This window comes from Pseudomonas sp. Z18(2022) (genome assembly GCF_036346535.1).
In the GTDB taxonomy this organism is placed as follows: Bacteria; Pseudomonadota; Gammaproteobacteria; order Pseudomonadales; family Pseudomonadaceae; genus Aquipseudomonas; species Aquipseudomonas yamanorum_A.
Genome location: NZ_JAOTOA010000008.1, coordinates 1 through 112,526 on the forward strand (window position 1 = coordinate 1; position 112,526 = coordinate 112,526).

General features: G+C 61.3%; 106 protein-coding genes (1 of these 106 running past the window's edge). 59 read left to right on the forward strand and 47 right to left on the reverse strand.

The annotated features are described in order from the left end of the window. A partial coding sequence (locus V3W39_RS17520; RefSeq protein ID WP_330213012.1) for a GFA family protein occupies window positions 1-425 on the reverse strand: 425 nt, incomplete at its 3' end. A 117-nt stretch (window positions 426-542) separates the two neighbouring features. On the opposite strand from V3W39_RS17520, the gene V3W39_RS17525 reads away from it, so the two are divergent. Beyond that, window positions 543-1,436 carry a LysR family transcriptional regulator gene (locus tag V3W39_RS17525; RefSeq protein ID WP_330213013.1) on the forward strand — a complete coding sequence of 298 codons (894 nt, stop codon included), beginning with the start codon at window positions 543-545 and terminating at the stop codon, window positions 1,434-1,436. Here V3W39_RS17525 and V3W39_RS17530 read toward each other — a convergent pair. After that, window positions 1,424-2,317 carry a LysR family transcriptional regulator gene (locus V3W39_RS17530; RefSeq protein ID WP_330213014.1) on the reverse strand — a complete coding sequence of 298 codons (894 nt, stop codon included), beginning with the start codon at window positions 2,315-2,317 and terminating at the stop codon, window positions 1,424-1,426. The two genes, V3W39_RS17525 and V3W39_RS17530, sit on opposite strands and share 13 nt — an antisense overlap. A 99-nt stretch (window positions 2,318-2,416) precedes the next feature. On the opposite strand from V3W39_RS17530, the gene V3W39_RS17535 reads away from it, so the two are divergent. Both V3W39_RS17535 and V3W39_RS17540 read left to right on the forward strand, forming a co-directional pair. Then, window positions 2,417-3,412, forward strand: coding sequence for an aldo/keto reductase (locus tag V3W39_RS17535; protein WP_177041550.1), 996 nt, complete (start codon window positions 2,417-2,419; stop codon window positions 3,410-3,412). Between the two features lie 71 nt (window positions 3,413-3,483). Further along, a complete protein-coding gene (locus tag V3W39_RS17540; protein ID WP_330213015.1) occupies window positions 3,484-3,885 on the forward strand; it encodes a (R)-mandelonitrile lyase in 402 nt (133 codons plus the stop codon). A 6-nt stretch (window positions 3,886-3,891) separates the two neighbouring features. On the opposite strand, the gene V3W39_RS17545 is transcribed toward V3W39_RS17540, so the two are convergent. Then, on the reverse strand, window positions 3,892-4,755 hold the full coding sequence (locus V3W39_RS17545) for a LysR family transcriptional regulator (protein WP_177121749.1): 864 nt from the start codon (window positions 4,753-4,755) through the stop codon (window positions 3,892-3,894). Window positions 4,756-4,857: 102 nt separating this feature from the next. On the opposite strand from V3W39_RS17545, the gene V3W39_RS17550 reads away from it, so the two are divergent. After that, the gene (locus V3W39_RS17550) at window positions 4,858-5,856 is read left to right on the forward strand and encodes a quinone oxidoreductase family protein (RefSeq protein ID WP_330213016.1); all 999 of its coding nucleotides are present in this window, start codon (window positions 4,858-4,860) and stop codon (window positions 5,854-5,856) included. 276 nt (window positions 5,857-6,132) lie between these two features. On the opposite strand, the gene V3W39_RS17555 is transcribed toward V3W39_RS17550, so the two are convergent. Further along, window positions 6,133-6,480, reverse strand: a complete 348-nt coding sequence (locus V3W39_RS17555) for a hypothetical protein (RefSeq protein ID WP_177121747.1) — start codon at window positions 6,478-6,480, stop codon at window positions 6,133-6,135. 136 nt (window positions 6,481-6,616) lie between these two features. After that, window positions 6,617-7,339, reverse strand: coding sequence for a pirin family protein (locus V3W39_RS17560; RefSeq protein ID WP_177133914.1), 723 nt, complete (start codon window positions 7,337-7,339; stop codon window positions 6,617-6,619). Window positions 7,340-7,520: 181 nt separating this feature from the next. Between V3W39_RS17560 and V3W39_RS17565 the strand changes: the two genes are divergently transcribed. Further along, a complete protein-coding gene (locus V3W39_RS17565; RefSeq protein ID WP_330213096.1) occupies window positions 7,521-8,471 on the forward strand; it encodes a GlxA family transcriptional regulator in 951 nt (316 codons plus the stop codon). Between the two features lie 88 nt (window positions 8,472-8,559). Next, window positions 8,560-10,107, forward strand: coding sequence for an ATP-binding protein (locus tag V3W39_RS17570; protein WP_330213017.1), 1,548 nt, complete (start codon window positions 8,560-8,562; stop codon window positions 10,105-10,107). Here V3W39_RS17570 and V3W39_RS17575 read toward each other — a convergent pair. Together V3W39_RS17575 and V3W39_RS17580 are read right to left on the reverse strand one after the other, a co-directional pair. After that, window positions 10,054-12,846, reverse strand: a complete 2,793-nt coding sequence (locus V3W39_RS17575; protein ID WP_330213018.1) for an ATP-binding protein — start codon at window positions 12,844-12,846, stop codon at window positions 10,054-10,056. The genes V3W39_RS17570 and V3W39_RS17575 overlap by 54 nt on opposite strands. A gap of 65 nt (window positions 12,847-12,911) precedes the next feature. After that, window positions 12,912-13,310 carry a helix-turn-helix domain-containing protein gene (locus V3W39_RS17580; RefSeq protein WP_177041558.1) on the reverse strand — a complete coding sequence of 133 codons (399 nt, stop codon included), beginning with the start codon at window positions 13,308-13,310 and terminating at the stop codon, window positions 12,912-12,914. Between the two features lie 205 nt (window positions 13,311-13,515). Between V3W39_RS17580 and V3W39_RS17585 the strand changes: the two genes are divergently transcribed. The 5 genes from V3W39_RS17585 to V3W39_RS17605 all read left to right on the forward strand — a co-directional run bounded on the left by V3W39_RS17585 (window position 13,516) and on the right by V3W39_RS17605 (window position 18,673). Next, window positions 13,516-14,424 (forward strand): LysR family transcriptional regulator, encoded by a 909-nt coding sequence (locus V3W39_RS17585; protein WP_177041559.1) that lies wholly within the window; start codon window positions 13,516-13,518, stop codon window positions 14,422-14,424. Window positions 14,425-14,504: 80 nt separating this feature from the next. Next, a complete protein-coding gene (locus tag V3W39_RS17590; RefSeq protein WP_177115441.1) occupies window positions 14,505-15,098 on the forward strand; it encodes an antibiotic biosynthesis monooxygenase in 594 nt (197 codons plus the stop codon). Then, window positions 15,095-16,933 carry an amidohydrolase gene (locus tag V3W39_RS17595; RefSeq protein WP_330213019.1) on the forward strand — a complete coding sequence of 613 codons (1,839 nt, stop codon included), beginning with the start codon at window positions 15,095-15,097 and terminating at the stop codon, window positions 16,931-16,933. Before V3W39_RS17590 ends, V3W39_RS17595 begins: the two co-directional genes overlap by 4 nt. Before the next feature lie 17 nt (window positions 16,934-16,950). Beyond that, window positions 16,951-17,574: an isochorismate family cysteine hydrolase YcaC gene (gene ycaC / locus V3W39_RS17600; RefSeq protein ID WP_177041590.1), complete on the forward strand. Its 624-nt coding sequence runs from the start codon at window positions 16,951-16,953 to the stop codon at window positions 17,572-17,574. Between the two features lie 211 nt (window positions 17,575-17,785). Further along, window positions 17,786-18,673, forward strand: coding sequence for a LysR family transcriptional regulator (locus V3W39_RS17605; RefSeq protein ID WP_177121742.1), 888 nt, complete (start codon window positions 17,786-17,788; stop codon window positions 18,671-18,673). A gap of 129 nt (window positions 18,674-18,802) precedes the next feature. Here the strand turns inward: V3W39_RS17605 and V3W39_RS17610 are convergent, their stop codons facing one another. The 11 genes from V3W39_RS17610 to V3W39_RS17660 form a co-directional block, all read right to left on the reverse strand. Next, on the reverse strand, window positions 18,803-21,490 hold the full coding sequence (locus V3W39_RS17610) for a TonB-dependent receptor plug domain-containing protein (protein WP_330213020.1): 2,688 nt from the start codon (window positions 21,488-21,490) through the stop codon (window positions 18,803-18,805). Window positions 21,491-21,526: 36 nt separating this feature from the next. Continuing rightward, the gene (locus V3W39_RS17615) at window positions 21,527-22,018 is read right to left on the reverse strand and encodes a RidA family protein (RefSeq protein ID WP_177115442.1); all 492 of its coding nucleotides are present in this window, start codon (window positions 22,016-22,018) and stop codon (window positions 21,527-21,529) included. A 25-nt stretch (window positions 22,019-22,043) separates the two neighbouring features. Then, window positions 22,044-23,618, reverse strand: a complete 1,575-nt coding sequence (locus V3W39_RS17620; protein WP_330213021.1) for a flavin monoamine oxidase family protein — start codon at window positions 23,616-23,618, stop codon at window positions 22,044-22,046. 42 nt (window positions 23,619-23,660) lie between these two features. After that, a complete protein-coding gene (locus V3W39_RS17625) occupies window positions 23,661-25,781 on the reverse strand; it encodes a TonB-dependent receptor (protein ID WP_177121741.1) in 2,121 nt (706 codons plus the stop codon). Window positions 25,782-26,089: 308 nt separating this feature from the next. Further along, window positions 26,090-27,049: a D-isomer specific 2-hydroxyacid dehydrogenase family protein gene (locus tag V3W39_RS17630; RefSeq protein ID WP_177041571.1), complete on the reverse strand. Its 960-nt coding sequence runs from the start codon at window positions 27,047-27,049 to the stop codon at window positions 26,090-26,092. Further along, entirely contained in the window at window positions 27,046-28,224 is a 1,179-nt protein-coding gene (locus tag V3W39_RS17635) for an acyl-CoA dehydrogenase family protein (RefSeq protein WP_177079905.1), read from the reverse strand. Before V3W39_RS17635 ends, V3W39_RS17630 begins: the two co-directional genes overlap by 4 nt. A 143-nt stretch (window positions 28,225-28,367) precedes the next feature. After that, window positions 28,368-29,372: an ABC transporter substrate-binding protein gene (locus tag V3W39_RS17640; RefSeq protein ID WP_177121740.1), complete on the reverse strand. Its 1,005-nt coding sequence runs from the start codon at window positions 29,370-29,372 to the stop codon at window positions 28,368-28,370. A gap of 13 nt (window positions 29,373-29,385) precedes the next feature. Next, a complete protein-coding gene (locus V3W39_RS17645; protein WP_330213022.1) occupies window positions 29,386-30,729 on the reverse strand; it encodes an LLM class flavin-dependent oxidoreductase in 1,344 nt (447 codons plus the stop codon). 13 nt (window positions 30,730-30,742) lie between these two features. Next, window positions 30,743-31,699 carry an ABC transporter substrate-binding protein gene (locus V3W39_RS17650; RefSeq protein WP_330213023.1) on the reverse strand — a complete coding sequence of 319 codons (957 nt, stop codon included), beginning with the start codon at window positions 31,697-31,699 and terminating at the stop codon, window positions 30,743-30,745. 102 nt (window positions 31,700-31,801) lie between these two features. Then, window positions 31,802-33,382 carry a rhodanese-related sulfurtransferase gene (locus V3W39_RS17655; RefSeq protein ID WP_330213024.1) on the reverse strand — a complete coding sequence of 527 codons (1,581 nt, stop codon included), beginning with the start codon at window positions 33,380-33,382 and terminating at the stop codon, window positions 31,802-31,804. After that, the gene (locus V3W39_RS17660) at window positions 33,379-34,002 is read right to left on the reverse strand and encodes a cysteine dioxygenase (RefSeq protein WP_177079902.1); all 624 of its coding nucleotides are present in this window, start codon (window positions 34,000-34,002) and stop codon (window positions 33,379-33,381) included. Before V3W39_RS17660 ends, V3W39_RS17655 begins: the two co-directional genes overlap by 4 nt. Before the next feature lie 219 nt (window positions 34,003-34,221). Between V3W39_RS17660 and V3W39_RS17665 the strand changes: the two genes are divergently transcribed. Then, window positions 34,222-35,127 carry a LysR family transcriptional regulator gene (locus V3W39_RS17665; protein ID WP_177041584.1) on the forward strand — a complete coding sequence of 302 codons (906 nt, stop codon included), beginning with the start codon at window positions 34,222-34,224 and terminating at the stop codon, window positions 35,125-35,127. Window positions 35,128-35,234: 107 nt separating this feature from the next. Next, window positions 35,235-36,029 carry a class II aldolase/adducin family protein gene (locus V3W39_RS17670; RefSeq protein ID WP_177041586.1) on the forward strand — a complete coding sequence of 265 codons (795 nt, stop codon included), beginning with the start codon at window positions 35,235-35,237 and terminating at the stop codon, window positions 36,027-36,029. A 625-nt stretch (window positions 36,030-36,654) separates the two neighbouring features. Here the strand turns inward: V3W39_RS17670 and V3W39_RS17675 are convergent. Then, window positions 36,655-37,743, reverse strand: a complete 1,089-nt coding sequence (locus tag V3W39_RS17675) for an LLM class flavin-dependent oxidoreductase (protein WP_177121457.1) — start codon at window positions 37,741-37,743, stop codon at window positions 36,655-36,657. Window positions 37,744-37,993: 250 nt separating this feature from the next. On the opposite strand from V3W39_RS17675, the gene V3W39_RS17680 reads away from it, so the two are divergent. From V3W39_RS17680 to V3W39_RS17695, 4 genes are all read left to right on the forward strand, one after another. Further along, complete coding sequence (locus tag V3W39_RS17680) at window positions 37,994-38,857, forward strand: ABC transporter permease (RefSeq protein ID WP_177047521.1); 864 nt, start codon at window positions 37,994-37,996, stop codon at window positions 38,855-38,857. 1 nt (window position 38,858) lies between these two features. Next, window positions 38,859-39,626, forward strand: a complete 768-nt coding sequence (locus V3W39_RS17685) for an ABC transporter ATP-binding protein (protein ID WP_177047522.1) — start codon at window positions 38,859-38,861, stop codon at window positions 39,624-39,626. Continuing rightward, window positions 39,619-40,608, forward strand: a complete 990-nt coding sequence (locus V3W39_RS17690) for an ABC transporter substrate-binding protein (RefSeq protein ID WP_177047524.1) — start codon at window positions 39,619-39,621, stop codon at window positions 40,606-40,608. Before V3W39_RS17685 ends, V3W39_RS17690 begins: the two co-directional genes overlap by 8 nt. A gap of 68 nt (window positions 40,609-40,676) precedes the next feature. After that, on the forward strand, window positions 40,677-41,300 hold the full coding sequence (locus V3W39_RS17695) for a hypothetical protein (protein WP_177047527.1): 624 nt from the start codon (window positions 40,677-40,679) through the stop codon (window positions 41,298-41,300). Here V3W39_RS17695 and V3W39_RS17700 read toward each other — a convergent pair. From V3W39_RS17700 to rfaH, 3 genes are all read right to left on the reverse strand, one after another. Further along, window positions 41,252-41,599 carry a hypothetical protein gene (locus tag V3W39_RS17700; RefSeq protein WP_177047529.1) on the reverse strand — a complete coding sequence of 116 codons (348 nt, stop codon included), beginning with the start codon at window positions 41,597-41,599 and terminating at the stop codon, window positions 41,252-41,254. The two genes, V3W39_RS17695 and V3W39_RS17700, sit on opposite strands and share 49 nt — an antisense overlap. Then, on the reverse strand, window positions 41,596-41,904 hold the full coding sequence (locus V3W39_RS17705) for a phosphomannomutase (protein ID WP_256348189.1): 309 nt from the start codon (window positions 41,902-41,904) through the stop codon (window positions 41,596-41,598). The genes V3W39_RS17700 and V3W39_RS17705 overlap by 4 nt, the downstream gene beginning before the upstream one ends. Before the next feature lie 119 nt (window positions 41,905-42,023). Continuing rightward, entirely contained in the window at window positions 42,024-42,533 is a 510-nt protein-coding gene (gene rfaH, locus V3W39_RS17710) for a transcription/translation regulatory transformer protein RfaH (protein WP_177047531.1), read from the reverse strand. Between the two features lie 223 nt (window positions 42,534-42,756). On the opposite strand from rfaH, the gene V3W39_RS17715 reads away from it, so the two are divergent. The 17 genes from V3W39_RS17715 to V3W39_RS17795 all read left to right on the forward strand — a co-directional run bounded on the left by V3W39_RS17715 (window position 42,757) and on the right by V3W39_RS17795 (window position 60,895). Then, window positions 42,757-43,197: a low molecular weight protein-tyrosine-phosphatase gene (locus tag V3W39_RS17715; protein WP_177047664.1), complete on the forward strand. Its 441-nt coding sequence runs from the start codon at window positions 42,757-42,759 to the stop codon at window positions 43,195-43,197. 45 nt (window positions 43,198-43,242) lie between these two features. Next, window positions 43,243-45,471 carry a polysaccharide biosynthesis tyrosine autokinase gene (locus V3W39_RS17720; protein ID WP_330213025.1) on the forward strand — a complete coding sequence of 743 codons (2,229 nt, stop codon included), beginning with the start codon at window positions 43,243-43,245 and terminating at the stop codon, window positions 45,469-45,471. A gap of 127 nt (window positions 45,472-45,598) precedes the next feature. Beyond that, complete coding sequence (locus V3W39_RS17725; RefSeq protein WP_177047535.1) at window positions 45,599-46,870, forward strand: DUF6369 family protein; 1,272 nt, start codon at window positions 45,599-45,601, stop codon at window positions 46,868-46,870. Beyond that, window positions 46,867-48,327 (forward strand): oligosaccharide flippase family protein, encoded by a 1,461-nt coding sequence (locus V3W39_RS17730; RefSeq protein ID WP_330213026.1) that lies wholly within the window; start codon window positions 46,867-46,869, stop codon window positions 48,325-48,327. The genes V3W39_RS17725 and V3W39_RS17730 overlap by 4 nt, the downstream gene beginning before the upstream one ends. After that, window positions 48,324-49,475, forward strand: coding sequence for a polysaccharide pyruvyl transferase family protein (locus V3W39_RS17735; protein ID WP_177047545.1), 1,152 nt, complete (start codon window positions 48,324-48,326; stop codon window positions 49,473-49,475). Before V3W39_RS17730 ends, V3W39_RS17735 begins: the two co-directional genes overlap by 4 nt. An 18-nt stretch (window positions 49,476-49,493) precedes the next feature. After that, entirely contained in the window at window positions 49,494-50,339 is an 846-nt protein-coding gene (locus tag V3W39_RS17740) for a polysaccharide lyase (protein ID WP_330213027.1), read from the forward strand. After that, the gene (locus V3W39_RS17745; protein WP_177047547.1) at window positions 50,340-50,882 is read left to right on the forward strand and encodes an acyltransferase; all 543 of its coding nucleotides are present in this window, start codon (window positions 50,340-50,342) and stop codon (window positions 50,880-50,882) included. Window positions 50,883-50,935: 53 nt separating this feature from the next. Next, a complete protein-coding gene (locus V3W39_RS17750) occupies window positions 50,936-51,898 on the forward strand; it encodes a glycosyltransferase family 1 protein (RefSeq protein ID WP_177114731.1) in 963 nt (320 codons plus the stop codon). Between the two features lie 35 nt (window positions 51,899-51,933). Continuing rightward, on the forward strand, window positions 51,934-52,389 hold the full coding sequence (locus V3W39_RS17755; protein WP_256348190.1) for a UDP-N-acetylglucosamine transferase subunit ALG14: 456 nt from the start codon (window positions 51,934-51,936) through the stop codon (window positions 52,387-52,389). After that, window positions 52,390-52,866: a glycosyltransferase gene (locus V3W39_RS17760; protein ID WP_330213028.1), complete on the forward strand. Its 477-nt coding sequence runs from the start codon at window positions 52,390-52,392 to the stop codon at window positions 52,864-52,866. It begins immediately after the preceding gene. A gap of 54 nt (window positions 52,867-52,920) precedes the next feature. Next, window positions 52,921-54,348, forward strand: a complete 1,428-nt coding sequence (locus V3W39_RS17765) for a mannose-1-phosphate guanylyltransferase/mannose-6-phosphate isomerase (RefSeq protein WP_177076624.1) — start codon at window positions 52,921-52,923, stop codon at window positions 54,346-54,348. Window positions 54,349-54,360: 12 nt separating this feature from the next. Next, window positions 54,361-55,704: a UDP-glucose dehydrogenase family protein gene (locus tag V3W39_RS17770; RefSeq protein WP_177047553.1), complete on the forward strand. Its 1,344-nt coding sequence runs from the start codon at window positions 54,361-54,363 to the stop codon at window positions 55,702-55,704. 178 nt (window positions 55,705-55,882) lie between these two features. Then, window positions 55,883-56,170, forward strand: coding sequence for a hypothetical protein (locus tag V3W39_RS17775; protein ID WP_177076622.1), 288 nt, complete (start codon window positions 55,883-55,885; stop codon window positions 56,168-56,170). 87 nt (window positions 56,171-56,257) lie between these two features. After that, on the forward strand, window positions 56,258-57,370 hold the full coding sequence (locus V3W39_RS17780) for a polysaccharide export protein (RefSeq protein ID WP_177121452.1): 1,113 nt from the start codon (window positions 56,258-56,260) through the stop codon (window positions 57,368-57,370). Window positions 57,371-57,384: 14 nt separating this feature from the next. After that, window positions 57,385-58,044: a YjbF family lipoprotein gene (locus V3W39_RS17785; protein WP_294737876.1), complete on the forward strand. Its 660-nt coding sequence runs from the start codon at window positions 57,385-57,387 to the stop codon at window positions 58,042-58,044. Further along, window positions 58,041-58,808, forward strand: coding sequence for a capsule biosynthesis GfcC family protein (locus V3W39_RS17790; RefSeq protein ID WP_330213029.1), 768 nt, complete (start codon window positions 58,041-58,043; stop codon window positions 58,806-58,808). Before V3W39_RS17785 ends, V3W39_RS17790 begins: the two co-directional genes overlap by 4 nt. Continuing rightward, entirely contained in the window at window positions 58,805-60,895 is a 2,091-nt protein-coding gene (locus V3W39_RS17795; RefSeq protein WP_177076615.1) for a YjbH domain-containing protein, read from the forward strand. Before V3W39_RS17790 ends, V3W39_RS17795 begins: the two co-directional genes overlap by 4 nt. A gap of 260 nt (window positions 60,896-61,155) precedes the next feature. Here V3W39_RS17795 and V3W39_RS17800 read toward each other — a convergent pair whose 3' ends face one another. The 5 genes from V3W39_RS17800 to V3W39_RS17820 form a co-directional block, all read right to left on the reverse strand. Then, window positions 61,156-62,550, reverse strand: coding sequence for an undecaprenyl-phosphate glucose phosphotransferase (locus V3W39_RS17800; protein ID WP_177076613.1), 1,395 nt, complete (start codon window positions 62,548-62,550; stop codon window positions 61,156-61,158). A 220-nt stretch (window positions 62,551-62,770) separates the two neighbouring features. After that, window positions 62,771-63,460 carry a winged helix-turn-helix domain-containing protein gene (locus tag V3W39_RS17805; RefSeq protein ID WP_177047582.1) on the reverse strand — a complete coding sequence of 230 codons (690 nt, stop codon included), beginning with the start codon at window positions 63,458-63,460 and terminating at the stop codon, window positions 62,771-62,773. Window positions 63,461-63,492: 32 nt separating this feature from the next. Next, window positions 63,493-64,248, reverse strand: a complete 756-nt coding sequence (locus V3W39_RS17810; RefSeq protein WP_330213030.1) for a hypothetical protein — start codon at window positions 64,246-64,248, stop codon at window positions 63,493-63,495. Next, window positions 64,241-64,969 carry a winged helix-turn-helix domain-containing protein gene (locus tag V3W39_RS17815; RefSeq protein WP_177047586.1) on the reverse strand — a complete coding sequence of 243 codons (729 nt, stop codon included), beginning with the start codon at window positions 64,967-64,969 and terminating at the stop codon, window positions 64,241-64,243. Before V3W39_RS17815 ends, V3W39_RS17810 begins: the two co-directional genes overlap by 8 nt. A 289-nt stretch (window positions 64,970-65,258) precedes the next feature. Then, window positions 65,259-66,110: an AraC family transcriptional regulator gene (locus tag V3W39_RS17820; RefSeq protein WP_330213097.1), complete on the reverse strand. Its 852-nt coding sequence runs from the start codon at window positions 66,108-66,110 to the stop codon at window positions 65,259-65,261. Window positions 66,111-66,218: 108 nt separating this feature from the next. Here V3W39_RS17820 and V3W39_RS17825 point away from each other — a divergent pair, with 108 nt between their 5' ends. Then, window positions 66,219-66,629: a hypothetical protein gene (locus tag V3W39_RS17825; protein WP_177121449.1), complete on the forward strand. Its 411-nt coding sequence runs from the start codon at window positions 66,219-66,221 to the stop codon at window positions 66,627-66,629. Here the strand turns inward: V3W39_RS17825 and V3W39_RS17830 are convergent. Next, the gene (locus V3W39_RS17830; RefSeq protein ID WP_177131268.1) at window positions 66,623-67,618 is read right to left on the reverse strand and encodes a LacI family DNA-binding transcriptional regulator; all 996 of its coding nucleotides are present in this window, start codon (window positions 67,616-67,618) and stop codon (window positions 66,623-66,625) included. The genes V3W39_RS17825 and V3W39_RS17830 overlap by 7 nt on opposite strands. Before the next feature lie 140 nt (window positions 67,619-67,758). Here V3W39_RS17830 and V3W39_RS17835 point away from each other — a divergent pair, with 140 nt between their 5' ends. The 4 genes from V3W39_RS17835 to glsB all read left to right on the forward strand — a co-directional run bounded on the left by V3W39_RS17835 (window position 67,759) and on the right by glsB (window position 72,378). Beyond that, the gene (locus tag V3W39_RS17835) at window positions 67,759-68,916 is read left to right on the forward strand and encodes a Gfo/Idh/MocA family protein (protein ID WP_442968409.1); all 1,158 of its coding nucleotides are present in this window, start codon (window positions 67,759-67,761) and stop codon (window positions 68,914-68,916) included. Between the two features lie 14 nt (window positions 68,917-68,930). After that, on the forward strand, window positions 68,931-69,983 hold the full coding sequence (locus V3W39_RS17840; protein WP_330213031.1) for a sugar phosphate isomerase/epimerase family protein: 1,053 nt from the start codon (window positions 68,931-68,933) through the stop codon (window positions 69,981-69,983). Window positions 69,984-70,025: 42 nt separating this feature from the next. Beyond that, window positions 70,026-71,246 carry a nucleoside permease gene (locus V3W39_RS17845; RefSeq protein WP_330213032.1) on the forward strand — a complete coding sequence of 407 codons (1,221 nt, stop codon included), beginning with the start codon at window positions 70,026-70,028 and terminating at the stop codon, window positions 71,244-71,246. Window positions 71,247-71,469: 223 nt separating this feature from the next. Beyond that, window positions 71,470-72,378: a glutaminase B gene (glsB, locus tag V3W39_RS17850; RefSeq protein WP_177047596.1), complete on the forward strand. Its 909-nt coding sequence runs from the start codon at window positions 71,470-71,472 to the stop codon at window positions 72,376-72,378. Between the two features lie 133 nt (window positions 72,379-72,511). Here glsB and V3W39_RS17855 read toward each other — a convergent pair whose 3' ends face one another. From V3W39_RS17855 to V3W39_RS17865, 3 genes are all read right to left on the reverse strand, one after another. Further along, window positions 72,512-73,099, reverse strand: a complete 588-nt coding sequence (locus V3W39_RS17855; RefSeq protein ID WP_177076606.1) for a hypothetical protein — start codon at window positions 73,097-73,099, stop codon at window positions 72,512-72,514. An 82-nt stretch (window positions 73,100-73,181) separates the two neighbouring features. Further along, the gene (locus V3W39_RS17860) at window positions 73,182-73,970 is read right to left on the reverse strand and encodes an FRG domain-containing protein (protein ID WP_330213033.1); all 789 of its coding nucleotides are present in this window, start codon (window positions 73,968-73,970) and stop codon (window positions 73,182-73,184) included. A 235-nt stretch (window positions 73,971-74,205) separates the two neighbouring features. Continuing rightward, a complete protein-coding gene (locus V3W39_RS17865; protein ID WP_177076602.1) occupies window positions 74,206-74,553 on the reverse strand; it encodes a DUF6124 family protein in 348 nt (115 codons plus the stop codon). A 368-nt stretch (window positions 74,554-74,921) separates the two neighbouring features. Here V3W39_RS17865 and V3W39_RS17870 point away from each other — a divergent pair, with 368 nt between their 5' ends. Then, the gene (locus V3W39_RS17870; RefSeq protein WP_330213034.1) at window positions 74,922-75,608 is read left to right on the forward strand and encodes a M24 family metallopeptidase; all 687 of its coding nucleotides are present in this window, start codon (window positions 74,922-74,924) and stop codon (window positions 75,606-75,608) included. A gap of 3 nt (window positions 75,609-75,611) precedes the next feature. On the opposite strand, the gene mddA is transcribed toward V3W39_RS17870, so the two are convergent. The 5 genes from mddA to V3W39_RS17895 all read right to left on the reverse strand — a co-directional run bounded on the left by mddA (window position 75,612) and on the right by V3W39_RS17895 (window position 79,913). Then, window positions 75,612-76,379 (reverse strand): methanethiol S-methyltransferase, encoded by a 768-nt coding sequence (gene mddA / locus V3W39_RS17875; protein ID WP_330213035.1) that lies wholly within the window; start codon window positions 76,377-76,379, stop codon window positions 75,612-75,614. Window positions 76,380-76,451: 72 nt separating this feature from the next. Beyond that, window positions 76,452-77,720, reverse strand: coding sequence for an NAD(P)/FAD-dependent oxidoreductase (locus V3W39_RS17880; protein WP_330213036.1), 1,269 nt, complete (start codon window positions 77,718-77,720; stop codon window positions 76,452-76,454). Beyond that, window positions 77,717-78,469 (reverse strand): amino acid ABC transporter ATP-binding protein, encoded by a 753-nt coding sequence (locus tag V3W39_RS17885; protein WP_330213037.1) that lies wholly within the window; start codon window positions 78,467-78,469, stop codon window positions 77,717-77,719. The genes V3W39_RS17880 and V3W39_RS17885 overlap by 4 nt, the downstream gene beginning before the upstream one ends. Next, a complete protein-coding gene (gene ehuD, locus V3W39_RS17890; protein WP_008435412.1) occupies window positions 78,466-79,134 on the reverse strand; it encodes an ectoine/hydroxyectoine ABC transporter permease subunit EhuD in 669 nt (222 codons plus the stop codon). The genes V3W39_RS17885 and ehuD overlap by 4 nt, the downstream gene beginning before the upstream one ends. Next, window positions 79,131-79,913 (reverse strand): ABC transporter substrate-binding protein, encoded by a 783-nt coding sequence (locus V3W39_RS17895; protein WP_177047608.1) that lies wholly within the window; start codon window positions 79,911-79,913, stop codon window positions 79,131-79,133. The genes ehuD and V3W39_RS17895 overlap by 4 nt, the downstream gene beginning before the upstream one ends. Before the next feature lie 215 nt (window positions 79,914-80,128). Between V3W39_RS17895 and V3W39_RS17900 the strand changes: the two genes are divergently transcribed. Then, the gene (locus V3W39_RS17900; protein ID WP_177114527.1) at window positions 80,129-80,908 is read left to right on the forward strand and encodes an IclR family transcriptional regulator; all 780 of its coding nucleotides are present in this window, start codon (window positions 80,129-80,131) and stop codon (window positions 80,906-80,908) included. A gap of 196 nt (window positions 80,909-81,104) precedes the next feature. Here the strand turns inward: V3W39_RS17900 and V3W39_RS17905 are convergent, their stop codons facing one another. Next, window positions 81,105-82,349 (reverse strand): saccharopine dehydrogenase family protein, encoded by a 1,245-nt coding sequence (locus V3W39_RS17905; RefSeq protein WP_177047612.1) that lies wholly within the window; start codon window positions 82,347-82,349, stop codon window positions 81,105-81,107. A gap of 29 nt (window positions 82,350-82,378) precedes the next feature. Further along, entirely contained in the window at window positions 82,379-83,476 is a 1,098-nt protein-coding gene (locus V3W39_RS17910) for a carboxynorspermidine decarboxylase (RefSeq protein ID WP_177076596.1), read from the reverse strand. Between the two features lie 203 nt (window positions 83,477-83,679). On the opposite strand from V3W39_RS17910, the gene V3W39_RS17915 reads away from it, so the two are divergent. From V3W39_RS17915 to V3W39_RS17950, 8 genes are all read left to right on the forward strand, one after another. After that, window positions 83,680-84,111: a DUF2268 domain-containing putative Zn-dependent protease gene (locus tag V3W39_RS17915; protein WP_330213038.1), complete on the forward strand. Its 432-nt coding sequence runs from the start codon at window positions 83,680-83,682 to the stop codon at window positions 84,109-84,111. A 266-nt stretch (window positions 84,112-84,377) separates the two neighbouring features. Next, entirely contained in the window at window positions 84,378-85,382 is a 1,005-nt protein-coding gene (locus tag V3W39_RS17920) for a LacI family DNA-binding transcriptional regulator (protein ID WP_177114531.1), read from the forward strand. Continuing rightward, a complete protein-coding gene (locus tag V3W39_RS17925; protein WP_177047619.1) occupies window positions 85,382-86,386 on the forward strand; it encodes an ABC transporter substrate-binding protein in 1,005 nt (334 codons plus the stop codon). Before V3W39_RS17920 ends, V3W39_RS17925 begins: the two co-directional genes overlap by 1 nt. After that, window positions 86,387-87,208 carry an ABC transporter permease gene (locus tag V3W39_RS17930; protein WP_177114533.1) on the forward strand — a complete coding sequence of 274 codons (822 nt, stop codon included), beginning with the start codon at window positions 86,387-86,389 and terminating at the stop codon, window positions 87,206-87,208. It abuts the gene before it with no gap. Further along, window positions 87,205-87,999, forward strand: coding sequence for an ABC transporter permease (locus V3W39_RS17935; protein WP_177047623.1), 795 nt, complete (start codon window positions 87,205-87,207; stop codon window positions 87,997-87,999). The genes V3W39_RS17930 and V3W39_RS17935 overlap by 4 nt, the downstream gene beginning before the upstream one ends. Beyond that, a complete protein-coding gene (locus tag V3W39_RS17940; protein ID WP_330213039.1) occupies window positions 87,996-89,027 on the forward strand; it encodes an ABC transporter ATP-binding protein in 1,032 nt (343 codons plus the stop codon). The genes V3W39_RS17935 and V3W39_RS17940 overlap by 4 nt, the downstream gene beginning before the upstream one ends. 16 nt (window positions 89,028-89,043) lie before the next feature. Next, on the forward strand, window positions 89,044-89,877 hold the full coding sequence (locus V3W39_RS17945; protein ID WP_330213040.1) for a phosphodiesterase: 834 nt from the start codon (window positions 89,044-89,046) through the stop codon (window positions 89,875-89,877). A 144-nt stretch (window positions 89,878-90,021) separates the two neighbouring features. Further along, the gene (locus V3W39_RS17950) at window positions 90,022-90,867 is read left to right on the forward strand and encodes a LysR family transcriptional regulator (protein ID WP_256348191.1); all 846 of its coding nucleotides are present in this window, start codon (window positions 90,022-90,024) and stop codon (window positions 90,865-90,867) included. Window position 90,868: 1 nt separating this feature from the next. Here the strand turns inward: V3W39_RS17950 and V3W39_RS17955 are convergent, their stop codons facing one another. After that, entirely contained in the window at window positions 90,869-90,994 is a 126-nt protein-coding gene (locus tag V3W39_RS17955; RefSeq protein ID WP_256348192.1) for a hypothetical protein, read from the reverse strand. Between the two features lie 342 nt (window positions 90,995-91,336). Here V3W39_RS17955 and metE point away from each other — a divergent pair, with 342 nt between their 5' ends. The 4 genes from metE to V3W39_RS17975 all read left to right on the forward strand — a co-directional run bounded on the left by metE (window position 91,337) and on the right by V3W39_RS17975 (window position 97,845). After that, the gene (metE, locus tag V3W39_RS17960) at window positions 91,337-93,625 is read left to right on the forward strand and encodes a 5-methyltetrahydropteroyltriglutamate--homocysteine S-methyltransferase (RefSeq protein WP_330213041.1); all 2,289 of its coding nucleotides are present in this window, start codon (window positions 91,337-91,339) and stop codon (window positions 93,623-93,625) included. A 248-nt stretch (window positions 93,626-93,873) separates the two neighbouring features. Beyond that, window positions 93,874-94,371 carry a sigma-70 family RNA polymerase sigma factor gene (locus tag V3W39_RS17965; RefSeq protein ID WP_177131283.1) on the forward strand — a complete coding sequence of 166 codons (498 nt, stop codon included), beginning with the start codon at window positions 93,874-93,876 and terminating at the stop codon, window positions 94,369-94,371. Beyond that, window positions 94,368-95,315, forward strand: a complete 948-nt coding sequence (locus V3W39_RS17970) for a FecR domain-containing protein (protein ID WP_330213042.1) — start codon at window positions 94,368-94,370, stop codon at window positions 95,313-95,315. The genes V3W39_RS17965 and V3W39_RS17970 overlap by 4 nt, the downstream gene beginning before the upstream one ends. A gap of 88 nt (window positions 95,316-95,403) precedes the next feature. Next, the gene (locus V3W39_RS17975; protein ID WP_330213043.1) at window positions 95,404-97,845 is read left to right on the forward strand and encodes a TonB-dependent receptor; all 2,442 of its coding nucleotides are present in this window, start codon (window positions 95,404-95,406) and stop codon (window positions 97,843-97,845) included. 243 nt (window positions 97,846-98,088) lie between these two features. Here V3W39_RS17975 and V3W39_RS17980 read toward each other — a convergent pair whose 3' ends face one another. The 3 genes from V3W39_RS17980 to V3W39_RS17990 form a co-directional block, all read right to left on the reverse strand. Continuing rightward, entirely contained in the window at window positions 98,089-99,147 is a 1,059-nt protein-coding gene (locus V3W39_RS17980) for a HoxN/HupN/NixA family nickel/cobalt transporter (RefSeq protein WP_330213044.1), read from the reverse strand. A gap of 135 nt (window positions 99,148-99,282) precedes the next feature. Then, window positions 99,283-100,767, reverse strand: coding sequence for a DUF1254 domain-containing protein (locus tag V3W39_RS17985; RefSeq protein WP_330213045.1), 1,485 nt, complete (start codon window positions 100,765-100,767; stop codon window positions 99,283-99,285). Window positions 100,768-100,786: 19 nt separating this feature from the next. Then, window positions 100,787-102,244 carry a DUF1254 domain-containing protein gene (locus V3W39_RS17990; protein ID WP_330213046.1) on the reverse strand — a complete coding sequence of 486 codons (1,458 nt, stop codon included), beginning with the start codon at window positions 102,242-102,244 and terminating at the stop codon, window positions 100,787-100,789. Between the two features lie 103 nt (window positions 102,245-102,347). On the opposite strand from V3W39_RS17990, the gene V3W39_RS17995 reads away from it, so the two are divergent. After that, a complete protein-coding gene (locus V3W39_RS17995) occupies window positions 102,348-102,896 on the forward strand; it encodes a DUF924 family protein (protein ID WP_330213047.1) in 549 nt (182 codons plus the stop codon). On the opposite strand, the gene V3W39_RS18000 is transcribed toward V3W39_RS17995, so the two are convergent. Further along, the gene (locus V3W39_RS18000; protein ID WP_259198079.1) at window positions 102,893-104,323 is read right to left on the reverse strand and encodes a lipase family protein; all 1,431 of its coding nucleotides are present in this window, start codon (window positions 104,321-104,323) and stop codon (window positions 102,893-102,895) included. The genes V3W39_RS17995 and V3W39_RS18000 overlap by 4 nt on opposite strands. 171 nt (window positions 104,324-104,494) lie before the next feature. Between V3W39_RS18000 and yfcF the strand changes: the two genes are divergently transcribed. After that, entirely contained in the window at window positions 104,495-105,127 is a 633-nt protein-coding gene (yfcF, locus tag V3W39_RS18005; RefSeq protein ID WP_177047644.1) for a glutathione transferase, read from the forward strand. 33 nt (window positions 105,128-105,160) lie between these two features. Then, window positions 105,161-105,892 carry a GntR family transcriptional regulator gene (locus tag V3W39_RS18010; RefSeq protein ID WP_177076568.1) on the forward strand — a complete coding sequence of 244 codons (732 nt, stop codon included), beginning with the start codon at window positions 105,161-105,163 and terminating at the stop codon, window positions 105,890-105,892. A 15-nt stretch (window positions 105,893-105,907) separates the two neighbouring features. Here V3W39_RS18010 and V3W39_RS18015 read toward each other — a convergent pair whose 3' ends face one another. Continuing rightward, window positions 105,908-106,171, reverse strand: coding sequence for a hypothetical protein (locus V3W39_RS18015; RefSeq protein ID WP_177047649.1), 264 nt, complete (start codon window positions 106,169-106,171; stop codon window positions 105,908-105,910). Window positions 106,172-106,314: 143 nt separating this feature from the next. On the opposite strand from V3W39_RS18015, the gene V3W39_RS18020 reads away from it, so the two are divergent. Then, complete coding sequence (locus V3W39_RS18020; protein WP_330213048.1) at window positions 106,315-106,959, forward strand: ATPase; 645 nt, start codon at window positions 106,315-106,317, stop codon at window positions 106,957-106,959. A 29-nt stretch (window positions 106,960-106,988) separates the two neighbouring features. Next, window positions 106,989-107,330 (forward strand): hypothetical protein, encoded by a 342-nt coding sequence (locus tag V3W39_RS18025; RefSeq protein WP_330213049.1) that lies wholly within the window; start codon window positions 106,989-106,991, stop codon window positions 107,328-107,330. A gap of 173 nt (window positions 107,331-107,503) precedes the next feature. Here V3W39_RS18025 and V3W39_RS18030 read toward each other — a convergent pair whose 3' ends face one another. Next, window positions 107,504-108,253, reverse strand: a complete 750-nt coding sequence (locus tag V3W39_RS18030; RefSeq protein WP_330213050.1) for a creatininase family protein — start codon at window positions 108,251-108,253, stop codon at window positions 107,504-107,506. An 86-nt stretch (window positions 108,254-108,339) separates the two neighbouring features. Then, complete coding sequence (locus V3W39_RS18035) at window positions 108,340-109,053, reverse strand: murein L,D-transpeptidase catalytic domain family protein (protein WP_177047658.1); 714 nt, start codon at window positions 109,051-109,053, stop codon at window positions 108,340-108,342. 37 nt (window positions 109,054-109,090) lie between these two features. Here V3W39_RS18035 and V3W39_RS18040 point away from each other — a divergent pair, with 37 nt between their 5' ends. Next, on the forward strand, window positions 109,091-110,653 hold the full coding sequence (locus tag V3W39_RS18040; RefSeq protein WP_330213051.1) for a L,D-transpeptidase family protein: 1,563 nt from the start codon (window positions 109,091-109,093) through the stop codon (window positions 110,651-110,653). A gap of 1,104 nt (window positions 110,654-111,757) precedes the next feature. On the opposite strand, the gene V3W39_RS18045 is transcribed toward V3W39_RS18040, so the two are convergent. Next, on the reverse strand, window positions 111,758-112,526 hold the 3' portion of the coding sequence (locus V3W39_RS18045; protein WP_330213052.1) for an alginate lyase family protein. 290 nt of this gene lie beyond the right edge of the window; only the last 769 of its 1,059 coding nucleotides appear in the window; the start codon falls outside the window, past its right edge; the stop codon is at window positions 111,758-111,760.

Genomic DNA, 112,526 nt, shown 5'->3' on the forward strand with positions numbered 1-112,526 from the left:
AATGCTTGTGCAAACGCCTGGGGCGTAGGGCTTTCCAGCCACGTCGGAACGCCCTCCGCCAGCGTCAACCACGGCTGCTTGTGTCGCACCCAGATATGCGCCACCGGCTGCACGGCCGGGCTCTCATCCAGCGTTCCGACCCGCAGCACAACCAACCCTGGCGCGGCCGTCGTGGTGTTGCAGATCCGCGTATGGCACACCCCGCACAGTTGATGCTCCGAACGCTGCCCATCAACCTCATAGCCATATCCCGTCAGCGCCCCCTCGACCTTCAACGTGTCCGCCGGCAACAGCGCATGCAGGGCAAACGCGCTGCCGCTCCAGGTCTGGCAGTGCTGGCAATGGCAGGCGTACACCGCCAGTGGCGCGTCGGTATTGAGGGTGTAGGTCACGCTGGCGCAGCGGCATTGGCCGGTGAGTGTCATCAAAAACGATCCTGTGCAAAGTGAGGGCGAAACGCCCATCGGGTATGCTCGCCAGCATGCCGCAGCCCCCGCACAAAGAACATCCGCCAAAACTGCCCAGCGGCTCACAGGAAATGTATGAACCCCCCTCTACTTCAATGGGAAACCCAGCGCGCTTTCCTCGCCGTGTTGCGTACCGGCAGCCTGTCGGGCGCGGCCCGTTTGCTGGGGATTGCCCAGGCCACCGCGCGGCGACGGATCGAGGCGCTGGAGCTCAGCGTCGGGGTCAGTCTGTTTATCCGCTCACCCGTCGGGCTGCTGCCCACCGACACCGCCAAGGACCTGATCAGCCACGTCGAAGCGATGGCCGTTGCCGCCAACGCTTTCAACCGCGCCGCCTCGGCCGACGCGGCGCTGGCCGGCGGCACGGTGCGGCTTACCAGCGGCAAGCTGCTGGGGGTGGAGGTACTGCCGCCGATGTTGCGTAGCCTGCGCCGCGACCATCCGCAATTGGCCATTGAATTGAGCGTGTCCAACCGCCTGCAAGCCCTGGCGCTGCAGGAGGCCGACGTCGCCGTGCGCATCCGCCGCCCCACGGAAGCTACGGTGGTCGCGCGCAAGGTCGGCGACCTGCAAGTGGGGTTGTACGCCGCACCAGAGTTGCTGGCGGAGCAGGGCACCCCGGACACCGTGGCGCAATTGCACGGCTACCCGCTGATCGGGCCGGACCGCAATCTGCTGGAGATCGAATTCCTGCGTGAGCGCGGTTTTGACTGTTCGGCACCCCATGCGGTGATCCGCACCGACGATCACCTCGCCCAGTTGGCCGCGCTGCGTGCCGGGCTGGGGATTGGCGTGTGTTCAGGCCAGGTGGCGCAACGTCACGGCCTGGTGCGCGTGCTGCAAGGGCAGGTGGATTTCAATGTCGACGTGTGGATCGCCATGCACCAGGACATGCGCAAGGTGCAGCGCATTGCCGTGGTGTTCGATGCCCTGGGCGGTGCCCTGGCGGATTTTCTTCAGCCGCGATAACGCAGCGCTTCCACCAGCAGCGCAAAGGCGGGCGAGGCCTGGCGACGGCTGGGGTAATACAGATGGAAGCCGGCAAACGGCGCGCACCAGTCATCCAGCACCTGCACCAGTCGCCCGTCCGCCAGATAAGGCGCCACCAGGTCGGCGGGGATGTAGCTCAAGCCGAAGCCGTCGACCGCCGCCTTGAGCAATGGGTACACGCCGTTGAACGTCACCTGGCCAGACACCCGTACATTCAGGCTTTCCCCACCTTTGTTGAACTCCCACACATACAGGCCGCCATTGGTGGGCAGGCGCAAGTTGTTGCAGGCGTGATCGGTCAAGTCCCGGGGCGTGCGGGGGATCTCGCGCTGGGCAAAGTAGGCCGGTGAACCCACCACCAGCATGCGCATGTCGGGGCTGATGCGCGTGGCAATCATGCCCTGGGCCACGTCTTCCCCCAGGCGTACACCGGCATCAAAACCGTGGGCGGCGATGTCGACAAAGCCGTAGTCGCAACACACTTCCACGCAGATATCCGGGTACTTCGCCAGGAACGGTTGCAACACCGGCCACAGGATGAATTCCAGCGCGTGGTCCATGGCGTTGATGCGGAGGGTGCCGGACGGCCTGTCTCGCAAATGGCTCAGGCCTTCAAGGCCCACCTGGATTTCATCGAAGTGCGGCCCGACCGTGTCGATCAAGTGTTGCCCGGCTTCGGTGGGCGACACGCTGCGGGTTGTGCGGGTCAGCAGGCGCAGCCCCAGGCGCGCCTCCAGGGCACGGATGGTATGGCTCAGCGCCGATTGGGAAACCCCGAGTTTGGCCGCCGCCTTGGTAAAGCTGCGCTCACGGGCTACCGCCAGAAAGGCGAGCAGGTCATTGGCGTTTTCCCTGAGCATTGGTGAGTCATCCTCATAAGTATTTTCGGATTCTAGCGGCTAATTATCACAATTCGTAACTGTTAGATTGGAATCAGCCCCTTTTTCCGGAGAACGACCATGCTTAAACGCACACTCGGTAACAGCCAGCTTGAAGTCTCGGCCCTGGGCCTCGGTTGCATGGGCATGAGCTTTGGCTACGGCCCCGCGGCGGACAAACAGCAGATGATTGCCTTGCTGCGCAACGCCGTTGAGCAAGGCGTGACCTTCTTCGATACCGCCGAAGTCTATGGCCCGTTCATCAATGAAGAACTGCTGGGTGAAGCCCTGTCGCCGCTGCGTGAGCAGGTGGTGATCGCCACCAAGTTCGGCTTTGCCCTGGACCCGTCCGGCAACGGCAAATGGTCGGGTCTCAACAGCCGGCCGGAGCATATTCGCCAGGTGGCCGAAGCCTCGCTCAAGCGCCTGAAGACGGATGTTATCGACCTGTTTTATCAGCATCGCGTTGACCCGAATGTGCCGATCGAAGAGGTGGCCGGCGCGGTGAAGGATTTGATTCAGGAAGGCAAGGTCAAGCATTTCGGTTTGTCTGAAGCCGGCGCCTCGACCATCCGCCGCGCCCACGCCGTTCAACCGGTGACCGCGTTGCAAAGCGAGTACTCGCTGTGGTGGCGCAAGCCCGAGGCCGAGGTGTTGCCACTGCTGGAGGAGCTCGGCATTGGCCTGGTGCCCTACAGCCCTTTGGGCAAAGGCTTTCTGACGGGCAAGTTCGACAGTCACAGCACCTTTGACAGCTCGGACTTTCGCAGCAATTTGCCACGGTTCACGCCTGAAGCCTTGCAGGCCAACCAGGCGTTGGTGGAGTTGCTGCGCCAGGTCGCCCAGCGCAAACACGCCACGCCATCGCAGATCGCACTGGCCTGGTTGCTGGCCCAGAAACCCTGGATCGTACCGATTCCGGGCACCACCAAAACCTCGCGCCTGACCGAAAACCTTGGAGCGGTGGAGGTGCAGCTCAGCGCGGCAGAACTCAGTGAGCTGGACGTCGCCGCTGCCAACATCGCTGTGCACGGCGACCGCTATCCCGAAGCCCTGGAACGGATGACCGGCCTATGAAAACCAGCCTCGCAGCCACTGCGCTTTCACTCTCATTACTGGCACTCGACTCACAGGCACAGGAGCCCCCCATGCTGACCATTATGCCCAACGGTTCCCAGCCTTCAGCCAAAGGCCCGGCGGATTATTTCACCGGCACGGTGCGTGTGGACTCACCTTTCAAGGGTACCGACGCCGCGCGCGTCACCGGCGCCTTCGTCACCTTTGAGCCGGGCGCACGTACTGCATGGCACACCCATCCCCTGGGGCAGACATTGATCGTGACCGCAGGCCTGGGGCAGGTTCAGGAATGGGGCCAGCCAGTGCGGGTAATTCGCCCCGGCGACACCGTGTGGATTGCCCCCGGGGTCAAGCATTGGCATGGCGCCACGGCCAACACCGCCATGATCCATATCGCGATCAACGAAATGCTCGACGGCAAGGTGGTGGACTGGATGGAGCAGGTCAGCGACGAGCAGTACGCGGCGCAGTAATCAGCTTCACCGCCGCAACTGCGGCTCGCCTTCGATGCAACTCACCAGAAACTCCATCACCACCTTCACCGAAGGCGAGCGGCGCATGTCGGGATACACCGTCAGCCAGATATCGCGAACCGGGCCTTCGGTATTCGTTGCCAGCCGCACCAATGCCGCGTCGTGATCACCCACCAGCGTGGGCAACACCACCGCGCCGACCTGGGCCCGGGCGGCCATCTGCTGGGTAATCAGGTCGCTGGCGGCAAAGGCAATCGTGCGGTTGCCGCGCACCTGATGCATCCACGCCTGTTGGGGCAGGTGGTCGCGGGTGGCGTCATAGGCAATGAACGTCCACTGTTCGGCGGGTAACTGCTTGAGCTCGGGCGTGGCATAAAGGCCGAAACGCACGGCGCCGACCTTTCTGCGCACCAGCGCTTCTTCGTCGGGACGCACGGTACGCAGGGCGATATCGGCTTCGCCTTTGTCCAGGGCGGCGAGGGTCGTCGAGGACATCAACACGATATTCAGCCTGGGATACTGCGTCCTGAACCGTGCAACGTGGGGTGCGATGCAGTGGATGGCAATCGACGGCGGGCAACTGACCCGCACAGTGCCGGCCACCTCGATCGAGGCCACGCGGGACAGGCGCATCACTTCAGTGGCCATCTCGCCCATCCCGGCCGCCAGTTTCGCCAGTGCCAGGCCTTCCTCGGTGAGTGGCCGGCTGCGGGGCAGGCGGTCCACCAGTTTGACGCCGAGGGCTTTTTCCAAGGCATCGACGCGTCGGCCCACGGTGGCGTGTTCCACCTGCAGCTCGCGGGCGGCCGCCGACAGCGACCGGGTACGCGCCAGTACGGTGAAGAAATACAGATCCTGCCAATCAAACATCGGGTTATTTCCGCACGGAGGGTGGGAGGTATTGGGGAATTCTCGTACAGAGTGGTGCCTTTTACCATGGCGCATTCCCACCGCAAATGGAGTTGTCCCACGATGAAAGCCCTCACCCTTGAAACCTACGGCGGCCCTGAGGTCGTTCAACTGCGTCTGGATATGCCCAAGCCCCGGGTGACGCCCGGCCATGTGCTGATCAAGGTGGCCTGCGCCGGGATCAACTTTATGGATGTACACACCCGCCAGGGCAAGTACGCCCAATCGGTGACTTACCCGGTGCGCCTGCCGTGCACCCTGGGCATGGAAGGCGCCGGTGTGGTGGTGGAAGTGGGCGAGGGCGTAAGCCATCTGGCGCCGGGCGATCGGGTGGCGTGGTGCATCTCCTGGGGCGCGTTCGCTGAATACGCCAGTGTGCCTGCGGCGCGGGTGGCGCAAATTCCGAATGCGATCGGCTTCGATCAGGCGGCGGCGTCGATGTTTCAGGGCTGCACGGCGCACTACCTGATTGAAGATGTGGCCCGGTTGCAGGCGGGCAACAGCTGCTTGATCCATGCGGCTTCCGGCAGCATCGGCCAGTTGCTGGTGCAGATGGCCCATCGACTCGGCGCCACGGTATTCACCACCGGTAGCAGTGCCGAAAAATGTGCGATTGCCCGTCAGCGTGGCGCTGATCAGGCATGGCAATACGAGGGATTTGCCGAGCGGGTATTGTCGGCAACCGAAGGGCAGGGTGTGGACGTGGTGTTCGATTCGGTGGGCAAGGCCACGTTGCGGGAAAGTTTCAAGGCCTGTCGTACGCGGGGGTTGATCGTCAATTACGGCAATGTCTCCGGCTCGATCACTGATCTGGACCCGATGGAGTTGGGGGAGGCTGGCTCACTGTTCCTGACCCGCCCACGGCTGAACGACCACATGGCCGACGGCCCGACTGTGCAACGGCGTGCCAATGCGGTGTTCGCGGCGATGCTTGAGGGTTCGCTGACGGTGGATATCGAAGGGCATTACACCCTGGAACAGGTTCAGCAGGTGCATGCACGGATTGAAGCCAGGCAGCAGATTGGCAAGGCGGTAGTGTGGCTGGATCGTGAGCTGTGTTAACCGCGAACGGCGACTTACGTTGGCGAGGAAGCTTGCGTGGCGAGGGAGCTTGCTCCCGCTGGGCTGCGAAGCGGCCCTAAAACCTGCCAATGGGGTCTCCTTGAAGAAATGCGGTGCATTCATTGGGGCTGCTGCGCAGCCCAGCGGGAGCAAGCTCCCTCGCCACACAAGCTCCCTCGCCACAGGGTTTTGTGGCGCTGTTGAAGAGTGGTAAACAGCAGGCGAAAAAAAGCCGGCTGATCAGGCCGGCTGGGGGTGAACCGCAAACAGCTGGGGTTATGCGCGGTTTTCCATCAGGCGGTCTGCACCACCTTCGGCTACACGGTTGCCTTGAAGACGCTCTGCACCACCTTCAGCTACACGGTTTTCTTGAAGACGGTCAGCACCACCTTCAGCCACGCGGTTTTCTTGAAGACGATCAGCACCACCTTCAGCTACACGACGTTCCAGCAACCGATCAGAACCACCTTCCGCCACACGACGTTCCAGCAAACGGTCCGAACCACCCTCAGCCACGCGGCTGTCCATCAGGCGATCCGCGCCGCCTTCAGCGAGGGCAGGTTGGGTAAAGGCGCTTACAGCAAGTACCGAGAAAGTGAGGCTAAGCAAGAGTTGGCGTTTCATGATGGTGTGCTCCGGGATGTCATTGGTTGGTATGGATGTGATGGTACGCGGTGGATTTTTTTAGAGAACTTCATTGCGCTGATGGTGACTATCGACGCCAGCGATGGCCCGTTTTCCCGGGCCATCGCGCCGACCATCACGGCATTTCAGGCAGTTCCCGAGGGCGCAGGTCGAACACCAGCACTTCGGCATTCTCGCCATGGCTCAGGTGAATCTCCCGTTCATCGCGCACTCGGGCACCATCGCCTTCGTGCAAGCGCTGGCCGTTGACTTCAACGCTGCCCCGCGCCACATGGATGTAGGCATAGCGCTCCGGGGCCAGGGTGAGGCTCGCGGTTTCAAAGCCGTTGAACAGCCCGGCATACACCCGCGCATCCTGGCGCACGCCAAGGGCGCCATCGGTGCCTTCCGGCGAAATGATCAACTGCAACCGGCCGCGTTTTTGCGCTTCGGTGAAGTGCTCTTGCTGATAGCGCGGTTCGGCGCCGGCCACATTCGGCACGATCCAGATTTGCAGGAAGTGCACGCCCTGGGTGTGGCTGTGGTTGAACTCGCTGTGGGCCACGCCGCTGCCGGCGCTCATCAGTTGCACATCGCCTGGGCGAATCACCGAGCCGGTGCCCAGGGTGTCCTTGTGTTCCAGGGCGCCTTCGAGCACATAGGAGAAAATCTCCATGTCGCGATGCGGGTGCTGGCCGAAGCCCTTGCCGGCGGCAACCCGGTCATCGTTGATCACCAGCAGGTCGGAAAAACCTTGCTCCTTGGGATTCCAGTAGTTGGCGAACGAGAAGGTGTGAAACGACTTCAACCAACCGTGATTGGCGGCGCCGCGTTCCGAGGCTTTGCGAAGGGTCAGCATGGGGTGTTCTCCTCAAGGGAAGCTGGCTGCGAGATGCAGGGCTTCGGTGTGAGCAGAAGGTTACTGGTTAGCGATAGGTTGATTAAGAAGCTGAAATCGGAATGACTGTCCTGTATCAGTTGACAGTTGATGGCATGCCATAATGCGTGGATTCATCTCCCTGAATGGACAATTCCCTACAATGAAAACCGTGGCCATGGCGCTGTTTCCCGACTTCCTCCTGCTCGACATGGCCGGGCCGCTGGAAGTGTTCTCCATTGCCAATCGCTATCTGGAACCGTCCGCCCACTATCAGATCCTGACCCTCGGGACCGAGCCTGGGCCGCTGCGGGCCTCCAATGGCGTGGTGGTGCACCCCGACCTGCCACTGGATCAGGCCCACGAGGCGTATGACTTGCTACTGGTGCCCGGCGGCCCCGGTGCCTACAACGAATGCCACCCGGCCTTGTTGCCGTGGCTCAAGGCGGCCGCGCCCCGCGCCGGGCGGTTCGGCTCCATCTGCACCGGCGCCTTCGTACTGGGGTACGCGGGCTTGCTGGACGGCCAGCGCGTGACCACCCATTGGCATTACACCGAGCGGCTGATCAAGGCCTTTCCCAAGGCCATCGTCGAGACCGACCGCATCTACTTGCAGGACGGTCGTCTCATCACCTCGGGCGGCGTGACGGCGGGCATTGACCTGGCGCTGTCCATCGTCGCCCAGGACCACGGCAAGCAAGTGGCGGTCGATGTGGCCAAGGTGTTGCTGGTGGTCATGAAGCGCCAGGGCGGGCAAGCCCAGTTCAGCCCGATGACCGCTGCGGTGGCCCCTCAGGAAACTGCGATTACCCGGGTGCAGACCCACGTGCTGGAGCGGCTGGACCAGGCCTTTACCATCGAGTCCATGGCGCAATTGGCGGGCATGAGTACGCGGCACTTTGCACGGGTGTTCGCCAAGGAAGTGCAGATGACCCCGATGGCCTTCCTGCAAGGTGCGCGCATCGATCGCGCCCGGCACTTGCTGGAGAGCAGCGACCTGCCGCTCAAGACCGTCGCGTTTCACGCAGGCTTTGGCAGCGTGCGACACATGCGTTTTCTGTTCAGTGAAAAACTCGGCTTGAACCCAACCCAATACCGCCAGCAATTCAGCTGATGTCCGTCTGGCGCACCTGAATGTCCGTGTGGATCCCTGTGCCAGCATTGTCCTGTCACCGGTAGCTGGCAAGATAGCTGTCAGTCCCATGGAAAAGGATGCGCAGACGCCCAAGGCCGGGTGTTTCAGCGCTTTGACGAGCATGAACAGCCTTCATACGATTGAACCGGAATGCGCAGTGCGCTTCGGCCCCTTCACCTTCTATCCCCAGCAGCGCCTGGTGTGCGAAGAGGGCAGGCCGCTGCCGTTGGGTGGGCGCGCCCTGGACATTCTTGCGGTGCTGGTGGAGCAGGCCGGGGAGTTTGTCAGCAAGGCGACGCTGATCGCCCGGGTGTGGCCGTGCAGCGTGGTGGAGGAGAACAACCTGCGGGTGCACATCGCGGCCTTGCGCCGTGCCCTGGCCGATGGCGAGGGCGGGCGGCGCTATATCATCAACCTGCCGCAGCGCGGCTATTGTTTTGTCGCGACGCAGCCGCTGCACGCGGAACCTGCGCAGCCTTTACCTGAACATAACCTGCCGGCTCGTCTTGTCCCGGTGTTTGGCCTGGATCCGCTGGCGCATGCCCTTGCACGACGTTTGCCGGGGCAATCGCTGATGACGCTCACCGGGTGCGCGGGCGTCGGTAAAACTACCCTGGCCCTGCACCTGGCCGAGCAGGTGCTGGCGCGTTATCGCGACGGTGTGTGGCGGGTGGAGTTGGCCGGTATCCGCCAGCTATCGGGTGTGGTCGGTGAACTGGCCAAGGTACTCGGGATCGCCGTTGAACCGGGTGGCACGTTGCAAGGTTTTTGCCGGCAACTGGCGTCGCGGCAATTGCTGTTGGTCCTTGATGGGTGTGAACAGGCATTGGCCGCGTGTCGCAACCTGGTGTTCGCGCTACGGGAAATGGCGCCCGGGGTGACGCTGTTGCTGAGCAGTCGCGAAGCCTTGCACATTCCCGGCGAGTGGGTTCAGCGGGTGCCGGCGCTGGCAGTGCCGCCGTTGTCGGCATTGGCCGATGTCGAACACGCGCTGGCTTATCCAGCAGTGCAGTTATTTGTCAGCCGGGCCCAGGCTTGCCAACAGGGCTTTGGCTTACGCAGGCAAGACCTGGCGCCCCTGCGGGATATCTGCCGGCGCCTCGACGGTATCCCGCTGGCTCTGGAACTGGCGGCGGCCCAGGTCGATGCCCTGGGCATCAAGGGCCTGCAAGTGCAGTTGGCGAATGGCTTGCTGGTGCTGACTCGCGGGCGGCGCACGGCCGTTGGGCGTCATCAATCCATGAGCGCGGCACTGGACTGGACCTACGAGCGCTTGAGCCTGCCGGAGCGCTGGCTGTTTCTCCAATTGGGCTTGTTCAAGATGGCGGTGACTGTGCCGACACTGGGCGCGCTGATTGCCGGCACGGAACTGGAACACGCCGACTTGCCTTATCTGCTGGCACGGTTGGTAGCCACCTCGCTGCTGACCGTCGAACCTGGCCCCGGCCCCCGGCGTTATCGCCTGCTCAACAGCGTACGCGCCTACGCGTTGGCCCGCCTGGGTGACCCCGACCAGGTGGCCCTGTTGCAGCAGGGCTACGGGCATTACCTTGGGCCGTTTTCAGGCCGGCAGTTTGTGGTGCAGTTCGTCGAGCAGGCCGCGCACGCTCACTAGGTCCGGTGTGGAAAACCCTTCGGTAAAGCGCCCATGGACGCTTTGCAACAGGTCGCGCGCGGCGGCGTATCGGCCCTCGCGCTGCCATAACCGGGCCAGTGACATAGCGCTGCGCAGTTCCCAGGCCAAGGCTCCCTGCTGATGAGCCAGCCCCAGCGCTTCCAGCAACAGGGCTTCAGCCACCTGCGTTGTGGAGGGGGCAGCCTGGCGCAGCAGGGTTTCGGCCCGCGCCCGCAGGATCTCTGCGGTGCACCAGCCCGCAGCACCCTGGCGGGCGCGTTCGAAGCAGGCCTCATCCACCTCCCGGGTGTGCAGGGTCACCACGATGTCCCTGATCAGGCCCATGCCCGGGGTGGCGTCCTGGTGCACCACGCCGTCCAGTGCCCACGCGTAATGCCTGGCCCAGGTGTCGAACAGCAGCACCGAGTGTTTTCGAGCCTGCTGCGCCAACAGCTCCAGCATTGATCTTGCGGCCCCGTCGTCGCCGTTGTAGTGGGCAATGACCACACCCGCGAGGGCCAGTGTGTAGCAGATCGAGGTGCCGTGATTGATTTGCAGCGCCAGCTCCAGCGCCTGGCGCGCGGTGCGCCAGGCGCGTTCCGGGAAACCCTGGAGCCAGAGGATGCGCGCCAGCACCGTCAGCGACGCCACGCTCTGGTCGTATTGCACGCCAAATCCATGGGTAAACCGATTGAGATGGCCGCTGTGGGCCATGCGTTGCATCACCTGTTCGGCGTTGTGCCGCGCCAGCGCCTGGTTGCCGGCGAAATGTTGCGCCAGTACCCGCAGGCGTTGTGCGCTCAAGTCCAGCAGCGGTAGGGCGTTGGGGTCCAGGCGGTCAAAATGCAGGCTTTGGCGCAGGGCCTGGCGGTAATTGCCGTTGCACAGGTTGACTGCCATATGGCCGGACACGGCCCTGAGCTGGCCGGCGAGATCGTGGCTGCCTTCGGCCAGTTGCCGTGCCTGCTCAAAGGCGTTGATGGTCTGCGGGGTTGCGCCCTGGGTGTGATAGGAAAAGCTGCCCAGGGCCAATTGCAGTTGCAGGTGCAAGTGCGCGCAGGGTGCAGCCGACTGTTGAAGCAACGCCAGGGCCTTGCCCACATACAAACCATGTTCGGTGAGCAGCGACAGTTCCTGCCACAGCGGCATCGCGCTGACCGTCAAGCGGATGGCCAGCAGCGGCGCGCCGGCCTGGCTCAACCCCCAGTCGAGGGCAGCCCGCACATCTTCGCGGCACGCTGCATAGCGGTCGAGCCATTGCTGGGTGGGCACTCGTTCCCAGTCGGCTTGCGCCTGATTCATCAGGGTCAGGCATCGGGCGGCGTGTCGCTCACGGCTGGCCTCCAGCTCGCAGGCGGCACTGAGTTTCTCCAGGGCATAGGTGCGGGTGATGTCCAGCAGCCGATAAGCCACCTCTTCATCGCCCACCTCAACGGTGAGCAGGGACTTGGCCACCAACTGCGTGATCGAACCCAGCACCTGCGTCGGTTCAATGTGCTCAGCTGCGATCACCGCCGCCGCCGACTCCAGGGTGAAGCCTCCCCGGAACACTGCCAGGCGGCGCAGGCACACCTGTTCGCAGGTGGTCAGCAGATCGAAGCTCCACTCCAGGGTGGCGCGCAGGGTCTGGTGCCGGGGCAGGGCGCTGCGCCGGCCGCGGGTCAACAGGCGGAAATTATCCTCCATCTGCACCAGCAAACCCTTCAGGCCAAAGCGCTCGATTTGCGCCGCCACCAGTTCGATCGCCAAGGGAATGCCGTCCAGGCGCCGGCAGATATCAATGGCCAGGGGCAGGTCGGCGTCACTCAGTTCAAAGCCGTCCCAGCGCGACAGCGCCCGCTCCACCAGCAATTGCAGCGCCGGGTACGCCATGGCTTCGGCGCGATCGCCAGTGGCCGGCGGGCACGCCAAAGGCTCCAGGCGTTGCACGAACTCACCTTCGGCGCGCAGCGCTTCGCGGCTGGTGGCCAGGATGTGCAACTGGGGGGCACTGCGCAGCAGGGTTTCGCTGATCAGCGCAATGTCGTCGAGCAGGTGCTCGCAGTTGTCGATCACCAGCAACATCTGGCGCTCACGCAGCAGGCCGGCAAGGCCGCACAAGGGCTCGTGACTGGGCGGCGTCAGCTCCAGCAGGGCGGCCAGGTTGGGCAAGATCATCGAGGGTTGGCTCAGGGGCGCCAGGTCCAGCAGGCGGATGCCGTCGCGGTAACGTCCGATCAGCAGTTCGGCCACCCGCAGGGCGACGGTGGTCTTGCCGATACCGCCGGCACCCGTGAGGGTGATGAAGCGGTGTTGCGGCAACTGTTGCACCAGGCTTTCGATCAGGGCCTGGCGCCCGAGCATCCGGGTGCGGCGCAGCGGCAGGTTGTGCCCTGGATGGGCCCCTGGGCTGTGGCCTTCCAATGCAGTGGGCTCGACACTCAGGGGTGCCACAAAACTGTAGCCACGCTGGGCCACGGTGACGATATAGCGCTGCCCGGCCTGGCCGTCGCCCAGGGCCTTGCGCAGGGCCGCCATGTGCACCCGCAGGTTGCCATCCTCCACCACGGTCTTGGGCCAGACCCGGGCGATCAGCTCCTGCTTGCTCACCACCTGGCCGGCGTGCTCCAGCAAAATCAGCAGGATATCCACCGCCCTGCGGCCCAGGCGCAACGGCCGGCCACCCTCCAGCACCACGCGCTGGCGCGGGTGGATCCGGTAGGGGCCGAAATGCATGGCCTGGTCGCTGGGGTTGCTCATGCGCGGTCTCTGGAGCGGGGTCTGTGGTGCATATTCCAGAGGTTTGTGCCGGGGTGCAATCACCACTAGGCGGCGACCACGCGCAGTTGGTGGTTTCGCCAGGTCATCGGGTTCACGCCTTCGCTGCGGCTGAAAATGTGGCAGAAGTGCGCCTGGTCGCAAAAACCGCATTCCTGGCTGATTTGGGTCAGGCTCAACCCAGAGCTGATGATCAATTCCTTGGCCCGCTGGATACGTTGTTGCCGAATCCATTCCTGGGGAGAGAGGCCCGTGGTGCATTTAAAGGCGCGAGAGAAGTGGCTGCGGGACAGGGCGCAGGCGCGGGCCAGCTCGGTGACCTCCAGGCTTTCCCCAAGATTCGCCAGGATCAGCTGTTTGACCATGCGTTCGCGGCGGGTACACAGGCCGCCGGTGGCGGGGGAGTGCGCGTGCCGGTCAGGTGCGATTTGCTCAAGTCGGGCCATGACAGATTCCGTGGTCGATGGGAGCGTTCCCGGTGAGTGAAAGTCCAGTGTAGACGGCCGTATTCTTGGCGCCGGGCTGTCTGGCTGGCGAGTTAATCGTTGTTAATTTCGCCAGGTGACTGCGGAAAAAAGACAGCACAGGCATGCAATTGCACACGCCTTGAACGTGGTTAGCTGACGAGGTCCTCACCTCCCGGGAAACCCTATGAATCGCAACGACTTGCGCCGTGTCGACATGAACCTGCTGGTGATTTTCGAGGCCCTGATGTTCGAAAAGAACCTGACCCGGGTGGCCGAAAAGCTGTTCATGGGCCAGCCGGCAGTGAGTGCGGCCCTGGGCCGGTTGCGCGACCTGTTCGATGACCCGCTGCTGCTGCGCAATGGTCGCGGCATGGAGCCCACGCCACGGGCAGTGGCGATCCTCAAGGAGTTGCAACCGGCCATGGACACCATTTCCGGCGCGGTCAGCCGTGCAAAGGACTTCGACCCGTCCACCAGCTGTGCCGTGTTTCGCATCGGGCTGTCGGATGACGCCGAGTTCGGCTTGTTTCCGCCGTTGCTCAGCCAGCTGCGCGAAGAGGCACCGGGGATCATCGTGGTGGTGCGGCGGGCAAACTACTTGTTGATGTCGGCGTTGTTGGCCAGTGGCGAGATTTCCGTGGGGGTCAGCTACACCACCGAGCTGCCGGCCAATGCCAAGCGCAAGAAGCTGCGGGATATTCCGTGCAAGGTCCTGCGGGGGGACGACCGGCCCGAGCCGTTGACCCTGGATGACTACTGTTCACGGCCCCATGCCATGGTTTCGTTTTCCGGTGACTTGAGCGGCAACATCGACCTGGACCTCGCGCGCATCGGCCGGGCGCGACGGGTGGTGTTGGCGGTGCCGCAATTCAGTGGGTTGCGGGCGCTGCTGGCCGGCAGCGAGATGATCGCGACGGTGCCCGATTATGCCGCGTGCGCGCTGATCGAAGGCTGCGGGTTGCGGGCCGAGGACCCACCGTTTGCCATCGATGCGGCAGAGCTGTCGATGGTGTGGAGCGGGGTGCACGACAATGATCCGGCGGAACGCTGGTTGCGCTCGCGAATTGGCGAACACATGTCCCGGGCGTTGTAACAGAGCACGTACATCCAATTTTTCCGTGGCACCTGACCCCACACTGCGGTCATCGCTTAGGTATTTACGGGAGGAGCACGATGGACTCAGCAGCGCGGCAAGGCGGCCCGGACGAGGTGGTCACCCTGGTGGTCAAGCACCGCATCAAACCCGGCCTTGAAGCCGACTACGAAGCCTGGCTGCGGCGCATCGTGCGCATCGCCGGTGAACGCCCGGGCCACCTGGGCGTCGACGTGGTGCGCAGCAAGCAGGGCGGCCTTGTACTGTTCACTTGTGTGCTGCGCTACCGCTCCACCGACGACCTGGAGCGCTGGCTGGATTCACCCCAACGCCAGGCGCTGATCAACGAAGCCACGCCAATGCTGGCCGACGGCGACCAGACCGAGATCGGCGCGGTCAACGAGTTCTGGTTTTCGCCCCTGGCCGATAACGCCGCCAAGCCGCCGCGCTGGAAGCAGGCGGTGGTCACGCTGCTGGTGATCCTGCCGCTGACCTTGCTGGTGCCCATCATCTGGGGCCCGGTCCTGAGGCTGCATCCGTTCCTGTCCAACTACATCGTCGCCACCTTCCTGGTCACCCTGACCATCGTTGTACTGGTGGTTTACCTGCTGATGCCGGCTGCCACACGCCTGTTCGCGCCCTGGCTTGAAGCCTCTGTAAAGGAAACCCTATGAACGCCGATCTGATTCTGTTCAATGGCCAGTTCCACACCGTGGACCGTGAAAACCCTCGCGCCACGGCAGTCGCCATCCACCAGGGGCGCTTCGTCGCGGTAGGCACCGACGGCGAAGCCCTGGCCTTGCGCGGCAGCGGCACCCAGGTCATCGACCTCAAGGGCCGCACCGTGATCCCCGGCCTCAACGACTCGCACCTGCACCTGATCCGTGGCGGCCTGAACTACAACCTCGAACTGCGCTGGGAAGGCGTGCCGTCCCTGGCCGATGCCCTGCGCATGCTCAAGGACCAGGCCGACCGCACGCCCACGCCGCAGTGGGTGCGGGTGGTGGGCGGCTGGAACGAATTCCAGTTCGCCGAAAAACGCATGCCCACCCTCGACGAACTCAACCAGGCCGCCCCCGACACGCCGGTGTTCGTGCTGCACCTGTATGACCGCGCCTTGCTCAACCGCGCAGCCCTGCGGGTGGCCGGCTACACCAAGGACACACCGAACCCGCCCGGCGGCGAGATCGTGCGCGACAGCAACGGCAACCCCACCGGCATGCTGGTGGCGCGGCCCAACGCGATGATTCTCTACGCGACCCTGGCCAAGGGCCCGAAACTGCCCCTGGAATACCAGGTGAACTCCACCCGCCAGTTCATGCGCGAACTCAACCGCCTGGGCCTCACCAGTGCCATCGACGCCGGCGGCGGTTTCCAGAATTACCCCGACGACTACGCGGTGATCGAACAGTTGGCCAAGGATGAGCAACTGACCGTGCGCATCGCCTACAACCTGTTCACCCAGAAGCCCAAGGAAGAACTCAGCGACTTCAAGAACTGGACCGGCAGCGTGACCCTGCACCAGGGCGACGACTACCTGCGCCACAACGGCGCCGGCGAAATGCTGGTGTTCTCGGCGGCCGACTTCGAAGACTTCCTTGAGCCGCGCCCGGACCTGCCCCTGACCATGGAGCAGGAACTGGAACCGGTGGTGCGCCACCTGGTAGAGCAGCGCTGGCCGTTCCGCCTGCACGCTACTTACAACGAATCGATCTCACGGATGCTCGACGTCTTCGAGAAGGTCAACCGCGACATTCCGTTCAACGGCCTGCCATGGTTCTTCGACCACGCCGAAACCATCACCCCGCAGAACATCGAGCGGGTGCGAGCACTGGGCGGCGGCATCGCGATCCAGGACCGCATGGCATTCCAGGGCGAATACTTTGTGGAGCGCTACGGCGCCAAGGCCGCCGAGGCCACGCCGCCGATCAAGCGCATGCTCGCCGAAGGCGTGCCGGTGGGCGCCGGCACCGACGCCACCCGGGTGTCGAGCTACAACCCCTGGACCTCGCTGTACTGGATGGTCAGCGGCCGCACCGTGGGCGGGCTGGAACTGCACGCCGAAGGCTTGCCCCGGCTGACCGCCCTGGAACTGTTCACCCACGGCAGCGCCTGGTTCTCGTCCGAACAGGGCAAGAAAGGCCAGATCAAGGTCGGCCAACTGGCGGACGTGGCGGCACTGTCGGCGGACTTCTTCAGCGTCGATGAAGAAGCCATCAAGTGGATCGAATCGGTACTGACCGTGGTCGGCGGCAAGGTGGTGTACGGCGCCGGCGACTTTGAAGACTTCGCGCCACCCAGCGTGCCGGTACTGCCGGACTGGTCGCCGGTGGTCAAGGTGCCAGGCCACTGGCGCCCGGCGTCACCGCTGCAGGCCCAGGTGCACCAGTGCAGCGGCCCGTGTGGCGTGCATTCCCATAGCCATGAGCGGGCGCGTCTGTCGAGCGTGCCGGTCAGCGACTTCCAGGGTTTCTGGGGCGCGTTTGGCTGCTCGTGTTTTGCCTTCTGAATCAACCCCAAAGGAGTATTCCCATGTCTTACAAACGCCTGAACAAAGATGACGCCGTGGTACTGCTGGTGGACCACCAGACCGGCCTGATTTCGCTGGTACAGGATTTCTCGCCCAACGAATTCAAGAACAACGTGCTGGCCCTGGCGGACCTGGCCAAGTTCTTCAAGCTGCCGACCATCCTCACCACCAGCTTCGAAAACGGCCCCAATGGCCCGATGGTGCCGGAGCTGAAAGAACTGTTCCCGGACGCGCCGTACATCCCGCGTCCTGGCCAGATCAACGCGTGGGACAACGAAGATTTCGTCCAGGCGGTGAAAGCCACCGGGCGCAAGCAACTGATCATCGCCGGTGTGGTGACTGACGTGTGCGTGACCTTCCCGACGCTGTCGGCCCTGGCCGAAGGTTTTGAAGTGTTCGTGGTTACCGATGCATCGGGCACCTTCAACGAAACCGTGCAACAGGCCGCGTGGGCCCGCATGACGGCTGCCGGTGCACAACTGGTGAACTGGTTCTCGGTGGCCTGCGAGCTGCAAGGGGATTGGCGCAACGACATGGAAGGCCTGGCCAACTTGCTGTCGCCGCGCATTCCCAACTACCGCAACCTGATGAACAGCTACTCGGCGCTGGCGGCGAAGTAACCTCAGGGCCGAAGCAACCTCCTTGTGGCGAGGGAGCTTGCTCCCGCTGGAGTGCGAAGCGCTCCCAGGATTTTTGGGGCCGCTACGCAGCCCAGCGGGAGCAAGCTCCCTCGCCACAGCAAGCTCCCTCGCCACAGGGGTATCGACATTTGATTGATGGTGATGCGACAACCCGGTTATAAAGAGCTTCAGCGTCCACCGAGAAGCGACAATGAACCCCTTCGAAGACATGCGCCTGTTTTGCCAGGTCATGGAATCCGGCAGTTTCACCGCCGCCGCCGAACACCTTGGGCTGTCCAAGCAATTTGTCAGCCGCCGCCTGATCCAGCTGGAAGAACGCCTGGGCGTGCGCCTGCTCAACCGCTCCACGCGCCGCCTGGACGTCACGCCCCTGGGCCAGAGCTACTACGAATCCGCCCTGCGCCTGCTCAGTGAAGTCGAGCAAGTGGAGCAGGGCATCGCCGGCCAGAACACCGACCCCCGTGGCACCATTCGCCTGAGCGCGCCGCTGTCGTTCGCCATGGCGCACCTGGGCTGCCTGCTGCCGCTGTTCCTGCAACGCCACCCCCACGTCACGGTGGAAGTGGACCTGAGCGACCGCCCGGTAGACCTGATCAGCGAAGGCTACGACCTGGTGCTGCGCATCGGTATCCTCGAAGACTCGACCCTGATCGCCCGGCGCATCGCCAGCGTGCAACGCGTGTACTGCGCCAGCCCGGACTACCTGGCCCGCCACGGTACGCCCCGGAACCCCGACGACCTGGGCGACCACGAATGCCTGCCCTACGGCCATGGCCGCCAGGTGCAATGGCACTTCAAGGTCGACGGCAAACCCCACACCCGCAACGTCAGCGGGCGCATGCGCGTCAACAATGGCGAGTTGCTGCGGGATGCTGCGGTGGCAGGATTGGGCATCACCTATTTGCCGAACTTTATCGTCGCCCAAGCCCTGCAGGATGGCCGGCTGGTGACGCTGCTGGAAGACTTCGCGCCCGAGTCCCTGACCCTTTCCGCCGTGTACCCCCAGCACCGCCAGAGCTCGCGCCCGGTGCAGGCGTTGATCGAGTTCTTGCGTGAACGCCTGGCCGGCGGTTGCTAGTCAAACGTACGTCCCCCTGTAGGAGCGAGCTTGCTCGCGAAGGACGTTAACGATGGCGCGGGCATCCTGGAAGCACCCATTGCCCTTGCGTTTTTCGCGAGCAAGCTCGCTCCTACAGGGGAGGTGCACTCAGAACGCATACTGCACCCGGCTGTAGTAATACCCGCCGGTAAACCCGAACGGCGAATAACTGCCCCAGTTGTCGCCGAACGAGGAGTTCTTCACGCCGATGTGATCCGGGTATTTGTCGAACAGGTTCTGCGCGCCCACGGCCACCGTCAGTTGCTTGGTGATCGCGTACGCCACGTCGAGGTCGGTGATCCACTTGGCCGAATAGGTGCGGTCCAGGCTCGGGTCGCTGGAGCTGTTGACCTCGGTGTAGGTGCCGTAGCGGGTCAAGCGCAGGTTGACGTCGAAGTCGTGGATCGCCCAGTCGGCAGAGAAGATCATCTTGCTGCTGGGTGAGGTCTTGGTGATCAGCGCGCGCGACTGGCGGCCCATCAACTGGAAGTCGCCCAGGGCGGCGAGCTGCGCCGGGGTGTCGTTGACGCTGAGGATTTGCGTGTGGTTGTAGTTCAGCGCCGCGGTCCATTTCACCGAGCCATAGCGGTCGAGGTTTTGCCGGTAGTTGCCCACCACGTCCACGCCGGAGGTACGGGTGTTGGCGCCGTTGGTGAAGTACTGCGCGCCCGCCGTGGCCGGTACGCCGATGCCGTCCAGCAACGCCGCAATGCCCGGGCCCTGGAAGCGTTCGCTGAGCACCAGGCGGTCCCGCAGGTTGATCACGTAGCCGTCCACCGTCAGGCTCAAGTCGTCGCTTGGGGTCAGGGCGAAACCGAGGCTGAAGTTGGTCGAGCGCTCCGGCTTCAGCGCCTTGGCGCCCAGGGCCTGGGCACCGGCGGAATCCACCGGCAGGATCACGTAGTTATATGACTGGTACACCCCGTTGATGGTGTCGAACCCGGTAGAGCGCGCGGTGAAGATTTCGTTGGCCAGGGACGGCGCACGAAAGCCGTTGCTCACGGTGCCGCGCAGGGCGAATACCGGGTTGAACGCATACCGAGTGCTGAGCTTGCCGCTGCGGGTACCGCCGACGCCTTCGTTGTAATGCTCGTAGCGCCCGGCCACGCCGACGTACCACTGCTCGGTGGGGTAGAAGCCCAGGTCGACATAGCTGGCGACGCTGTTGCGGCTGATCTTCTGTGCGTCTTCCGGGCGGATGCCGTTGGTGACCTGGGCGCCCGGGTCGGGTCGCTGCCCGGCCCGTGGATGGCCCGCGGGGAACACGTAGCCGCCATCGATATACGATGCCTCGGAGCCGGCGCGGGTCTCGTAGCTTTCGCGCCGGTGCTCCAGGCCGAACGCTACATCCAGCGGCTTGGCCAGGCCGATCTCGTAGGCGTTTTTCAGGTCCAGGTTGGTGGTGAGCTGGTCGGCGATGTAGATCCCGGAGGTGAACTTGTTCGGCGTGCTTTCACCCAGGGACGGGTTCTGGTTGTCGTAGGTGCGCTGCTTGGCGTAGTTGCGCCCGTAGGTGCTGCTCAGGTCCCAGGCCCAGCCGCCGCCGAGGTCATTGCTCTTCGCGCCGAAGGCCGATTGAAAGTCGGTCTCGTTGACCAGCCAGTACGGGCTGTAGCCGTTGGGGTAACCATTGGGGCCGGTGGTAATGGTGTTGCGGCCGTTGGGCAGGCGGAAGTTCTGGCCGTCGTTGTTCTCCCGGGTCGCGAGGGTGGAGAAGGAGTACAGCGTCAGGTCGTCGTTCAGCGGCAGGTCGAGGTTGTAGGCGACGTCGGCCAGTTGGCTGCGGGGCGAACCATAGCCTTTGTAGGTGTGGTGGCTGGAGGTGGCTTCGCGCGGGTCGGGTGAACCATCGGCCAGCGGGTAGTAATGGCTGCTGTAACCGTTGCTGCCGGCCTTGTTGTCGCGCTCCTGGTAGCGGGTGTCGAGGGACACGTTGAGCACCCCGGCTTCGCCCACCGCAAAGCCATAGTTCAGCGCCTCCTGGCCGGTGCCGCGCTTGCCGTCGTAGTTCTGGCCCAGGGTGGTGTCGGAGCTGCCGCCGGTGGTCTGCTTGAGGATGATATTGATCACCCCCGAAATCGCATCCGAACCGTACTGCGCCGCCGCACCGTCACGCAGCACTTCCACATGGTCGATGGCGGCTACCGGGATCAGGTCCAGGTCGCTGGGAGCGGCGCCGCTGTTGATGCCGTTGATGTTAAGGGTGGCGCTGGTGTGGCGGCGCTTGCCGTTGACCAGCACCAGTACGTGGGAAGCGGTGAGGCCGCGCAACGTGGCCGAGCGCACCACGCCGCTGGCGTCCCAACCGGCGCGGTCGGGCAGATTGAACGAGGGAATGAGTTTGCCCAGGGCTTCCAGCAGGCTCGGCTTGCCCACGGCCCGCAGTTGTTCGCCGCTGATCACATCAATCGGCGTGGGGCTGGTGGTAACCGTGCGTTGCTCGGCGCCACGGTTGCCGGTGACCACCACGGTGTCGAGGGTGGGAGAGCGGTCTTCGGCGGATTCGACGCCGAAGGAGGCCAGGCCGCAGGCCAGCGAGAGCGGCAGGAGTTTCAGTTGATTGTGCCGGTGTAACTTTTTGCGGTCAGGAAGCTTGCTGTGGTGAGAGAGCTTGCTGTGGCGAGGGAGCTTGCTGTGGCGAGGGAGCTTGCTCCCGCTGGGCTGCGCAGCAGCCCCAACGCCAGCGCCACGGCTTTCCAGGAGAACGGCGGTGTCAGGTTTTGGGGCCGCTACGCGCCCCAGCGGGAGCAAGCTCCCTCGCCACAAAGGCGTGGTCAGCCAGTTGATTTTTCGCATGAGAGTGAAGCTCCTTGGTCTCGGGTGATGTCCCTGTCAGCGTTTGCGCGCGGCAACCGCTTCGATTTCTACCAGCCCACCGGGCAGTGGCAACGCGACGACCTGCACCGCCGTGCGCGCCGGCTTTTTCGGTTGCTCGGCACTGCCGAAGAACGGCGTGTAGCCATCCTGCAAGCCGGCAAAATCCAGCTTGCCGCCCTTGGCAGGATCACCCACCAGGAACACCCGCAACTGCACCACATCCCCCAGGTCCAGCCCCTGGCTTTGCAGCACACCCTTGAGCTTGTTCAGGATCGAAGTGGTCTGGATCGCCGTGTCGCCATACGCGGCAAACGAGTCTTTCGGCGCCTTGGCGTCATGCACATCAGCCAGCAACCCACTGACAAACAGCAGCTCGGTCTGCGGTGGCACCGACACTGCCAGCGAGATCGGGAAGTTCGAGTTGGGCAGCGGCACGCGCTTGATCTCATCAGCGTGGGCGGCGAGGGTGGTGGCGGTCATCAGCAGTCCTGCAAGAAGAGTCTTCATGAGTTCATTCCCTGAGTGAGAAATTTCAGGCGGCAACGCCCGGTTGCTGGCGTTCGGCATGGCGGCCGATCAGCGCGACGATGCGCCGTGCCGAATCGGCGGCGCTGTTCTGCCAGATGCCGACGCCGCCGTGGGCGAGGGCGTCGCTGGCCAGGTACGTGCGGCCCTGAGGTTCGTTGAGCACGCGATAGGCGCTTTCGCCGACCTCGTCGTTGACGATCCACGGGCCCTTGCTGTAGCTGACTTTCGACCAGTTGATCGCCACCGGTTTTTGCAGCTTGGTGCTGTGGCCGGGGTGCAGCAGCTCCACCGCCTGGCGTGAAGAGGCGAACTGTTCGGCCAGGGATTTCTGGCTGAAGGCCTGGGCCGATTCGCTGGTGTTGTAGGCCGCCACCAGAATCCCCTGGGCGCTGTTGAGACGGTCGCTGGGGTACCACAAGCCTTTGACTTCATGGTCGAGGTACGACAGGCCGCCGTAGATGTTGAAGTCGGTTTCCCAGAAGCGCGGTGCCTGCCACGCCACCTTGTTGGCCTGGTCGCTTTGTGCGGTCTGGATCGCCTGCTTGAACGGTGCCGTGAAGTTGCTCGCAAGCTTGGCCAGCAGCGGCAAGGGCACGGTGACGATGGCGTAGTCGGCGCTCAGGGTCTGGGTCTTGCCGCTGAGACGGTCGCGGTAGCTGATGCGACTGCCTTGCTCCGACGTCTGGATATCGCTGACCTCAGCGTTGAAACGCACCGCATCTTTCAGGTGTTCGTAGAAGGCATACGGAATGCGGTCCATGCCGCCCACCGGCTGGAACATGGTGGAGGAAAACTCAGGTATTTCATCGAACACCAGCGCGCCCCACAGCTTGGGATTGAGCAGGGTTTGCAGCTCCAGCGGCGCGCGGGTCACGCCGGTCTGGTCGCCGGCGCCGGGCACGCGGGTGTAGCCGGAACGCACCGAGCCCTTGTATTGCAGGTCGCCGTTGAGGTCGCCATACACCTTGAGGAAACTCAGCAGGGCTTTGCGGTCGTCCACGCTCAGGTCCTGGTCCAGCGCCTTGCGGCTGACGGTGCGGGCCAGCAGTTCAGAGAGCTGGCCGCGGGTGTCGTTGACCGCCTGGCGCAGTTGGAACGCCGGCTGCTGCGTGTCCGGCCGGGCCAGGGCATTGCGGCTGCTGTTGACCAGCACTTGCAACTCCACACCCAGTTCGCGGCAGTAGCCGAGGATCGTTTGGTGGTGGCTGGGAATCCGCGCCGGGCCGGCATTGAAAAACTGCCCGTCGTCAAAGTCGACGGTCTGGCTGACGCCGTCGTCGAAGTCGACTTTGGTGCCTCGGCGCAGCGTCCAGTTGCGCCCACCCACCCGGTCACGGGCTTCCAGGATCGTCACGTTGAAACCGGCCTTGCGCAGCTCATAGGCGCTGACCAGCCCGGAGATTCCGGCGCCGACCACCACCACGCTCTTGCCTTTGCCGGTGCTGCCCAATTGCAGCGGGGTGAAGCTCGATGCCACTGCCTGAGGCGTCAGCCCCAGCGCGCCCAATGCGCTGACAGCGGCGGAATAACCGCCCACGGCGGCAATGCGGGAAATCAGTTCCCTGCGGGTAAAAGCCATGATTCGCTCCTTGAGATAGCGGTGCTTTTGGAGGTAGTAGCGTCAGAGGTCGTAGCGCACGGTCAGCAACAGGGTTCGCGGGTCGTTGACCGAGTAGTAGCGGGCGCCGCTGGAGGGCACGTAGCCCACCGACTGCGGGTAGGCGCGGTCCAGCAGGTTTTTCACCGCCAGGGTGGTGGTCCAGTGGCCGTCGCCGCTGATGTAGCGGGTGTTGGCGTTCCAGAAGGTTTGCTGCGGGATTTCCTGGATGTCGTCGTTCAGCGCATTGGCGTAGGACTTGGTCTGGAACTGCGCATCGGTGCCCGCAAGCAGAGTGCCGGGCAGCCCGGCCGGGATGGTGTAGTTCAGGCCCAGGCTGGCGTTCCAGCGCGGCGAGAACACCAACTGCTTGCCGTTGGCATCCACCCCGGCACCGCTGGCGTTCTGGAAGTCGTCGTACTTGCTTTGCAGGTAGCCGACGTTGGCGGTCAGTTGCAGGTCGCGGCTCAGGGCGGTGAGGGTTTCCAGCTCCACGCCGTAGGTGTGGGCACGGCCAACGTTGGTGCGCAGGCTCACCCCCAGCGCCGGGTCATAGGCGTTGGTTTGCAGGTCTTTGTAGTCGTTGTAGAACACCGCGACGTTGGCCCGCAGGCGCTGGTCGAAGAAGTCGCCCTTGACCCCGGTTTCCCAGGTGGTCACGTCTTCCGGGGAGAACGCCTGTTCGGCGGCGGCCTGGGTCGGTGCGCGGTTGTCGTAGCCGCCTGCCTTGAAGCCCTTGGCGACGTAGGCGTACTGGTTCAGGTGTGGGGTCCAGGCGTATTCGAAGCCGATTTTCGGGCTGGTGGATTGCCAGGATTTGCTCGACTCGGCGGTGAAGTTGGTGCCGGTGATCTGTCGGTCGGTGTTGATCGCATAGTTGGTGAAGTCGAAATTCTTGTGCTCGCGGGTAAAGCGCAAGCCGGCGATCAGCGACAGTTGTTGCGTGAGCTTGTAGGTGCCCTGGCCATACAGCGCATAGCTTTCGGTGTTGGTGGTGCTGTATTGGCCCTGGCCGATCACCCGGTTGCGGGCGACGGAATAGGTGAGGTTGTCGCGGTCGGCGTCGAACTTCTCGCGGTACAGGTACACGCCGGTGCTGAAGCTGAAATCGTCGTAGTCGCCGTTGAGCTGGAACTCCTGGGTCGCGTAGTTCTGCTTGTACAGGATCAGGTTGTTCTGGATCAGCGCGGCTTGCCCTGAGTTGTCGTAGTCCACCGGTTGGTGGAACGCCGAGTAGGCGGTGACGGACTTGAAACTCAGATGATCGTCGATCGCATAGATCGCCCGCAGCACCGAGCTGCCCTGGTCCAGGCGGTTCTTCGGGTCGAGGCTGCTGTAGCTCTTGAACTTGTCGAAATGCCCGTTGGCGTCGAAGGGCGTGTAGCTGGTGGTGTCGCCCCGGTCGAAGGTGCCGGCCAGGGTCAGTTGCACATCCCAGGGCGAATCCACCGGCTTGTAGCGCAGCTTGCCGCGATAGGACTGGATGTCGACGTTGTTCACGTCCTTGCCCCGTGTAGGGTCGGACACGGTGCCATCGCGGCTCAGGCGAATCGCCGAGAAGCTGCCGAACAGCGCGTTGTCCACCAACGGGCCGCTGATCAGCAGGCGGGCGTTCTGCGCGTCGTAGCTGCCGGCGCCCAGCTCCACGAATCCACGGGTTTCCTGGGTCGGGTCGCGGGTGATCACACGGATCGCGCCGGCGCTGCTGTTGCGTCCGTACAGCGTGCCCTGAGGGCCGCGCAGCACTTCGACGCGCTCCACATCGTTGAAGTCGAGCATCGAGGAAATGGCGCGGGGGATGTACAGGTCATCGGCGTAGACGGCGACGGCGGCTTCCTGGATCGGGTCGGTTTCACCGATGCCGCGGATGCCATAGGTCTGGGCGCTGTAGGAAATCGATTGGCGGCTGAGTGTCAGGTTCGGTACCTGGCCGGCGAGGTCGCGCACGCTGTTGATCTGCTTGTCTTCGAGGGCCTTTTCGTCGAACGCGGAAATCGCCAGCGGAGTTTTTTGCAGGTCTTCGCTGCGGTGCTCGGCGGTGACGTTGACCACCGGCAGGGCGGTGTCATCGGCGTGGGCGGTGAGGCCGAACAGGGCGAGGGAGACGGCCAGTGTCAGGCGATTGGGTACGGCGGTAGGACTCATGATGGACCCCTGAGGTGGTTGACGGTTTAGGCAAAGTCGGGCCTCCACCTGGTCAGGGGTCGGTAATGGATGTAACAGTATTTGTATAAATGCCGGGCGTAAAAGTCCGATTAGTTATAAGTTAATTATAAAAAATGGGTATGTAGTGGTTTGGTTGTGATGCGTAAGGCTGATGATATTTTTCGGCTGACAAAAAACAAATGTGGGAGCTGGCTTGCCTGCGATGGCGGTGGTTCAGTCACATTGATATCGACTGATCCATTGCTATCGCAGGCAAGCCAGCTCCCACATTTTTAATCGCGCTGGGCTTAGTAACCGCGTTGGGTATCGGCCAGGTTTTCCAGCGGCAGATTACCCAGATATCTTTCCAGGTTGCCCAGAAAACTGTCCGCAATATCATGCCGGCTATTGGTCGAAATCGCCGACGTATGCGGCGACACCCTGACCCTCGGATGCCCGTACAGCGCATGCCCGTCCGGCAATGGCTCAGGCTCGGTCACATCCAGCGAAGCCAGCCCGATGTGCCCGCTGTCCAGCGCCTCCAGCAGCGCCTCATGATCCACCAAACCACCCCGGGCAATGTTGATCAGGTGCAGTCCTGGCTTGGCGCTGCCCAACACATGACGATCCACAATATGCCGCGTCGCTTCCGTCAAAGGCGCAGCCAGTACCAGGTGATCAGCGCGCGCAAACAGGTCATGAATATCCCGCGCCGCTTCCACGCCATCCACGTCAAAGGTTGCCTGGCTTTGTCGCAACGCCACCACCTTGATCCCCAACCCATGAGCCTTCTGCGCAAGGCTGCGACCGATCGCACCAAACCCGAGAATCCCCAACGTAGTGCCCTTGAGCGGCCTCAACGGGGTGAACTGCCATTGCGAATCCTGCACCCAGATATCCGGCAAATGCTTGGCCGCCGCGAAGATCGCCGCCAGGGCGAACTCGGCGAGGTTTTCGGCGGCGCTGCCCCGTGAGGTGCTCACCGGCGGCCCGTTGAACAGCCATTTGGGGTAGAAATCGATGCCCGACGACACCACTTGAATCCACTGCACGCCATACGGCCAGCCCGGTGGCGGTGTGTCCGGCGCGGTGTAGCCACGCACGTTGATCGGCCGCGCCAGCAGGATATTGGCCTGGGGCGGCAAGTCGCTGGGTACGCCAGCGGGTACCCCGATCACCTCGGCACCGGGGTGCGTGAGGGCCAGGCGCTGGCGGATCACGGCGTTGAAATCTTCGTCCAGCTGGCTGGCGATAATCACCTGGCTCATGTGCGTTCCTTGTGTCGTTGAGCGAAGACGGCTTTGCCGACGCCTTGCAGCACCGCGTCGTTCTGCGGGGTGTGCACGCGGCTGCACAGCACGTCGCGGTAATGCCGTTGCAGCGGGCTGTGGCGGGACAAGCCGGGATTGCCTGAGGCCTCGATGGCCAGCTCCACGGCGCGGATCGCGTTGCCGGTCACCAGGTATTTGATTTGCGCCGCATTGGCTGCCGGGGTGTGCCCGTCGGCAGCAGCGTCCAGCAGGCTGCGGTTGGCAAACAGCAGGGTGTCGATATGCCCGACGGTCTCCTGAAAGCGCGGCAAGGTCGACAGCGCGGCGCCGAGGTTGGAGGGTTTGCGCTGTTCCAGCCAGTCCACCAGCCAGTCGCGCGCTGCCTGGGCCACGGCGTCGTACACCGATGAGAGCAGCACTGACATCCACAGGAACCCGTCGCCGTCCAGCTCTGCCTGTGGCGCGCTCCACGGGCTGACGCTGACCGCATGGTCCAACGGCACCAGCACGTTATCGAACACCACTTCGTGGCTGCAGGTAGCGCGCATGCCCAGGTGGTCCCAGGTGTCGATGATGCTGATGCCGGGGCTGTCCTTGGGCACCAGCCAGGCGCCTACCAGCGGGTCTTCATCGCTGCTGCGGGCCCACACGCTGAACCAGGTCAGGCCATGGCTGCCGGTGGAGTAGATCTTGCGCCCGCTGATGCGCCAACCGGCGGAGGTACGCCGTGCGACGGTCGCAGGCAGGCCGCCACGGGCCGGGGTGCCAAGATCCGGCTCGACCCGCAGCGCATTGATCAGCGCGCCATTGCGCACGGCGTCCTCGGCGACTTGGGTGCGCAGGGCAGGCGGCCAGGTTTTGCTGTCTTGCAGGCGGGTGTGTTGCAGGTACTGCATCACCAGGATCAACGCGGTGGAGGGCTCGCCCTTGGCGATGGCGCTGATGGCCTTGCGCGCCTGGGCCAGGTTGGCGCCGCCACCGCCCAACGCCTTGGGCACGGTCAGGGCGACGAGGCCGTGCTGGTGCAGCAGCTTGAAGTTGTCGTGGGGGAAGGCGCCGCTTTCATCGTAAAGGTGTGCGGTGGCGGCGAGCTGGGCGCTGAGGGTTTCCAGCAAGGCTTCGAAATTGGCCACTTCCACGGAGCGCAGTGAGGGTTGAGAAGAAAGGCTCATGGTCGGTTCACTCTGGATGGGTGTACACCGATCAATGTGGGAGCTGGCTTGCCTGCGATAGCGGAGTGTCAGCCGCTGAAAATGCAATCTGATACACCGCTATCGCAGGCAAGCCAGCTCCCACACTGGATCGTGTTCGTCTTCTAAATGGGCAGCAGCTTGAACTGCCGATCCCACAACGGGCTGACATCCAGCCGCTCGCTCAACACCCCGGCGTTGAAGAACAAATCCGCCACTTCCTGCTGCGAAGCGATGGCCTGGTCGTTCACCTCGATCACGCTGTAGGGCTGGCTGCGGTTGTTGTACACGTCGAGGAACACCGCTTTGTCCACCCCCAGCAACTTCGCCGATTTCTCGGCCCAGGGCTCGGGGTTGTTGTTCATCCATTCCAGGGTGCGCGCCTGGCGCTGCAGGTAATCCTGGATTGCCTGCTTGCGCAGCGGGTCTTCCAGGGCCGCGGGGCGGGCGCCGATCAGGTAGTTGCCGGAGAGGTAGCCGAGGGCGGTTTTCAATACCCGGGCGCCGCTGCGGAATTTCGCCAGCTGGATAAACACCCCGTAGATCACCCACGCGTCCAGCTGGCCGCTTTGGAACGCGCTGAAACCATCCTGCGGCGTGAGCGCCACGGGGGTGATGTCGTTGAACGTCAGCCCTTGTTCCTTCAAGGCCTTGATCAAAAAGTAGTGGGACGTGGTGGAGCGCACATAGCCCACGCGCTTGCCTTTGAGCTGGGCGATGGATTCAATTTTCGAATCCTTGGGAATCAGGATCACCTGGTTGTTCACGTCGCCTTGCAGCACCGCGATCAGCTTCGGTTCGCGGTGGCTCTGGATCGAAAAGATCGGCGGGATCTCACTCATGCCGCCAATGTCGAGGCTGCCCGAGGCCAGCGCTTCGACGATCAGGTTGCCGCCGGCAAACTCGGCGTAGTCGACCTTGTAGGGGGTGTTGGAGGTACCGGCATCGTCGGTGAAGTACGAGTCCTGGCCACGGTAGGTGGCGACGGCAAGGGTCAGGTCCGAGAGCTTCGCAGCGCCTGCGAAAGCCCGTGGTACCAGCGAGGCAAGCCCCAGCGCACCAAGGGCAATCGAACTGGCGCCCAGGAAGCCGCGACGATTGAACTGTCCCTGTTTGATCGTGTTCGTCATGGTCGGGTCCTGGTCAGATGGCAATCTGTGTTGGCTGCGATTCAAGGGCCGCGCTGTAGCGGTTGGACGGCACCTCCAGGCCAAGGTTGTCCCGCAGGGTGACGCCGCTGTATTCGCTGCGGAACAGGCCGCGCTGTTGCAGCACCGGCACCACCAGCTCGGTGAAGTACTGGAGGCCGTCCGGCAGCAGTGAATTGATGATGAACCCGTCGGCCGCGCCGGCTTCGAACCAGGTCTGGATCGCGTCGGCAACCTGTTCAGGCGTGCCGACAAAATCGCGCTTGGGCCGGGAGAAACGCAGGGCCACTTCCCGCAGGGTCAGGCCCTCGTCGCGGGCCAGTTGCTTGATGCGGTCGGAGCCGCCTTTCTGGCTGTTGGAGCCCAGGTCGCCCAGTTCCGGGAAGGGCTCGTCCAACGGGTACTTACTGAAATCGTGGTCATTGAACGGGCGGCCCAGGGCGACGATCGCATCTTCGACGGTCACCAGTTCCACCGCTTGTTGATAGCGACGTTCCACCTCGGCCTCATCGCGGCCAACAATCGGGCGGATGCCCGGCAGGATCGACAACTGATCGGCATCACGACCAAAACGGCGGGCGCGTTGTTTCAAGTCCTGGGCGTAGGCTTTGGCTTCGTCGAAGGTCTCGGCGTGCACGAAAATCGCGTCGCTGTTCTCGGCGGCAAAATTGCGCCCGTCCTGGGAGGTGCCCGCCTGGAAAATCACCGGTTGGCCCTGGCGCGAGCGGGCGATATTCAGCGGGCCCTTGACCGAGAAAAACTCGCCCTTGTGCTCCAGCGCGTGCAGCTTGCCGGGGGTGAAGAACTCGCCGCTCTGCTTGTTGTAGGCGAAGGCATCGTCTTCCCAGGAATCCCACAGGCCCTTGACCACATTCACGTGCTCCTTGGCGATGCGGTAGCGCACGGCATGGGGCGGGTGCTCGGCCTTGCCGAAGTTGTCGGCGGTGCCGCTGAGCCACGAGGTGACCACGTTCCAGCCGGCGCGGCCGCCGCTGATGTGGTCCAGGGAGGCGAACTGGCGCGCCACTTGGAACGGCTCGGTGTAGCTAACAGTGACGGTCGCCACCAGGCCGATGTTCGAGGTCAAGGCCGCGAGGGCGGAAAGGATGGTCAGCGGCTCAAAGCGGTTGAGGTAGTGCGGGCTGGATTTCTCATGGATATGCAGGCTGTCGGCGATGAACACGAAATCGAATTTCGCGCCTTCGGCCAGTTGCGTCTGATGCTTGTAGAACCCGAAGTTGACGCTGGCATTGGGTTGCGCCTGCGGGTGGCGCCATTCGCCCCAGCCGTGACCGACGCCGTGCACCATGGCACCGAGTTTCAGTTGGCGTTTGCTCATGATCGATCTCCTGTTAGCGGGAAGCTTGGGTAAGGGGGGCGCGCTTGGCGTTGAAGCTCTTGTCGAAGCCTGGGGATACGTCGATGTGTCGGGTCAGCAGGCCTTCTTCCTGGTAGATGTCGGCGGTGGTTTGCAGGCCGCTGATCACCGAGTCGTCAATCGCCACCGGCTGCATATGGGTGGCGTTGGCCACGGCCACATGCACCTCCAGCGGCAGGCCGGTGATTTTGGCCATGGCTGCGGCGAACTCCTGCGGGTGGTCGTTGCTCCAGCGGTAGGCGCGGTCGACCCGGGCGACGAAGTCATCCAGTTGCACGCGCTTGTCGGCGATCGCCTGGCTGGTGGCGGCGAGGTACAGATGGTTGCTCAGCAGGTTGTTGCCGCTGGCGAGCACCTTGGCCTGGCTTTGGGAGGTGACCACCGTGGTGTAGGGGTCCCACGTCGACCAGGCATCGGCGGTGCCGTTATCCAGTACCAGCCGTGACTCGCTGGGCAGCAGGAAGATGAACTGCACGTCGTGGGTGGAAAGGCCGGCGCTGCGCAGTGCTTTGATCGCCAGGAAGTGCCCGATGGAGCCGCGTGTGGTGACGATGCGTTTGCCTTTGAGGTCGGCGACGCTGTTGATCGGCGAATCCTTGGGCACGATGATCGCAGTGGTGTTGCGGCCTTCGGCGTGGATGATGCTCACCACCTTCAGCGGCGCACCGGCACCGAGGGCGAATACATAGGGCGCATCGCCCAGGGCACCGATGTCCACGGCGCCGGCGTTGAGGGCTTCGCCCAACGGCGCGGCGGCGGGGAACTCGGACCACTGGATTTCGTAGGGCACACTTTTGGTTTCGCCGGCGACTTCCAGCAGGGCCTTGATGGTGGATTTCTGGTTGGCCACCCGCAGGGGTTGCAGGTCGGCGGCCTGGCAGGTCGCGCCCAGGGTGAGGGCGGCCAATATAAGGGCAAGGGTCAAGCGCATCAGGCGGGCTCCAGGCTAAGTCTTGGGTTCAGTCGCCTCCGCCTGGAGAAGGGGTCGGCCGGTCGTGGGAAACGGGGCGAGCGGGCTCGCCCCGGGCAGTGTTCAGATCACGTAGAAACCATGGGTGCCGTCGCGGGCCAACTGGTCCACCAGGCCAAACTCCCAATCCAGGTAGGCCTGCATGGCTTCCCTCGGGTTGTCAGTGCCTTCATACGGGCGGCGGTAGCGGTCGATGCGCGGCGAGGCGAGGCGGGTTTCGCCTTCTTCCAGGGGCAGTTGCGCGGCGATCCAGCTGGCGGTGCCGTCCTGCAGCAGGAACACGGGCTTGCCGGTCAGCGCTTCGACTTCGGCGACGGCCAGGCGCGCCAGTTGGCTGCTGCCGCAGGTCAGCACGTAGCGCTCGGCGGCGGGCACCTTGCGCAAGGCCTCTGGTAGTTGCGCGCGCAATGCCCACCATGCACCGGGAATGTGGCGCTTGACGTAGTTGGCGCTGGCGGTGAAATCCAGTACTGCGGTGTCGCCATGAGCCTGCCATTCGGCGAGGGTATGCGGGCTGATCAGCTCGGCCTGTTGCGGTGCCGGGACCGGGGCAACCCAGTTGCCCGTTGCACTGAAGTGCTCAGGCTGCAGGCCATCCAGCACATACACTTCCCAGCCCAGTTGCGCGAGCCAGGACGCCGACATGTTGGCCCGCACGCCGTCGTCATCTGCCAGTACCAGCCGGGCGCCACGGACGCTGGCGACGTGATCGGTTTCCTGCACCAGCTGGCCGCCCGGTGTGGAGCGCGCGCCGGGCAGGTGGCCGGCTTCGAATTCTTCCGGGGTGCGAACGTCGAACAGGTAAGTGGTGCGGGCGGCTTCCTGCTGCCAGCGGTGCAGGTCGGCGAGGGTGGCGCGGCCTGCGCGGGCCTTGTCGGCAACGTGGCGGGCGTCCTTGGCGGCAATCTGGCGATGGGCTTCGGACGTCGGCGCAAAGCGGCGAGCCTGCCCGTGTTGCAGCTTTTGCCCGGCGAGGGTCCAGCCGATGGTGCCGTTGCGCAGGGCCGACACCGGGTTGGCGATGCCCGCATTGATCAGTGACTGGGTGCCGATGATGCTGCGGGTACGCCCGGCGCAATTGACGATGATGCGGGTGGCCGGGTCCGGCGCCAGTTCACGGGCGCGCAGCACCAGTTCGGCCCCGGGCACGCTGATGCCGGTGGGAATGCTCATGGTCTGGTATTCATCGAAGCGGCGGGCGTCGAGCACCACCACGTCGGCGTTGCTGTCGAGCAAGGCCTGGACTTCTTCCGCCGCAAGAGACGGCGTGTGGCGCTGGCTTTCCACCAGTTCGCCAAAGGATTTGCTCGGCACGTTGACGTCGATAAACAGCTCGCCACCGGCGTTGCGCCAACCGTCCAGGCCACCTTCCAGCAGGCCGACCTGGGTGTAGCCGAGCGCCTGCAAGCGCTGGGCGGCGACCTGCGCCAGGCCTTCGCCGTTGTCGTACACGGTGACGCGGGTGTCCCGGCGCGGGATGCGCGAGTACACCTCCAGTTCCAGTTTCGACAGCGGGATATTCGCGGCGAACAGGGGGTGGGATTCGGCGAAAGGCGCTTCCTCGCGCACATCCACGAGGGCGACTTCTTCACGGTCCAACAGGGCCTGGCGAATCTGGGCGAAGGTGCGGTTCGATACAGTCATGGGGCAGGGCTCTCTTTGGACAAGGCGTCTTTGGACAAATCCCAGATGTTCGGGAGAAAGGCGTTGGAATAACCGGAGATGAACAGTTTCTCGCTGCCGTCCGGCTGGTACACGGCGCGGCGCACGGCACCGATATTGGCGCCGTAGACATGAATGCTGACGGACACCTGGTCGCTGAAGGCATTGCTGACTTGATGGATGTCACCGATCTTCGGCGACACGGCTTCCACCTGGCCGGGTTCCAGCTGGATACGCTTGCCGTCAGGGATCAGTGCCCCCTCGGCGTTACGCTCGTAGCCCTGGGAATACTCGGAACCCCGCAGCATGCCGATCAGCCCCCACACCCGATGGTCATGGATCGGCGTGGTCTGCCCCGGCCCCCACACAAAGCTGACGATGCTGAAGCGCTGGCGCGAATCGGCGTGCAGCAGGAATTGCTGATAACGCTCGGGGTTGGGTTGGGCAAACTCGTCCGGCAGCCAGTCGTCATGGCTCACCAGTTGCGCCAGCAGCTTGCCGCCACGGTGCAGCAGGTCGCCTTCGCGAGGGTTGCCGTCGATCAATTCCGCCAGGGCGCCAATGAATGCTCTGAGTCTCTCCGGGTGTCGGGCCTGGGTCATGACAATTCCATCGTGGGTGGTTCGTGGTGATGGGTTTATCTAAGCATAATGTTTATAGTTAATATGCTATTTTTTAATGATTAGGTTATAGCTGAAAGTAATTTAGAACCGGTTTGAATAGCGTTAGACGTTATCGATCCGCCCGTGGGCTATCCAGCCATCGGGATTGGAACTATGCTTTTCACACATCTTAATGACTGTTCTCTATGTGCGGCCCAAATGAAAATTGACGATATCGATGCCTTTGTCGAAGTGATTCGTTGCCAGTCCATCAGCCATGCCGCCGAGTCGTTGCAACTGACCCAGCCGGCCATCACCCGTCGCGTGCAGAACTTCGAGCAGGCGTTGGGGGTGGAGTTGTTCGACCGCAACACCAAGCCGCTCAAGCCTACTTTGATCGGTACGCGGGTGTATGAACAGTGCCGTTCGATCCTTCGGGAAATGGACGCCCTGCGCGAACTGGTGGCCACCGACGCACCGCCCACCGGCTTGCTGCGCCTGGGCGTGCCGCAAACCATCGGCGACGTGGTGCTGCTGGATGCCCTCAAGCACCTGCGCAACGAATACCCCGAGCTGCGGGCCCAGGTGGCTACCGGCTGGGGCAGCCAACTGGTGGGCAAGATCGAGCGCGGCGAACTGGACGCAGCGGCGGCGTTGTTTCCGGCGGGCAAGATCTTCCCGGACAACATCGTCGGCGAGTCCATCGGCAAGATGGAACTGGTGGTGGTGTGTGCCAAGGCCCAACTGCCGAAAAAACCGTGCAAGCTGGCCGATGTGTACCAGAGCGGCTGGATCCTGAACCCGGATGGCTGCGGTTTCCGCGCCGGGTTGCAACGCACCTTGTCGGACCAGGGCCTGGCGTTGCGGGTCAACCTGGAGACCTTCGGCACCGAGCTGCAACTGGGCCTGGTGGCAGATGGCCTGGGCCTTGGCCTGGTGCCACGGCCGTTGCTGGAACGCAGTGCCCATCGCGATCAGTTGGCGGCCATGCCGCTGAAGGATTTCAAGCCGGTGATGGACCTGTGGCTGATCTACCCGCACTTCCTCGGCAACCTGCAAGGGCCGGTGGATGCGTTTGGCGAGTTGGTGGCGGCGTCGTTGCACAAGATCCGGAATGCGGCGTGATATGAAAAAAAATAATAATTAGCTTAGATTAAAATGTGCTTTTTATTATTTTTTGGCATCCCCTAGGCTTGTCTGGAAGTCCTTAAGGCCATCCAGGAAATTTTGCCATGAGCAGCGTCACCTCGATCTCCAGTGTCTCGAACAACGTCCGCCAGCGGGTCACCCCGGAAGAGTGGGAGGTGCGCGTCAAGCTGGCGGCGGCCTATCGGCTGGCCGCTCTATACAAGTGGACTGACCACATCTACACCCACTTCTCCGCCCGCGTGCCGGGGCCTGAAGAGCATTTTCTGATCAACGCCTATGGGTTGTTGTTCGATGAGATCAGTGCTTCCAACCTGGTCAAGGTGGACATCGACGGTACGATCGTCGATGACCCTACCGGGCTGGGGATCAATTACGCGGGCTACGTGATCCACAGTGCTATCCATGCGGCTCGTCATGACCTGCAGGCTGTGCTGCATACGCATACTCGCGACGGTATTGCGGTGTCGGCGCAGAAGGACGGGTTGTTGCCTATCTCTCAGCATTCCATCGGATTTTCCGGGCGTGTGGCGTACCACGGGTATGAAGGCGTGGCGCTTGACCTGGATGAGCGCGAGCGGCTGGTGGCGGACCTGGGGGACAAGAGCGTGATGATCCTGCGTAACCATGGGTTGCTGACGGCGGGGGTGAGTGTGGAGCATGCGTTCCAGCAGCTGCAGGGGTTGGAGCGGGCGTGCAATATCCAGATCGCGGCGCAGGCGGGGGGGAATGCTGAGCTGATCTTTCCGCCGGCCGAGGTGGTGGCCAAGGTGGAGAAGCAGGCGCAGGTGTTCAAGAGCGGGGATGGGCCGGGGGTGGCGCGGCACTGGAATGCGTTGATTCGGCAGTTGGAGCGTACGGATACTGATTACAAGCTCTGAGGGTGTGGGATCGAGTACATATCCGTCGCGGGTAAACCGGCGTCCTGCCTGTTTACCCGCTCCGTACTACCTGCGTTCGGCCAGCGTGGTTTAACGGGGCGCCTAAGATCAAAATCAAGATCAAAAGCCAGAGCACAGTGGCCTACAGGCCGGCTTGAGTGTGGTGAAGCAAAGGCAGCATCAAGATCAAAATCTACAGCGGGCACGGTCAAAAATGTGGGAGCTGGCTTGCCAGCGATGGCATCACCTCGGTGTATCTGATGTACCGAGTTGCCTGCATCGCAGGCAAGCCAGCTCCCACAGAAAAGCAGCTCTGCGCTTGCCTTGGCTTTTGATCTGGCTTTTACCACTCAGGTCGGCTTTCAGGCCGCCGTGCTGTTGATCTTGATCTTGCTCTTGATCTGACTGCCCCATTCAGCCCGAGGCCGAACGCAGGGACGCCCCGTCGCGGCGGCCCGCGGAGCAATCCCGGAGAGAGGGAACACCGAGCCTAAGCGAGGTGCCGACAGGCGGGGCAGAGCGTTTTGGTTACTTTGCCGCTTTTGCAAAGTGACTCGCTGTAAGAGCGAAACCATAAGCCGCCGTTACCTAAATAACGGATATGTACCCGGCCCAACCCCCAAATCTAGGCCACTTTTTCAGCCGCCTGACGCTCCCGCTCAGCCACCAACTGCCGAGTCAGCGGAATCAGACGCTTGCCGTAATCAACCGCATCATTAAGCGGATCAAACCCGCGAATCAAAAACGTCGTGATGCCCAAGTCGTAATAATCCAGCAACGCCTCGGCCACCTGATCAGCCGTACCCACCAGCGACGTCGAATTCCCCTGAGCCCCCAGCAACCCCGCAATCCCCGTCCACAACCGCTTATCCAGCCGTGACCCCTGGGCCGCCGCCGCCAACAACCGACGCGACCCCTCATTCGGCGGTTCACGCCTCACAAACCCATTCTGCTCAGCCAACGCCGTCGCCTGCTCCAGGATGCTGTCCGCACGCTCCCACGCCAGCGCCTCGGTCTCTGCCAGAATCGGCCGCAACGACAAACTGAAGCGAACCGTACGCCCATGCCTGGCCGCTTCAGCGCGCACCTGGGTAACCACTTCCTTCACCTGCTCGTAGGTCTCACCCCACAGTGCATACACATCCGCATGCTTGCCCGCCACCGCAATGGCCGCCGCCGAAGACCCGCCAAAATACAGCGGAATATGCGGCTGCTGCGGCGACTTCACCGTGGAAAACGCACCCTCGTACTGATAGTAAGTGCCGTGATGGTCAAAGGGCTTTTCACTGGTCCATTCCTGGCGCACCACACTCAAGTATTCGTCGGTGCGCGCATAACGTTCGTCCTTGTCGATATGGCTGCCATCGGCCCGCAGCTCACGGTCGTCACCGCCGGTGATGATGTGCACGGCGGTGCGCCCGCCGTTGAACACATCCAGCGTAGCGAACTGCCGGGCGGCGAGGGTGGGTTGGGCAAAACCTGGTCGATGGGCAATCAGGAACTTCAGCGTACGGGTCACGCTGGCCGCATGGGCGGCGATCAAGGTGCTGTCCGGGCTGTTGGAGTGGAAGGCCACCAGCGCTCGGTCGAAGCCGGCCTCTTCGTGGGCGCGGGCCACGGTTTCCACGTAGTCGGGCTGCAAGGTCGGGCCGCTGCGAGGGTGGATCTCGGAGGCGTGGTGGCCGCCGATATAGCCAATAAATTCGATGCTCATGGTCAGTCCTTGTTGAGGGCAGGAATAAAGCTGCTATCGAAAATAGGGGTCGCAACCGGGCCTGTAAAATGCCGATTGGTTCTATCCTAATTATAAAAATACAGAATCATATTTTTATATAGTTATCAGTAATGCGCATTTTAATCGCATTAGGTTATTCCCAAATAGAATTTCACTGAGGTTTTTTATGCGAATAGCATGAAACCGCAGCGGCGCTCCTGGCCGTGTTCTTGATGAGGAAGGAAGCCCGATGACTGAAAAGTCCCTTAACGCCAGTTCGTTTTCCGTCGACAAGGCCGAGGGTCAAGCCGGGGTTGCATCCCGCTTGATTCCGCGCTGGCTGCGCAACTGGCGCACCCCCGAGGTGTTGCTGCGGCTGGTCAGCCCGGTTGTGTTGTTGCTGCTGTGGGAGCTGGCCTCCGAGCTGGGTTTTATCCCGGCCCGGATCATTGCCGCACCGTCGCAGATTGGCGGCACCTTGTGGGCAATGATCGTCTCCGGCGAGCTGGGCAAGCACTTGCTGGTGTCCCTGCAACGGGCGCTGCTGGGGTTGAGCATCGGCGTGAGTATCGGGGTGGTGGCCGCGTTGATCACCGGCCTGTCCAAGCGGGGCGAGGTGATCCTCGACTCGCCGATGCAGATGCTGCGCACCATTCCGTCCCTGGCGCTGGTGCCGTTGTTCATCCTCTGGTTCGGCATCGGTGAGTTCACCAAGATCGCGCTGATCGTCACCGGCACCACCTTTCCGGTGTACCTCAACCTGTTCGCCGGCATCCGCAACATCGACCCCAAATTGATCGAGGCCGCCAACACCCTTGGCCTCAATCGTCGCGAGCTGATCTGGCATGTGATTCTGCCGGGCTCGCTGCCGTCGTTTTTTGTCGGCCTGCGTTATTCCCTGGGCATTTCGTGGCTGGCGCTGGTGTTCGTCGAGCAAATCAACACCACCGCCGGCATCGGCTACCTGGCCAGTGATGCACGGGACTTCATGCGCACCGACGTGATCGTGATCTGCCTGCTGATCTACAGCGTGCTGGGCCTGCTGATCGATGGCCTGATCCGCACCCTGGAACGTTTTGCCCTGGCCTGGCGCCCATCGTTTGTGAGGAACTGACATGTCGATTCTCGAAGCTTCAGTAGCACCGGTGCAGTTGCGTAATGTGGTGCGCCAGTTCGGCCAGCAACGGGTCATCGATGGCCTGGACCTGGACATCGCTCCCGGGGAGTTTGTCGCATTGCTGGGGGCCAGCGGTTCCGGCAAGACCACCTTGCTGCGCAGCCTCGCGGGCCTGGACAGTATCGACAGCGGCCAGCTGCGCGTGCCCAAGGCCCGGGCCGCAGTGTTTCAGGAGCCGCGCCTGATGCCCTGGAAGCGCGCCTGGAAAAACGTGATCCTCGGCCTGCGGGTGCCCGACGCCAAGGCCCGTGCCGTGCAGGCTTTGACCGAAGTCGGGCTGGCCCATCGGCTGGAGGCTTATCCCGCCACCCTGTCCGGCGGCGAAGCCCAGCGCGTGGCATTGGCCCGCGGACTGGTGCGCGAGCCCAAGCTGCTGTTGCTGGACGAACCCTTCGCCGCCCTGGATGCGCTGACCCGCATCAAGATGCATCGCCTGATCATCGAGCTCTGGCGCAAGCACACGCCGGCCGTGTTGCTGGTGACCCATGATGTCGACGAGGCGATCCTGCTGGCCGACCGCGTGATCGTGCTGGCGGATGGCAAGATTGCCGAACAACTGAGCATCGATCTGCCGCGTGCACGGGATACTGGCCAGGACGGGTTCCAGGCGATTCGTGCGCGCTTGCTCAGCCTGCTCGGGGTGGAAGTGGACGCCCCGGCGGCACAGCCCGCAAACGCCAGCGTACGGCGGTTTGCCCATGGTTGAGCTCAGGGCGGTTCTGCTGTTGGCAGCGGCGTTATTGATGGGCGGCTGCGAAAAGGCCGCCGAAGCCCCGAAGTCTTCTTCGGATTTGTCCGGCGTGACCTTGATCCTCGGTGACCAGGCCAAGGGCTTGCGCACGGTGGTGGAGGCCTCTCACGCCCTGGACGGCATCGACTACAAGGTTCAGTGGGCCAACTTCCAGGGCGCCGCGCCGCTGTTCGAAGCCTTGCGCGCCGGTGCCGTGGACCTCGGCCCGGCGGGGGATACGCCGGTGCTGGCGGCGGCCACGGGAGGCACGCCATTGCGTATCGTCGCCGTGCGTCGTAGCCAGGCGCGCAGTATTGCGATCCTGGTGCCGCCCGATTCACCGATCCACAGCGTGGCAGACCTGAAAGGCCGCAATGTGGTGGTCTCGTCCGCCCGTGGCAGCATCTCCCAGTACCTGTTGATCCGCGCCCTGGAGAATGCCGGCGTGGATGAGAAGGACGTCAACGTCGGCTTCGTGCTGCCCACCGATGCATTGCCCGCGTTCAACGCCGGCAAGATCGAAGCCTGGGCCACCTTCGGGGTGTACCAGGCATTCGCCGAGCAGAAGGGCGCGCGCGTGCTGATCAGCGGGGAGGGCATCAACACCGGCCTGACCTTTATCACCGCCTCCGACGAAGTGCTCACCGACCCGCTCAAGCGCAAGGCGTTGGGTGACGTCTTGCAGCGTTTCGCCAAGGCCTTCGAGTGGGCGCAGCAGAACCCCGAGGAATACGCGCGGGTGTTTGCCAAGGTCAACGATATCCCGCTGGAGGTTTCACAGTTGCTGCGCAAATGGGGTGATGAGTCGCTGTTGCCGGTCGAGGAACGGGACGTGCAGGCGTTGCAGCAGGTGGATGATTTGTTTGTGGAAAAGAAGATTTTCCCGCACCGGGTAGAGGTGCAGGCATTGACCGATACCGAGGTTTTTTCGCCGCAATCGTTGGCTGCCGCGCCCTGAAGTCGTTGTGTTTTGCCCGGGTCTGAGGTCTCATGGGCCCGGGAAAACTCGCAAGTAGGGAACAGCACGTGATACGGGAAGAACTTGCGCAGTATGGCGGTATCACCGTCATGATTCCGGCCGCCGTGGTGATCGCCGTCTGGCTCTGGTATTCCCGGCCCCAGGCGGTCAAGTGGTGGCTGATGACAATCGCCTGCACCTATTCCATCGTGGCGTTCAGCAAATTGCTGTTCAAGGGCTGGGGCGTGGCGCTGCATCAGCTGGATATTGCCGTGCTCAGCGGTCACGCGATGAATACCTCGCTGATGGTCCCGGTGGCGATGAGCCTGGTGGCGCGACGGATCAATCCCGATTGGCGCTGGCCGGCGGCTATCGCCGGGATGTTGATTACCGGCTGGTTCAGTGCTTATTGCGTGGCACCCTATATTCATCCGCTCAACGAGGCGCTGGCCGGTGGCTTCCTGGGCGGGATGGCGGCGCTGGCGTTTCTATGGCGCCTTGAGGTGGTGGAGGTGCGGGTTTCCCCATCCTTGATCGGTGGGGGAATGGTGATTCTGTTGTTAAGTGCCATGGCGCCCAAGTACAACGCCGAGAAGCTGCTCAATCATGTGGCCGTCGCCGTTTCAGGGGCCGACGAGGCCCATCAGGAGCCTTCCTGGCGCGCCGCTCCCACCCTGTTGAACGCCGAGTAAGTGGCCAGGTCCACGGCCATGTTGCTTTCCACCAGCAGCCCCAGCAGCACCGTCTGTGAATTGAAGCGCCGGGCATCGCCACGGCGCTGGGCGCGCCTCATTTGCTTGAACAGCGTGTCGGTAATGTCCAGCGGCGAGTTGCCTCGCAAATGATCCAGCCAGCGGGACATGACCTGGGTGTTGCGCGCATATTGCTCCGCCGGCAGGTGCTCGTTGGGCGCCAGGCCCGCGAAGCCTTCAAACGCGGTGGTTAGCCCTTTCAGGGCATAGGCGCGTTTCAAATCCCCATAGATGCTCATGGCCGCTCCTCGGTGCAGGAAATATTGGCCAGCAATTCGGCTGTCTTGGTTTGCATCAGGTGGCTGTCGCCGCGGCTTTCCACGCACAGGCAAACGGACAGGGGATTGCTGACCTGCAACTTGAAGCGCCAGTCGGCAAAGACCATTGAAAGCCCCGAGCAGGATTCGTCGCTGTCCAGCGAGTTGCCGGCGTACAACACCTGCATGCGTTCTACAACGGTGGTTGAACTATTTACCTTGACGTGAATGTTTCCCGAAGAAGGAAACAGGCCGATACGCTCTACCAATAGCTTTGAACTTTTCATGGCTGTTCCTCGCTGTTTATTCAGGTATTACTCTATTCTGAAGAGGCGAAAAAGTAAGGCGATGTTATTTTTAGTCTGTTAACAAGTTGATTGTTATTTTTAGTCTGGGATTGCTTATATCAATAAGTTGCCTGAACTCGACTGACGTCCGTCAACGGCAGGCTGATGCGCTGTTCCCGTTGCAGGAAGTTCATCAGCAACACCACACGCTCCTCGCCGTCCATTGCCAGGAAGACCGCCTCCAGCTCGGCAAACGGGCCTTCATGGATGCGCACGCTTTCCCCCGGCTTCAACAGGGCGGCCACCACGGCCTGGTGGTCGCGTTCCTGGAGTTCGTCCACCAGGGCATCGCTGATGGGCAGCGGGTGTGCGCCAAAGCCCACAACCCGCGACACACCGCGGGTCGAACGCAGGGAGCTCCAGCTGTCCTGCAGGCTCATCTGAATAAACAGGTAGCCGGGAAACAGTGATTCGCGGGTGGTCCTGCGCTGGCCCTTCAACAGCCGTTCGCGTTTATAGGTCGAGCGAAAGCAGGTATAGCCCTGGCGCTGCAGATGCTCTTCGGCGCGCTCGTCCTGCCGGGATTTGCACTGGACCAGGTACCAGGCCTTGTTGGCATTTGCGCTCATGGGGCGTCCCTCTGTCTATATAAAACGATAGTGCGTAGTTGGGTAATTTAAAGCCGTTAAATGCTGCAAAGTCACGAATGTTATAAATTGTCTGGTTGTGCGTGGTGGTTGTTATTTTTCGTCCGGAGATAATTTTGGGGGAAATTAAAGTTCCGTGTTAATAAATACTGCCGTGAAGTTACTAGTTGTTTCATGGGTAATGGATGCCCCGGGGAATATCGCCTTGTTTAAAAGAGTGTTGATCGTCTGTATTGGCAATATTTGCCGTAGTCCCACCGCGGAAAGTCTTTTACGTGGCGCACTCGCGCGCTCCGACATCAAGGTCAGTTCTGCAGGCATTGCCGCATTGGTCGGCAAGCCGATTGAAACCACCGCACGTGCGGTACTCCAAGCTCATGGCCATCCCGCCGATGAGCACCAGGCCGTGCAGCTGGCGCCCCAGGCGATCAGCGAAGCCGACCTGATCCTGGTGATGGAGCGCCAGCACATCAGTGCGGTGCTCGGCATGGCTCCCGAGGCACGAGGCAAGGTCTTGTTGCTGGGGAAATGGCAAAACGAGCGAGAGATCAGCGACCCCTACCGTCAAGGGAAGGCCGCATTTGTGCACGCTTATGCGTTGATCGAAGAAGCCGTAAACGCATGGGCACAGCGGCTAGCACGTTGATCGCCACTACTTTTTGAATCGATATAAAGGCTAAGAATCCGACTTATGCAGCAAGCGCCAGCAGTCACCGCACGGGAAGACGAAAACGAGGAGATCGATCTCCTCGGTCTGTTTGGAACACTGATCGACCATAAATGGTTGATCGCCGCGGTTACCGGCGCGTTTATGGTGACCGGCGCCGCGTATGCGGTGCTGGCGACCCCGGTCTATCAGGCGAATGCCCTGTTGCAGGTCGAAGCGAAAAAGAACGACTTGCTGGGCTTCTCCGATATCGGCGGCATGCTGGGCAAAGAGTCACCCTCGGCCACCGAGATCGAGCTGATCCAGTCGCGCTACGTGATTGGCAAAACCGTCGATAACCTGAAACTCGATATCGTCGTACAGCCGATGTATTTCCCGGTGGTGGGCGAGTTCCTGGCGCGCCGCTTTCAGAAGACCAACCCCGGTGTGATCGCCGAGCCCTTGCTGGGGCTGGACAGCTTTGCCTGGGGCGGCGAGTCGCTGAAGATCTTCAAGCTGGATTTGCCCGACGGGCAACTGGGCAAGAAGCTGACCCTGACCGTGGGTGAAAACGCTCAATTCACGCTGGTGGATGAGGACGACCAGGTCCTGGCTGCAGGCCAGGCCGGGCAACTGATCGAGCAAAACGGCGTCGCCTTCCAGATCGAAGAGCTGCGCGCCAAACCCGGCACGCGTTTCCGGGTTATCCGTAATCCCCGCCTGAGCAGCATCCTCGACTACCAGGAGAACCTGGACGTGGTTGAGCGGGGCAAGGAGTCGGGCATGATCGGGCTGGCGCTGGAAAGCACCGACCCGGACCAGGCGATCAAGATCCTCAATCAGATCGCGGCCATTTACGTGCGGCAAAACGTGGAGCGCACCTCGGCTGAGGCGGCGCAAAGCCTGGCGTTTCTCAAGGAGCAACTGCCAGAGGTCAAGAAGGACCTGGAGAAAGCCGGCAAGGCCTTGAATGAGTACCAGACCCGCAGCAAGTCGGTGGACATCACCCTCGAGACCAAGGCGATTCTCGACCAGATCGTGGGGCTCGACACCAGCATCTCCGAGCTGAAGTTGCAGCAGGCCGAGATGGACCGCAAGTTCACCCGCCAGCACCCGGCGTATCGCGCGTTGCTGACCCAGATCGGTGAGTTGACCAGCAAGCAGCAAAGCCTCGCAAGCCGGGTCGAAAGCCTGCCTTCCACCCAGCAGGAACTGCTGAGCCTGACCCGGGATGTGGAGGTGGGTACGGCCATTTATACCCAACTGCTGAACAAGTCCCAAGAGCTCGACGTGATGCGCGCCGGCACCGTGGGCAACGTACGCCTGATCGACACCGCCGACGTCAATTACCTCAAGCCGATCAAGCCGAAAAAGATCCTCATCGTGCTGATCGCGACCCTGCTGGGTGGCTTCCTGGCGGTGGCGCTGGTGCTGCTGCGCAAGGCGCTGAACCGCGGCCTGGAAAGCCCCGAAGCCATCGAGCAACTGGGCTTGCCGGTGTACGCGTCGATTCCCTACAGCTCTCTGCAAAAGGTTGAAGAAGACAAGATCACCCGCGCCCGTGGGCGTGCCGATGCCGGGTCTTCATTGCTCGCCATCAGTCACCCCACTGACCTGGCGGTGGAGGCCTTGCGCAGTTTGCGTACCAGCCTGCACTTCGCGATGCTCGAGGCGCCGAATAACCGGATCATGATTTCCGGCCCCAGCCCCGAGGTGGGTAAAACCTTCGTTTCGGTCAACCTGGCGGCGGTGATCGCGCAAACCGGGCAGCGCGTGTTGTTGATTGACGTGGATATGCGCCGCGGCTACCTGCACAAGGTGTTGGGTGTGTCCGCCAAGGGTGGCCTTTCCGATGTCCTCTCCAACCAATGCACGCTTGAAACCGCGATTCACAAAACCGGGATTGAAAACCTCGACCTCATCAGTCGCGGGCAGATACCGCCCAACCCGTCTGAATTGCTGATGCACCGCAACCTGACCGAGCTGTTGTCGCAGGTCAGCGAGCGCTATGACCTGGTCATCCTGGATACACCGCCGCTGCTGGCCGTGACCGACGCGGCGATTGTGGGCAGGCAGTCGGGCACCAACCTGATCGTCACCCGCTACGGCCTGAACCCGGCCAAGGAGATCGAACACACCATCCGCCGGTTTGCCCAGAACGGCATTGTGCTGCGGGGCGCGATCTTCAACGGCGTGGAAAAGAAAGCCTCCGCCAAATATGGCTACGGCAACTACGGGTATTACCAGTACGAGTACCAGGCTGATCGAAGCTGATTCACCTCGTTACGCACCATCGTCCTACGCAGTATCAGCAGGATAGAAGCCCCGTTTTCAGGAAATGAACGAAAAATCCTGGGGCGGTAGCGTGCCAAATTCAAATCAGCCTGAAGAATAGCCAGCCATGTTTTACCTGTTATCCCTTGTCGCGCTGTCTGCGGGTTTGCTCGCGGCAAAAAGCCCGAAGTACTCCATTGTGCTGTTCGGGGTGATGCTGTCGGTGATTCCCACGGGCAACTCCTACAGCGAAATAATCTCCCTCAAGGGGATCTACTTCTTCGACTTTTATATCGTCGGCGGGCTGGGGGCGTTGCTGATCAGGCAGGTGCTCACGCAGAAGAGCCAGCTGACCGCGCCGGGCGCGCTTCTCTTCGGCTGTGGCCTGTATGTGGTGCTGCTCGCCTGCGGTCTGCTGGAGTCTTCGAACAAGTACCTGCTGAAGGACGTTCGGCCTTTCATCATGATCCTGTCGTTTATCGTGCTGACGAATATCGCGACCCTCGCCGCGAAAACCCTGAAGCTGCAAACGGTACTGAAGCTGTTGATTGCGATGACCGCTTTCAACGTGCTGGACATCGCCTGGCTGCGGCTGGGGTTGTACAAATTCCAGGACGTGTACTACGAAGAAAACGCCTATCGCTACCTGGATGGGGGTACGTACGCAGCGGTTGCCTACCTGATTTATTACTTCATCGACCCACGGCTGTTCGAGCAGCGCAAAAAGCTCGCACGCATCTGCCTGGCGACCTCGCTCATCTGTTTGTTTATCGCCAACTCGCGGTTCATTTTTGTGTCGGTGTTTGCGGCGATCATCATTCACCAATACCAAAAGCCGGCGCGCATGATCGGTGTCGCCCTGGCGGGCGCGGTGGTGCTGATGGCGTTTATCGGCATCAGCACTATGATCGGGGCCGACCGCATCAATGACGGTTTGTCGTCTGAAGGCATGGCCGCGCAGCTGGCTACGCGCTTCAGCCCTGCGCTGGAGTTGATCCGGGGCATGAACCCCATGCACTACTTTGTGGGGTTGGGAGCCGGGACGCCGTTCGAGATTCCGTGGTTTGAATACCGTGGCCTGGATGACAAGAACTCGAATATCGACAGTGCCTACCTGACTTATTTTGTTAAGTACGGGCTGATCGGGCTGTACTTGTTGTACGTATTTGTCACCTCGATCACCCAGCACATGAACAGCCGGGTGGCCGTCTCAATCGGGATCTTCCTGGGCGTGATGTTCATCGTTTCGGCCACGCCGTATCAGCCCTACGCCATCGGCATCGCGTATGGCGCCATCGTCCTGCGGGTGTGTGCCGAACACGCCGCCAGGCAACGCAAAAAAATCCTCAGCCCGCGCCAGCCGCTGATAACCACGCCCTTGCAGGTGAATGCCGGATGAACAGCACACTGTTGAAAAAATTCGTGTCCAGTACGGCCTGGAGCTTCATCTCCGCCGTCGCCACGAAAGTGTCGGTGGTGATTACCGGGATATTGGTTGCGCGTGTATTGGGCGCGCAATCGTTTGGCGAGTACGGCCTGATCCAGAGCGCGATCGTGATGCTTGCCAACGTCGCCGCCCAGGCCACCACCACGGCGACGGCCAAGCATATCGGGCAGTTCAAGGACCTCAGCCCCGAGAAAACCGGCAAGGGCATCGCCCTGACGCTGGTTTTTTCGGTGTTGTTCAGTGCGCTGATCCTCGGGACAGCGCTGTTTTTCCCGGATTTCTTCTCCAGCGTCATCCTGGGCACCGACAGCCTGAACGCCGCGTCGCTGATCGTGTTGTGCACCATCACCCTGATTATTTTGTCGGGCTGGACCCAAGGCTGCCTGACGGGCTGGGGGCAGTACCGCACGATTGCGACGATCAATGGAATCATCGCGATTGTCGCTATCCCGGCCACGTATTTCCTGACCGTGCAGTTCCGCTTGAACGGCGCGCTGTTGGGGTTGGCCGGTTCTCAATTGCTGATCGTATTTTTCAGCGCGTTGGCGTGCTGGAAAATCCTCAAGGCCAGGGGCACCACGCTGAGCTTCAAGGGCGCGATCACTGAAAAACACGCGGTGCTGTCGGTGGGCCTGCCGGTGTTGTTGACGGGCTTGATGGTGGCCCCCATGAACTGGTTTGCGAACAAGCTGTTGGCGGAAACCAGCAACGGCCTGGCTGCGCTCGGTATGTACGCCGCCGCCATGCAATGGAACGCGATCTTCTCCCATGTTTCCGTGGTATTGGGCTCGGTATTGGTACCGATGTTGGCGGCCGCGCTGGGCGGCAAGAATCGCAAGTTGGACGCCTTGAACTTTCTCTCGGGCTGGTTAGTGGTGTTGGTCATTATCCAGCCGGTGATCATGTTTCCCGAGTTATTGGCGAAGCTCTACGGCAGTAGTTTCCTGGGGCGGGATTTTGAAGTGACGTTGACCCTGGTGATTCTTGGCTCGCTGCTCAGTGCGTTCAAGTCCGGCATTTCAAGAAAGATGATCGTGATGAACCTGGCCTGGTTCAGTGTCATGAGTAACGTGCTGTGGGGCCTGTTATTCATCACCGGGGCGCTCTGGCTCCGGGAGGAGGGCGCCGTCGGGATTGCCAAGGCATTTATCGGCTCCCAGTTCATCCACTTCCTGCTCGGCCTGCCGTATTTCGTCTACAAGAAAATACTCCCGCTGGAGTTGCTGGTTTCTCCCAGGATATTGATCTTGTGGACATTGCCTTTTGTCAGTTTTATCGCAAGTGCCTACGTTGAAAGTATGGCCTATCGCTTGATGATTCTGGCGTTGATATTTATCTACATTCTCGCAACTACGTTTGCCTTGAATGCCGTGTTTAACGACCCCGTGGAAAATGGAAGCCCAGCATGAATGTCAGCAAAGTATATATCCGGGGGGCATACGGTCCTGGTAATTTGGGTGATGACGTATTAATGCTATGCGTGATCAATATTCTGAAAAAACGCTTTAAGGAATCGGATATCGCCGTGGGTGTCGATCATCCGGAGATCGCCCGCAACTTCAACCCGCGTATCAAGTGGCTGCACATCAAGGAGCCGGTCAAGGCCGACCTGGTGGTGCTGGGTGGCGGGGGCCAGTTCTTCTCGTTCATCCCGCCGGCCAAAGCCGCCACCGCCCGTCAGGGCATCGTGGCGAAGCTGCACAAGAGCCTCAAGGCGCAAACCGACCTGAAGTCCACGCTTCTGCGTTTGTATGTCGGCCTGCGCGGCGGCGTCGACCGGATCTATTTCCACCAGCGTCTGGCGGCGTTCTGTATCGGCCTGGGCCCGTTTGATGGCGGTGGCAAGTTGCTGGACCGCGCCGTCAGCGTGATCAATCGCTGCGACTACATCTCCGTGCGGGACGGCACCAGCCAGCAGCATTGCAACACCTTCGGCAAGTCCGACGTCGAGGTGTACACCGACCCCAGCCTGCTTTCCGACTTGTGGATCTCCAGCAAGGACCTGGAAATCGGCAGCCTCAAGAAGGGCAAGTACCTGTCCTTTATCCTGCGGGACTGGCCCCATGACGCGAACGGGCAGCAGTTCATCAAGGCGATGGTGCAGGCGGCTGATCAACTGGCCAGGCGCGGCGAGCAGGTGCGCCTGGTCTCGCTCTACAAAGAGCGTGACCAGCACCTGATCGACAAGTACGACCAGTTCGAATGGCTGTGCTGGGACGCTGCCGGCGAAACCCCTGAAACCTTCATGGCGAAACTGATCATCGAGTCCGACGTGATCATCAGCGCCCGTGCACACGGCGTGTTGCTGCCGGCGTCCCTGGGCTTTCCGACCATCGCGGTCGAGATCGAAAACAAGCTGAAAAAGGTCCATGAAATGCTGCCCCGCGGCACCAGGCTCGTCAGCACCCCGGACCCTGAGGTGATCCTGTCGACCATCGCTGAGTTCAGGCAATCCAAAGTGCAAATGGCCGAGCACCTCAAGCAAGAGATCGCCCAGCGTTCTGCCCTCGCACAAAAAGCGGTGGACGACTTTTTGAACTGGGTCGATGAAAAATAGAGTTGAGGGGCAACCGACGTGAACAAGACAACCTCGACGCTACTCACCTTGGCGTGCGCTCTGCAGATGGCTGCCAGCGGCGCATCGGAGCTGAACGACCGTTGCGAGCAACCCATCAAGAACATCTACCCGTCACTGCCGGATGTTTCGCAGAGGGTCGACGGGCCCCAGGCGCAGCGCAGCATAAAGGGCAGCGCCAATCTGACGAACAAGGCCTACAGCCAGAAGATCAAGGACATCGCCGTGCACTTTCCGGCCGGTTCCTACGACCCGGGCTCGATGGTGCGCCTGGGTTTGCCTTACGGGGGCATTGAATTCAAGTCGCCGCTCCCGCAGCCGGGCCGGGAATGCCTGGTGCTGACCTACGAGTTGAAGTTCGACAAGAATTTCAACTTTGTAAAAGGCGGGAAGCTGCCGGGCCTCTACGGGGGCACCGGCAATACGGGCGGGAAAATACCCAACGGCCATGACGGTTTTTCCACGCGCTACATCTGGAAAGAAAAGGGCGCCGGGGCCATTTATGCCTACCTGCCCACCAGTAAAACCTGGGGCACCGCCGTAGGCCTGGGTACGTGGATCTTTACCGTCGGGCAATGGCACACCCTGGAACAACTCGTGAAGTTGAATACGCCGGGTAGGGCCGATGGGGTGATTTCCATCTGGTACGACAAAAAACTGGTGCACACCGAAACCGGGCTGACGTTCAGGGACACCCCGGACATCACCATTGATGGTTTGCTGTTTTCGACGTTCTTCGGCGGCAACAACCCCTCGTTCGCCACACCGGTGAGTACCAATATCCGCTTCCGCAATTTTGTGATGAGTTCCCAGCGCGTGACGGATACATCAGGGCAGGGCGACTAGATGAAGAACCTGAAACTGAATATCAAGAAGGCCGCCTTGGCCCTGTTCAACACGCTGCTCAGCCTGGCGCTGTTTTTCAACCTGCGGCGTTTTCTGCTGCGGGCAACCGGGTGCCGGGTGGGCGCCAATACCACGGTTCACCGCAAGGTGGTGTTGTTCTCGTTCGGCAACTGCTCGATCGGCAAAAACTGCACGATCAATTACGACTGCTACCTGGATAACCGTGCCGGCATCCGCATCGGCGACAACGTCAATATTTCCCATAACACCCGGATTTATACCCTGGGCCACGATATTGATGACCCGATGAGTTGCCTGGTGGGCAAGCCGGTGGTGATTGAAGACAACGCCTGGATCTTTCCCAATGTGATGGTGATGCCCGGCGTCACCATCGGCGAAGGCGCGGTGGTTTATCCAGGCAGTGTGGTGACGCGCAACGTTGAAGCCTATTCGATCGTGGGCGGCAACCCGGCCAAACCTATTCGCTCGCGAAATAAAAACATTCTGTACCGCGCCGACTTTCCTGTCTGGTTTGCCTTGTAAAGCACCCCGTGTGCCCACCCTTATTTATGCAGGATTCTTAAGTGAAATCATTAATGATTGCATGGATCGGCTATCAACGACGCGCCGATACCATGAAGCAATATTGGGCGTATGACATTCTGCATCTGCCCAACCGGTTCAAGAAGAAAGCGGCCCGGCCACTGGACTATTTGATCAAGTCTTTTAAAACCCTCAAGACGCTGTTGGTCGGCTCGCCTGAAGTGCTTTGGGTGCAGCTGCCGCCGAGCCCGGTCTTGCATATAGCACTGGCCTACAAGTATGTATTCAACCGGCGCCTGAAGATTATTGCCGACGCCCACAACAGCCTGTTGCGTAAACAATGGATCGGTTTTCCGGGAACCGTGTCGCTGCTGAACCGGATTGATGCGGTGGTCGTACATAACTTCAAGGTCAAGGAAGAGTTGACGGGCCTGGGGGTCAAGGACGCGAACATCTTTATCCTGGAAGACCTGCCGTGCGACTTTCCGGCGGCCCCCGCCAGTGAGCGCGAGAGGCCGTATGTGCTGTTCCCTTGCTCCTTTGATATCGATGAACCGATCGAGATCGTGATCAACGCCGCCCGGGAAATGCCGGCGGTCGACTTCCTCATCACCGGCAAGCATCAGGGCAAGCTTTCCGAGGAGCTCGTGGCCTCGCTGCCCGGGAACATCAAGCTGACCGGCTTCCTCAGCAAAGCGACTTTCGAGCAGTTGCTGTGCAACGCGAATGTGGTGCTCGGCCTCACCACCCGCGACAACGTGCAGTTGAGCGTGGCCAACGAAGCGGTCAGCGCCGGGCGGCCCATGGCCCTTTCGAACACCACGGTGCTGCGCTCGTTGTTTTCCGAGGCGGCGGTGTTTGTGGAGACGCTGGACCCGCTGTCCATCAAGGCCGGTGTTTCGCAGCTCATCGCCAATCAAGACACTTATAAAGAAAAGTCAGCCTTGCTCAAAGCCAAGCGAATTACCCGCTGGGAAGGGCAGGCGCAATTGTTAAGAACTGCCGCTGCTATTTAATGATGTCTATTAATTCTGACAGGAAGGGAACCGTCATGAGTCAATCAAGTGATGTTTTATTGATTTGTTCTGGAGGTGGACACTGGGTGCAAATGAGCAAGTTGCTGCCTGCCTTCGAGGGTCAAAAAGTTACGATTGCCACCGTCGATGTCAGTATTGGCTCGCAGTACCCATTGCATAAGTTTGCGCAAGTTCCGGACTTTAACCGCAGTGAACCCTTGAAGATCATCAAGGGCTTTTGCCAGATCTTTGCGATCGTCTACCGCAGCAAAGCCAAATACGTGATCTCCACGGGCGCCGCTCCGGGTTTGCTGGGTTTGATCGCGGGGAAACTCATGGGCAAAAAGACCCTGTGGATCGACAGCATCGCCAACCCCAAGAAACTCTCTTTGTCCGGAAGAATCGCGGTTTACTTTGTCGACGAGTTGCTCACCCAGTGGCCCTCGCTGTCACAAAACAGTCGGGCCCAATACAAAGGGAGGATCGTATAAATGATATTTTGCAGCGTTGGCACTCAAGCACCGTTTGAAAGAATGCTCGGCTACCTGAATGAATGGAGCCATGCCAATCCCCAGGTCCCGATTGTGGCGCAGGTGGGCAATAACGAAAATGACCTGGGCCGTATTACCGCCTACAAGACCATTGCCGAGCCGCTGTTTTCCAAGAACTTCAATGCCTCAAAGGTGATCGTTTCCCATGCGGGTATGGGCAATATCATTCGCTCCCTTGAACTGGGCAAACCCATCGTTATCGTTCCGCGCGACAGCCGACGGGGTGAACATATCAATAATCACCAGTTCGATACCGCCGAGAACTTTTCAGACCTGCCGTCTGTATTTATCGCCCATGATAAAGATGGGTTCTTTTCGGCGATTGATTCGGCGCTCAACTACAGCAGTGCAGAAAATTCGTTGGACTTTACTGAGAGAAATCGTTTGATCAGTTATGTAAAGTCATTTACCTCTTAAGTCCTGATTGCTTGTCAATAAGCTCTTATTGCCTTTAATCATCGAGTAATCGCTATGATCCCAGTTATATTGTCTGGCGGCTCAGGCACGCGCCTGTGGCCGCTTTCCAGGGCACTTAAACCCAAGCAGTTTATTGCCCTGCACGGTGACTTGAGTTTGTTTCAGGCTACTTTGGAGCGAATCAAGAACTTGTCCATCGAGGGCGAGAGCGTCAGCCCTGCGATCATTGTGTGTAACGAAGAACACCGGTTCATCGTGGCCGAACAAAGTCGTTCGCTGGATTTGATCCCGCAGAAAATCCTCCTGGAACCCACTGCCCGCAATACCGCCCCGGCCATTGCGGCCGCGACGCTCTCGGCGCTGGCGGACGGGGATGATCCGATCCTGCTGGTGCTGGCGGCAGACCATGTCATCGGCGATACGGACGCCTTCAACGCAGCCCTGACGTCGGCCAAGGCGGAGGTCAACAAAGGCAAGATCGTCACCTTCGGGGTGGTGCCCACCAAACCGGAAACCGGCTACGGCTATATCCGCACTCAAGCGGCGGCGGTCGACGGCGCGGCGCATGTCGAGGCCTTTGTCGAAAAGCCTGACCTGGCGACCGCCCAAGGCTACCTGGCCCAGGGCAACTACTTCTGGAACAGCGGCATGTTCATGTTCCGCGCCTCGGTGATGAAAGCGGAGTTGGAGCGCTTGAGCCCGGAGATCATGGTGGCCGCCGAGCTGTCCCTGTCCAACGCGGCCCATGACCAGGATTTCACCCGGCTCAGCCAGGTGGATTTTGTGAACGCGCCCAACGTATCGATTGATTATGCGGTGATGGAAAAAACCGCTATCGCCTCGGTGGTCATCCTCAACTCCCCGTGGAGCGACCTGGGGGCCTGGGACTCGGTGTGGGAGGCGGGCGCCAAGGATGCCAACCAGAACTGCACCCAGGGCGACGTCTTGCTGCAAGACGTCACCAACAGTTATGTGCACGCCAGCCATCGGTTGGTCACCGTGGCGGGCATCAGTGATGTGGTGGTGGTCGAGACCGCCGACGCGATCCTGGTGACCACCAAGGAGCATGCCCAGGACGTGAAGAAAATCGTCACCGAGCTGACTAAAAACCACCGGATCGAAAGCGCGAGTCATCGCGAAGTCTATCGGCCGTGGGGCAAGTACGACTCGGTGGACCAGGGTTATCGGTACCAGGTGAAGCGCATCACGGTGAAGCCGGGGCACAAGCTTTCCGTGCAGCTTCACCACCATCGCGCCGAGCACTGGATCGTGGTGTCCGGCACCGCGAACGTGCAGATCGGCGACAAGCAGGTGCTGCTCACCGAGAACCAATCCACCTACATCCCCATTGGCGTTGTGCACTCCCTCGAAAACCCGGGACGCATCCCGCTGGAGCTGATTGAAGTTCAATCGGGCTCCTACCTCGGCGAAGACGACATCATCCGCTTTGAAGACCGCTATGGCCGCCTCGAGCTTGTTTAAAGGAATATTGAAATGAATGTAACTGTATTTGGAATCGGCTATGTGGGCCTGGTGCAGGCGGCAGTGCTGGCTGACGCGGGGCATGAAGTGTGTTGCGTGGACATCGACGCCACCAAGGTCGAGAACCTCAAGAGCGGGATTATTCCGATCTTCGAGCCGGGCTTGAGTGCCCTCGTGCAGAAGAACCATGACGCCGGCCGCCTGCATTTCACCACCGATGCCGCCCAGGGCGTGCGCCATGGCGAGGTGCAATTCATCGCCGTGGGCACGCCGCCGGATGACGACGGCAGCGCCGACATCAAGTACGTGCTCTCCGTGGCGGCGACCATCGCACAGAACATGACCGAGCCGAAGATCATTGTTAACAAGTCGACCGTGCCGGTAGGGACAGCCGATAAAGTCCGCGCGAAAGTTGATGAGGTACTGAAGTCCCGTGGGCTTGAGGTGGAGTTTCACGTCATCTCCAACCCCGAGTTCCTGAAGGAAGGTTCGGCGGTGGCGGACTGCACGCGCCCCGACCGAATCATCATCGGCAGCGACAGCAACTACGCCGTGGAGCGCATGCGGGAACTGTATGAACCGTTCAACCGCAACCACGAAAAAATCATCACGATGGACATCCGCAGTGCCGAGCTGACCAAGTACGCCGCCAACTGCCTGCTGGCCACCAAGATTTCCTTCATGAATGAAATGGCCAACTTCGCCGAACGACTGGGCGCAGATATTGAGGCGGTGCGTAAAGGCATCGGTTCTGATCCACGGATCGGCTACGACTTTATCTACCCCGGCTGCGGCTACGGCGGCTCGTGTTTCCCGAAAGACGTGCAGGCCCTGGAGCGCACTGCATCGTCCATCGGCTACCACGCCTCGCTGTTGTCAGCCGTCGAGGAAGTCAACAAGCGCCAGAAGCAGCACCTGTTCGGGCATATCCACCATCACTTCGGCGGGCAACTGGAGGGCAAGACCTTTGCGATCTGGGGCCTGGCCTTCAAACCCAATACCGATGACATGCGCGAAGCCTCCAGCCGGGTATTGATCGAACAATTGCGCAGCGTGGGCGCGCGGATTCAAGCCTTCGACCCGGAAGCGATGGCCGAAACCCAGCGCATCTACGGCATGAACGAAGACCTGCTGCTGATGGGCACCAAGGAAGCCGCGCTCCAGGGCGCCGATGCGTTGGTGATTGTGACGGAGTGGCGCGAGTTCAAGGCCCCGGACCTGGACTTCATCAAAGAAAAACTGAGTACGCCGGTGATCTTTGATGGCCGCAATATATTTGATCCGCAACGCATGAAAGCCAATGGATTCGAGTATTACGGTATTGGTCGCGGGTTATCCGTACGGCCAGTCATCTGATACTGACGATTATTAACATTGGTGGTTTGCAGTATCCACAAGTGAGATGATTCCGAGGAGGCTAATTGCGCGGTTCACTCTATTGTCGTGCAGTTTTCATGGCCTCTTTATCTCCGTTCCATCACTACTCCCTTATTGCAAAGTTGTATAAGGGGTAAATATCGAGAAGGAGTCTGATATGAGGACATTACTGTTGGCCGGCTTGCTGGCTTTCACAAGTACGGCGGCACTGGCGGCGGGTGAAGTCGCCGGCGCTGCGGTGAGCGAGGCGGCCAGCACAGGCGGCGAGTCACTGTCGTTGAGCACTCCGCTCGTGGGCGGCGTGACGCTCGGTGAAACCGTCGGGGTCGGCACCGCAGTTGTCGGCGCTGCCGCTGCTGCGTCCAACTCGGGCGGCAGTTCCAATGGCGGTACTTCCGGCACTGGCGGCACAACCGGTACAGGTGGTACCACCGGTACCAACTAATCACCCGCAACTTGTGTTGTTCAAAGATCACCCGGAAGTTTCTGGGTGATCTTTTTTAGACTCGCCCTCGACTAGCGTAGTGCCATTATGATTCGTAGGTTACCTGTTCTTTTGCTGGCAAGTATCAGCTTGCACGGCTGTATGTTTTCGCCTGGTCAACACATGGACACGCGTCAAATGTCCAGTGAGGGTTCTCCCGAAAGTACCCGGGTGGAGTTGATTCCCATCACCCCCAAATTGATTGCCATGGATGCCGCCACTCGCGTTCGTGAGTCGGTGCCCGCGGAGTTGTTGTCTTATGTGCCGGGCGGTTATCGCGTCGGCGCCAATGACCTGTTGTTCATCACGGTCTGGGACCATCCCGAGTTGACGGCGCCCTCGGGGCCGCAACAGCAGCTCGATGCCAACGGGCGCCTGGTGCGTCCGGACGGCACGCTGTTTTATCCGTATATCGGCAACGTTCCGGTGGCGGGTAAAACCATCGAGGAGTTGCGCGCCTTTATCGCCGGGCGCCTGGCGCAGTTTATTGAAAGCCCTCAGGTCGACGTCAGCGTGTTGCGTTTTGCCAGCCAGACCGTCGTCGTCACCGGTGCGGTGATCAAGGCCGGCCAACAGCCGATCACCACCACGCCCTTGAGCGCCGTGGAGGCTATCGGTGCTGCCGGTGTCGATCCGACCAATGCCGACCTGTCGGGCCTGACACTCACCCGGGACGGCCGTGAATACCGGTTGGACCTGGACAGCCTCAATCGCCAGGGCTCGCAACTGCAGGGCATCTACCTCAAGGGCGGCGACCGGTTGTACTTGCCCTATAACGACCAGAAGCGCGTCTATCTCATGGGCGAAGTCAACCAGCCCCGGGCACTGAGCTTCAAGGGCAAATCGATCAACCTGACCGATGCGCTGGGCACGGCAGGGGGCTTGAACCAGACCACCTCCAATGGCAATGCGGTGTACGTGATTCGCGGCGTGGACAACCTGGAAGCCGAGCCGGCCAAGGTGTTCCAGCTCGATGCCCAGTCACCTTCGGCGCTGGTGCTCGCCACCCGATTCGACTTGCAGCCCCAAGACATCGTGTACGTCGGGCCGGCCGGCGTGACGCGCTGGAACCGCCTGATCAGCCAACTGCTGCCTACCGCCACTGCCATTGGGCTGGGTGCCCGATCGGCCAATGACCTCAGCGAAGTCAACAGCAGATAAGGCGCCATCCTGTCGTGAAAATTTTGCCTACCTGCGCCGGTCTGTCGATGGCGCTCTTGTTGTGCGGGTGTAACCCGTTGATGAGGGCGTCCTGGTACACCCTCGAAACCTCCGTCACCGGCCCTGAGCCGATCAATGTCACCCAGGCCCAGGTCGATGCGGTGCCGTATCCGCAGATTCTGGTCACCACGGCCGTCAGCGAAGGGGTGATGGCCATGGCCCGCCGCCGCGGCGACCTGGAGTTCTGGGTCGCCTCCGGCAAGCAGGTGGTGATGATGCGCGACGGCCTGGTGGTACGCACTGTCGGGTTGGGTTTTTCCCTGGACGGCACCCGCTTCAGTGGCGAGTCGCCGTTCAAGCGCGGCCTTCAACATTTGCCCGACGGCTATACCAGCACGCGCTGGATCGACCTGTATGACGGCAACCGGATCGGCGTCGCCGTCAACAGCCGTTTCAGCCCCCACGACATCGAGACCCTTCGCATTCTGGACAAGGATTACGCCTTGCTGCGCATCGACGAGCAGGTGGATGTTCCCACCTTGAATTTCCACGCTACCAACCATTATTGGGTCGACCCGCAGGATGGTTTCATCCTGCGCAGCGAGCAGCATTTGACGCCCCGGTTGACCCTGAAGATCGTGCAGTTGCGCCCCGACAGGGAGGCTGCCCGGTGAAGTGTTCCGAGCTTTTATGCCTTGGCCTGTTGTTGGTTGGCCCAGGCGTTGGCCAGGCGGCCGTCACGGTCAGTGGTGATGTGCGCAACCCCGGCGCCTTCGAGGTCAAGCCGGGGGCGCGTTTGCTGGACGTTATTCGCCTGGCTCAACCCAACGCCGAAAGTTATTGGTTGGGCGCCGCCTGGCTGCACCAGTCGGTGATGGACAAGCAGGCACGGTTGAAGGCGGGTGTGCTGTTCGACCTGAAACTGCTGCAACGGGGCGCCTTGCTGGATGACCGGCACTCGCGGGCGGACTTGAGTGCGCGCCTGTATCAGCAGGTGGAGCAGTTGCCCGTCACCGGTCGCCAGGTGACGGTGCTGGACCCGATCGCCGTGGAGGCCGGGTTTGCCCGCAACGCCTTGCTGGATGATGGCGACCAGCTGGTTTACCCCGCGAGACCGTCCACCGTGGAAGTGCTCGGGGCGGTCGCGCAGCCCTGTGATGTGCCGTACCAGGCGATGCGCGAAGTCCGGGAGTATGTCCGCGGCTGCACCGTCCTCGATGACGCCGAGCGTGATGACCTGTGGCTGATCCAGCCCGACGGCCAGGTGCGCCGCGTGGGCGTGGCGGCATGGAATCGGGAGGACGGCATTGTGGCTGCACCCGGTAGCCGGATTCTGGTGCCGATCCGCAGCGATGACCTTGAGACGCCGACCCCCGATCTCAACCAACAACTGGCCGAGTTTTTCGCCACCCAACCGTTGGCTGAGGTGAACCCTTGAATTTACGTTTTGCTGCTGTATTGCTCTTGCCCTGCGGACTGGTTCACGGTGAACCCCGTTACACCCAAAACGACTTTGGCGGCGTGGGCCTGCTACAAACCCCCACTGCACGCATGGCCCCGGCGGGCGAGTTGAGTGCCAACGCCAACCGCACCGATCCCTACTCACGCTACAGCTTTTCATTGCAGCCGTTCGATTGGCTGGAGGGTTCGTTTCGCTACACCGCCATCAGCAACCGCCGTTACGGTGCCGAGGCGTTGAGCGGAAGCCAGAGCTTCAAAGACAAAGCCATCGACTTCAAGGCCCGCCTCTGGGAAGAAAGCCACTGGGCGCCCCAAGTGGCGTTCGGCGCCAGGGACATCGGCGGTACCGGGCTGTTTTCCAGCGAATACTTCGTCGCTAACAAGCGCTATGGCAACCTGGATTTCAGCCTCGGCCTGGCCTGGGGCTACCTGGGTAACCGAGGGGATTTCAGCAACCCGCTGTCGGTGTTCGGCAGCAAGTTCAACGACCGGCCCAAGAGCACGGCGGTGGTCGCCAGGGCAGGGGACGTGAACTCCAATGCCTACTTCAGGGGACGTCCTTCGCTGTTTGGCGGGATTGCCTATCAAACGCCCTGGGAGCCTTTGAGCCTGAAGCTTGAATACGAGGGCAATGACTACAAGCACGAGCCGTTGGACAACCCGATCAAGCAGGACTCGCCGGTCAACATCGGCGTGGTCTACAAGCTGGCCGACAGCGTCGATTTGAGTGCGGCCTGGGAGCGCGGCAACACCGCGATGTTCGGCATCACCCTGCACACCAACTTTGTCAGCCGCAAGGCGCCGGTCAAGACCTACGACCCACCCGCCGAACCGTTGCCGGCACGCATGCCCACCACCCCGGCCGACCAGGTCAACTGGGCCAATGTCGCGGACCGGCTGCAGCAGAATGCCGGCTACAAGGTAGAGCGCATTGCCCAGCGCGGTTCGGAGTTGATGGTGTATGGCGAGCAGCAACGCTACTTTTATTCCGCCAAGGCCGTGGGGCGTGCCAGCCGCATTCTCGACAACAGCGCCAATCAGGACGTCGACTGGTTCACCCTGGTGAACAAGCGTTATGACATGCCTATCGAAGAAACCAGCGTGCCCCGTGACACCTTCCGTGCGGTAGTGAACAACGAGCAACCGCTGACGGATCTGCACCGTGCCACCGAGGTCAATCCGGCGATCGCCCATCGGGAAACCACGCTCTACACCGCCAAGCCTGCGCCGTTCAGCTACGGCCTGGGCCTGGGTTACAAACAGAACATCGGCGGCCCCGACGGGTTGCTCTACCAGTTCACCGCCGACGCCGATGCGGAGTACCGTTTTACCCGCAACACCTGGTGGAGCGGCTTGCTCAGTGCCAACCTGCTGAACAACTATGACAAGTTCACCTACGACGCGCCAAGCGGGTTGCCACGGGTGCGCACCGACCTGCGCCAATACATGACGACGTCGGATGTGACGATGCCGAACTTCCAGGTCAACCATGCGCAGCGCCTGGACCGCGACCTGTATGGCATGGTCTACGGCGGTTACCTGGAGTCGATGTACGCCGGGGTGGGCGGTGAAGTGTTGTTCCGGCCTGCGGGCAAGCACTGGTCGGTGGGCGCAGACTTGAACTTCGTGCGCCAGCGCGATTTCAACCAGGGCTTCGGCCTGCGGGATTACCAGACCATCACCGGCCATGTCACCAGCTATACCGAGCTGCCCTTTGACACCCTCGCGGCAGTCAGCGTGGGGCGTTATCTGGCACGGGACTGGGGCACCACCGTCGACATCTCCCGGCAGTTCAAGAACGGTGTGAAATTTGGTGGCTGGGTGACGCTGACCACCGCCTCGAAGGAAGAATACGGCGAGGGCAGCTTCGACAAGGGCATCTATATTTCGGTGCCGTTCGACGAGTTGATGAGCACCTCGACAATGCGTCGGGCGAATGTCGTATGGGCACCTTTGACCCGTGATGGCGGGGCTCGCCTGAACCGGGCCTACTCGCTGCAGACCATGACCGACGGGCGTGACAGCGAACTGTTCTACAACAACTTCGACAAGATCACTGAGTGACGCCAAGGTTATCCGCTGCCCGGTGCTGAATGCGCCGGGCAGCGCGAGGACCTGCAGCCACACAACGCCAGGTGCAATGCCGGCGGGCAATACTCCCCTTCTGTGATCTCTATGCGAATGGCGTGGGCCTGGATGCCCAGGCGCTGCTGTGGGCGGTATCGTTGCGGATGGCGGGGGTTGTGGCGGGGAGGAACGACAAACGCCCCGCAGGGCGCCTGGTGCCCCGCGCCGCCGGTGTGGCGGTGCGGGGTAGGGAGGGATCAGTAAATGTCTTTGGAGAGCAGGGTAAACGGCGTTTTGAAGAGGATCTTGATGTCGAGCCACAGCGACCAGTTGTTGATATAGCTCAGGTCGATATCGACACGCTTTTGCATCTTCTCCAGGGTCTCGGTTTCGCCACGGCAGCCGTTGACCTGGGCCAGGCCGGTGATGCCGGGCTTGATGCGATGCCGCGCCATGTATGCGCGAATCTTGCCCGAGTAGTAGTCGTTGTGGGCCACGGCATGGGGGCGTGGGCCCACCAGCGCCATATGCCCTTGCAGCACGTTGAACAGCTGCGGCAGCTCATCGATGGAGGTGCGGCGGATAAAGCGCCCCACCGGGGTAATGCGTGAGTCGTTGCGGCTGGCCTGGCGCACCTCGCGGTCGTCATGCACGCGCATCGAGCGGAACTTCCAGACCTTGATCACTTCGCCATTCCAGCCGTGCCGGTCCTGCTTGAAAATCACCGGGCCGGGGGAGGTGAGCTTGATCAACAAGGCGAACAGCAGCAGCAATGGGCTGAGCAGCACAATCGCCAACAGTGCCAGGCTCTTATCCAGCAGCGACTTGCTGAGTGCTGCCGTGGGGCGACTGGTGAGCGGGCTCTCGTTGAGGAAGATCGCGGGCAAGCCATCCACTTCGGCCACGCTGTGATTGAGCAGGAGCATGTTGTTGAGGTCGGGCACCCAGATCACGTCCACGCTGATCTCCAGCAGGTTGACGTATAACTCCTCGATATGAGTCGCTTCCTGGAGCGAGTGAGTGATGTACAGCCGGCGAATACCGTGTTGCCTGATCAGTGTGGGAAGGTCGGGCAAGTCGCCGAGAATCTGCGGTTGAGTGCTGTTCTGTGGCGACGCTGTGTCTGGACCTACGAGGCCGACCAAGGGCGAGCGTTTTTGCCGGGCTAGAGTATTGGCCAAGTCGGTGGCAAGTTTTCCCGTACCAATAATCAGTGATTTCTGGCGCTCGTGAAGTTGCCGATGGTAGTACCTGGAAAGACTGTGAATCGGGATGTAGCAAAGTGCTAGTATTGGATAGCTGACGGCAGCCCAGAGTAGCAGGATCTCCAACGGAAACAGCGAACTGGCATTACATGCCATGCCCACGGCCAACAATATGCCCAAGGTCAATAACCAACCGGTGAATAACCGTCCCAGCCCCACAAAAAAGTCATCTTTTTTGCTATAGACGTCACATAACATGTAGGCCGGGATAGATGCCAGTATTGTAATGGCAGCCAATATCCGGTAATGGGATTCCAGTTGTCCGGTCTTGAACAGTGCCAGTGAAAACAAAAGTACAACGACCATACTCACGGCAATAGCCCACTGCCCCCAAAAGGTGAGGCCCTTGGGTGTAAGGTTACGATGCATTCTTCTGTTGTTAAGCATACTTCTGCTCCCTGTGGTATCCACTCACGTGCTGGCAGGTTAAAGCGAGGCGTGGTTTTAATGACTATCAAATGGCAGGCGCACGCGTAGGCGTGCGTATTGATAGTAATGAATGGCAGGGAGCAATGGCTGACGACTTATAACGCGGGCATGTTGTTATAAAATGGCAGATAGAAAGGGGTTTTAATAGGCAGGGTGAATTGTAATTTTTATGAAATAATTATTGTTCGGCGACGTTGTTGCGGTTGCTCAATGGGCTTTTTATTTTTTGTGTGAGGCAATAACCGCGGTTACGTACGGCTCGGAACAGGCGTTCGCCATCGTTCACCCGCTTGAACTTGTCCTGGAGCCGGCTAAGGCACATTTCGAGCCCTCGATAGATATCGGGTTCGCGCCCGATGTTGCGGATCAGCTCCTCTTTGCTCACCACACGTTCTTCATGATTCAGCATCTTTTTGATCAGGGCCGACTCAATAGTGGTCAGGGAAATTCGCAATCCGCCTTTTACCAATGCCCGGTCTTGGTGGGTAAGTAACCAGACATCCGGGGCGCGCAAGGCGGACGTTGTATTAACCATTTCCGCTGTAGTGTTATTAAGCTCATGGCGCTCAGGTTCTGACTTCAGTACGCTGATTTTCGGGTTTTTTGCGGTGTCTTGAAGGTGTCGGGTTAGTCGGTTGTTGGCCTCATAAAGTCTTTTGGCGGCGACATAATTGCTTAGCCATAGATTGAAGTTCTGTTCACTGGTCACGGCATAGGAACTGGCCGAGGCATCCGATGCTTTTTCCGCGGTTTCGACCAGCGGGCCGCTGTCAACGTCGTAATGTAAAAATGCCACGTTGGGCGTGAAATCATGTAGCGCGATGGACGGGTACGTGGATGTAAATGTGTGTTTCTTGAGAGAACTCATGGCATTCACCGATTCCAGGAAAGTACGGGGGTTCATAAACTATCAGCAGGGGAGAAGTAGGGGCCCTGAAAATAGTCAAATGGCAAGCGTCTGGCGAGAAGCGCGCTGTCGGCATACTCGACGTTGTCGGCGATGAACGAGACCCGGGTGGTGCTGATTAGTCCCAGCATCTGGTCGTAAAGCCGGTCGAACAGGCCTGAGCGCGTATTCAGACTGAGCCGGAGGGCCGAGTCTGGAAAAGGCATTTTTATATAGTCATAAAGACTCAAGTCGATCAGCAGGTCGGTGTTTTTTGTATGCAATGTGTAATTGTTATAGGCAAGTTTTACGTCGCTACGGTCTTTCAGGTTATAGAGTTGGCGGATCATGTTTCTGCGTTCTGCCGGACCCGCGAGAGTATCCAGTGTATTTTCAATGCTGACAATAAGTTGTTGTTTGTGTTTTTCCAGTGCGTTGGAAGTGTTGATGATTTCCTTGAGCAGGTCTTCATTCATCAATAAGGATTGCTCTATCCGCAGAAACTTGTGCGGCCCCGGGCCTTTATCCACACGCAAACGTTTTCCTTCTCGGGCAAATGAGTTGGGCTTTGTGTATTGCAGAGCTTCGCTGTAAGCGTCTTTTAGCTTTTTGGAATAAAAGGGATACACATCATCAGGCAGGCTCTCAGGCGCCTGCTCGCTATGAACCCTGATCTCGCTGCCCCATAACGTACAATTTCGTTCAAGTATCGCTTGCCGCGAAAACTTGAAGTCGAATGACTCCGCAAGTAATTGAGTTCCGCTATTCACGGTTCGGCCGCTCCTTGACGGGGTGGATATGGTTAACCGAAGCCAGCCCTCTGCTTAGTTTGTAGCCGTAACCCCGAATACTTTGAATAATATTACTTCCGTAGTGTGATTTTATTTTGCCACGCAAGCGGCTAATCGATTTTTCCAGCGCGCGCGAGTCATAAAATCTGGCGTTAAGTCCCATCACCACGGCAATTTCATCGTGACTGAGCAGGCGATTATGAATGAGGGCTTCAAGTACCTTCATTTCGACGAAAGACACTTCAAGCTTTTTGCCGCCGCCGTAGATGCACATGCGGTCCTGATCGAGTAGCAAATCAGTATTACTTAGCCAGTATGTCTCGCTGAGGAACGCGGCGAAGAGCGCAAGTTTTTTCTCGGGCGAGCTCTCGACGACCTTTATGCAGTAGTCGGCGCCTGCGAGATAATATTTGGTTTTGCTTAGTGTGGTGGCAAAGGTGACAACCAGGAAAATCGTGCTGCCGGGGTTTTCGGATCTGGTTTTTTTAATGATGTCCAGCGTTTGAGTGCTGGCAGAGGGGGTGTCGATCTCTATGATGATGGCACGGTAATGTCCATGGCTTTCATAGGGACCAATTAGTTGGCCGTAGGAGCGTGTATCGACTTTTAGATTTTTCGGTACAGTACGAACTATAAGCTCGCTGAAGTCCTCGGATTTCGATGGGGTCCGTGCAATAGCGAGGACGTTGGAAAAATGCATCACGTTGCTCCCTTTTCCGGCATGCGAGGCCGTCAATTCAATCGCTGCAGGCGTTTAGATGTTAATCGAATTGAATACGCCAAAACGTGACAAATTTTAACATTCGGCACTTTATTTACGGGGGGTAAGGCGGTTTTCGGGTGGGTATTGAAAGCGGATTTCTGGGCGGGAGTTCTCATATGCTAGTGCAAATTTTTAGTGTGCGATAAGTATTTTAGGCCGGCTTGATTTTTCTGGCCGGAATGATTTAACCCTTCTAGTCCTTAAGCTCTAAATGCTTAAAATTCGACTATTTATAATAATCCTGCAGGGCGATAGCCGGCGTTGTGCGCTCGGATATGCCTGCACGGTCTGCGAGGTAGCGCGCCGGTGGTTTGCCGATAGCCTTGCGGAACATGGTGATAAAGCCGCTGGCGTTCTCATAGCCCAGGTCCAGCGCGACCGTTTGCACACTTTCACCTTTGGCCAGGCGCTGCAGTGACAGGATCACATGCAGCTGCCGGCGCCAGCGGCCGAAACTCAGGCCGAGCTCCTCCAGCAACAGCCGCGTCATGCTGCGTTCGCTCATGCCGATGCGCACGGCCCATTCACCCAGGGTGGCCTTGTCGCTGGGGTTGGCCAGCAAGCTGTCGGCCAGGCGCCTGAGCCGGATGTCCCGGGGCATGGGCAGGTGCAGCGCCTCGACCGGTGCCAGTGCCAGTTCGTCCAGCAGCGTCGCCACCAGCCGTCCCTGGGCGCCATCCGTGTCATACAGCGGCGGGAAGCTGACGGCCTTGCTGATCAATTCGTGTAACAGCGCTGATACGGCGAGCGTGCAGCATTGCCGGGGCAGGGCGCTGGCAGCGTCGGGATCGACCAGCAGGCAGTAGACATCCGCGGCTCCCGACCCGCGTGCGGCGTGGGACAGGCCACCGGGAATCCACAACGCACACTGGGGTGGCACGATCCAGATGCCTTCTTCAATGACGCAATGGATCACCCCGCGCAACGTGTACATCAACTGACCCTTGCGGTGCTGGTGGGGTGCGTGCTCCCAGCTGGCGGAGGTACTCGAGGCGCTCACCGCTACCACGGCGCGGGGGATCGCGTCGGCAAGGGCCGGGCGCAACGGGTCACGGGTTTCGAGGCGATGGTTGTACATGGCGGCGAGAGCCTTGGCTGGAATGCGAAACATTCTGGCCATTCTGTGCAATGGCGTCCAGTGGCGGCTTGGCTATTATGAGAACCATTCTCGTTAAAGGAGCTTCCCATGCAACTCGACAGTTCAACATTCCCCGTGGTGAAAATCGTGTTTGACGCCCCAAGCGACACGCCACCGCCCGATACCTTTGCCGCGTTCGAGGCCTTGTTGCAGCGTGAGGAGCCCTTCGTCCTGCTGCACGAAAAAGCCGTGGACGAAAGCACACACGAGCACTCCCACGAAGAACGCAAACAGGCCTCGATCTGGATGAAGAAGCACAAGCCGGCCCTGCGGGCTTTCGTCAAAGGCATGATTCAAGTGGAGCCCAACGCGGCCAAGCGCCTGGCGCTCAAGCCGTTTGCCGTGATGTTTGGCAAGGCGTGGGGCTACCCGCTGCTGGTGGTGGAGTCCAGGGATCAGGCCTGGGCCTTGGCGCGGGACGTGCTGGATACCCAGGTGTCGGATGTGGCGCACTACTGAGTCTTGGGCGCTGCCGTGCTGTCGCGCAAGGTGAGTTCGAACGGCAACACCACCTGGCGTTCCGGCAGCGACGTTTTCTCGATCAATGCGATGAGCATCTCCACCGCCTTGCGGCCAAAGGTTTCGGCAGGCTGGGCGATGGTGGTCAGCGGCGGGTCGCAGTAGGCGGCGAAGGGGATGTCATCAAAGCCCACCAGGGAAATATCCTCGGGCACACGCAGGCCCTGTTGCTTGATGCGCTTCAAGGCACCGATGGCCATTTCGTCGTTTTCGCAGAACAACGCCGTGGGGCGTTCGGGCAGGGCTAGCATGATGCCTGCGCCCTCGAAACCGGCGTGCAACGTGAAGTCGCCGTGGCAGATAAGTGCCGGGTCGCGCGGGATGCCGGCAGCGTGCAAGGCGTCTTCATAACCGGCCACGCGGTCCTGGGTCAGCGGGCTGCTTTTGGGGCCCTTGATCAAGCCGATGCGGCGGTGGCCGAGGTCGATCAAGTGCTGGGTCATGGCCATGGCCGCGCCACGGTTGTCGAGGCTGATGGTGGGGTGGCGGCCGTGCTGGATCACCTCGCAGGCATTCACCAGCGGCGGTGAGTCGGTGCAATCACTGAACGGGTCGGATGCGCGCAACTGAATCACCCCATCGGCCTGATGGGCGTGGACCAATTCGGCGAACTGCTTTTCGATTTCTGCCTGGCCCCGGGTGTCGCATAACAGCAACCGGTAACCCGCCGCTTGCGCCGCTTGCTGTGCGCCGCTGATGACCCGGGCGAAAAACGTGTTGGCAATCGCCGGCACCAGGATCACCAGGTTGCCGGTGCGCCGCGAACGGAATTGCACCGCCATGCGGTTCGGCCGGTAGCCGGTCTGTTCCACGGCGGCGTTGACCTTGTCGCGGGTCTCGGGCAGCACACGTTCAGGGCTGGCCAGGGTCCTGGACACGGTGGCCACCGAGACCCCGGCCAAGCGGGCGACTTCACGAATATTGGACAAGACCACCTCGTTATCAGAGCAACAGCCGCCAAGTTTACCGCAGCCGGGGTTTGACACCGCGTGCAACTGGGCCTAAATTTCCGGCACGATGTAACCGGTTACATCATGATCGGTAAACGCCCCAAAAGAGAAGACTTGCGATGACGGCAGTGCTGCAAAAAATAAGAATGGGCTTTGTGGGTGGCGGCGAGGGTGCCTTCATTGGCCAGGCTCACCGCCAGGCGGCGGGGCTGGATGGCGGTTATGAGCTGGTGTGCGGAGCCTTCAGCCGCCAGCCCGAGAACAACCGCAGCACCGGCAACGCCCTGGGCTTGCCCGCGTCCCGCTGCTACAGCGACTGGCAGCAGATGCTGGCCGCCGAGCAGGCGCTCCCGGCCGACCAGCGCATGCAGTTGCTGGTGATCGTTACCCCCAATCACCTGCATGCGCCCATTGCGACCCTGGCGTTGCAGGCAGGCTTTCATGTGTTCAGCGAAAAACCTGCCGCCCTCAACCTTGCTGAAGTGCAGGCGCTGGCAGAGGTCGTCAACACCAGCCCTGGACTCTACGGGCTGGCACACACCTACCTGGGCTACCCGATGGTGTGGCAAGCACGCGACATGGTGCGCAGCGGCGTCATCGGCACCCTGCGCAAGGTGATCGTCGAGTATCCCCAGGGCTGGCTCAGCCAGGACGTGGCCGGGCAGGGCAACAAACAGGCGGACTGGCGCAGCCGCCCCGAGCTGTCGGGAGTGGGCGGCTGCATCGGCGACATCGGCACCCACGCCTTTTCCCTGGCCGAATTCATCGCCGACCAACCAATCGAACAGCTCTGCGCCAGCCTGGGCATCCACGTACCTGGCCGCCAACTGGACGACGATGCCGCGATGCTGTTCAAGATGGCCTCCGGCGCCAGCGGCGTGCTGATCGCCAGCCAAGTGTGTGCCGGTGAAGAGAACCCGCTGAAGATCCGCCTCTATGGCGACAAAGGCGGCCTGGAATGGCGCCAGGAAGAACCCGCCAGCCTGATCCACCGTTCCCTCGATCAACCCCTGCGCATCCTGCGCTCCGGCACCGGCCAGCCTTGGCTGTGCGATGCGGCGGTGCAACGTATGCGCCTGCCCGCCGGGCATCCCGAGGGTTATCTCGAAGCCATGGCCAACCTCTACCGCGACTTCGCCAGTGCCATTCGCCAAGGCACCGAAGCTGTCGGCGTGCCCGGCATCGAAGTCGGCGTACGCGGCATGGCCTTTATCGAAGCCGTGATCGCCAACCATCGCGGTGACGCGAAGTGGACGACCCTGGCCAGCCACCTATGAAGGAGATCACAGACATGCGCGGCCCCGGTATTTTTCTCGCCCAGTTCATCTCGGACGAAGCGCCTTTCGACACCCTCGCCAACATCGCCCAATGGGCAGCGTCCCAGGGCTACAAGGCGATCCAGTTGCCCACACTCGGTACCCGCTATATCGACCTGGCCCGCGCCGCTGAAAGCCAGGCCTACTGCGACGACCTCAAGGCGACCTGCGCCCAGGCCGGCGTCGAAATCAGCGAGCTGTCGACCCACCTGCAAGGCCAACTGGTGGCCGTGCATCCGGCATTCGACACGCTGTTCGACGACTTCGGGCCGGCCCATCTGCGGGGCCAACCCCAGGCGCGCACCGAGTGGGCCATCGACCAATTGAAACTCGCCGCCCGCGCCAGCCAACGCCTTGGCTTAAGCGCACACGCGACCTTCTCCGGCGCGCTACTCTGGCCCTACATCTACCCGTGGCCACAGCGTCCCGGCGGCCTGGTGGAACAAGGCTTCGCCGAGTTGGCCAAGCGCTGGCTGCCGATCCTCGATTGCTTCGAAGTCGCTGGTGTCGACCTGTGCTACGAAATCCACCCCGGTGAAGACCTGCACGACGGCGCCTCCTTCGAACGCTTCCTCGAAGCCGTCGACCACCATCCCCGGGCCAACATTCTCTACGACCCCAGCCACCTGCTGTTGCAGCAAATGGACTACCTGGGCTTCATCGACCGCTACCACGCGCGCATTCGCATGTTCCACGTCAAGGATGCCGAGTTTCGCCCCGATGCGCGCTCCGGTGTCTACGGCGGCTATCAGGGATGGGTTGACCGCCCCGGGCGTTTCCGCTCATTGGGCGACGGCCAGATCGACTTCAAATCGATCTTCAGCAAGCTCACCCAATATGACTTCAACGGCTGGGCCGTGCTGGAGTGGGAATGCTGCCTGAAGGATGCACAGCAAGGCGCGGCAGAAGGGGCGGCGTTCATCCAGCAGCACATGATCCGCAAGACCACCAAGGCGTTCGATGACTTTGCCGGTGTGACATCCGACGAGCAATCCAACCGACGGCTGCTGGGCCTGCCCGACGCCTGAACACCGCTTCTGACCCAAAATAACAATAAAACGGTGACCACAATGAAAGCGCGACTGAGCGTCATGATGTTCCTGCAATTCTTTATCTGGGGCGGCTGGTTCGTCACCCTCGGCACCTTCCTTGCCAGCAACCTGGGGGCCAATGGCGGGCAAATCGGCATGGCGTTTTCCACCCAGTCGTGGGGCGCGATTATCGCCCCGTTTATCATCGGCCTGATCGCCGACCGCTACTTCAACGCCGAGCGCATCCTGGCGGTGCTGCACCTGATCGGCGCGGTGCTGCTCTACCAGCTGTACCGCGCGCCGGACTTCGTCGGCTTTTATCCCTACGTGCTGGCGTACATGGTCATCTACATGCCGACCCTGGCCCTGGTGAATTCGGTGGCCTTCCGGCAAATGAGCGACCCGGCCCAGGAGTTCTCGCGCATCCGCGTGTGGGGCACCCTGGGCTGGATCGTCGCGGGGTTGGTGATCAGCTTTGTGTTCGCCTGGGATTCCCAGCAGTCGATCACCACCGGCGCGTTGCGCAACACCTTCCTGATGTCTGCCATCGCCTCATTGGTGCTGGGTTTCTACAGCTTCACCTTGCCGCGTACCGCGCCGTTGAAGGCCGAGGCGGGCAGTGGTGGTATCAAGCAACTGCTGGGGCTGGATGCGCTGGGCTTGCTCAAGGATCGCAGCTACCTGGTGTTCTTCATCGCCTCGATCCTGATCTGCATTCCCCTGGCGTTCTACTACCAGAACGCCAACCCGTTTCTCGCGGAAATCGGCGTGACCAACCCCACGGCAAAGATGGCCATCGGGCAAGTGTCCGAGGTGCTGTTCATGCTGCTATTGCCGCTGTTCATCCAGCGCTTCGGCATCAAGGTCGCGCTGTTGGTGGGCATGCTGGCCTGGGCGTTGCGCTATGCACTGTTCGCCTATGGCAATAACGGCGAGCTGGCTTTCATGCTGTTTACCGGGATCGCGCTGCATGGCATCTGCTACGACTTCTTCTTTGTCTCGGGGCAGATTTACACCGACGCCAAGGCCCCGGAGCGCTTCAGGAGTTCGGCCCAGGGGTTGATTACCCTGGCGACCTACGGCGTGGGAATGTTGATCGGGTTCTGGGTAGCGGGGCAGGTGACCGACCACTATGCGGCGGCGGGTGGCAGCCATGACTGGCGCAGCATCTGGCTGTTTCCGGCGGGTTTTGCGTTGCTGATCTTTTTTTGTTTTTCGGTGGCGTTCAAGGGGCGGGAGCGGGTGGCGGGTCAAAGGTAGGAGCTGGCTTGCCTGCGATAGCATCACCTCGGTGCAACTGATACATCGAGGTGTCTGCATCGCAGGCAAGCCAGCTCCCACATTGATTTTCTTTGCTTGTTGGAACGCCTGAAGGCCCTTTTTTTGCGCGGTCAGCGAGATTGAACACACCCGTAAGTCCCGGCGTTTCAGGTATCCTCCGCGCCCGCCAATCATTATTTTCCAAACCATGCCCGAACAAAACATGCAGTCCCTGTTGGAGTCGATCCTCGACGAAGTCCGTCCACTGATCGGCCTCGGCAAGGTCGCCGACTACATCCCCGCGCTCGCCGACGTGCCGGCGCAGCAACTGGGCATTGCCGTGTATGGCAATGACGGCTCGTCCTATTGCGCGGGCGACGCCCACACCTTGTTCTCCGTACAGAGCATCTCCAAGGTGTTCAGCCTGGTGCAGGCCATCGACCACGGCGGCGAAAGCATCTGGGAACGCCTGGGCCACGAACCCTCGGGGCAGCCGTTCAACTCCATGGTGCAACTGGAGTTCGAGCGCGGGCGGCCACGCAACCCGTTTATCAATGCCGGCGCGCTGGTGATCTGCGACATCAACCAGTCGCGCTTTGCCGTGCCGATCCTGTCCATGCGTGATTTTGTGCGGCGGCTGTCGGGCAACCCGCAGATCCTGGTCAACAGCGTTGTGGCCGAATCCGAAGCCCAGCACGGTGCGCGTAATGCTGCGATGGCGTACCTGATGAAGTCGTTTGGCAACTTCCACAACGATGTGGACGCGGTGCTGCACAGCTACTTCAACTACTGCGCGTTGCAGATGAGCTGCCTGGACCTGGCCAAGGCGTTTTGCTTCCTGGCGAATGAAGGGGTTTGCACCCACAGTGGCGAGCAGATTCTGACCGCGCGGCAAACCAAGCAGGTGAACTCGATCATGGCCACCAGCGGGCTGTATGACGAGGCGGGGAATTTTGCGTATCGCGTTGGCTTGCCGGGCAAGAGCGGGGTAGGCGGCGGGATTCTCGCGGTGGTGCCGGGGCAGTTTACGGTGTGCGTGTGGTCGCCGGAGTTGAATGCGGCGGGGAATTCGTTGGCGGGGATGAAGGCGTTGGAGCTGTTGAGTGAGCGGATTGGGTGGTCGGTGTTTTGACTTTAGTTGTGGGGCGGATAAAGCCCCACTTGTAGAAATAACAATATTGTACGGCGATTAGGTTTTTTTTTGGTTGTTTTTTATTATTAAGTCTGATGCGCACGAGAGATTGGCTGGTGTTGGTGGTAATAGATTATAGTTCTGGTCTCGGTATGCCTTTTATTGCCATTGTAAATAAAGTGATGTCTAATAAAAGCATAGGCATAAGTGATAACCAAACTAGGGGGTGTCGATTGATTGCACCAAAAACTGTCTTTGCAAAAATGAGTCCGTAAAATATTATAAGTGCTGGAAGTGCCAATGATAATATAAGAGAGGATAGGGTGACGCCAAGCGTCGGTAGATTTGATTTAATGATGAAGGTGAGGGATGCAAAGAACGCTGCTACCGAAGCAGCATTGCCATAGTGTGCAAGCAGGTAGTCTATGTATTTTTTATTTTTAAATTCATCGATATCTATTATCCGTCTAGCAATGGCTTCCGCTGTTACGTCATTCTCTCTGAGCACGTAAAATATAATTCCAAATACGATCATGACGGCCGCAATCATAAGAATGGACGATGCATCGTAGGCTGACCAGAGCTCAGTATTTGCCGTTCCGTATGCAGCGGACATTAGCAAGAATGGGATAAGCCCGAGTACGAGCATAGCGAATAAAACTCCGTAACTGATTAACGGATTGGTGGTTCTCAAAGCATCGTTGTTTTCGTTAAGTAGCATGACGGTGCTGACTCACTAGTTTTGGTTTTTAGAGGATATAAGTGCTCGAAAGCAGGTTTTTGAGGCATCGTTGAATGAGTTTTTAATAGTCGTTAATGGTCAGGTAAGCATTGCAAAACTCTGATGCGCCTGGCAAATCTGGAAATAACGTGGAGTGGCTAATATTCATTCTGTTTAAGTATCTTAGGCATTCCTCCGCGCCTTCAGTAGGAATCTTTATTTTTATTAGTCTAATGTCTCGTGCTTTCCTATCAGTGTGAGTGTAGATCCAGGTCTCAATGTCTACATTGTTGGGGTCGCGAGTGAATAGTCCTCTTTGGCTAACAAGCCTTTTGTTTTCGTCGCTAAGAGGTCTCACGATTTTTATTGTTTGCTTTCGTCTATTTACTAATGGGATGCTGGGGTCGGAGTTGATCTTTTCATTGATACTATCTATGGAAGATTGTGCGATCGCAAAAACGGTATAGCATTTTGTATTGTCATTGTTTGCAGCGTTCGCGGCAAAAAACAACGCCACGAACGGCGACTCAGTCCAGTCAAGTAAAGGTGTGGCGAGGCCGTGATGTTGTCCTAATGCCCACCAATCATTGTCGTCATCTAATTTTATGGGGTTAGGTCCCCGGCGCCCTCTGGTTTCGAATTTAAACCTTGTTAGATGTTCTTCTCTGTCCGGAGAGGTGGGGGACTTAATTAACCTGTCTATGGTGGGTTCAAGTTTCCAGTCGCTGTTACCATGTCCTCTGTAGACGTAGGTAGTGTAGTTCAGCATTTCTTGGTTTATGAAGTCTGAAAAATATTTCCAGGATGTAAGAGTATATTCTTTAACCCCCCTAACCACAGGGTTTGTTGTCCATCTTGGGCTTCTAGCCATTTGTGGATTTCCTTTCCTTTTCTTAGCTTGCTGGCACAATGCTGCTATTCTAGAGCGGTACGTAGCTTTCTCCAAAAGAAATTTATGCTGAGGGCGAGCTAGAGTTTAGAAAATGGGGGGCTCATTTATTTCCCCCTTTGGCGGTAGGGGCGGGGAGACGGGAAGATTGAGTGGTCAATACTGAAGACTTTGGGCCGTCCCGTTTTGCGATGGAACGGTCCATTAATTGATATTTTTACTTTTGTGATGTTTCTGAACATCCATCCAATGCTTTGTCCACCAGCATCTGCACACCTTCCAACATCCGGCAAATACCCAGCGCCACATTGCGTTGGGTACCATCGACTTCGAAGGCCAAGTGAGCGGCGATGACATTGATCGACGCCAGGTCTTGCGAGGCGTTGGCCAGCAAGGTTTCTGTGTCCAGGTCCTTACGCACGGTAAATAATCCATCGAACGGTAGCTCGGTGGGTTCGGGCGTTTGGGGTTGGGCGTCAGGTTTCAGATAGTGGTGGATGGCGCGGTAAGCGGCTTCTTGAAGCCGGTCGGCATGACTCGGGGGATTTGGACTGTCTTTAATCATGGTGAAGCTCCGTCGATAAGTGGAGCCACCACCGTTCGCGGTCAAACGAGGAGGGTGGCAGCTGTACGCGGGTTGACCGACCGGTTATCAACGAACCCGGCATACCCGAAGGTATCCCGCGTACAGCCGCCGCGACACGATAACCCAGGCACAAAAAAAACGCCTGGAATAGGTGTTGGGCGTTGCAGTCGTCGAATAGTCGGACGGTCAAATCCGGCCGCTGAATTGGCAGCGACTGCGGGAGGTTAGTCAGCCCGAGTCCGACCGACAACCTGAAACAGTTGTCGGAAAAATCCGAGCACGCCTCCCTGTCACTGAGCAAGGTGCTGATACTATCGACGCAATCACCCATCAGTCAGAGACGGTCCATGTTGCCCAATCGTGTCGTCCAGGCCGCCGCCAAGTCGGTGCTTCAGCAGCTCGTTACGCGAATCACGCCACAGTCAACCGAAGCCTCCATCGCCCAAATGGCAGCGCAGATGCTCGCGGAATCCGGCTACCCGGACACCTGGTATTACGACTGCCCGGCCTTTGTGTTGCTGGGTTCGCGCAGTGTGCTTTCGGTGTCGGGGCGCGACTATCGGCCCAGTCACGAAGCAGTTGGCGAGCACAATCTGATCACCGTGGATTTGAGCCCACGCTCTGGCAATGTGTGGGGCGATTGCGCGCGCTCTTTCTATGTGGAGGAGGGTGTGTGCCGGGCGGTGCCGACGGGGGCTGAGTTCAGCAAGGGCTATGAAGTGGAGCACCGATTACACGCGATGATGCGCACCTTCGCCCGCCCCGGGACCACGTTCAACGACTTGCATGGGTTTGCCAATGACCTGATCGCCTCCGAGGGTTTCGAGAACCTCGATTTCGCCGGCAACGTCGGCCACAGCATCTGCGAGCAGCGTGACCAAAGGCTCTACATCGAGGCGGGCAATCATCGGCGCCTGGAGGAGGTGACGTGCTTTACCTTCGAGCCGCATGTTCGCGAGCAGGGCGGTCGCTGGGGCTACAAGCATGAAAATATCTACAGCTTCAATGATGCCGGCGAACCCAGCGAGCTTTGATCTTCACCGCTGACCTTTCCGACGCCACGGCAGTACCATGCCGACCTCTTTCTGATAGCGCCGGTAGGTCTCCCCAAACAGCGCCACCAGATCCTTTTCTTCAAAGTGCGCCCCAATGAAGATGTAGGCCGTGAAGGCCAGCGCAAACAGCAGATGCCCGACGGTCATGTCCGGGGCTGCCCAGAACGCGATCAGGAACCCCAGGTACAGCGGGTGACGAACAACCTTGTACAGCAACGGTGTCTTGAACGGTTGGGCGCCGGGTTTTGCGCCCCGAAGGTGATCAATCGCTTGCTTGAGGCCGAACAGTTCGAAGTGGCTGATCAGTAACGTTGCGACAAAAACCACCGCCCAACCTGCCCAGAACAGTGCGGTTATCAACGCCCTTGCGAGTGGAGAGTCCGTCGTCCAGACAGGTGCGGTGATGGGCTGCCACAGCCAGAACATCAACCCGAGTATCAGGCTGCTGACCAACACATAGGTGGAGCGCTCAATGGTCGCCGGAATGAACCGGGTCAGGCGTGTCTTGAAGCCCGTACGGGCCATGACCGAATGCTGAATCGCAAACAGCGTGATCAGGCCAAGGTCGGTCAACGCTGCCAGATGCCAGTCGAGGAGGGGCCCGTCATCAATATGTTTGGGCACTACCAGGTGGCCAAGAAAGCCAATCAGGTACACGACGCTGAGCAAAAAGATCCCATAGCTGACGGCGCTATAGAACAGCATGGCCAGGCGTGCTGCCGGTCCGTTTGCCGTTGTTCCACTGTTCACGGACGACTCCTTTCGTACAGGTTGGGGCTGGGGGCCGGGGCAGGGGCGCGACGAAAAGCGCGCCCCTCGTTCTCAGCTCACATTCAAGCGATCGAGCAAGCTGTACCACGCCACGCCCGCGCCGATGTAGAACCGTTGCAATCCATGCAAGGGTAGTCGCTGCAGCGGGGTTACCGGATAGGAAAAGTCCGAGCGGCTGTCACATAAACGTCCCGCCAGTTGCTGGCCCAGGCTGGTGCACAACGCAATCCCGCGTCCATTGCAGCCCAAGGCCAGGGTCAGCCCCGGCGCAGGTTCGTGAACGTGGGGCATAAAGTCCCGGGTGATCGCGATCCGTCCCGCCCAGCGGTACTCAAAGTCCAGCTTGCCCAACTGCGGAAACAGCAGCGCCAGCGAGCGCTCCAGGTGCGCAAAATCTGCCGGCCCGGTGGGGTCGTTGAACAGCCCGCGTCCGCCCATCAGCAGGCGGCCATGGGCGTCCTTGCGAAAGTACAGCAGCAGGCGTTGGGCGGTTGAGACGGTTTCCTGCCCCGGCAAAATGCTGTCTGCCGCAGGCCCGTTCAATGGCCGGGTGGCGACGATAAAACTGTTGGCCGCCAGCACGCTCTGGGCCATGCCGGGCCACAAGTCGCCGCTGTAGCCATTGGTAGCCAATACCACCTGGCCGGCCGACACCTGTGCACCGCTGGCGGTCTGCAACTTCCAGCCGGCGCCCGCCTGTTGCATCGCGGTCACTGCGCTTTGTCCGTGAATGCGCACCCCCACGGCCTGCGCAGCGCGCACCAGCCCGCGTGCATAGGCCAGCGGTTGAATGGCCCCGGCGCGGCCGTCCAGCCAGCCACCGGCAAACGCCTGGCTGCCCATGCGAGAGGACACTGCGTTGGCATCCAGGCGCTGCACCGGTACCCCGCGTCGTGCCCACTGTTCGGCCCGGGCATGCAGGCCCGCCACGCCTTTTTCGGAATAGGAAACCTGCATCCAGCCCTTGCGTGTGGGGGCGCAGTCGATGCCATGGCGCTGGATCAGGTTGAACACCAGGTCGGCCGAGTTGGACACGGTATGGATCAGCGGCTCGGCACGTTCGGAACCGTACATCCGCACCAGTTGATCCGGGTCGTATTTGAGTGTCGGGTTGACCTGCCCGCCATTGCGCCCGGACGCGCCCCAGCCGGGTTCGTTGGCTTCCAGCACGCACACGCTCACGCCGCGTTCCGCCAGGTGCAGGGCCGTGGACAAACCGGTGTACCCGGCGCCGACGATGGCCACGTCGACCTTGATGGATTCCGCCAACGCGGGTGTCGGCGGGGCGGCAGGTGCTGTCGCAGCCCAGAGTGACTTCATGACAGGCTCCGGGTGTTGGCCGTCGGGTGCAGCACGCGGCGCAGGAAGTCCTGGGTACGCGGCTGTTGCGGGTTGCCCAGCACTTGCTCCGCTGGCCCGCTCTCCACGATGTAGCCGCCGTGCAGGAAGCACACGCGGTCGGCCACTTCCCGGGCAAAGCCCATTTCGTGGGTCACCACGATCATGGTCATGCCTTCATCGGCCAGGGTGCGCATCACCTCCAGCACGTCGCCCACCAGTTCCGGGTCGAGGGCCGAGGTGGGTTCGTCGAACAGCATCGCATCGGGCTTCATCGCCAGCGCGCGGGCGATGGCGACGCGTTGCTGCTGGCCGCCGGAGAGTTGTTCCGGGTAGGCATCGGCCTTGGCCGACAGGCCGACTTTATCCAGCAGCGCCAAGGCTTCTTCCCGCGCCTGTTTCAGCGGTTCGCGTTTGACGTACACCGGGCCTTCCATCACGTTCTCCAGCACGGTGCGATGGGGGAACAGGTTGAAGCGCTGGAACACCATGCCCATGCGGCTGCGCAGGGCGTGCACGGTGTTGCTGCCACGTTGCACGGTCTCGCCGAACACGTTGATGGTGCCGCCGTCGTAGGCTTCGAGGGCGTTGATGCAGCGCAGCAAGGTGGACTTGCCCGAGCCGGACGGGCCGATCAGGCACACCACTTCGCCCTTGGCCACGTCCAGGTCAACGCCGTGCAGTACACGATGGGTGCCGTAGTGTTTTTGCAGTTGGCGAATCTCGATCATGCTTTTTTCCTCCGGCCCAGGTGCTGTTCCATGCGGCGCAGGCCATACACCAGCGGCAGGCTCATCAGCAGGTAGAGCAGGGCGACCAGGGTGTAGACGGTCATGTTCTGGAAGGTCGACGAGGCGATCAGTTGGCCCTGGCGCGTCATCTCGGCCACGGTGATGGTCGACACCAGGGATGAGTCCTTGAGCATCATCACCAGGGTGTTGCCGTAAGGCGGCAGGGCGATGCGAAAGGCCTGGGGCAGGATCACCCGGCGCATCATCAGCACCGAGCGCATCCCCAGGGCTTCGGCGGCTTCACGCTGGCCTTGCTCGACCGCGATGATGCCGGTGCGGAAGTTCTCCGCCTGGTACGCCGAATAGGCGATGCCCATGCCGATCACACCCGCCTGGAACGCGCTGAGGTGCACGCCCATGTCCGGCAACACGAAGTAGATGTAGAACAGCTGCACGATGATCGGCAGGCCGCGAATCACGTTGATCACCGTGCTCGCCGCCCACGACAGCGCCTTGATCGGCGACAGCTTGAGCAGCGCCAGCACCAGGCCGATGGCGCTGCTGAGCAGGAACGACAGCACGGTAATCTGGATCGTCACCCACGCGCCTTGCAGCAGGATCGGCAGGAAGTCCTGGGCGTTCTGCAGGAATTCAGCCGGGTTCATGGCTGCACCTGGGCATCAAGCCCCCACTTCTTCAGGATCGCCTCCAGCGTACCGTCAGCCTTGATGCTGGCGATGGCCTGGTTCAGGCGTGCGAGGGTTTCGCTGTCGCCCTTGCGCACCACCAGGCACACCTCGCCGACGTTGACCGGCTTGTAGTCGGCCGCGAGCTTCACGCCTTTGAACAGCTTCTGGCGGATCTGGTACGCCACCACCGGCTGGTCGCCCACGGCGGCCTTGATACGGCCCAGGCTCAGGTCCCGCACCATTTCACCGATGGAGTCGTAGGTGCGGATTTCCTTGAAGATGCCCAGCTTGTTGAGCATGTCGTAGAAGATCGTGCCGGCTTGCACGCCGACCACCTGGTCTTTCAGGGAGCTGAGATCGGGATAGGCCGCGTTGTCGTCGGCGCTGACGATCAGGCCTTCGCCGTAGGCGTACACCGGGGCGCTGAAGTCGACGACTTTGGTGCGCTCTTCGGTCTTGAGCATGCCGGCGGCGATGAAGTCGAGCTTGCCGGAGGTCAGCGAAGGAATCAGCGCGGCAAAGTTGGTCTGCTCGATTTCGCTGGTGAAACCACCGGCCTTGCCCACGGCATTGGCGACATCGACCATCACGCCCTGGATGCTGTTGCTCTTGATGTCGAGGAAGGTAAACGGCGAGCCGCTGGCCGTTGCACCGACTTTGTACGAGGCTGCACCGGCGGCGTGCACGGTTGCCACGCAAAAGGTGGCGCAGAGGCCAAAGGCGAGGCGGCGAAACAAGGGCGAAAGACTGTTCATCGGGTTACTCCAGAAGGAAAACGGATCGTCAGTACCGCAAGCGGCTGGAGAGGAAACCGCAAGCTCTGTGCCATTTCGATTCAATAAAATCGTTTAGTGGAATAGAAAATCGACAAAATGAACCATTCGTATCGATATGCGATTTTTAGTGGTCGGATTTCGCGGTTTGGTGTAGAAATATCGCCACGCTTGATCGACCTGACCGCGAGTCCGCCATGTCTGAAGAACGCAACAGCTTGCACAACCAATCCCTGGAAAAAGGCCTGTCGGTGCTCAAGGCATTCAGCGCACAGCGCCGCAGCATGAGCCTTGCAGAGGTGGCGGAGGCTGCCGGCATGACCAAAAGTTCGGCCCAGCGCATGGTGTTTACCCTGGAGAGCCTGGGTTACCTTCGGAAACACTCGCGCACCCGTCATTACCAACTCACACCCCGGGTGCTGGAGTTGGGCTTCAGTTATCTGGATGCGCATTCGTTGATTGAAGTGGCCAACCCGTTCTTGTCGGAATTGACTCGGCTGACCGGAGAAACCTCGTGCCTGACGGAGCCTGCGGGTTACGACATGACGTACATCGCGCGCTTCGTCAGCTCAGGCTTTGTGCCGGTGCACATGCCGATTGGCTCGCGGGTGCCGATGTACTGCACGGCGTCGGGCCGGGCGTATTTGAGTGCGTTGCCGCCGGATGAGGCGTTGGCGTTGATCGAGCACAGCCAGCGGGTGGCGCATACCAGCCAGACGTTGACGGACGTCGACAGGATCATGGAGTCGTTGCAGCAGGTGCGCGAGCAGGGCTATGCGGTGAATGGCCAGGAGCTGTTCCTGGGCGACATGACCATCGGCGCGCCGGTGCTGGGGGCGAATGGCCGGCCGGTGGCGGCGGTGCATGTGGTGGCGCCCACCAGTCGCTGGAGCCGGGCGGATGCCGAGAAGCAGCTGGCGCCGGCGTTGTTGCAGTGTTCAAGGGCGTTGAGTAATTCGGCGCGCAATCTTGAATAAAAGTGAACACCGTCAGTGTGGGAGCTGGCTTGCCTGCGATAGCGGCGTGTCAGGCAATATAACCTGCACTGACCCACCGCTATCGCAGGCAAGCCAGCTCCCACATTTGATTTTCATTGGGTTTGAGGTTTGGGTTGGCCCCAACAAAAAATGCGCCCCATCGGGCGCATTTTTTTGTGCGGTCAGCTATCGCCTGTCAGGCAATCGCATCCCAGGCACGGTCACCGTTCTCGTCTTTGATCCGAGTCGGCAAGCCCATCACGTCCAGCGCTTTGAGGAACGGCTCAGCCGGCAGTTCTTCGACGTTGGCCATGTGCTTCACATCCCACTCGCCACGGGCAACCAGCAGCGCTGCGGCTACAGGCGGAACGCCGGCGGTGTAGGAGATGCCCTGGCTGTCGGTCTCGGCGAAGGCTTCTTCGTGGCAGGCCACGTTGTAGATGAACAGCTCGCGTGGCTGGCCATCCTTGGTGCCCTTGACCAGGTCGCCGATGCAGGTCTTGCCGGTGTAGCCCGGTGCCAGCGACGACGGGTCAGGCAGCACGGCCTTGACCAGTTTCAGCGGCACGACTTCCAGGCCTTCGGCGGTAGTGACCGGTTTTTCGGAGAGCAGGCCGAGGTTTTTCAGCACGGTGAACACGTTGATGTAGTGTTCGCCGAAGCTCATCCAGAAACGCACGTTGGGCACGTCGAGGTTTTTCGACAGCGAGTGCACTTCATCGTGGCCGGTCAGGTACAGGTTCTGCGAACCGACCACAGGCAGGTCGTCGGTACGTTTGACTTCGAACATGGTGTTGCTGGTCCACTGGCTGTTCTGCCAGCTCCACACCTGTCCGGTGAATTCGCGGAAGTTGATTTCCGGGTCGAAATTGGTGGCGAAATATTTGCCATGGGAGCCGGCATTGACGTCGAGAATGTCGATCGAATCAATGCGGTCGAAATGCTTTTGTTGCGCCAGCGCTGCATAAGCGTTGACCACACCCGGGTCGAAGCCCACGCCAAGAATGGCCGTGATGTTCTTCTGTTTGCACTCTTCCAGGTGGTTCCATTCGTAGTTGCCGTACCACGGCGGGGTCTCGCAGACCTTGCCCGGCTCTTCGTGGATGGCGGTGTCGAGGTACGCCACGCCCGTGTCGATGCAGGCACGCAGTACCGACATGTTGAGGAACGCGGAACCGACGTTGATGACGATCTGCGATTCGGTCTCGCGGATCAGAGCCTTGGTCGCTTCCACGTCCAAAGCGTTCAGCGCGAAGGCCTGGATGTCGGCGGGTACCTTGAGGCTACCCTTGGCCTTGACGCTTGCGATGATGGCCTGGCATTTGGAGATGTTGCGCGACGCGATAGCAATACGACCGAGTTCGTCGTTGTGCTGCGCGCACTTGTGGGCCACCACCTTGGCGACACCTCCTGCACCAATGATAAGAACGTTCTTTTTCAATTGCTTTATCTCTCCTTTATCTGTCCGCTTTACGAAAGGCTGGACAGGTAGTCGTCGTAACCAAATTCACGAACCACTTCGACTGTACCGTCGAGTTGTTTCACTACGATGGACGGCATTTTCAGGCCGTTGAACCAGTTTTTCTTGACCATGGTGTAGCCTGCCGTGTCGATGAACGACAGTCGATCGCCGATGGCCAGCGGCTGATCAAATTGGTACTCACCGAAGATGTCCCCGGCCAGGCACGACTTGCCGCACACCATGTAGGTGTGTTCGCCACTGCTTGGCGCCAGCTTGGCGTTGAGGCGGTAGATCAGCAGGTCCAGCAGGTGGGCTTCGATGGAGCTGTCTACCACGGCGAGGTTCTTGCCGTTGTAGAGGGTGTCGAGCACGGTCACTTCCAGGGAGGCGCTGTTGGTGATCGCCGCTTCGCCGGGTTCCAGGTACACCTGCACGTCGTACTTCTGCGAGAACGCCTTGAGGCGCTGGCAGAAAGCGTCGATGGCATAGCCTTCACCGGTGAAGTGGATGCCGCCGCCGAGGCTGACCCAGTTGACCTTGTGCAGCAGTGCGCCGAAGCGTTCTTCGATGGTGTTGAGCATCTGGTCGAACAGGTTGAAGTCACCGTTCTCGCAGTTGTTGTGGAACATGAAGCCGGAGATCTGCTCGATCACGCCTTCGATCTTCACCGGGTCCCATTCGCCCAGGCGGCTGAACGGGCGCGCCGGGTCGGCCAGCAGGTAGTCGGAGCTGCTCACTTGCGGGTTGACGCGCAGGCCGCGGGTCTTGCCTTCGCTGCGTTCGGCAAAGCGCTGCAGCTGGCTGATGGAGTTGAAGATGATCTTGTCGCAGTTATCCAGCATCTCTTCGATTTCATCGTCGGCCCAGGCCACGCTGTAGGCGTGGGCTTCACCTTCGAACTTCTGGCGACCCAGCTTGAGCTCGTACAGCGACGACGAGGTGGTGCCGTCCATGTATTCCTGCATCAGGTCGAACACCGACCAGGTAGCGAAACACTTGAGGGCCAGCAGAGCCTTGGCGCCGGACTGTTCGCGCACGTAGGCGATCTTCTGCATGTTGACCAGAAGCTTCTGTTTGTCGATGAGGTAGTACGGCGTTTTGATCATTTTCAGAGCCTGCGGCGGTGCCTGCCAAAAAAGGACACGCATTGTGCCCGCACTTGGGACAGATCGAAAGGTTAGTCAGCGGAATTTGCGCGCCCGGTTATAAGCTGACCTGTGAATATGACAGCCTGTGGGTATGATGAGCCGCATTGGAAACGGATCCCGGCTTTGGCGACGAGAGGTGAGAATGGACGCATGGACACTATTTGCTCGCCAGTTTTCGCAGCGGCTCCCTGCGTCGGCATGTGGTGCATGAAGTGCATCATTGCCTGCGCATGGCGGGCCCGGGTTATGGCTGGACGCTGGGAGAGGCCATGGTCAGCGAAGGGCTGGCCGGGCAGTTTGTGCGGCGGGTGCTGGGCAGTGAGCCGGAGCTGTGGGAGAGGGCGCTTGCACCCGAGGAGCTGCTGAGTTCGCCGGTAGAGCTCCAGCTTCTGCAGGCCACGTATTACGACCACAGCGAATGGTTCTTCGGCACCGGGACGCGGCCGAGGTGGCTGGGGTACACGTTGGGTTATCAGATGGTGGACGCCTGGTTGGCGAAGCAGGGCGAGGTGGACGCCGCCACGTGGGTAAACGTGCCTGCGCAAGACATACTCGCCAACGCGACCCAGGAAGGGCTCGTAACCCGACCGTGAAACACAACACCATCAAGCAGCACTGATCCCCTGTGGGAGCTGTCGAGCTTCAGCGAGGCTGCGATGGCGGCGGCACATTCAATAGAAGTGTCGCCTGACCCACCGCTATCGCAGCCTCGCTAAAGCTCGACAGCTCCTACATGAGATGTTCAGCGAACTCCCAAACCCCGCCCACGCTGACATCAAACCGTCATCTCCCCATCGCCTGACTGCCACATTCCCCCGTTACTGTCCTCGCCAATGAGATCGATCTCAAGCGAGTGACAATGACTGATTTGAAAGACGTAGCCCGGTTGGCCGGCGTATCCCGCGCCACCGCCGCCCGGACCTTTGCTTCCCCCGAGCAGGTACGCCCGGCCACCCGCGAGCAGGTCTTCGCCGCCGCCCGTGAGCTGGGCTTTCGGCCCAACCTGCTGGGCCGCCAACTGCGGCTGCAAACCACCAACCTGATCGGCGTGGTGGTGCCCAACCTGCTTAACCCGGTGTTCGCCGAGCAGTTCCAGGCCATGGAGCGCGCGGCACGCCTGCGTGGCTATAACCTGTTGCTGGCGACCACCGACTACAGCGCCGAGCGCGAAAGCAGCGTGGTGGAAGAGCTGCTGCGCCAGCGCGTTGACGGCCTGGTGCTGACCGTCACCGACGCCGAAAGCAACAGCGTGCTCCACAGCCTGGCCACGGAAGAAACGCCGTTCGTGCTGGCCTACCACCAACCCGACAACCCCAACTACAGCGCCGTCTCGGTGGACAACCGCGCCGGCATGGCCCTCGCTACCCGTTATCTGCTGGAAGCGGGCCATCGCCGCATCGCCATGGTCGCCGGCCCTGCGTTGCAGTCCGACCGGGCGCGCCTGCGTTATGCCGGGTATTGCGATGCCATGGGCGAGTACGGCCTCGATAGCCAACCGGTGATCGAAATGCCGGCCCATACCCAAGCCGAGTTCGCTGCCGTCGAGCCCTTTTTGCAAGGCCCGCAGGCACCCACGGCGCTGGTCTGCTCCAACGATTTTCTCGCCATCAGCTTGATCGCCGAACTGCGCCGCCACGCCTGGAATGTGCCTGAGCAACTTTCGGTGATGGGGTTTGACGGCATTTCCCTGGGCACCCAGATGCACCCGACGTTGTGCAGCGTGGTGCAGCCCATCGCGCTGCTGGCCAGCACCGTGATCGACCAACTGCTGGCGCAGATCGCCGGCAACGCCCCGGTTTCCCATTGCCTGCCGTGCCATATCCGGCCGGGCGAAAGCACCCAACCCCATAAAGGAGACGCTTGATGAGCATGCTCAGTAAAACCCTGGCGGCATTGCTGCTGTGCGGCGCGGCCAGCCTGGCCCAGGCCGCCGACACTGCGATTTGCTACAACTGCCCGCCAGACTGGGCGGACTGGGGCACGCAACTCAAGGCCATCGCCGCGAGCACTGGCGTGCAGGTGCCGCTGGACAACAAGAACTCCGGCCAGTCCCTGGCGCAGTTGGTGGCCGAGAAAGCCGCGCCGGTGGCCGATGTCGTCTACTACGGCGTGACGTTCGGCCTGCAAGCGCAGAAGGCTGCGGTGGTGGAGGGCTATAAACCCAAAGGCTGGGAACAGATTCCCGCCGGCCTGAAAGACCCTGACGGCCAGTGGTTCGCGATTCACTCCGGCACCCTGGGCATCATGGTCAACGTCGACGCCCTGGGTGGCCTGCCGGTGCCGCAAAGCTGGGCCGACCTGCTCAAGCCTGAGTACAAAGGCATGGTCGGCTACCTCGACCCTTCCAGCGCCTTCGTCGGCTACGTCTCTGCGGTGGCGATCAACCGCGCCATGGGCGGCGACCTCGACAACTTCGCCCCGGCCATCGACTACTTCCAGAAGCTGTCGAAAAACGCCCCCATCGTGCCCAAGCAAACCGCCTACGCACGGGTGCTTTCCGGCGAGTTGCCGATCCTGGTGGACTACGACTTCAACGCCTACCGCGCCCGCTACAAGGACAACGCCAACGTGGCCTTCGTGATTCCCAGGGAAGGCAGCATCAGCGTGCCGTACGTGATGAGCCTGGTGGCGAACGCGCCGCATCGTGCCAATGGTGAAAAGGTCCTGGATTTCGTGCTGTCCGATCAAGGCCAGGCACTCTGGGCCAAGGCCTACCTGCGCCCGGTGCGGCCGGTGAAGATGCCGGCGGACGTCGCCGCGCAGTTTCTGCCGGACAGCGACTATGCCCGGGCCGGCGTGGTGGATTACCAGAAAATGGCCGCCGTGCAGGAAGCCTTCGCCGCGCGCTACCTGAGTGAGGTCAAGTAAGTGAAGGCACTTTTGCGGCCAAATCCCGCCTGGGCGCTGGCCCCGGCGTTTGCGGTGCTGCTCGCCTTCTGGCTGTTGCCGTTGGCGCACCTGCTGGTGCTGGGTGGCGAAAGCCGCGACAGCCACGGCAGCGGTTACTGGCAGGTCCTGAGCAGCGCGCAATACCTGGGCAGCCTGGCGCAAACCTGCGTGCTCGCGGTGCTGGTGACGTTGGCGGCGCTGCTGGTGGGCGGCATCGCCGGTGTGTTTCTCGCCCGCCAGCAATTCTTCGGGCGTTCGGCGCTGGTGGCGCTGCTGACGTTTCCCCTGGCGTTCCCCGGTGTGGTGGTGGGCTTCCTGGTGATCCTGCTGGCGGGCCGCCAAGGCTTGTTTGCCGCACTCGGGCTTCAGTTGGCCGGCGAGCGCTGGATCTTTGCCTATTCCCTGGCGGGGCTGTTTGTCGGCTACCTGTACTTCTCGATTCCACGGGTGATCCTCACGGTGATGGCGGCGTGTGAAAGCCTCGACCGCAGCCTGGAGGAAGCCGCCCATTCACTGGGTGCCGGGCATTGGCGGGTGGTGTGCGATGTGATCGTGCCGGGCCTGGCGCCGGCGTTGGCCTCGTGCGGGGCGATCTGTTTTGCCACGTCCATGGGCGCCTTCGGCACCGCGTTCACCCTGGGCACGCGGCTGAACGTGACGCCCGTCGCCATCTATAACGTGTTCACCAACTACGCCAATTTTGCCGTGGCGGCCGCGCTCTCGGTGGTGCTCGGTGCGGTGACCTGGGCCGTGCTGTTGCTCACGCGGCGCCTGGTGAAAAACGCGGGGACGGTCCTGTGAAGCGCTCATCGCTGTTTGTCATCCAACTGTTGTTTACCTTGCTGGTCTGCGCCTTCATGTTGGTGCCGGTATTGATGTCATTGCTGGCGGGGCTGACGCGCAATTTCTTCGTCGGCCTGTCCAGCGGCCTGACCTTCGACTGGTTGATCCAGGTGTGGCAGGCCTACTCGCCGACGGTCTGGCTCTCGCTGCAATTGGCCCTGGCCTGCGCGGTGTGCGTCTGCGTGATCGGCGTGCCGGCGGCATACGCCCTGGTGCGCATGAACAACCGCTTCAGCCGCGCCTTCGAGGAATTGATGGTGCTGCCGGTGGCCATGCCCGGCCTGGCCAGTGCCCTGGCGTTGTTGCTGACCTACGGCCAGTTCGGCGGGTTCCGCAGCAGTTGGCTGTTCATCCTGGTGGGGCATGTGTTGTTCACCTTGCCGTTCCTGGTGCGCCCGGTGATGGCGGTGATGCAACGCCAGCAACTGCCGGTGCTGGAAGAGGCGGCGGCCAGTCTGGGTGCGGGGCCGATCAAGCGCTTTTTCAGCGTGGTGGTGCCCAACTGCCGGGCCGGGATCCTCGCGGGCGTGCTGATGGTCGTCACCTTGAGCCTGGGTGAGTTCAACCTGACCTGGATGCTCCACACGCCGATGACCAAGACCTTGCCTGTGGGCCTCGCCGACAGCTACGCCTCGGCGCGCCTGGAAATCGCCAGCGCCTACACCCTTATCTTTTTGCTGATGATCGTGCCGCTGCTGATTGCGTTGCAGGCCATCAGCGCTCGTCTGTCCCGTGGAGAGCGTCGATGACCGCTATCACCATTCGCCTGAAGGGTTGCCGCAAGGCATTCGCCGACGGCACCGTTGCCGTGCAGAACCTCGACCTGACCATCGAGGGCGGCGAAACCCTGGCCATTCTCGGCCCCTCCGGTTGCGGCAAGACCACCACGTTGCGCTTGATCGCCGGCCTTGAACGTCCCGATGTGGGCCAGGTTTTTTTCGGTGACAGCGACGTCACCCGCCTGCCCATCGAGCGGCGTGACGTGGGCATGGTGTTCCAGAACTACGCGTTGTTTCCCAACCTGGATGTGGCCGGCAACATCGTTTATGGCTTGAAGATTCGAGGCATCGCGCCGGCGGAGCGCAACAAGCGCTGTGACGAACTGCTGGAGCTGGTGGGCCTGCAGCATCACGGCAAGCGCAGCATCCATGAACTGTCCGGCGGCCAGCGCCAGCGTGTGGCACTGGCGCGCGCGTTGGCGCCTCGCCCCAAAGTGCTGTTGCTGGACGAACCGCTGGCCGCCCTCGACGCACAGTTGCGTGAGCGCCTGCGCAGCGAGCTGGATCAGCTGTTGCGCGGCCTGGGCATCACCTCGGTGTTCGTCACCCACGATCAGGGTGAAGCCATGGCCCTGGGGGATCGTATCCTGGTGATGGAGCAGGGGCGTATCGCGCAACTGGCCAGCCCGCGGGAGATCTACCAGCAGCCGGCCAATGCGTTTGTCGCAGGCTTCGTGGGCAACCTGAATGCCTTTTCGGTGATCGACCGCACCGCCCATGGCCTGACGGTGTGCGGCGGCGAACTGCCGTGGCACGAACCCGATCTGCCGGCCACCGTGTACTGCCGCCCCGAACACCTGCGGGTGATGGAGAGCGAAGGGCACCTGCACGGGCACCTGCTGGCGCAGTTTTTCCAGGGCGCGCAAAGCCGTCTGCTGGTGGATGTCGGGGGCCCGCAGCCGCTGCTGGTGGATAGCAGCGACAACCAGCTTCATGCCGTCGGCGCGCCGATTGTCCTGGCCATCGCCCCACACAAGCTGTTCACCCTGCATGCCTGAATTCAGAGAACCTATTTTGAACCGTCCGTTTCTTGTTGCGCAGATCAGCGATCTGCACCTTAAAGCCGGCCAGCGCCTGACCTACGGCGTGGTCGACACCCTTGGTGCATTGCGCCGCGCGGTCGACCATTTGAATGCCAGCTATCCACGACCGGATATCGTGGTGATCAGCGGCGACCTGGTGGACTTCGGTCGCGCCGATGAATACGCCGTGCTGTACCCCGAACTGGCCCGCTTGCAGATGCCTTGCTATCTGGTGCCGGGCAATCACGACCATCGCCGGCATTTGCTGGATGCCTTCAGCGATCACGCTTACTTGCCCCATGGCACCGAGGGGCCGCTGGACTGGGTGGTGGATGACTACCCGGTGCGTTTGATCGGCCTGGACTCGACGATTTCCGACGCCCATGGCGGCCAGTTACTCGACAGCCAGTTGCAGTGGCTTGACGAGCAACTGGCGCTGCGCCCGAACGTGCCGACCCTGCTGATCCTGCATCACCCGCCGTTTATCAGCGGCATCGGCCATATGGATCGCGAGCCGTTCCGTAACGCCGCCGCGCTGGAAAAGATTATCGCCCGTCACCCCCAAGTGGAGCGCCTGTTGTGCGGGCATCTGCACCGGCCGATGCAGCGACGTTTCGGCGGCAGTGTGAGCTGTGTATGCCCGGGCACGTCCCATCAAATCGTGCTGGATTTGCAGGAGGCCGCACCGGCGCATTTCAACCTGGAGCCGGCGGGTTATCTCTTGCATCGCTGGGATGAACAGCAAGGGCTGGTGAGCCACAACGGCGTGTTCGGGGACTACCCGGGGCCGTATCCGTTTTATGACGCGGATGGGCTGATTGACTGAAGTCTGTTAACGCTTCTGCGCACTTAATGGTTTGGCATGAAGTGCCATTGGCATCAGACGGCGTGGTCACTGATCATGCAGTGGTTTGGGCAGCAGGCGCGGCATGCTAACGTCACCGCTTAACTTTCCAGCGTCAGCCCACCCATGAAAATGCCCGATATCGACGCCATCCAGGCGTTCGTCCTGGTCGCCGAACTCCAGAGCTTCACCCGCGCCGCCGATGCTATCGGCGGCACTCAGGCGGCCATCAGCCTGAAGATAAAACGCCTCGAAGAAAACCTCGGCCGCAAGCTGCTGGAGCGTACGCCGCGGCGAGTCACGCTGTCGGCCCACGGCCAGATGTTCCTGGCCAGCGCCCGACGTTTGCTCGACAACTACCAGGATGCAATGAACTGCTTTGGCCCGCAGAAGCGCACCTTGCGCGTTGGCGTCAGCCATCACATTGTCGGCGCCGATCTCAGCCTGTGGCTGCGACGGTTGGCCACCACCGACCCGGACGTCATCGTCGCGTTCAGCCTCGGCACCTCGCGGGACATGCTGATGAACTACGAGCAGGGCAAGCTGGATGTGGCGATGATCCTGCGCCATGACAACCGTCGCCAGGACGGCGAAGTGGTGGGCGTTGAACGCTTCGGCTGGATGGCTTCACGCGACTTCGAGTTGCGCCAGGGCGGGGCGTTGCCCCTGGCCATCCAGCCGGAGCCTTGCGGCATGCGCAGCATGGTGATGGCGGCGCTGGCCCAGCAGAACCGTGCCTGGGAAGAGGCGTTTGTGGGCAGCGGCATCCTGGCGATCGGCGCGGCGGTGGTGGCGGGGATTGGCATTGGTGCGATGGTGGGGCGGATGGCGCCGAGTGGCTGCGTCGACGTGGAGCAGCGCTTCGACCTGCCGCCGCTGCCCAGTCGCGAAGTGGTGCTGTACACCGCGCAGCGGGACGCTCAGGCGCACGCGCTGATCCGTACCTTGAGCGCCGACATTCCGGCCGACTGACCTAGAAAATCAGGCGCCCGGCCCAGGCCATCAACAGGGCCAGGCTACCGATGCCGAGGATGGCCACGCCCAACGCGGCGAAGTGAACGAGCAGGGTGGTAACAGGCGCAGGCTGATGAGGTTCCATGTGAGGGCTTCCTTGGAGGTTCGGGAAGCAAAAGTATGGGGAGCGTGCGGTAGGTGAAACAGACGCTGCCGGCTATTTCAGTGATAAGCAAAACAGGCGTGATGTAGAGCGAAGCAAAGGCATACGCGGTCTACTGTGGGAGCTGGCTTGCCTGCGATAGCACTCTGTCAGTTGATAGAAGTGCAGTTGACCCACCGCAATCGCAGGCAAGCCAGCTCCCACACTTGATTGCGCTGGCATCATGAATAGAACTTGTGATCATCTGGAATAGAATGAGTTTGTCTCACTATCGTTCGATCCCGACAATAGCTCCCATACACACACACATTGGAGCTTTATGTCATGGCTGTTGCCCATTCCCTTGGATTCCCGCGCATTGGTCGCGATCGTGAACTGAAAAAAGCGCAGGAAGCGTTTTGGAAGGGCGAACTCGACGAAGCCGGCCTGCGCGCCGTAGGCCGCGAACTGCGCAAGACCCACTGGGACCTGCAAAAGAACGCCGGCATCGAGCTGCTGCCCGCCGGTGATTTTGCCTGGTACGACCAGGTGCTGACTCACTCGCTGATGTTCGGTGTGATCCCTGAACGTTTCCGCCCGGCCGACGGCAAAGCCACCCTGCACACGCTGTTCGGCATGGCCCGTGGCGTCAGCGACAACTGCTGCGGCGGTGCCCACGCCCAGGAAATGACCAAGTGGTTCGATACCAACTACCACTACCTGGTGCCTGAATTCAGCGCCGACCAGCAATTCCACCTGGGTTGGGATCAGTTGTTCGAAGAGGTCAAGGAAGCCCGCGACCTCGGCCACACCGTCAAGCCGGTGGTCATCGGCCCGCTGACGTACCTGTGGCTGGGCAAGGCCAAGGGTGGCGAATTTGACAAGCTCGACCTGCTGGACCGCCTGCTGCCGCTGTACGGTCAGATCTTCCAGCGCCTGGCGGACCTGGGCGTGGAGTGGGTGCAGATCGACGAGCCGATCCTGGTGCTGGACTTGCCGCAGGATTGGAAGAACGCGTTTGAGCGTGCCTACAACCTGATCCAGCGTGACCCGCTGAAGAAGCTGGTGGCCACCTACTTTGGCGGCCTTGAAGAGAATCTTGGCCTGGCTGCCAACCTGCCAGTCGACGGCCTGCACATCGACCTGGTGCGTGCACCGGATCAGTACCCGACCATCCTCGATCGCCTGCCGGCTTATAAGGTGCTGTCCCTGGGCGTGGTCAATGGCCGTAACGTGTGGCGCTGCGACCTGGAAAAGGCCCTGGCTACCTTGCAGCACGCTCATGAGCGCTTGGGTGATCGCCTGTGGGTCGCGCCGTCCAGCTCGTTGCTCCACAGCCCGGTGGACCTGGGCCGTGAAGACAAGCTGGATGCCGAGCTGAAAAGCTGGCTGGCGTTTGCCGTGCAGAAGTGTGAAGAAGTGGCCGTGCTGGCCCAGGCCGTGAATCAACCTGAAGCGCCAAACGTGGTCGCCGCCTTGGCCGAAAGCCGCGCCGTGCAGGCTGCCCGGGCCGCTTCCCCGCGTATCCACAAGCCTGCTGTGCAAGCCCGCGTTGCCGCTATTACCGCCAAGGACAGCCAGCGTCACTCGCTGTTTGCCCAGCGTATCGAGAAACAACGGGCCGGCCTGAACCTGCCGCTGTTCCCGACCACCACCATCGGTTCGTTCCCGCAAACCGCCTCGATCCGCCTGGCACGCCAGTCGTTCAAGGCCGGCAAGCTGAGCGAAGCCGAATACGTCGAAGCCATGCACAGCGAGATTCGCCACGCGGTAGAGGTGCAGGAAAACCTTGGCCTGGATGTGCTGGTACACGGTGAGGCCGAGCGCAACGACATGGTCGAATACTTCGCCGAGCAACTCGACGGCTACGTGTTCACCCGCTTCGGCTGGGTACAGAGCTACGGTTCGCGCTGCGTGAAACCGGCGGTGATTTTTGGTGACCTGAGCCGCCCGAAAGCCATGACCGTGGAGTGGATCCGCTACGCTCAAGGCCTGACCAACAAGGTGATGAAAGGCATGCTGACGGGCCCGGTGACCATGCTGATGTGGTCGTTCCCCCGTGAAGACGTGAGCCGCGAAGAGCAGGCCCGGCAACTGGCCCTGGCGATTCGTGACGAAGTGGTGGACCTGGAAGCCGCCGGGATCAAGATCGTGCAGATCGACGAAGCCGCCTTCCGTGAAGGCTTGCCGTTGCGCCAGGCGCAGTGGAAGGAGTACCTGGACTGGGCCACCGAAGTCTTCCGCCTGTGCGCCTCCGGCGTGCGTGACGAAACCCAGATCCATACCCACATGTGCTACAGCGAGTTCAACGACGTGATCGAGTCCATCGCGGCCATGGATGCTGACGTGATCACCATCGAAACCTCGCGCTCGGACATGGAATTGCTGGAGGCGTTCGAAGCCTTCGCTTACCCGAACGACATTGGCCCTGGTGTGTACGACATCCACTCGCCACGGGTACCGGATGCGTCGGAAATGGCCAACCTGCTGCGCAAGGCGGCCAAGCGCATCCCGGCTGAGCGGCTGTGGGTGAACCCGGATTGCGGCTTGAAAACCCGCGGCTGGCCGGAGACGGAAGCGGCGCTGATTCACATGGTGACGGCGGCGCGTCAACTGCGGGCTGAACTGGCGTAATCCAAGCGCCCGGGGATAACACGCCGGGCGAAGCTCAAAAATGTAGGAGCTGGCTTGCCTGCGATGGCGGCGGCCCAGCTTGCATCGTTGGCGACTGATACACCGCCATCGCAGGCAAGCCAGCTCCCACAGGAATCTTCAGCGCTGAAAAAACTGTGAAATTGCCAGCACCCTCGATGCAGATTAGAATGCGATCAATTCTTAATTACGCTTGAGCCTCACCGCTCCGGCGCGCCCCGGTGATCGGCATGTCGTCTCCCCTCAATCTGCATATCCAGGACCTGTACTGCGAACACCATGGATGGTTGCACCGTTGGCTGGACCGCAAGCTGGGCAACGCCAGCGATGCGGCCGACCTGGCCCACGACACCTTCATGCGCCTGCTCACCCGACAAACCACCAGCCACCTGGGCGCCGAGCCACGAGCGTTGCTCACCCATATCGCCAAGGGCCTTATGATCGACAGCTGGCGCCGCCAGGAGGTGGAGCGCGCCTACCTGGAAACCATCGCCCATCTGCCCGAGCAGCACGTACCCTCGCCGGAAACCCGCTGGCTGATTCTCGAAGCGCTGTACCGCATTGAAGCGATGCTGCGGGACCTGCCGGAGAAGACCCGCCAGGCATTCCTGATGTCGCAGATCGACGGCCTGACGTATCAGCAGATCGCCGATGCCCTGGGCGTGTCGCTGGTTTCGGTCAAACGCTACATGCGCGATGCCTTCCTGGCCTGCCTGAGCGTGGCATGAGCCAGCCGATTGATCCGCTGATCCTCGGGGAAGCCGCCGACTGGATGGTGCAGTTGCAATCCGGCAGTGCCACCGATGAAGACCGTCGCGCCATCGCCCAGTGGCAGGGCCGCAGTGTCCAGCACGCCCAGGCCTGGCAACGGGCGCAGGCGATTCTCGGGGACTTCAGCACGGTGCCGGCGGCGATTGCCGGCGATACCCTCAAGCGCATCGGCCGCAAGAAACCCCTCGGCCGACGCCAGGCCCTCGGGCTGTTGCTGGCGGCGGGCCCGGCGACCTGGCTGGCGTATCGGCAATTGCCGTGGCAGCAATGGACGGCCGACCAGCACACCGCCATTGGCGAACAAAAGAACCTTACTTTGCCCGACGGCACGCGTGTGCTGATCAACACCGGCAGCTCGCTGAATATCGCGTTCTCCGATCAGGTACGGCGCATTGAGCTGCTCAAGGGCGAAGTGCTGATCACCACCGCCAAGGATGCGGCCCATCGTGCTTTTATCGTCCAGACCCGCCACGGTACCGCCCGGGCCCTGGGCACGCGTTTCAGCGTGCGGGTAGGTGAGCAGGCATGCCGAGTGGCCGTGACCGAAGGCGCGGTGGAGTTGCTGCCGGAGCATGCGACCCAAGGCGTGATCGTCAAGGCGGGCGAGCAGGGCGCCTTCGGTGCGGACCGTGTGGCCGCCGTGGAACCGCTGGATGTCAGCGCCCTGACCTGGGAGAACGGCATGCTGCTGGCCCAGCACATGCGCCTGGCGGACCTGCTGGATGAGTTGGGGCGTTATCGCGCCGGTGTGTTGCGCTGCCACGACTCGGTGGCCAGCCTCACCGTGTCGGGCGCGTTTTCCCTGCGCGATACCGACGCCAGCCTGCACCTGTTGCAGGAAACCCTGCCGGTCAAGGTCAGCAGCCTCACCGGGTATTGGGTGACGGTGGAACCTCGCTGAAATTTTTCAAGGTTCGCTGATACCTTTTTCGTGGTCGTTCGGTGTAGGGGAGAACCCTCAACATTGCTCCGCGCCGACAGGAATGCCCATGACCGCCAGACCGTTCCCGTACTGCCCCCGCCCCTTGAAGGCATTGAGCCTGGCAGTCGCCATCGCAGCCCTCGCGCCACTGCAAAACGCCCAGGCCGAAGAGGCAGCGCAAAGCACTGCGGCGCGCAGCTATAACATTGCGCCGGGGCCGCTGGGGAATGTGCTGGCGCAGTTTGCGGCGTTGTCCGGGGTGCCGTTGTCGTTCGATTCCACCTTGCTCAACGATCAACAAAGCCCTGGGTTGCAAGGCAGCTATAGCGCGCAATCCGGCTTCGCCCAGTTGCTGCAGGGCAGCGGATACACCCTGCAAGGCACCGGCACCCATGGCTACACCGTGGTGCCCCAGGCCAGTGGCGACGCGTTGGAGTTGGGCGCCACCACCATCAGCGGCGAGGCGAGCGGGGCGCAGGCGGACACCTATGCCGGCGGCCAGGTGGCGCGGTCGGCGCGCCTTGGCGTGCTGGGCAACCGGTCCATCAACGACGTGCCATTCAGCGTGGTCAGCTACACCTCGAAAACCATCGCCGACCAACAGGCGCGGACCGTGGGCGATGTGTTGCTCAACGACGCGTCGGTGCGCCAATCGTCCGGGTTCGGCAACTTTTCCCAGGTGTTCACCATTCGCGGCTTGCCCCTGAGCACCGACGACATCGCATTCAACGGCCTGTACGGCGTGCTGCCCCGACAGATCATCACCACCGAAGCCCTGGAGCGGGTGGAACTGTTCAAGGGCCCCAATGCGTTCGTCAACGGCGTGTCGCCCTCGGGCAGCGGGATTGGCGGCAGTGTCAACCTGGTGCCCAAGCGCGCAGAAGACACGCCCACCCGCAGCGTCACCCTCGACTACGCCAGCGACAGCCAGACCGGCGGCCACATCGACCTCGGCCAACGCTTTGGTGAAGACAACCGCTTCGGCGCCCGGGTCAACCTGGCACGGCACGGTGGCGAAACTGCGGTGGATGACGAAAACAAAAGTTCGCAGTTGATTGCCGTGGCCCTGGATTATCGCGGCGATCGGTTGCGGGTCTCCACCGATTTTGGCTACCAGAAAGAGCGCATCAATAACGGCCGCTCGGTGGTTTACCTCACCGGCACCAAAGTGCCCAGGCCGCCATCGGCCAAGGACAACTACGCCCAGGACTGGAGCTGGTCGCAGCTGGAAGACACCTACGGCATGGTCAACGCCGAATATGACTTGAACGATAACTGGACGGCCTACGCCGCAGGCGGCGCCAAGCACACCCGGGAGAACGGTCAGTATTCGTCGCTGTATGTCGGCAACGATGGCAGCGCCAAGGTGGGCTTCCTGTATTCGCCCCACGACGAAGACAACAAAAGCGCAATGGCCGGCCTGAACGGGCACTTCGCGACGGGGCCGGTGACCCATCAGATGAACTTCGGGTTGTCGGGGATCTGGGGCGAGCAGCGTTCGTCTTATGAAGCGATCCTGCAGGCCAACCGCCAACCCGGCAACCTGTACAACCCTACGCAAACACCGCGGCCGACCAACACCTATTTCGGCAGTGATATCCACGACCCGCGGGTTGTCGGCAAGAACCGGATCAAGAGTGCGGCGGTGTCCGACACCCTGGGCTTCATTGATGACCGGGTGCTGTTGACGCTGGGGGTACGGCGCCAGACCATCGAGGTGGACAGCTGGAACACCGCCACCGGTGTGCGGGGCACGCCGTACTCGGAGTCCATCACCACGCCGGTCTATGGCCTGGTGATCAAGCCGTGGGAGCACGTGTCGCTCTACGCCAACCGCATCGAAGGCCTGGCCCAGGGCCCGACGGCGCCGCTCACTAACGTCACCAACCCGGGCGAAGTCTTCCCGCCCAAGCGCAGCAAGCAGACGGAAGCCGGGGTCAAGCTGGACTGGGAAAACTATGGCGCCACCCTGGGCGTTTACCGCATCGAACAGCCGAACAACGCCACTACGCGCTTCCCGGGCCAGAGCCAGGACACCTTCACCGTCGACGGCGAACAGATCAACAAAGGCGTAGAACTCAATGTGTTCGGCGAGCCCCTCGACGGCCTGCGCCTGCTGGCTGGCGCCACCTGGATGGACACCGAACAGAAGAGCACCTCCAACGGCGCCACCGACGGCAACCGCGCCGCCGGAGTGCCGCGCTTCCAGTACAACGTCGGTGCGGATTGGGATGTGCCAGGCATTCAAGGCGCGGCGGTCAGCGCACGGATGCTGCGCACTGGTGGTGAATACGTCAACGCTGCCAACAGCCTGAGCATCCCGGCCTGGACCCGTGTCGACCTGGGGGCGCGGTATGGCTTCAAGGCAGACGACAAGTACATCACCTTGCGCGCCAATGTGGAGAACGTGGCGAACAAGGCGTATTGGTCGTCGGCCTCGACCGCCAATAACTACCTGACCCAGGGTGAGCCACGGACGGTGAAGTTATCGGCGACGGTGGATTTCTAAGCTGCCAAAATCTATGAAGACCCTGTGGCCAGGGAGCTTGTTATGGCCAGGAAGCTTGCTGTGGCGAGGGAGCTTGCTGTGGCGAGGGAGCTTGCTGTGGCGAGGGAGCTTGCTCCCGCTGGGCTGCGAAGCAGCCCCCAAAAGGCCCCGGCGTTCTTTCAGGTAGATCGCAATTACCTTGTTGGGGCCGCTTCGCGACCCAGCGGGAGCAAGCTCCCTCGCCACAACAACAGCGCCAAAACGTCAACCCGCCTTCACTTCAATCCGGTCAAACCCCTTGAGGCGATACAGCATCACCGATATCGCCCAACTGGCCACGAAGATCCCGATGATCATGTAGCCCAACACCCCGAAACTGTCGTTCAACGCGCCGATAAAGCCCCAGAACGACCCCTTCAGATCCAACTGGTCACCAATCAACCCCAGCGCTTCAATGCTGCCGATCACCACCGCAACCACCACCGACACCAGGGTGATGGTCATGTTGTAGTAGATCTTGCGGATCGGCTTCATGTACGCCCAGCCATACGCCCCCAGCATCAGATGCCCGTCGAGGGTATCCACCAGTGACATGCCGGCGCTGAACAGCAGCGGGAACACCATGATTGACCACGGCGACAGCCCTTGAGAGGCCTGTGTTGCAGAGATGCCCAGCAGCCCGATCTCGGTGGCCGTGTCAAAGCCCAGCCCGAACAGGAATCCCAACGGGTACATGTGCCAGCTGCGGCTGACCAGGCGAAACACCGGGCGGAACATCCGCGCCATAAAACCCCGGTCCGCCAGCAACAGGTCGAAGTCATCCTCCACATACGCGCCGCCCTGGCGCACATGGCGCCAAGCCTTGTAGATGGCGTGCAGGATCACCAGGTTCATCAAGGCGATCACCAGCAGGAACGTGGCCGAGACCGACGTGCCGATCACCCCGCCAATGGCCTTGAACCCTTCAAACCGTTCCTGCATCGCCGATGCCGCAAACGCGACGCCAATGGACGCCAGCACCACCACCGAAGAATGCCCCAGGGAGAAAAAGAACCCGACCGTCACCGGACGTTTCTTCTGCTGCATCAGCTTGCGGGTGACGTTGTCGATGGCGGCGATATGGTCGGCGTCCACCGCATGCCGCAGCCCGAAACCGTAGGCCAGCAACGCGGTGCCGAGCAGCACCGGATGTTCATGAAACGCCACGAGCGCCCAGATCCAGGCCACCACGTTAATGCCGATCAACACCCCGTAGATGCCAAACAGCTTGGCGCGGACCTGGGGGTTGGAGTCACTGAAAATCTGGGCAAGGCGTAGGATCATCAAATACTACCTTCTAGACAATGGAGCACCGGCTATCCGTCCTGAAACATTCAGACACATCCGCTTGAAGTCTATGAGGTTCGCTCGATCAGTGTGATGAAATTTGCCGGGGGCCGGACGCCCCCGGGTTGTTGGCTACTGCTTTTGCAGGTCGCTCGGTTTCCATGCCTTCTCGAAGAACGCCTTGGTCGGCCCATACAGACGCAGGATCACGAAGAAGCCCTTGCCGGGCAGCGTGCGGATCCAGTGTTTGCCTTCTCCCGGTGAGTCCGGCCCGAAATAGATATCGGTTGAACCGTCGGCATTCGCCTGGGGCTTGTCCATGGTGTTGATCGACGGGAACGGTTGCCCGTTATCCAGCCCCGAAGCGGTGACCGAGTCGTAGGCTGTGACCGACCAGAACAATGCGGCCGGTATGCCCTTGGGCAGGTTGAGTTTGTAGGTGCTGCTGCCCGACAGGAAATCACCCTTGGCGTCGACAAAGGTGGCCGGGTATTTGGCCCCGACGTTCTCCATGTTGATCGCCATGCCGGGGCTGGCGGAGTAGGCGTTGGTGAAGAACCCGGTACGGGGGTCGATGTAGTTGAAGGTGTCGGCGGTGAAGGTGGCGTTGCCGGGGAACACGTTCAGCCATTTTCGATCCGGGTACCAGGTGCCGTTGGCGACGATGGTCTGGGGTTCATAGGAAATCGCGTGGCCGATGTTTGTCGCGGTCCTGGCGGCCTTGTCCAGCAGGTCGCGGGTCGCAGCGTCGGGCTTGAAGGGTTGCCCTTTGACGATCCCCAGCGCCGCGAGCATGCCGCGCATTTCCATGTCTTGCGGGTCGACGTATTCATGCTCGATAAACCGCGAGAGCAGGTCGAACGCGCTGCCGTCGGTGGGGTACAGCATGTTGACCGGGGTCTGCGAGGCATTGGGAAACTGCATGGCCTTGGCCGTGGCCTGTTTGCCCAGGGGGTAAATGCGCGTCTGCTCCATGACCTTGACCGGTGCTTCTAGCTGCTTGGGGTCCTTGAAGAAACCGCGCCAGAACACGAATACCCCATAGGTGCGCGAGCGATAGGTCAGGTAGCCGGGGGGGACGTCGCCTTTGTAGTCCGGCGGCAGTACCAGGTATTTGGCACCCTTGCCTTTGTCCGGGCCGGGCAGGCCAACGTCGCCGCACCATTGCCGGCCCTCGATCGCCGCCACGGAACAGATCGGGCGCTGGAAGAAGTCATCGAGAATACCCTGCATGCCCGGCGGTACTTCAATCACCATCGGACCGTCCTGCTTGAGGTCCAGGTAGCCCATGGCGTAGATCACATCCGAGTTGGGCGTGGTGACCAGGGTCTTGGCGTTGAGCCGGTCTTTCCAGATCGGCAGTACGTTGTAACCGGCGCCGAAGGTCTTTTCCGAACCTTCTTTCATGGCGTACATGTTCAAGGCCGGCAAGGCCCAGATGTACGACTGCACGGCGCGCTGGAACAACAGTTCGTTCTTCAGTTGCGCCACGCCTTCGTGGGTGGGATAGCCACCGGCGAACGGCAGGTCGGCCAGTTGCTCATAGTGGGTGGCTGCGTGAGCATTGACGGCGACGCCCAGGGCGAGGGCAGTCAGGGTTTTGGTCAGGGTTTGCATGGGCGACGTCCTTGTCTGGTCAGTGGGTCTGGACTACAGGTGGTGGTGTCCACTGACCGGCGAGCGCGGCGGGCTCTGGCCAGTAGGTGCGGATGTACAACGAGAAGTCGGCGCCTTTGGGGGCCGGCAGCCAGTTGCTTTCCTTGTCTTTGCCGGGGGACTGGCTTTGCACGTAGAGGGTCAGCGAGCCGTCCGGGTTCTCCTTCAGGGATTTGTTCTTGGTGCCGATGGAGTAACGCTTCAGGTCGTTGGGCGCGAAGAAATGCTGTTCGTTATAGACGGTCAACGACCAGAAACCCTGGACCGGCGGCAGCTTGCCCTTGGCGAACGTCACGCTGTAGCCGTGTTCGCCGTTGAGGCGCGTGCCGGTCTGATCCAGGTCCTGGTAAAAGTATTTGGTTTCTTTCTGGGTGTTGACGAAGATGTTGGAGCGGGCGACGGCGGTGCGGCTGAAGTAGTCGGTGCCGAACGCCGCACCGTTGCCGATGGTGCTCCAGTGGTCGGGCAACTGCAGGCCGTAGTTGCGGAACTGCAACAGTGGGTCGATTACTTCGCTGTCGGCTTTTTTCGCTTCGTCAATCATCGCGGCCTTGAGTTGCGGGTCGGCCTGGGCGATTGCACTCAGGGCGGCCAATTGGGCGTAGCGGGCTTCTTCACCGGGCAGAGGCTTGGCGTCCTTGAGGAGGGCGGGCAGTTCGTCGAAGAATTTTTCCGGGACCACCCATTTGGTTTCGCCGTCGCCCTGGGACGCTTCGGCGGGGAAGTGCGGGGACGCTTTCCAGTCGCGTTGCTTGAGCGTGCCGTCGAATTGCGACAGCGGGTACATGTCGATCCCGGCCAGCGGGGTCTGTATCGCCTGGCGGTCGGTGGCGGTGTCGTCCTGGAACACGCGGGGAATCACAAACCCGGTGTTGGTCTGCGAGCGGAATACCTGGGTGATACCGGCTGGGATCTCACCTTTCCAGTCCGGACCCACCAGCAGGTAAAAGCCCGGTTTGGTGCCGTACATTTTCCCCAGTTGCGCGAAGCTGTCGGAGCGCAGGTCGACCACCTGGTACACCCAGAAACGACTGCCGAAATCCGGTACCTGCAGCACCACCGGCTCAAGGTCCAGGGCGATGCTGCCGGCGCCGTACACCACGTCCTGGTTCGGGCAGGCCACCAGGCGCTCGGCCGGGTCAATGTAGTCGCTGAGCATCGACAAGTGATTGATCGGCGCCACCGGCACAATCCCGCCCATCAACCCGGCATGGGGCAGGTCCTTGAACTTCTGGCGGCGGTTAAAGATATTGGCCATCGGCCAACCCCAGAAGTACGCTTCTCTGGCCATCATCCGTACGTAGGGTTCGGTGACCTTGGTCCCGGCGACGGGGCCCGATACCGTGGGTTCTGTGGCGAAGGCCTGCGGCGCGAAGGCTGCAACGACGGCGGCGAAGGTGGCTGCCAACAAAAAGTGGCGATAAGGTAGCTGGCTCATAAAGCATCCTTACTTAATGGCTCCACCCGACGCAGGCGAGTGGCAGAAACGATAGCTCATGTTTATCGCGCTGCCCGGAATTAAACCTTGGAGTATCTGTTTGATGCCTACTCTCACAAGCACACCCCAGGCGGTGATTACGTTCTGGAACGAGGCCGGCCCCAAGCGCTGGTTTGCCAAGGATGAAGCCTTCGATAAGGCATTTCGCGAGGCTTTTCACACGGCGCACTTCCAGGCCGCCCGGCGCGAGCTGGAGAACTGGATGCAATCACCGGAAGGCGCGCTGGCGCTGCTGTTGCTGCTGGATCAGTTCCCGCGCAATACCTTCCGCGGCACGGCGCATATGTTCGCCACCGACCCACTGGCGCGCCTGTATGCGCGGCAGATGGTCGAGGCGGGGATGGATCAGTTGATTGAAACCCCGTTGCGGGCGTTTTGTTATTTGCCGTTCGCGCATTCTGAAGATCCCGAGGATCAGCAGTTGTCGGTGGCGCTGAACAAGGACCTCGATGCCAATACCTATCACTGGGCCAAGGAGCACGCTCGCATCATCGAGCGGTTCGGGCGCTTTCCCCATCGTAATGAGGTGTTGGCCAGGGTCACGACAGAAGAGGAGCGGGCGTTTCTGGAGGGCGGTGGCTTTTCGGGCTAGACCTCTGGTTCGGCGACTGTGTCCCGGACACCCACCTGACGAAAACGCCGCACACCCTTGAGGTCAATTGCCCAGCGCAGCGCTTGCGTCGCCGACGGGCGTTCGCCGTGGGTGATCGCGGTTTCATCGGTGGTCAATTGGCTGAGGTAACCCTGCTTGCCGCCGCGTTCGCTCCAGTAGTGGGTGTGGCTGAGCCAGGACCTGGCCAGCCAGCCTTTCCATTTGCCCACGGTCACCGGCAGGTCCAGCACGCCGGCGCCCATCACCGGGCTTACCGGCCCGCCGACGATATCGCCAAACAGGCCCATTGGCGCAGGGAAGTAGAGGTTGGTCCAGCGGGTCACGGCGAAGGCCGCTGCGTGGTGCAGGTATAACGGTGAAAAGGGGCGCTGGCCCACGGTGATGGACAGCCGGCCGCTGTAGCCGTAGCCCTTTTCGTCGAGGGTCGGCGGGCACGCGGGCGCCTCGCGGCGTTCGATGCGCCGCTGGAAGTCGCTCACGCTGCGGCCCAGCAGCAGGCTGGCGTGGGCCATGGGGCTGCCGACGGTGACGAGGTCGGTGATGCGCCACGGGTTGCCGAGGTTGCGCTGTTCGATAAAGGCTTCGGCCTGCTGCTCGCGGAATCGGAGCAGGCTTTGCAGGCGGCCGTCGAGGGCCCTTCCGGCCTTGGGCAACGTGTCCTGGACCACCGGTTGCAGGCGCTCGTGGTTGGCGTAGCGGGCGGCGAGTTCCGGGCTGTTGGGGTGCAACTGGTCGTGATGTTCGTGCCACAGGTAGCCGACGATATCGTAGGCAATCACGCTGCCCAGGCTGTGGCCGACGACGATGATGCGGTCGTAGTCGCCCTTGTCGTGCAGGGCCCGCAGCAGGTCGACGCCATCGGCGCGGATCTGTTCGCGCACCGCCACGTTCTGCGGGTTGGGGCTCAGGTAGCGGGCGGCATCGCCGAGGTAGGAGAGTGCCGAATACTTCAATGCCAGGCCGATCACGGCCAGCAGCACCGGGACCAGGGCAAACGGGTTGTCGCTGTGGGGGAAACGTCCATACAGGGTGGCCAGGGTGCCGCTGACCAGCAGCACCAGCAGGGCCAGCACCGTCCAGCGGGTGGCGCGCCAGATCGGCACGATGGCGGTGGGAATATCCCGGCGCGGGCGCTTGAAAATGTCCCATAGCCAACTCAGCAGGTGGCCGACCTTGGTGCCCTGCATCTTGTGGGCCCAGTAGTATTCGTAGAAATCGGTGGTGTTGCGGCCGGCCGACTTCAACACGCGCAAATCGAAATTGCGCGAAAAACGGTCGGGTTTGCTCCAGTAGAAGGGTGTGGCCTCGGGGGTGTCCGCCGGGATCATCGCTTCCACGAAGCCGCGCAAGGTGTCCATCGGGCGCTGCTCGCCGATGCCGTGGATGACGACTACCGCTTGTTTCATCGTTTGATCGTTCCTTGATCTGGTTTTGGGGCACCTCAGGTGGGGTGGCTAGACGCCATAGTATTGCCATTATCGGTGGTATTCCAGCCAGGAATGCCCCCATAAAAACCGCGCATTTCATTTGCGCCGCGCGATCTCGTAGTGTGGTGCTCCCACCAAGGAGATGTCGCCGTGAACCATCGCCCGCTGAGCCTGTACGTTGACGCCCACTTCACCAGTCCCTACGCGATGTCGGCGTTTGTGACCCTGCGGGAAAAAGGCCTGGAGTTCGAGTTGCTCACCCTCAACCTCGACACGGGCGAGAACCAGTCCGAGGCGTTCGGCCAGTTGTCGTTGACCGGGCGCGTACCGACCCTGGTGCAGGGAGAGTTTGCGTTGTCCGAGTCTTCGGCGATTACCGAGTACCTGGAGGATGTGTTCCCGCAGGTGCCGGTGTACCCGGCAGAGCCTCGCCAGCGGGCGAGGGCGCGCCAGGTGCAGGCGTGGCTGCGCAGCGACTTGATGCCGATCCGGCAGGAGCGCTCGACCCTGGTGGTGTTTTACGGGCTTAAAGGCGAACCGCTGTCGCCGGCAGCGCAAGCGGCAGCCCACAAGCTGATCAACGCGGCACAGGCGCTGTTGGCCGATGGCCGCGACTACCTGTTCGGCGAGTGGTCGATCGCCGACGTGGACCTGGCCGTGATGCTCAACCGGCTGATCCTCAACGGTGACAGCGTGCCGGCCGGCCTGGTGGCGTACGCCGAGCGTCAGTGGCAACGGCCTTCGGTCCAGGAATGGGTCAAGCAGGCACGACCGTCGCTGTAGTCATCTTCTCCATTACAAAGTGAATCCTGGTCCATGAATATACTGTCGAGTGACTCCCGCCTGCCGCTGTACCAACGCTTTCGGGATCATCTGATTGAGCAGATTGCCAATAATCACTGGCGCGCCGGTGCGGCGATCCCTCCTGAGGCGGTGCTGTCGACGCAATACCAGCTGTCGACCGGCACCGTGCGCAAGGCGATCGAGGCGTTGGTGGGCGAGGGCATCCTGGAGCGTCAGCAAGGCCGGGGCACGTTTGTGCGCCGCCCGAAGTTCCAGTCATCGTTGTTCCGGTGTTTCCGCTTCCAGGGCCCGGGCGGTGAATGCCAGTTGCCACAAAGCCGGATCCTGTCGGTCAAACCGGTGGCGGCGCCGTTGTCGGTGAGCGAGGTGCTGGGCCTCGGGCCGGATGCGCCGGTGATTTGTATCGTGCGGGTGCATGTGCTGGACACGGGGCCGGTGCTGGCCGAGGAAATCTGGCTGCCGCGCGCGCGGTTCCAGGCGCTGTTGGACGTCGACCTGACGCGGCAGGGGTTGTTGCTGTATCCGACCTACGAAGAAGTCTGCGGGCAGGTTGTGGCGTCTGCCGAGGAAGCCCTTACCGCCGAATCCATCGATGACGTGTGGGCGCGTTGGCTGCAGGTGCCGGTGGGCAGCCCGGTGATGGTGATCGAACGGCTGGCCCGGGATTACGCCGGTCAACCCCTGGAACTGCGGCGCGGCCGTGGCCATGCCGAACACTTCCGTTACCGCGTGGATATTCGCTGAGCCGCTGGCGCGGCGCTATTCGGCTTGCTGCAACACCAGCCACGCCTGCACCACCCGGCGGTCGAGGTCTTCCCAGTCGGCCATGCCCAGCACCCGGGTGGTGTTCAAACCGCGCAAGTAGCCGCGTAGCTGCTGGGCGATGGCGTAGAGCACTTGCGGCTCGGCGGCGGTGTCCAGCAGCACTTCCTCATAATCGACCAGGTAATCGGCAACCCGGTCGCGAAATTCCGGCAGCACGGCTTCACGGATGCGGTCGAAGGTTTTCTGATGGCGGTTCATAGGCATTCCTTATCGTTTTGTATGGGGCGGCCTGCACAACACTATTGCTCCAGATAATAGTCACCATCAAGCATTGCGAGTTCTGTTTTTCTGGAAAAGGAGGACAATTGCCCTCATCGGAAATGATGTGCAAGGACCCTGCGATGCGGACTTTTACTGGATTGGCCCTGGTGGCGCTGCTGATGAGCGGGATTGGCGCGGCAGTACCGGCTTTGGCCTCGGGCCTGCAAACCAGCCATTTGTTGCCGATCGCCGCCAGCCCGGTGAGTTTGCAACACTCGCAATCGGTCGGCGTGCTCTACAGCGACAACACCCTCGACAACCTGCAGTACCTGGCGCGCTACCACGACATGGCGGCCAATGGTGCCAAGGGCCAGTTGGACGAGCAGATACGCCAGGCCTTCGTCGACAGCTCCGACCCGGACCTGGCGATTGACTGGCTGATGACGTCCCTGCGGCACACCTTTGCCTCGGTCACCCGCTACGACAACCTCGATGCGCTCTTGCAGGCGCGCCCGGACGTGGTGGTAATGCTCGACACCTACAACCAGTTGCTGACCCAGCGTAATGACCTGGTGGAGGCGCGGTTTGTGGCGAAGTTCTACGACCTGGACCTGCAATACATCGCCAAAGCCGAAGGTTCGATGCAAATGCACTTGCCTTCTGTATGGGTCCATGACAAAACGGCGCCCCAGATCGCTGCACAGATTGGGCAGCAGCGCGACGTTCAGTTGAATGCATTGAAACAGTTCGATGCCTCGCTCAAGGCGTTGGTCGCCGCCGGTTAGCCCACTTCTTATATTTTTCAGGATTTTTTATGCGCGTGTTGTTAGTGCCTGCGATGGCTTTTGCTTCTGTTTTGATGACGGGCTGTGCGTCCGCCCCCAACGCTCCATCCCTCACCCTGCAAACCGCCAAGGACCCCGAAGCCTATGTGCAGTGTGTGGTGCCCAAGTTCGAGAAAGACGGCATGACCTCCACGGTCACGCAGAACTCGCGTCATGCCCGGATCGTGGTGAGCAGCAAGATCGCCGCGGACAATATTCTTGAGGTCTACAAGGCTCAGGACGGCGGCAAGGTGTTCCTGTACGAGCGCAAGCCGGTAGCGTCGCCGTTCAAGGCGTCGCGTTTCGAGCATGCGGCGCGGGATTGCCTGTAATCGACTGGCGCGGATCTGTCGGCTGGCGCGGATCTAGTGTGGGAGCTGTCGAGCTTTAGCGAGGCTGCGATGGCATCGCTGCGGTCTTACAGTGACACCGAGGTGATCCCATCGCAGCCTCGCTGGGGCTCGACAGCTCCCACATTTGATCTTCATTGCCTTGAGCGAATGAATCAGCTCGGTTTTGGCTCGCTGCTGAACGTCTCCACCGCCTTCACCAAGCCCTTGGCCGCCAACGCCACCAACTCACCGCCTTTTTGCGGGGTGGCCAGCGCCGGGTCTGAACCCATGCGGCCATCGGGGAAACGTGCGCGGAAGTCGCGGGCTTCGCGGATCGGCCCGGTGTTGGCGATTTGCGGTGAGTAGTCTGCCGACTTGATTGCGTCCGGATAAGCCCATTGGGTCACCGCGATTTCCGACGGTGTGGCATGGCTGCCATGGCCCACCGGAAATTGCTGGTGCGCCAGGTCAGTCACGCCTTCGAGGTCCCACCAGTTGCACAGCTTCAGCGCATAACCCGACGGGCGCCCGGCAAAACTCGCGTCGGCGTACAGCTCGGAGAACGCCGCTTCAATCGAGGCGATGTTGCCGCCGTGGCCATTGAGGAACAGGATCTTTTCGAAACCATGGCCGGCCAGCGAGCGCACCCAGTCGCCAATCGCCGCGATAAAGGTCGACGGGCGCAGGGAGATGGTGCCGGGGAAGCCCAGGTGGTGTTGCGCCATGCCGATATTGAAGGTCGGGCCGATCAGGATGTCGGCATTTTTTTGCGCTTCATGGGCGATGATTTCCGGGCACATCCAGTCGGTGCCGAGCAGGCCGGTGGGGCCGTGTTGCTCGTTGGAACCGATGGGAATCACGATGCTGCGGCTGCGTTCCAGAAACTGACCAATCTCGATCCAGGTGGATTGATGTAAAAGCATCTCGGGGTCTCTCTCTCATCAAGCCCAGGAACACGGTGAAGTTCCTGGTGGCGTGAGCCGCATGGTGCACGCCAACGGCGAGACCATCAACCGCCTTTGACGGTGCCGGCGCTCGCCATCTGGCGCGGCTTGCAGTTGAGGTACGCCGAGGACTTCAGCCAGCGCTGGTCGGGGTACCAGGAAAACATGAACTGGCCGTCCTTGAGTTTATCCACCACCTGGCGCGCCACTTGCGGGCGCACGGCGGGGCAACCCTGGCTGCGGCCGATGCGGCCTTCGCGCTTGCTCCACAGGGGGCTGACGTACTCGGCGGCATGAATCACGATGGCGCGGTCCCGCGCACGGTCATTGAAACCCGGCTCCAGGCCGTCCATGCGCAGTGAGTAGCCATGGGCGCCTTCATAGCTCTCCTGGGTGCGGAACAAACCAATGCTGGACTGGTAGCTGCCCTCGCGGTTGGAGAACTGGGTGGCGAAGTTTTCCCCGGACTTTTGCCCGTGGGCCACCAGGTCCCGCAGCACTAACGTCTTCTTGCGCAGGTCAAAGATCCACAGGCGACGGGCGGTCGAAGGTTGGGAGTAGTCGATCACGGCCAGTCGATCGGACTGTTCAAGGCCGTTTCCTACAGCGCACTGCATGGCCGTGAGGGCACTTTTAAGAACGGCGGGGTTGAGTTCTGGAGCGGCGTGGGCGAGGCTGCTATACAGAGTAAGAGGTTTACCCGTGTCTGCGAGCGCAACGGTGCTCAGCGAGGCAAAGGTCGAGATGATCAGGCCGAGTCGGCAGCAAAAGGTCAGCATGTATAGAGCATCTCCGCCGTGGATGGGAGCTAAGCGATTGTTCAAAAAACACGCATGTTACTTGAGCATTTGCCTGCTCGTTGCACCGCTGGTCGCGACAGCCGAAGACCTGTTGGTGGTGTCGCCGGCCCCGGTGCAATTGGCGCTCTCGCAATTGCCCACCGTTTGTCCCGATCTGGGCGGGCAAGTCGATGCGCCTTCCCTGGCACGCTTGCAGGCTTTTTATCAGCAGCAGGGCGACGGGGTGCTCTGGTCCGAGGGGGATCGGCGCGCCGCGTTGCAGGCCCAACTGCTGATGCTGGCCGATGACGGCCTGGACCCGGGTCACTATAGACTGCCTGCGGTGGATGCCACGGCCAACGTGCTGTGCAGCGACATCGGCACCAGCCGGCAATACCTGCAAGCGCTGCAGGATCTGCATTTTGGCCGCTTGCAGCAGTCGCGCTTCGAGCCCGTCTGGCATTCGCAACCGGCCCCGGACCCCGACACCCAATTACTGGCGATGGCCGAAGCCGGTATGCAGAACGTCGCCCAAGCTTTCGACCAGGCCCGCCCGAGCGCGCCGCTGTACCTTAGCCTGCGCAGCGCCTATGCCGCCTTGCGCCAGCAACCGTTGCAGCATTGGGAGGCGGTAGCCAGCGGCCCACTGTTGCGCCCGGGCATGGACGATGCGCGGGTGCCGCAACTGGCGCGGCGAATGGTCAATGGCGGCTACCTCACCGGTACATCGTCCGGCACGCAATACCGTGGCGAGCTGGTGAACGCGGTCAAGACCTTCCAGCAAAGCCATTCCCTGCAAGCCGACGGCGTGATCGGCCCCGGCACCGTCACCGAGCTGAACATCAGCCCGGCGATTCGCCGCGAACAACTGCGCATCAACCTTGAGCGGTTTCGCTGGCTGTCCCGGGACCTGGAGCCCGAAGGCGTGCTGGTGAACGTTGCGGCGGCGCAGCTGAGCTTCTACCAGGGCGGCGTGCCCGTGTGGCAAACCCGCCTGCAAGTCGGCCGCGCCGACCGCCAGACGCCGCTGCTCAAATCGCGCATTACCCGGCTGACCCTCAACCCCACCTGGACCATCCCGCCCACCATCATGCGCGAGGACAAGCTGCCGGCCATCCGCCTGAACCCCGAATACCTGCGTCAACAGAACCTGCAAGTGCTCGACAGCCAGGGCAACCTGCTGATGCCCGAACAGGTCGACTGGTCGCGGCCCGGCAACATCCTGCTGCGCCAGGGCGCCGGCCCGCGCAACCCGCTGGGCCGGATCGTGCTGCGCTTTCCCAATCCGTTTTCTGTGTACCTGCACGACACCCCGAGCCAGCCGCTGTTCTCCAAGGGCCCGCGAGCCTTCAGTTCGGGGTGTGTAAGGGTTGAGCAGCCGCTGCTGCTGCGGGATTTGCTGGTAAGCCCGGCGGAGAAGATCCGCACCGAAGAACTGCTGGCGACGGAAACCACCCATGAATTCAGACTAGCGACGCCGGTACCGGTGTTCTTGGCATATTGGACGGTGCAGGTCGATGGCAAGGGCGCGTTGTTGTACGCACCGGATATCTACGGGCGGGATCCGGTGCTGATGAAGGCGATGGAAAGTACGCTTTAACTGCGCATTCCCTGTAGGAGCTGTCGAGCCTTGGCGAGGCTGCGATGGGATCACTGCGGTGTGCCAGGGAGACCGAGTCGCCAGCATCGCGGGCAAGCCCGGCTCCCACAGAGTAGGCATTGCACCTCACACGGAATGCATTCCAAATTTGGGAGCGACACACCTCTAATGTGGGAGCTGTCGAGCCTTGGCGAGGCTGCGATGGGATCACCGCGGTGTGCCAGGGAGACCGAGTCGCCAGCATCGCGGGCAAGCCCGGCTCCCACAGATGTGGCATTGCACCTCACACGGAATGCATTCCAAATTTGGGAGCGACACACCTCTAATGTGGGAGCTGTCGAGCCTTGGCCAGGCTGCGATGGGATCACCGCGGTGTGCCAGGGAGACCGAGTCGCCAGCATCGCGGGCAAGCCCGGCTCCCACAGAGGTGGCATTGCACCTCACACGGAATGCATTCCAAATTTGGGCGCGACACACCTCTAATGTGGGAGCTGTCGAGCCCTGGCGAGGCTGCGATGGGATCACCGCGGTGTGCCAGGGAGACCGAGTCGCCAGCATCGCGGGCAAGCCCGGCTCCCACAGAGGTGGCATTGCACCTCACACGGAATGCATTCCAAATTTGGGCGCGACACACCTCTAATGTGGGAGCTGTCGAGCCTTGGCCAGGCTGCGATGGGATCACCGCGGTGTGCCAGGGAGACTGAGTCGCCAGCATCGCGGGCAAGCCCGGCTCCCACAGAGGTGGCATTGCACCTCACACGGAATGCATTCCAAATTTGGGAGCGACACACCTCTAATGTGGGAGCTGTCGAGCCCTGGCGAGGCTGCGATGGGATCACCGCGGTGTGCCCGGGAGACTGAGTCGCCAGCATCGCGGGCAAGCCCGGCTCCCACAGATGTGGCATTGCACCTCACACGGAATGCATTCCAAATTTGGGCGCGACACACCTCTAATGTGGGAGCTGTCGAGCCCTGGCGAGGCTGCGATGGGATCACCGCGGTGTGCCCGGGAGACTGAGTCGCCAGCATCGCGGGCAAGCCCGGCTCCCACAGAGGAGGCATTGCACCTCACACGGAATGCATTCAGAGAGCCCTGAAGCTCACTCACTTCAAATAGCAAGCACTGATCCAGTCCGAAGGTTTGGGCGCGAGCTGTTCGGCCACCGGCAAATACCGCGCGTCCAGCTGCGCCGCCAGCCAGTACAGCGTGTTGCTGCTTTTCGGGTTCCACTCGCCGCTGTAACCCGGCTCGCCGACGCGGGCGCGGTCCCTGTCGAACTGCACGTGGGTGTTCACGAATTCTTCGTGGCTGCGCTGGCCTTTGGCGTACGGGGCGAGCCAGTCCAGTGCTTCGCTCAGCGAGCCGCCGTGGGGCGCGGTGACGTCCAGCCAGTTGCCGCCAATGCCGTAGGGCTTGGCCGCCAACGCCGCCTGAACCAGCGGCTCCAGGTCGTAGACTACGTAGTGCAGGGCGTCGCGGTCCTGGAAGTCGGTCACCGAGCCGTCGGGCAGCACGTTGTCGTTGATCTGTTGCCGGAACAGTTGGAAGGCCTGCTCCAGCATCTCGCGGTCGCCCAGCGCGGCGGCGGCCACCGTGACCAGTTTCACGCGATGGCTTTGCCAGTTATTGGTGTTGGTGGCTTTCTTCTCACCATGGAACTGCTTGACGCGCTCGATGTAGCCATTGCCCAGGTTGGTCAGCAGCGCACGGGTGGCGTCGCGGGTCTGGGGGCGCAGGTCATTGGCGGTGAGGGCATAGGCACTGATCAACATATCGAGGTTGGTTTCGTCGATCGGGTTGAAATCCGGCTGATAAGTGCTGGCCCAGGCGCTGAGGTAGTCGTCCACTTGCTTGAGGTAGCGCGTGTCGCGG

What these genes read in the sequence shown, in the direction of transcription:
- V3W39_RS17525 (WP_330213013.1), top strand. Translation starts at nt 543, where the DNA reads ATGAACCCCCCTCTACTTCAATGGGAAACCCAGCGCGCTTTCCTCGCC.
- V3W39_RS17530 (WP_330213014.1), bottom strand. Translation starts at nt 2,317, where the DNA reads ATGCTCAGGGAAAACGCCAATGACCTGCTCGCCTTTCTGGCGGTAGCC.
- V3W39_RS17535 (WP_177041550.1), top strand. Translation starts at nt 2,417, where the DNA reads ATGCTTAAACGCACACTCGGTAACAGCCAGCTTGAAGTCTCGGCCCTG.
- V3W39_RS17540 (WP_330213015.1), top strand. Translation starts at nt 3,484, where the DNA reads ATGCTGACCATTATGCCCAACGGTTCCCAGCCTTCAGCCAAAGGCCCG.
- V3W39_RS17545 (WP_177121749.1), bottom strand. Translation starts at nt 4,755, where the DNA reads ATGTTTGATTGGCAGGATCTGTATTTCTTCACCGTACTGGCGCGTACC.
- V3W39_RS17550 (WP_330213016.1), top strand. Translation starts at nt 4,858, where the DNA reads ATGAAAGCCCTCACCCTTGAAACCTACGGCGGCCCTGAGGTCGTTCAA.
- V3W39_RS17555 (WP_177121747.1), bottom strand. Translation starts at nt 6,480, where the DNA reads ATGAAACGCCAACTCTTGCTTAGCCTCACTTTCTCGGTACTTGCTGTA.
- V3W39_RS17560 (WP_177133914.1), bottom strand. Translation starts at nt 7,339, where the DNA reads ATGCTGACCCTTCGCAAAGCCTCGGAACGCGGCGCCGCCAATCACGGT.
- V3W39_RS17565 (WP_330213096.1), top strand. Translation starts at nt 7,521, where the DNA reads ATGAAAACCGTGGCCATGGCGCTGTTTCCCGACTTCCTCCTGCTCGAC.
- V3W39_RS17570 (WP_330213017.1), top strand. Translation starts at nt 8,560, where the DNA reads ATGGAAAAGGATGCGCAGACGCCCAAGGCCGGGTGTTTCAGCGCTTTG.
- V3W39_RS17575 (WP_330213018.1), bottom strand. Translation starts at nt 12,846, where the DNA reads ATGAGCAACCCCAGCGACCAGGCCATGCATTTCGGCCCCTACCGGATC.
- V3W39_RS17580 (WP_177041558.1), bottom strand. Translation starts at nt 13,310, where the DNA reads ATGGCCCGACTTGAGCAAATCGCACCTGACCGGCACGCGCACTCCCCC.
- V3W39_RS17585 (WP_177041559.1), top strand. Translation starts at nt 13,516, where the DNA reads ATGAATCGCAACGACTTGCGCCGTGTCGACATGAACCTGCTGGTGATT.
- V3W39_RS17590 (WP_177115441.1), top strand. Translation starts at nt 14,505, where the DNA reads ATGGACTCAGCAGCGCGGCAAGGCGGCCCGGACGAGGTGGTCACCCTG.
- V3W39_RS17595 (WP_330213019.1), top strand. Translation starts at nt 15,095, where the DNA reads ATGAACGCCGATCTGATTCTGTTCAATGGCCAGTTCCACACCGTGGAC.
- V3W39_RS17605 (WP_177121742.1), top strand. Translation starts at nt 17,786, where the DNA reads ATGAACCCCTTCGAAGACATGCGCCTGTTTTGCCAGGTCATGGAATCC.
- V3W39_RS17610 (WP_330213020.1), bottom strand. Translation starts at nt 21,490, where the DNA reads ATGCGAAAAATCAACTGGCTGACCACGCCTTTGTGGCGAGGGAGCTTG.
- V3W39_RS17615 (WP_177115442.1), bottom strand. Translation starts at nt 22,018, where the DNA reads ATGAAGACTCTTCTTGCAGGACTGCTGATGACCGCCACCACCCTCGCC.
- V3W39_RS17620 (WP_330213021.1), bottom strand. Translation starts at nt 23,618, where the DNA reads ATGGCTTTTACCCGCAGGGAACTGATTTCCCGCATTGCCGCCGTGGGC.
- V3W39_RS17625 (WP_177121741.1), bottom strand. Translation starts at nt 25,781, where the DNA reads ATGAGTCCTACCGCCGTACCCAATCGCCTGACACTGGCCGTCTCCCTC.
- V3W39_RS17630 (WP_177041571.1), bottom strand. Translation starts at nt 27,049, where the DNA reads ATGAGCCAGGTGATTATCGCCAGCCAGCTGGACGAAGATTTCAACGCC.
- V3W39_RS17635 (WP_177079905.1), bottom strand. Translation starts at nt 28,224, where the DNA reads ATGAGCCTTTCTTCTCAACCCTCACTGCGCTCCGTGGAAGTGGCCAAT.
- V3W39_RS17640 (WP_177121740.1), bottom strand. Translation starts at nt 29,372, where the DNA reads ATGACGAACACGATCAAACAGGGACAGTTCAATCGTCGCGGCTTCCTG.
- V3W39_RS17645 (WP_330213022.1), bottom strand. Translation starts at nt 30,729, where the DNA reads ATGAGCAAACGCCAACTGAAACTCGGTGCCATGGTGCACGGCGTCGGT.
- V3W39_RS17650 (WP_330213023.1), bottom strand. Translation starts at nt 31,699, where the DNA reads ATGCGCTTGACCCTTGCCCTTATATTGGCCGCCCTCACCCTGGGCGCG.
- V3W39_RS17655 (WP_330213024.1), bottom strand. Translation starts at nt 33,382, where the DNA reads ATGACTGTATCGAACCGCACCTTCGCCCAGATTCGCCAGGCCCTGTTG.
- V3W39_RS17660 (WP_177079902.1), bottom strand. Translation starts at nt 34,002, where the DNA reads ATGACCCAGGCCCGACACCCGGAGAGACTCAGAGCATTCATTGGCGCC.
- V3W39_RS17665 (WP_177041584.1), top strand. Translation starts at nt 34,222, where the DNA reads ATGAAAATTGACGATATCGATGCCTTTGTCGAAGTGATTCGTTGCCAG.
- V3W39_RS17670 (WP_177041586.1), top strand. Translation starts at nt 35,235, where the DNA reads ATGAGCAGCGTCACCTCGATCTCCAGTGTCTCGAACAACGTCCGCCAG.
- V3W39_RS17675 (WP_177121457.1), bottom strand. Translation starts at nt 37,743, where the DNA reads ATGAGCATCGAATTTATTGGCTATATCGGCGGCCACCACGCCTCCGAG.
- V3W39_RS17680 (WP_177047521.1), top strand. Translation starts at nt 37,994, where the DNA reads ATGACTGAAAAGTCCCTTAACGCCAGTTCGTTTTCCGTCGACAAGGCC.
- V3W39_RS17685 (WP_177047522.1), top strand. Translation starts at nt 38,859, where the DNA reads ATGTCGATTCTCGAAGCTTCAGTAGCACCGGTGCAGTTGCGTAATGTG.
- V3W39_RS17690 (WP_177047524.1), top strand. Translation starts at nt 39,619, where the DNA reads ATGGTTGAGCTCAGGGCGGTTCTGCTGTTGGCAGCGGCGTTATTGATG.
- V3W39_RS17700 (WP_177047529.1), bottom strand. Translation starts at nt 41,599, where the DNA reads ATGAGCATCTATGGGGATTTGAAACGCGCCTATGCCCTGAAAGGGCTA.
- V3W39_RS17705 (WP_256348189.1), bottom strand. Translation starts at nt 41,904, where the DNA reads ATGAAAAGTTCAAAGCTATTGGTAGAGCGTATCGGCCTGTTTCCTTCT.
- rfaH (WP_177047531.1), bottom strand. Translation starts at nt 42,533, where the DNA reads ATGAGCGCAAATGCCAACAAGGCCTGGTACCTGGTCCAGTGCAAATCC.
- V3W39_RS17720 (WP_330213025.1), top strand. Translation starts at nt 43,243, where the DNA reads ATGCAGCAAGCGCCAGCAGTCACCGCACGGGAAGACGAAAACGAGGAG.
- V3W39_RS17725 (WP_177047535.1), top strand. Translation starts at nt 45,599, where the DNA reads ATGTTTTACCTGTTATCCCTTGTCGCGCTGTCTGCGGGTTTGCTCGCG.
- V3W39_RS17730 (WP_330213026.1), top strand. Translation starts at nt 46,867, where the DNA reads ATGAACAGCACACTGTTGAAAAAATTCGTGTCCAGTACGGCCTGGAGC.
- V3W39_RS17735 (WP_177047545.1), top strand. Translation starts at nt 48,324, where the DNA reads ATGAATGTCAGCAAAGTATATATCCGGGGGGCATACGGTCCTGGTAAT.
- V3W39_RS17745 (WP_177047547.1), top strand. Translation starts at nt 50,340, where the DNA reads ATGAAGAACCTGAAACTGAATATCAAGAAGGCCGCCTTGGCCCTGTTC.
- V3W39_RS17750 (WP_177114731.1), top strand. Translation starts at nt 50,936, where the DNA reads ATGATTGCATGGATCGGCTATCAACGACGCGCCGATACCATGAAGCAA.
- V3W39_RS17755 (WP_256348190.1), top strand. Translation starts at nt 51,934, where the DNA reads ATGAGTCAATCAAGTGATGTTTTATTGATTTGTTCTGGAGGTGGACAC.
- V3W39_RS17760 (WP_330213028.1), top strand. Translation starts at nt 52,390, where the DNA reads ATGATATTTTGCAGCGTTGGCACTCAAGCACCGTTTGAAAGAATGCTC.
- V3W39_RS17765 (WP_177076624.1), top strand. Translation starts at nt 52,921, where the DNA reads ATGATCCCAGTTATATTGTCTGGCGGCTCAGGCACGCGCCTGTGGCCG.
- V3W39_RS17770 (WP_177047553.1), top strand. Translation starts at nt 54,361, where the DNA reads ATGAATGTAACTGTATTTGGAATCGGCTATGTGGGCCTGGTGCAGGCG.
- V3W39_RS17775 (WP_177076622.1), top strand. Translation starts at nt 55,883, where the DNA reads ATGAGGACATTACTGTTGGCCGGCTTGCTGGCTTTCACAAGTACGGCG.
- V3W39_RS17780 (WP_177121452.1), top strand. Translation starts at nt 56,258, where the DNA reads ATGATTCGTAGGTTACCTGTTCTTTTGCTGGCAAGTATCAGCTTGCAC.
- V3W39_RS17800 (WP_177076613.1), bottom strand. Translation starts at nt 62,550, where the DNA reads ATGCTTAACAACAGAAGAATGCATCGTAACCTTACACCCAAGGGCCTC.
- V3W39_RS17805 (WP_177047582.1), bottom strand. Translation starts at nt 63,460, where the DNA reads ATGAGTTCTCTCAAGAAACACACATTTACATCCACGTACCCGTCCATC.
- V3W39_RS17815 (WP_177047586.1), bottom strand. Translation starts at nt 64,969, where the DNA reads ATGCATTTTTCCAACGTCCTCGCTATTGCACGGACCCCATCGAAATCC.
- V3W39_RS17820 (WP_330213097.1), bottom strand. Translation starts at nt 66,110, where the DNA reads ATGTACAACCATCGCCTCGAAACCCGTGACCCGTTGCGCCCGGCCCTT.
- V3W39_RS17825 (WP_177121449.1), top strand. Translation starts at nt 66,219, where the DNA reads ATGCAACTCGACAGTTCAACATTCCCCGTGGTGAAAATCGTGTTTGAC.
- V3W39_RS17835 (WP_442968409.1), top strand. Translation starts at nt 67,759, where the DNA reads ATGACGGCAGTGCTGCAAAAAATAAGAATGGGCTTTGTGGGTGGCGGC.
- V3W39_RS17840 (WP_330213031.1), top strand. Translation starts at nt 68,931, where the DNA reads ATGCGCGGCCCCGGTATTTTTCTCGCCCAGTTCATCTCGGACGAAGCG.
- V3W39_RS17845 (WP_330213032.1), top strand. Translation starts at nt 70,026, where the DNA reads ATGAAAGCGCGACTGAGCGTCATGATGTTCCTGCAATTCTTTATCTGG.
- glsB (WP_177047596.1), top strand. Translation starts at nt 71,470, where the DNA reads ATGCAGTCCCTGTTGGAGTCGATCCTCGACGAAGTCCGTCCACTGATC.
- V3W39_RS17855 (WP_177076606.1), bottom strand. Translation starts at nt 73,099, where the DNA reads ATGCTACTTAACGAAAACAACGATGCTTTGAGAACCACCAATCCGTTA.
- V3W39_RS17860 (WP_330213033.1), bottom strand. Translation starts at nt 73,970, where the DNA reads ATGGCTAGAAGCCCAAGATGGACAACAAACCCTGTGGTTAGGGGGGTT.
- V3W39_RS17865 (WP_177076602.1), bottom strand. Translation starts at nt 74,553, where the DNA reads ATGATTAAAGACAGTCCAAATCCCCCGAGTCATGCCGACCGGCTTCAA.
- V3W39_RS17870 (WP_330213034.1), top strand. Translation starts at nt 74,922, where the DNA reads ATGTTGCCCAATCGTGTCGTCCAGGCCGCCGCCAAGTCGGTGCTTCAG.
- V3W39_RS17880 (WP_330213036.1), bottom strand. Translation starts at nt 77,720, where the DNA reads ATGAAGTCACTCTGGGCTGCGACAGCACCTGCCGCCCCGCCGACACCC.
- V3W39_RS17885 (WP_330213037.1), bottom strand. Translation starts at nt 78,469, where the DNA reads ATGATCGAGATTCGCCAACTGCAAAAACACTACGGCACCCATCGTGTA.
- ehuD (WP_008435412.1), bottom strand. Translation starts at nt 79,134, where the DNA reads ATGAACCCGGCTGAATTCCTGCAGAACGCCCAGGACTTCCTGCCGATC.
- V3W39_RS17895 (WP_177047608.1), bottom strand. Translation starts at nt 79,913, where the DNA reads ATGAACAGTCTTTCGCCCTTGTTTCGCCGCCTCGCCTTTGGCCTCTGC.
- V3W39_RS17900 (WP_177114527.1), top strand. Translation starts at nt 80,129, where the DNA reads ATGTCTGAAGAACGCAACAGCTTGCACAACCAATCCCTGGAAAAAGGC.
- V3W39_RS17910 (WP_177076596.1), bottom strand. Translation starts at nt 83,476, where the DNA reads ATGATCAAAACGCCGTACTACCTCATCGACAAACAGAAGCTTCTGGTC.
- V3W39_RS17920 (WP_177114531.1), top strand. Translation starts at nt 84,378, where the DNA reads ATGACTGATTTGAAAGACGTAGCCCGGTTGGCCGGCGTATCCCGCGCC.
- V3W39_RS17925 (WP_177047619.1), top strand. Translation starts at nt 85,382, where the DNA reads ATGAGCATGCTCAGTAAAACCCTGGCGGCATTGCTGCTGTGCGGCGCG.
- V3W39_RS17940 (WP_330213039.1), top strand. Translation starts at nt 87,996, where the DNA reads ATGACCGCTATCACCATTCGCCTGAAGGGTTGCCGCAAGGCATTCGCC.
- V3W39_RS17950 (WP_256348191.1), top strand. Translation starts at nt 90,022, where the DNA reads ATGAAAATGCCCGATATCGACGCCATCCAGGCGTTCGTCCTGGTCGCC.
- V3W39_RS17955 (WP_256348192.1), bottom strand. Translation starts at nt 90,994, where the DNA reads ATGGAACCTCATCAGCCTGCGCCTGTTACCACCCTGCTCGTTCACTTC.
- metE (WP_330213041.1), top strand. Translation starts at nt 91,337, where the DNA reads ATGGCTGTTGCCCATTCCCTTGGATTCCCGCGCATTGGTCGCGATCGT.
- V3W39_RS17965 (WP_177131283.1), top strand. Translation starts at nt 93,874, where the DNA reads ATGTCGTCTCCCCTCAATCTGCATATCCAGGACCTGTACTGCGAACAC.
- V3W39_RS17970 (WP_330213042.1), top strand. Translation starts at nt 94,368, where the DNA reads ATGAGCCAGCCGATTGATCCGCTGATCCTCGGGGAAGCCGCCGACTGG.
- V3W39_RS17975 (WP_330213043.1), top strand. Translation starts at nt 95,404, where the DNA reads ATGACCGCCAGACCGTTCCCGTACTGCCCCCGCCCCTTGAAGGCATTG.
- V3W39_RS17980 (WP_330213044.1), bottom strand. Translation starts at nt 99,147, where the DNA reads ATGATCCTACGCCTTGCCCAGATTTTCAGTGACTCCAACCCCCAGGTC.
- V3W39_RS17985 (WP_330213045.1), bottom strand. Translation starts at nt 100,767, where the DNA reads ATGCAAACCCTGACCAAAACCCTGACTGCCCTCGCCCTGGGCGTCGCC.
- V3W39_RS17990 (WP_330213046.1), bottom strand. Translation starts at nt 102,244, where the DNA reads ATGAGCCAGCTACCTTATCGCCACTTTTTGTTGGCAGCCACCTTCGCC.
- V3W39_RS17995 (WP_330213047.1), top strand. Translation starts at nt 102,348, where the DNA reads ATGCCTACTCTCACAAGCACACCCCAGGCGGTGATTACGTTCTGGAAC.
- V3W39_RS18000 (WP_259198079.1), bottom strand. Translation starts at nt 104,323, where the DNA reads ATGAAACAAGCGGTAGTCGTCATCCACGGCATCGGCGAGCAGCGCCCG.
- V3W39_RS18010 (WP_177076568.1), top strand. Translation starts at nt 105,161, where the DNA reads ATGAATATACTGTCGAGTGACTCCCGCCTGCCGCTGTACCAACGCTTT.
- V3W39_RS18015 (WP_177047649.1), bottom strand. Translation starts at nt 106,171, where the DNA reads ATGAACCGCCATCAGAAAACCTTCGACCGCATCCGTGAAGCCGTGCTG.
- V3W39_RS18020 (WP_330213048.1), top strand. Translation starts at nt 106,315, where the DNA reads ATGCGGACTTTTACTGGATTGGCCCTGGTGGCGCTGCTGATGAGCGGG.
- V3W39_RS18025 (WP_330213049.1), top strand. Translation starts at nt 106,989, where the DNA reads ATGCGCGTGTTGTTAGTGCCTGCGATGGCTTTTGCTTCTGTTTTGATG.
- V3W39_RS18030 (WP_330213050.1), bottom strand. Translation starts at nt 108,253, where the DNA reads ATGCTTTTACATCAATCCACCTGGATCGAGATTGGTCAGTTTCTGGAA.
- V3W39_RS18035 (WP_177047658.1), bottom strand. Translation starts at nt 109,053, where the DNA reads ATGCTGACCTTTTGCTGCCGACTCGGCCTGATCATCTCGACCTTTGCC.